The organism is Geobacter pickeringii, from assembly GCF_000817955.1.
Taxonomy (GTDB): domain Bacteria; phylum Desulfobacterota; class Desulfuromonadia; order Geobacterales; family Geobacteraceae; genus Geobacter; species Geobacter pickeringii.
In genome coordinates this window covers 1,201,313-1,316,395 of the sequence record NZ_CP009788.1, presented here as the reverse complement: position 1 = coordinate 1,316,395, position 115,083 = coordinate 1,201,313, and the positions used below count along the sequence as shown (strand labels likewise).

The following is a 115,083-nucleotide window of genomic DNA, read 5'->3' as shown; positions in this document are numbered from 1 at the left end:
AGCAGCCTCAGAGTCATCCTGTCGCCAAACACTCCTGTCGCCAGAAGACCGGAAGCCGAGAGGAGGTGAGGAGTCGCATCTCCTTCAAATGACCAGGGACTCCGTTCGCCGAAATATCCCACCGTCTCAACCGTGTCAATCCGTGCAGGCAGAACATTGCCGCCCTGCCCCGCGAAACAGCTCGCAAGCGCCGAAAGGAAGAGGTTTCCATGCATGACCGCGCTTCCTACGAGGGTGAGCCCCACTTCAAACCGTTCACCTTTGTTCGGAACGGCAGGGAGCACCGGGAACTGAAACGCGAAGGGCAAGGGGGGCTTCTGGTGTCGCCGAACCATCGCCGGATCGCTGCTCAAGGATTGGGAAAATATCGACCGGTACGGGCACTCATCCTCTCCCCGGCACCGTTCGCAACTCTCCTCCTCGCATCCCACAGCCGACCGGAACGCCTCCTGAAACGTTTCCCTGATGCGGAACGGCAGCCAAGGGTCCGTCACATCGCTTTCCAAACGTGTGCCGATCACCAGTTTCACGAAGGTGATATCCATACCGACTCCCATAAAGAAAAGGGGCGGATCATTCAATCCGCCCCTCACCTCATTGAGCTGATGCATCGCACATCAGCATGTCATCTTACTTGCAAAGTGACTTCAGATACTCCCGGTTCAGCTTTGCAATGAACTTCACGTCAACCCCTTTCGGGCATGATGCCTGGCATTCATAATGGTTGGTGCAGTTGCCAAAGCCCTGGGCCTGGAGTTCCTCGGTCATGGCGCAGACACGGCGGGCGGCTTCCGCTACCCCTTGCGGCAGCACCGCAAGCTGGGACACCTTGGCCGAGGTGAAGAGCATGGCCGAGCCGTTGGGGCAGCCAGCAACGCAGGCACCGCAACCGATGCATTCGGCAGCGTCCATGGCGTAATCGGCATCATCCTTCGGGATCAGAATGGCATTGCCATCGGCAATCCCACCGGTATGGGCCGACGTATAACCACCTGCCTCGATGATCCTGTCGAGGGAACCCCGATCAACAACCAGGTCTCTGACGATCGGGAAGGCACGGGCACGCCACGGCTCGATGTAGATGGTATCACCATCCTTGAACATGCGCATGTGGAGCTGACAGACCGTCGTCCGGTCCATCCCTCCGTGGGGAGCACCATTGATAACCTGGGAGCACATGCCGCAGATCCCCTCACGGCAGTCATGGTCGAAGGCGATGGGATCCTTGCCAGCCTTGATGAGATCCTCGTTCACCTCGTCGAGCATCTCGAGGAACGACTGGTCGGGGCTGACCTCCTTTGCTTCGTATGTTTCGAACTTCCCTGGATCCTTTGGCCCGTTCTGGCGCCAAACATGGAGTGTAAGCGTCATGGTCTTGTCGTGGCTCATTATTTGTAGCTCCTTATCGCCAGATGGACGTTTTCGAACTTCAACGGCTCGATGTGCAGCTCAGGCTCTGCATTGACACCTTTGAACTCCCAGGCCGCGGCGTGGCAGAACTTCTCGTCGTCACGCTTGGCCTCGCCGTCCGGCATCTGGTGCTCAACCCGGAAGTGGCCGCCGCACGACTCGTCGCGATAGAGGGAATCACGGGCCATGAGTTCCGCAAACTCCAGGAAGTCCGCCACGCGGTTGGCATTCTCCAGCTGCTGGTTGAATTCGGCACCCGAACCGGTAACCTTCACGTTCTTCCAGAACTCCTCGCGGATCTCCGGGATTTTCCTGATGGCTTCCTTACAGCTCGCTTCGCTTCTGGCCATGCCGACATTCTCCCACATGAGCTTGCCCAGCTCGCGGTGGAATTCGCTGACAGTCTTCTTGCCGTTGATCGACATGAGCTTCTTCATGTTGTTGGTGACATCGTCAACCGACTTCTTGCACTCGGGGTTGTCGGCCTTCACCTTGCCCGGAGCGGTCTTCGCCAGGTAGTTGGCGATGGTGTAAGGGATGACGAAGTACCCGTCGGCAAGACCCTGCATGAGAGCCGAGGCGCCGAGGCGGTTCGCGCCGTGAACCGAGAAGTTGGCCTCGCCCAGGACGAAGAGGCCCGGGACGTTGCTCTCGCAGTTGTAGTCAACCCAGAGGCCACCCATGGAATAGTGGGGAGCCGGATAGATCCGCATCGGCACCTTGTAGGCGTTCTCGTCGGTGATCTTCTCGTACATCTCGAAGAGGTTGCCATACCGCTCGCGGATGGTGTCCTCGCTCAGGCGCTTGATGGAAGCGGCAAAGTCGAGATAGACGCCACGGCCGCCCGGTCCGACGCCACGATCGTCGTCGCACTGTTCTTTGGCTGCCCGGGAAGCGATGTCCCGCGGAGCGAGGTTACCGAAGCTCGGGTACTTCCTCTCGAGGTAGTAGTCGCGCTCTTCCTCGGGAATCTCGCCCGGTGCCCGTTTGTCGCCCTTGCTCTTGGGAACCCAGCAACGCCCGTCGTTGCGGAGCGACTCGGACATGAGGGTCAGCTTGGACTGCTTGTCCCCATGCTGCGGGATGCAGGTCGGGTGAATCTGGGTGTAACAGGGGTTAGCGAAGAACGCCCCCTTCTTGTGGGCCTTCCACGCTGCGGTGACGCTGCACCCCATGGCGTTGGTGGAGAGGTAGAAGACGTTGACGTAACCGCCGGTGCAGAGCACCACCGCATCACCCACGTGCGACCTGACTTCTCCGGTTACGAGATCGCGGACCGTGATCCCCTTGGCCTCGCCGTCAACGACGATGAGGTCGAGCATTTCGGTGCGGGGGAACATCTTGACGGTACCGGCCTTGACCTGGCGGGCAAGGGCCGAATAGGCGCCGAGGAGGAGCTGCTGCCCCGTCTGCCCCCGGGCGTAGAAGGTACGGGAGACCTGGGCGCCGCCGAAGGAGCGGTTGTCCAGGTAGCCGGCATAGTCGCGGGCAAAGGGAACGCCCTGGGCCACGCACTGGTCGATGATGTTGTTGGAGACCTGGGCAAGACGCCAGACGTCGGCCTCGCGGGCGCGGAAGTCGCCCCCCTTGATCGTGTCATAGAAGAGGCGGTAGATGCTGTCGCCGTCATTCGGGTAGTTCTTGGCGGCGTTGATCCCCCCCTGGGCGGCGATGGAGTGGGCTCGCCTCGGGCTGTCCTGATAACAGAAAGCTTCTACGTTGTAGCCGAGCTCGCCGAGGGAGGCGGCGGCGGCGCCACCGGCAAGACCGGTGCCGACAACGAGGATCTTGTATTTACGCTTGTTGGCGGGGTTAACCAGCTTCATGTCGAAGCGGTGCTTGTCCCAAGTCTTCTCTATTGGTCCTGTCGGACATTTTCCGTCGAGTATCACTATGAACCCCCTAACCTTTCAGAATGCCGGAGACGATGAAGAGCGGGATGGACGCGTAGCCAAGGAGCAGCACCACTGCCGCGACCGTGCCGATCTTTCCAATAACCGGAAGAGTCTTATTGTTGTTCCATCCCATCGTCTGGAAGAAGCTCTGGATGCCGTGGGAAAGGTGGAGGAACAGCACCACCATAGCGGCAATGTAAACGAAGGCGATGATGCCGTGGGAGAAGCTTCCCGTCACCATGCCGAAGACGTCGAAGCGGCCCTGGGCATCAACACCGGCGATGATGTCAGGGGTGGCGCGGATGGTGAAATGAAGGAGGTGATAGATGATAAACGCCAGGAGCAGCAACCCGGTGTAAAGCATGCTCTGGCTCGCGAGAGTTGCCCGCTTCAGATTCTTGACGGCATAGCTTTCAGCGTTTGCCGCGCGGTTCTCCAGGCTCAGCTGTATCCCGAACAGGATGTGGATGGCCACTGCAGCACCCATTACCAGGCGGAATGCCCACACGAGGGGGGGGAGTGCGTGGAGGTGCTCGGCATAGGCGTTGATGCCGCCCGGGATGAAGATGGACGAGTTGCCCAGCATGTGGACGATGACAAACAGAACCATCAACTGGCCAGTGATTGCCATCAGGACTTTCCTACCTACAGAGCTCGTGAGCAGTTGCATAATTATTGTCCCTTTGCAGTTGATTAAGTTACGCTTACAATGGAAATCGCTACGAAACCTGGAGACCCCGTGAAGCTTTCAAGGCCCAACGGACCGAACTCCGCTTCGTTTTGAGAGGATTCTTCGCACAGTGAGGGGGCGCCCGCCATTCCTTGCAATTATCCATTGTTTCCTCCCGGAGAAGAGTTGCTGCAAGCAGCTGCCAATCACAAGAATGCGGAACATTATAACGTTTTAATTCTCCGCAATGTATACTGTATACTAAACGTCGTTTTAGGAAAAAGCAACAGAAATTTAACGAGAATAAAGGCGGAAAGCGGCTTTCCATCGCCATCAAGGGGGCTTTCTCCCCCCTTGCTGAGTGACGGAATGACGGAATACGGACCGTGCGGACTCAAATGACCGCACACAGTTATCGCATCGCCATAGCATCGGCAATAACAACGGGATTCCGGCGACCGGCGTTTCACCGGGAACGGCGTCGAAAGCGGAGTTGCAATTCAACGGATGTTCATGATACAAAGGCGGTCAAACATGCTGGAATAGCGAGGGGTTACATAAACGTAACCTAATGATTTTCTCGCGTTGTTTGTAAACCAATCGATTCGAAAAGACAACATGAAATTCACTCTCAAGAAAACGGACCGTTCGACCTCGGCGCGGCGCGGGACGCTCGTCACCCCCCACGGAACCATCGAGACCCCCATTTTCATGCCGGTGGGTACCCATGCGGCGATGAAGGCGATGACGCCGGCGCAGGTCAAGGAGACCGGCGCCCAGATCATCCTCTCGAACACCTACCACCTCCATCTCCGGCCTGGCGAGGAACTCGTCGCCAAGGCCGGCGGTCTCCACCGGTTCATGGCATGGGACGGTCCGATCCTCACCGACTCGGGGGGGTTCCAGGTCTTCTCGCTTCCCAACAAGCGGATCACCGAAGAGGGGGCATACTTCAAACATGAGGTGACCGGCGAGGAGATATTTCTCGATCCGGCCCGGGCCATTGCCATTCAGGAGGCCCTCGGCGCGGACATCATCATGGCATTCGACGAGTGCATCCCCTACCCGTGCGACCGCCAGTACGCGGCCAAGTCGACCCGGAAGACGCTCCGCTGGGCCGAACAATGCCGCAAGGCCCAGACCCGCAAGGACCAGGCACTCTTTGGCATCGTCCAGGGGAGTGTCTTTGAGGATCTTCGGGCCATGTGCGCCAAGGAACTGGTTCAGATGGACTTTCCCGGTTATGCCATCGGCGGCGTATCCGTGGGCGAGGGACTCGACCTTTTAAAAAAGGTTGTCGAATACACCGCGCCATTCCTGCCGGAAAACAAGCCCCGCTATCTCATGGGAGTCGGGCTCCCCGAAGACATCTTCGAAAGCGTCGAACGGGGAATCGACATGTTCGACTGCGTCATCCCCACGCGGTATGCCCGCAGCGCCACCCTCTTCACCAACCGCGGGAAAATCCGGCTCACGAACCGCAATTACCGGCGTGACTTCTACCCCGTCGACCCCAACTGCGGCTGCTACACCTGCAGGAACTTCACGCGCGCGTACCTCCACCACCTCTTCAACGCCAACGAAGTTCTCTCGGCGATCCTGGCGAGCATCCACAATGTCCACTTCTACCTCAACATGATGGAGGGGATCAGGATCGCCATCGAGGAGGGGCGCTTCGCAGAACACAAGAAGGAGTTCCTTTCGGGCTACCTGAAGGGGAAATAATCGCGACGCCATTTAAAGCGAGCATATATCGAAGGGCATCCACATGGGGTGCCCTTCGATGTTTTTACCAAGGGGAGAATTTTCATGACAACGGATGGAACGGAATTCGAGCGGCTTGCGGAAATCATGCGCCGACTGCGCGGTCCCGGGGGGTGCCCGTGGGATGCGGAGCAGACCCACGAATCGCTCAAGCGCTATCTCCTGGAGGAGGCCTATGAGGTGATCGAGGCGATTGACGCCGGCTCCCCCGCCATGCTGAAGGAAGAGCTGGGAGATCTGGTGCTGCAGCCGGTCTTCCACGCAGTCATCGCCGAGGAGCGGGGTGAATTCACCATGGCGGAGGTCCTTGCGGCGATCAGCGACAAGCTCGTCTTCCGCCATCCTCACGTCTTCGGCGACCAGGTCATCCGGACGAGCGAGGAGCAGATCGAGAACTGGGAGCGGATCAAGCAGAAAGAGAAGGGAGCGGAGCGGAAATCGGCCCTTGCCGGGGTCCCCCCACACCTGCCGGCACTCCTCAAGGCGCAGAAGGTGACCGAAAAGGCAGCGCGGGTCGGTTTCGACTGGTCCCGGATCGACGAGGTCTTCGCCAAGGTGATGGAGGAGCTCCACGAGTTCGAGGAGACCATGCTCGCCGCCGACCAGCAGAGGATGGAAGCGGAACTGGGCGACCTCCTCTTCGCCATCGTGAATCTCGGACGCTTTCTCTCGCTCAATCCGGAGGAAGCCCTGCGCAAGACCATCGACCGCTTTACGCGCCGGTTCTCCCACATCGAAGAGTCGCTTCACGCCCGGGGAACGGGGCTTAAGGAGGCGACCCTCGATGAAATGGAACAGCTCTGGGACGAGGCGAAGAGGCTGGAACGGAGGGAAAGCGGATCAGGCGGAGACAAAAGTTAAGAGTTTTCAACACTGTAACCAATTTTCCACAAAACCTGTGGACAACCTGTGGATAATGATGTGGATGAATCGGTAAAGGGGCAGGGTATCGGGGGGTTTTGGCACTCTGCCTATTTTTTACTCACACTGTAACATATTGTTTTTTCGAGACAATAACCTGCAACACCAGAACATCGTGCCATTTCCGCTCAAAAAGCGCTGATCAGTCGAGAGCGAGAGGACAACAGCCGCGGCGGTGTGCATAACGCCCTGAAAATTCATCATCCGAGCCGGACGGATCTCCCCCTCACCGGGTCAGCCTTCTCCGGACCTGAGCAACGACCTCACGCGCTTCGTCACAGCGAAGCAGATGGGCAATTGTCATATAGATGACGACGCCGCCAGCCACGGCGGCTCCGAGGGTCCCCACCTTGGCGATCTTGTGCCCCCCTGCCGACCACCCCTGCAGCGACACCACCCACCGGACGACCAATGCCATCGGCAGCGAGGCGAGGCACGCCTTGAGCCCCGAGACCACGATCCCCCGCCCGCCAAAGGGACCGATCTTGCGCCGCAGGAAGTAGAGCAGGAGCCCCATGTTGCCGAGGGCCGAAAGGGACGAGGCCAGGGCGAGGCCGCCGTGCTTGAGGGGGCCCATGAGGAGGAGACTGGCGCCGACATTCAGGAGGAACGCCCCGAAGGCTATGGCCACGGGAGTCCTGGTGTCCTTCAGGGCGTAGAAGGCGGGGACCAGAACCCGCACGAGGGCCACGAGGGAAAGCCCCAGAGAGTAGTAAAAGAGCGCAATGCCGCAGTTCACCGCCTTGGCGTAGTCGAACTCCCCCCCCATGAAGAGGAGGCTGAAGATGGGGGTCGAGCACATCATGAGCCCCGCCGTGGCCGGGATGGTGATGAAGAGGGTGAGTCGCAGACCGAAACCGAGGGACTCCTTGAGCTGATCGATCTCGCCGGCGGCGGCCTGGCGGCTCATGGAGGGGAGCACCGCCTGCGCCACGGATACGGTGAAGATCCCCTGGGGAAACTCGAAGAGCCGCTGGGCGTAGTAGAGGTAGGAGACGCTCCCCTGGGGGAGGAGGGAGGCGAGGATGTTCCCGACGGTGAGATTGAGGTAGTAGACCCCGACGCCGAAGATCGACGGCCCCATGAGAAGGGCGATCTTCCGCACGGCCGGGTGCCCCGTGACGAAGCGGAGGCGGATCGGAAACCCCTTCCGCCAGAGGGTCGGCAACTGGAGCAGGAGCTGCAGCACCCCGCCGACCAGGACCCCCACCGCCAGGGCGGTGATCGGCACCTGGAAGCGGTCGTGGAGGAGCCAGGCACAGAGGATCATGGAAACATTGAGAAAGACGGTGGAGATCGCCGGGGTGAAGAAGTGGCGCACCGTGTTCAGTATCCCCATGCAGAGGGCCACGAGGCTGATGAAGAAGATGTAGGGGAACATCAGCCGGTTCAGGAAGATCGTCAGCTCCAGCTTCGCCGGCTGGCTCTTGAAGCCGGGAAACATGAGGGAAACGATCCAGGGCGACAGGATAATGCCGGCGAGCGTCACCCCCGCCATGACGATGGTGAGGAGCGTGAAGCAGATATTGGCCAGCTCCCGCGCCTCATCCTCCCCACGCTGGGTGTACCACTCGGAAAAGGTGGGGACAAAGGCCGAGGTGAGCGCCCCTTCGGCAAAGAAGCGGCGGAGCATGTTCGGGATCTGGAATGCGGCGAAGAAGGCGTCGGTGTACAGCCCGGCCCCGAAGAGGCGTGACACCGCCATGTCGCGCACCATCCCCATGATGCGCGAGATGATGGTGGCAAAGCCGAGGACGCCGGCGGCGCGGGCGATCTGTTTCTTTTCGGACATTGGTTCCCCTGTGGATGGCAAGTCAGGGGAGGTTATTACCACAAAGAAGGGCCGTTTGGAACGGTTTTCAACGGCCTCCTCGGGGAGCGGAGGGGGAGATCAGCGGCTGGCGGGATAGAGCTCTTCGAGGAGCTGGTCCAGCAGCAGGCCGAGCTCTTCCGCCGATCGCCGGGGGGGATGGCAGGCGCCGCCGGCACAGAGGCGGGCTTCGGCACCGCCCGGCGCCGCCTGAGACTGAGCGCCCCTTACGGCGAGGCCAGGGAAGAACCGCTGTCCGAGCTCCCGTAGCATGGCGCGGAGTTCCGGCACGTCGTCCCCCTCCAGAACGGCCTCGCCCCCCGGTCCCTGGATCAGGTCGAAGGCCATGAGCAGCTGCAGGTGGCCGACAGGCTGCCGCCCGGCTCCCCCCATTAAGGAGCGCACGATCTCCACCCCCTTCTCCCGAAGCGCTTCATCGTCGGCAATCGCCCCGAGCCGGAGCAGCACCGACGCCGCCACGGAATTCGCTGACGGCAGCGCACCGTCGAAGGAGTCCCGACCCCGCACCAGCACCGTCTCCGCGTCGCTCCCCACATCAAAGAGCCCGCCGTCGCCGCCGAAGAGGCGGAGCATCTCCCGCGCGAGACGGAGCGCCCCGGCGAGATGGCGCGGCTCAAGGGTTGCGCCGTAGAGCTCCAGAACCCCCCCGGCAAGAAAGGCGTAATCCTCCAGGAAGGCGGGGCTGCCCGCATCCCCCCGGTGGATGCTCCGCAGAAGCCGGCCGTCATCCCTCGTCAGGTGCCTCTCGATGAAACGGGCGCTCCCTTCGGCGGCCTCCAGGAAGCGGCCGTCGCCGCAGACCAGATACGTCTTCACCAGCGCCGCCATCATGAGACCGTTCCAGGCGGTCACCACCTTCTCGTCCCGGAAGGGGCGAACCCGCCTCTCCCGGGCGGCCAACAGGAGCTGTCGCCACCGCTCGACCCGTTCCGTCCTGCCACTCCTCCCGCCGGCAGGCGTCTCATCCGCGCCGGAAGGGAGATGGAGGATGGTGCGCCCCTCGAAATTCCCTGTCTCGGTGACGCCGAAGAGGCGGCAGCATTCCGCGGCGTCGGGCTCGCCGAGAACGGCGCCGATCTCGGCCGGCGTCCAGAGGTAGTAGCGCCCCTCCTCCCCCTCCGAATCGGCATCGAGGGCGGAGTAGAAGCCCCCTTCCGGGGAGGTCAGCTCCCGCAGGACGAAGGTGCAGACCTCCGCCGCAGTCTCCCGGAACAGGTCCCGGCCGGTGGACTGGAACGCCTCGACGGAGGCGATGGCGCAGAGGGCCTGGTCGTAGAGCATCTTCTCGAAGTGAGGGACCAGCCACCGTTCGTCGACGCTGTAGCGGTGGAAGCCGAAGCCGAGCTGGTCATAGATGCCGCCGCGACGCATGGCATGGAGGGTGGCTTCCGCCATGGCCAGGGCCTCGGCGTCGCCGAAGCGGCGGGCGTAGCGCAGGAGGAACTGGAGCTGAAGCGGCATCGGGAATTTGGGAGCGCCGCCGAAGCCGCCGTTGAGCGGGTCGTACATCCCACCCAGCTGGCGCCGCGCCTCGTGGAGGGGAGCATCATCCGCGACATCGCCCCCCTGGGGGGTGGCGAGCCGGGCAACCCCCGCCATGATCGCCTCGCAGTTCTGCCGCACGAGCTCCCGGCGCGTCCGCCAAACCTCGTCGATCCGGCCCAGGACCTCCATCAGCCCCGGCATCCCGCCGCGGGGATTCTTCGGGATATAGGTGGCGGAAAAAAACGGCTCCCGATCGGGGGTCATGACGATGGTCAGGGGCCACCCGCCCCGCCCCCCCATCATCTGCGCAACCCGCATGTAGGTATCATCGATGTCGGGGCGTTCCTCCCGGTCGACCTTGACGGCAACGAAGGAGCGGTTGAGGACGGCGGCCACCTCGGGGTCTTCGAACGATTCGTGGGCCATCACGTGGCACCAGTGGCAGGTGGCATAGCCGATGGAGAGGAAGACCGGCTTGTCCTCGGACCGGGCCCGGGCGAACGCCTCTTCTCCCCACTGGTGCCAGTCGACCGGGTTGTCGGCGTGCTGGAGCAGATAGGGACTCGAGGCAAAGATGAGCCGGTTGAATGACTCTCCCCCGTCCGCCGGCAGGGTCCCCCGGTCGGCTAAGAAGATTCGCTCCAGTCGTTGCCGTTCGTCGCTCCGTTTCGCTTCATCGCCCATAACACCCCCCGTATCCAGCCCTATTCACCTCCCAGTGTAACAGATGATCCATCGAGAGTCTTTGTTCGGGGGCGAAATCCTGATACACTCGACGGCCACGGAGGGACTTCATGAATGCGGTCACGGGAAGGATCATCCTCGTCATTCTGCTGGCGGCCACCGCGGCAGCGGCTGCCGTCACCGTGGTCGGACGGTTCAGCGCCGGCGACCTGAGCGGGTGGGAAGAGCAGACATTCCGGGGGAAGAAGAAGACCCGCTACACCCTGGTCACGGAGGGGGAGCGGACGGTGCTCAGGGCCGAAAGCCACGGCTCGGCATCGGGGCTCATCCGGAAGGTGGCGTTCGATCCCGCGGCGTCCCCGATCCTCCGCTGGTCGTGGAAGATCGCGGGAACCGTGAAGAAGGGGGACGAACGGACCAAAGAGGGCGACGACTACGCGGCCCGGATCTATGTGGTCTTCCCCCGGACCTTCTTCTGGCAGACCCGGGCCATCAACTACATCTGGGCCAACCGGCTCCCGAAGGGGAAATCGCTCCCCAACGCGTTCGCCCCCGGAAACGTGATGATGGTGGCGGTTGAAAGCGGTGGGGAACTGGCGGGTACATGGCGGTGGGAACAGCGGAACATCCGCGAGGACTACCTGAGGCTTTTCGGAGAGGAACCTCCGAAGGCGGGAGGGGTGGCACTCATGACCGACAGCGACAACACCGGCGAAGAGGCGCTCGCTTGGTACGGCGACATAACCCTGTCGCCCCAATAAAAAAGGGGCGCCGAAGCGCCCCTGTCGACCGGCGTGAGCCGCGGGCTATCCCAGCAGCCGCGCGAGCCTGCTCCGCTCCTTCTCCAGGCGGTCCTTCCCTTCCTCGAATGCCTTGAGGAGGTCTTTCTTGACGTCGTGGGAGATCTCCTTCCCCTTGTCGAGGATCTCCTGGGTCTTGTCGCTCAGGTTGTCGACCACGTCGGAGACCTTGTCGGAAAAATCCTCCACCAGCTCCTCGGCCTCGTTCTTGGCACGGCGGACGTATTTTTTGATGTCGCGCCGGGTCTTCTTTCCCGTCTGGGGGGCAAAGAGAAGCGCCGCACCGGCCCCCAGGATGCCGCCGGCGATGAGCATGAGCGCGCCAACCATCATGGTATTGTTCTTTTCTTCGGTCATGGACACTCCCTCCTTTTTCAACTCTCGCTCCACATGCTAATAGTACCGCAAAAAATCACGCCGTCGAGCCGGCTTCGGCCCGAAGCCCTTCCAGCACCGCCCGAACCTCCTCCACCGTCTCCTTCGCCTGGGGAGATTTCTCCTTCTTCAGGTAGAGCTCCAGGTATTTGATGGCATCCTGCACCCGCTCGTTATCCATGTAGAGGCTGCCGAGGGTGAGGTACGACATGGTGAAGTCGGGATCGAGTCGAACCGCGGCGAGGCACTCCCGCTCCGCGTCATCGTACTCTTCCAGGTCATAGTAGAGCTCGCCCAGGTTGAAGTGGGCCGCGGCGTCATCCGGATCGAGCTCCACCCCCCTGCGGAAGGCGTCGATCGCCTTTTCCCGCTCGCCGAGGCCGTAGTAGGCGTCGCCGAGGCCGTTATAGGCAAAGACGTTGGTGGAATCGAGCTCCAGGGCCTTCTCGAAGGCCTGGACCGCATCGGTGGTCCGCTCCAGGCTGTTGTAGATCAGCCCCATGTTCACGTAGGCATCGGAGTCGGCCGGATCAAGCTCCAGCACCTTCTGGTAATGCTTCAGGGCATCCTTGTGGCGCCCCATTTCGAAGTAAAGGTCGCCCAGGGCCGTGAGGGCATCCTTGTCAGCGGGGGCGAGCTTTAGCCCCTTCTCGTACCAGCCGGCGGCATCATCGAGTTTTCCGTCCTCCGCCAGGGCCTCGCCGAGGTAGAAGCAGCACTCGGGGTTTTCCGGGTCTTCCTCGACGCATGCCCTGAACTGGGCCGCAGCGGCTGCGTAATCTCCCGCCTCCGCCAAACCGATCCCCTTTGCCAGCATCTCGTTGTCGCCCATCGTTTCCCCCTGTCGCGTTTTTTTGCCGGAAACTATATCAGAAAGATCACCGCCCCGCCACCTCCGACCGCCCATGTCGGGAAAATCCGGCCAGAACGGGCTTTCCTTTAGCCAGTTGATGCTCTATAATGAGCACACTTTACGCAAAAGGCACCGGAACCATGGCTGAAAGCCCCGCTGAGACAACCGGCCTGCGGATTCTGGAGGATATCAGCACCCTCATCCTCCAGTCCCACGATATCCACGAAACCCTCGACAACATCGTCCACCTCGTCGCCCGCCGCATCGGCACCGACGTCTGCTCCATCTACCTGCTGGAGGGAGACGGTGCGACGCTCCGCCTGGCGGCCACGCGCGGCCTCTCAAAGAGCTCCGTCGGCAAGACCTCCATGAAGCTTTCCGAGGGTCTCACCGGCCTTGTCATCGAGCAGGGAGGGGTGGTGGCCACCGACAACGCCCCCCTCCACCCCCGCTACAAGTATTTCCCCGAAACCCGCGAGGAGCGGTTCCTTTCCTTCCTCGGCGTGCCGCTCATGCAGCGGGAGACCCCCATCGGCGTCATCGTCATCCAGACCAGGGAGCCGCGCACCTTCAGCCAGGACGAGGTGAGCACCCTTGCCACCATCGCCTACCAGATCTCGAGCATCGTCATCAACGCCAAGCTCCTCGACTCCATCCGCCAGAAGGAGGACGAGCGGGCCCGCCTCGAACAGGAACTGGAGAAGCTCAAGGCCATCGGCGCCCCGCCGGCGGAAAAACCACAGCGCCCCTCCCGCCGGGAGAAGCGGTCGGTCATGCTCCTCGGGACGGCGGTATCCACCGGTTTTTCCCTCGGCAAGGTCGCCATCATCGGCCGGCGGCCAAGCAGCGACAGCATCGAGGTGGCCACGGTCAGGCCGCGGGCCGAGGAGCGGCGCCGCTTCCTCATGGCCCTCGAAAAGGCGAAGATCGAGACCCTCTACATGGAGAAGCGGGTGGCCGACCTCCTCTCCAAGGAAGACGCCGCCATCTTCCACACCCACCTCATGATCCTCGAGGATCGGGGATTCATCAACCGCGTCCTCGACCTCGTCGAGAAGGACTACGGCACCACCCGCTCCGTGAACGAGACCGTCGCCCACTACGTGAGCGCCTTCTCCCAGATGGAGGACCCCTACCTCCGGGAGCGCTCCGCCGACATGGAGGATATCCGGCGGCGGCTCCTCGACTGCCTCGACGGCTCGGGCCGGTCGCGGCTGACGCTGCGCGAAAAGCGGGTGCTGGCGGCCCACGAGATCCTCCCGTCGGACATGGCGACCCTCGACCTCGACAAGGTGATCGGCATCGTCACCGAAAAAGGGGACGTGAACTCCCACGGCGCCATCATGGCCAAATCCCTTGGCATCCCGGCCATCGTCGGGGTGGAGGGGCTCCTGCAGAACCTGGGTCTCAAGGACGAGGTCATCGTCGACGGCAATTCGGGCCACGTCTACATCAACCCGGGCGCCAAGGTGAAGGGGGAGTACGAACGGCTGGAAGCGGACTTCAGCAGCAAGCGCCGCGAACTGGAGGAACTGCGGGACGTGCCGGCGGTGACCCGCGACGGGATGGCCGTGGCCCTGCGGGCCAACATCGGCCTGGTGAGCGACGTGAGGATCGCCCTGGCCAACGGCGCCGAGGGGGTCGGGCTCTACCGCTCCGAATTCCCCTACATGTCGCGCTCCACCTTCCCCACCCGCGACGAGCTCTTTGTCTCCTACCGCAAGATCCTCGAAGGGTTCGCGCCGCACCCGGTCACCATCCGCACCCTCGACATAGGCGGCGACAAGACCCTCCCCTACTTCCCCCACCCCCGGGAGGACAATCCGTTCATGGGATGGCGCTCCATCAGGGTCTCCCTCGAACGGGAGGACATCTTCCGGGTGCAGCTTGCCGGGGTCCTCATGGCGTCCCCCTACGGCAAGGTTTCGCTCATGTTCCCCATGGTATCGAGCATCGCGGAGATCTGGCAGATCAAGAAGATTTTCGGCGAGGTGAAGGAGGAGCTTGCGCGGGAGGAGATTCCGTTCGATCCGAAGATACGGCTTGGGATCATGGTGGAGCTGCCGGCGGCGGTACTGACCGCCCACATCCTGGTGCGGGAGGTGGACTACTTCAGCATCGGCACCAACGACCTGATCCAGTACACCATGGCCGCTGACCGCAATAACCCCAAGATCCGCAGGTATTACGACCCCTACCAGCCCGCCGTGCTCCACTCCATCAAGCGGGTGGCCGACGTGGCCCGGGAAGCGGGGAAGCCGGTCTCCATCTGTGGCGAAATGGCGGCCGATCCGGTAAACGCCGTCGTGCTGCTCGGGATGGGGATCAGGGAGTTCAGCCTCTCGGCCCCCTCCATCCCGGTGGTCAAGCAGGCGATCCGCTCGGTCTCCGCGACGGACGCCGAGGCCATCGCGGCCCAGGTCCTCGCCCTGGAGAGCTCCGGCGCCGTCCGTTCTTACCTCGCAGAGGTCAGGGAACGGCTGGCGCTCTGATCTCCCCTCTCCCTCCGCCTCGAACCACTGTGCCGCAACGCACCGGCATCACGAGAGCTCCGCGTGGGCCTCGGGGTCCAGGGGGTTCATCCTCACCGCCAGGGAGAAGAGGTAGGGGTAGTCCGCCTTGAGGTGCGTCATGTAGACGATCCACTCCCGCAGGAGATGGACGAAGGCCCGCTTCATGTCGCCGGAGAGATGGTCGAGGTCCAGCGGAGAAAGCCCCTCCAGGCAGGCGCGGGCCCCGAGCTCGTCCGTCAGGTGGAAGACGGCCCAGAGGAGGTCGGTGAACTCGTCATGCTCCAGCAGGTTCGGGTTCTCCAGGAGCCGCAGCATGAACTCGCGCCGACCGGTGAGGAACTGCTTCAGGGACCCGAGGTCACCCCTTCTGCTGTCGAGACGCAGGTCATAGGCGGCAATGAACGTCGAGGCCTGGCGGAACTCCCGCTCGCCCCACTGGGGCTTTACCCGCAGCTTCTCCTCCACCCCGTCCGCGTCCGGCAGGAAACCGGACAGATTGCGGATGAGGTCGGTCCCCACCTCGCTGAAAAAGACCCCGATCACCATATTGAGCTTCTGGCGGAGGGAGTTTCGCTCCCGCTCCTTGATGACCCGCTCGATCATCAACGTCACGAAGAGGACATAGACCGGCAGGAAGGCGAAATTGCCGAGAAAGCCGACGGCCACCTCCTCCCCCTTGCCGAGGATGAGATAATCGACCCCATAGAGGAGGAGGGAGACGAGGAGAAGGAGGAAGGCCAGGTGGCGCGTGGCGAGGTAGCGTTTCACGAGTGAACTCCGTTGCGGTGTAGTTTTATGAGGCCCGGAGCGCGTCGACGACCTTCATCCGCGCCGCCCGGAAGGCCGGCAGCACCCCGCCCACCAGCCCCATGCCCAGGGAGAAGAGGAGCGACTTGCCGATGATGGCGAGGGTCAGCGTGAAGGTGAAGGCGAGCTCCGAAAAGGTCTGCCAGTTCATGGTCGAGATGGTGATGAGCTGCATGAACGAGGCGAAGAAGAGCCCCGCCACCCCGCCGAGGAGGCCGAGGAAAAGGGACTCCAGGATGAAGGCGGCAAGGATGCCCCCCCGGCGGAAACCGAGGGCGCGCAGGGTGCCGATCTCGGTGATCCGGTTGGCCACGGCGGCATACATGGTGATCATGGCGCCGATGATCGCCCCGAGGGAGAAGATAATCGTCAGGGTCACCCCCAGGATGCGGAGGAACTTCGCCATCGCCTCCGACTGGTCGGCATAGAAGCGGATCTCCCGCTTCGCCTCCAGGGTCAGCCGCGGGTCAGAGTCGATGCGGGCCTTCACCTTCTCGAACTCAGCGGGATCCCGCAGCTTGAAGACGATGGAAGAGTAGACCGGCCGGCGGAACGCCTGCATCAGCTGATCCACGTCCCCCCAGATCTCCGACGAAAAGCCGGTGGTGCCGGCATCGAAGATCCCCACCACCGTCCAGTTCCGCATCCCGAAGCGGACCGTCTCCCCGATCCCTCCCCCCTGAAACCGCTTGGCGATACTCGCCCCGGCGATGATCTCCGCCGAACCGGGACGGGGCATCCGCCCCTCCCGGAGCCGCACCTGGGGGCGCATCAGGAGCGATGCCGGTGCAATCCCCCTGATGACGACATTGGACGGCTTGCCGGTACCGCGCTTGGGAAGGCTGATGAGAACGACGAGCTCCTTGGCCGCCAGACGCACCCCTCCCGACATGGCCACCTCGGGCTGGGTCTCCACCACCGCCGCCTGGGGACGATCGATGCCGCTCTGCACCTCGGTCTGGGCCGACTTGCGGATCACCACCACGTTGTCGTAGGAGCCGGTCTCGACGAGGGTCTTGCGCAACCCCTCCGCCAGCATGAGGGTCGCCGCAAAGACGAAGACCACCAGCGCCATCCCCGCTGCGGTGAGGACCGTCGTCAGGCGCCGGGTCCAGAGGTTGCGGAAGCTGTAGGAGTACGGAATCCCCATCAGCCGATCCTGCGAAGGCCGTCGGCGATCCGGATCGTGGCGCCGCGCCAGGTGGGGAAGATTCCCGCTATGACCCCAACCGTCAGCGCCGCCGCCAGGTCGAACCAGATGGTCAGCCGCGCCACGGTGAAGACCGGAAAGAACTGGGAAAGCGCAGTCTCGATCCAGTGGGCCGCCGGAAAGGTGAGGAGGATCCCCGTCACCCCGCCGGCCAGGGAGATGACGAGCGACTCGCCGAAGATCACCCCGCCGATGTGGCGTGCGCCGAAGCCGAGGGTCTTGAGGGTGGCGTACTCGGCGATCCGCTCCCGGGCCGTCATCGCCATGGTATTGGCCGCCACCACCATGATGATGACGATCACCACGTAGGAGACGATCTGGATGGCGACCATGATCGCCTCGGTCATGGAGACGAAGCTCAACTGGAACGCCTTTTCGGTCTCGGTGAGGGTCTCCGCCAGGGAGTTCTTGAAGAGGGCATCCACCGCCAGTGACACCTCGGCCGCCTGCTCCGGCTTTTTCAGCTCGACCAGGTAGAACCCCGCCTGATCCGCCCGGCGGGGGATGGTCTTCTTCACGGTCTCGTTCAGGTAGTCCCAGTGGAAAAAGAGCTGGGTCTCGTCGGTGTTCTTTTTTGCACCGCGGTAGATGGCCCGGATCACGAACTCCCACTGGCCGGGGAAGATGGTCCCCCGCAGCGTCACCGCATCGCCGATCTTCCAGCCGAACCGCTCGGCGGTCTTCCTCCCCACCACGCACCCCCGCCGGTCGAGGAGGAAGGCGCTGCGCTGGTCGTCGGGGATGACATACTCAGGGTACATCGCCAGATACTCTTTCGGCTCCACGGCAAAGCTGGGGAAGAAGTTCTTCTCCTCCTTGTAGATCCCGCCGAACCAGTTCCCCCAGGAGACACCCTTCACCCCGGGCACCTGCCTGATCCGGTCCTTGTACGAGATGGGGAGGGGAAAGACGAGGGAGATGGCGTTGCGCGTCACGAGCCGCGAGGCCGACGACGCCTCTACCCCGGCGTACCAGAGGTCCACCAGGGTCCGCAGCAGCCCGAAGGCGAGGACCGCCACCGCCACCCCGACGATGGTGAGGATGGTCCGGAGTTTGTGCCGGAAGGCGTTGCGGATGATGAGCCTGAGGAAGAACACGCTCTTCCCTACCCTTCGCCGCCGGCGAGGATCCCCTTTTCGAGATTCCGGATGACGTGGGCCTTCTCCGCCGCCTTGGGGTCGTGGGTCACCATGATGATGGTCTTGCCGAAGCCGTGCACGAGCCGGTCCATGAGGGTGAGGATCTCGCCGGCCGAGACCCGGTCCAGGTCGCCGGTCGGTTCGTCGGCCACCAGGATGTCCGGATCGGTCACCACCGCCCGGGCGATGGCCACCCGTTGTTGCTGGCCGCCGGAGAGCTGGGAGGGGTAGTGGTCCAGCCGGTCGGAGAGGTTCACCAGCGACAGGGCCATCTCCACGTGCTCCTGCCGCTCGCGGCGGGAGAGCCCGGTGAGGAGCAGCGGCAGCTCCACGTTCTCGAAGGCGGTGAGGACCGGCATCAGGTTGTAGAACTGGAAGATGAAGCCAACGTGGGCGGCCCGCCAGGCGGCGAGCTCCCGGTCCGCGAGGGTGGTGATCTCCACCCCGCCGATGGTGATGGTGCCGGTGTCGACCTGGTCGATGCCGGCGATGAGGTTGAGGAGCGTGCTCTTTCCCGAGCCGGACGGCCCCATGAGGGCCAGGAACTCTCCGGCGGCGATGTCGAAGGAGATATTCTCCAGGACCGGGACGGTCTGGCTGCCGCGCCGGTACGACTTGGAGACGTTGCGGACGGAGACGATGGGAGGGGCGGCGGTTTCCATGGCTCCCCCTACTTCTCCGCCACGGTGACCTTGGTCCCGTCCTTCAGCTTGTCGAGAGGCTTGAGCGCGATCCGGTCGCCCGGCTTCACGCCGCGGACGATCTCGATCATGTCGCCGAGCCGGGCGCCGACGGTCACGGGGGTCTCTGCGACGCGGTTTCCCTTCACGAGGTAGACCACCTTCTTCCCGCCACGCTCCACCACCGCGGCCGGGGTAACCGCCGTCCGGGGTTTCTCCTCCCCCGCCGCCACCGGCCGTTCCAGAAACGCCACCTTGGCGCTCATCTCCGGGAGGATCCGGGAATCGCCGTCGGTAAAGCGGACCTTGACGAGGACGGTGGCCTTGGAGCGGTCGGCGGTGGGGACCACCATATGGACCACTCCCCGGAAACGCGACTCCGGAAGGGCGTCGAGCTGGATCTCGCACGGCTGGCCGACCTTCACCTTCTCCAGATTCGACTCGGAGACGTCGGCCTCCGCCTGGAGGGAGCCGAGGTCGGCAATGGTGACGACCGCCGCCTTGGCGTTGGCCGCGGCGCCGATGGGGGTGACGATGTCGCCGACGTCGGCGTTCTTGGTGAGGACCACGGCGTCGAAGGGGGCGCGGATCAGGGCGTACTCCACGTTCACCTCGGCCCCCTTGAGGGCCGCCGCAGCGGCCCGGATGGATGCCTCCGCGCCGGCCACCGCCGCCCGGGCCTTCCGGTAGCGGGCTTCGGCGGCATCGTAGTCGGCCTTCGCCACGATCCCCTCCTTCAGGAGCTGCTTCTGGCGGTCGTAGGCCAGGGTGGCGTCAACAACCTCCGCCCGGGCCTGGTCGAGGCCGGCCGTGGCATTGCGGACGGTGGCCGCGGCCTGGTCACGCGCCGCCACGGAATCCTGGTTCTCGAGCCGCGCAAGCACGTCCCCCCGCTTCACCCGGCTCCCCTCCTCGACGCCAAGCCACTCGAGGCGGCCGGTGATTTTCGCCGCCACCGCCGCCTTCCGCTGGGCCACGACGTAGCCGCTGGCGTTGAGGGTGGTGAAGGTTTGGGACGGATAGACCTGGGTCACCGTTCCCGTATCGATGGTCACGGCGGGTGAGAGGAGCCCGCTGGCCCACAGAATGACCATCAGCACCACCGCCGCTGCGCCAATCCAGACCATGGGCCGTCGGCGGTGGGGGGGGCGGGAAACGGCCTGTTTGTCGATCTTCAGCTTTCCCAGATCTTCATTGGACATCGGCGAACTCCGGACGGAATTTTTCCGCCCCTGCCGTGGACCCGGCGGGGCGGAAAGCGGAACATCCGGCTGACAATAGCATTTACGGGGGAACGTGTGAAGGGATTAAAAAATGGGAGAGAATCGAACGGGCGACGGGGCGCGGCGGCCTACTCCACCACCTCGATCACCCCCTCCATCCCTTTCTCGCGGTGGCTGGGAAAGAAGAGGAGTTTCTTGTCGCAGTACATGGGATAGCTGCCGGCTTTCGTCGGGGTGAACCGGATCACCGCCGGCTCCCGCTCGAGGTCGATCTTGAAGTCGATCCCCGCCTCCGGGGCATTGACCACCAGATCGTGGGGAACCAGTACCGTTTCTTTTCGTACCCGCAGCTCCACCGGGACATTCACCCTGACGATGATGCGGTTCGGCCGGAAGAAGTAATCGCCTCCCACGAGTTCCACCCGCTGCACCCCGTCAGCGTCCACCGGGGCCCGGAAGGTGGTCTGCCCGGGCTTTTCGCCCCCTTCGTCCCCCAGAGCCGGCAGGGCGGCAAGGACGAAAAGTGCCGCCGCAAACATGACGATCCGTTTCATCGGCACCCTCCTCACCCCTTGAGTTTCTTCATCATCTCGCGGCAGAAGGCCGGAATGTCGGCAGGGTGACGGGAGGTAACAAGGTTTCCGTCCACCACCACCTCGCTGTCCTCGTAGAGCGCCCCGGCCTCCTTCATCTCCGTGGCCACCGACTGGTAGCAGGTGGCCCGGCGCCCCTTCAGGAGCCCGGCGGTGATGAGGGTCTGGGGACCGTGGCAGATGGCGGCCACCGGCTTGTCGTGACAAAAGAAATGCCGGCAGATGTCGAGGGCTGCTTTCTCCTTCCGGATGGCGGCGGGAGCCTTCCCCCCCCGGAAGGACCAGGACGGTGTAGTCATCCGGGACCACCTCGGCCAGGGGCTTGTCCACCGTCACCTCATAGCCGTGCTTCCCGGTGATGATGCCGCGGGCGGGCGCGGCCACGTCGACCGGTATCCCTTCTTCCCGAAGGCGATAGTAGGGGACCAGAAGTTCGGAATCCTCGAAATTGTCCGCACTGATGATGAGCGCTCTCATGGCTTTCCTCCCTGAAAAAGCGGCAGGGGCAATCCGAAAGAATTGCCCCTGCCGTGGTTTCCGCCGTCTGGACGCTTACTTCAGCCGGGCCTCGGCGGCCTTCCAGTCGACGTTTTTGAAAAACGCCTCGATGTAGTCGGCCCGCTTGAGCCCGTAGTCGAGCATGAAGGCATGCTCGAAGACGTCCATGATGAGGATCGGGGTGCAGCCGGCCGGGTGGGCCACGTCGTGCTCGTTGATCCAGAAGTTAATGAGCTTGCCGGTGGCCGAATCCTGATAGAGCACCGCCCAGCCGATGCCGCGCATGGCGCCGGTCGCCCTGAAATCCTTCTCCCACGCCTCAACGCTGCCGAAGTCGGCGGCGAGCGTGGCGGCCAGCTTCCCGGCCTGGGCGACGCCCCCCGTCCCTCCCAGGTTCTCGAAGTAGTATTCGTGGAGCCGCATGCCGTTGAACTCCCACCCGAGGCGGCGCTTGAGCTCCGCGTACTCCGAGGTGGCTGTTTTCCCCTCGACAAGCATCTGCCCCAGGATGTCGAGCACCTTGTTGGTGTTGGTCACGTATCCCTGATACAGGGTGAAATGATTTTTCAGGAGCGCCTCGCTGAACCCCTCCATACCGATCAGTTTCGCATAATCCTTTGCTTCGTAAGCCATCGTCATACCTCCTTGCGGATCTGAAATTTCATCTGGTGCCGCCAGGCACGGTGTCAACAGTATCACGAAACGACGAAAGGTCAAGACAAAAAAGACAAATAAACTCTTTTTTGTCCCGTAAGCCACAAAGCCCCGTCGGCGCTTTACCGCTCCTCGATCTCGGCGGCGGCAATCTCCACATCGGGGCGCTCTTCGGCGATCCACTCCTCGACACGCTCCAGGAGATGGCGGCCGGCGGCGCGGGACGGAGTCACGACGGCAAAGCCGAGGAGCGCCTCGCCATGGACATCCTGAAGGTCCACTTCGGCGGCGGAGACGTTGAAGCCGTTCCGGACCCGGGCGAGAATGCTCTTGACGATCCCCCGCTTTCCCTTGAGGGAGTGGCTGGGGAGAAAGAGGTGGATGGTGAGGGAGTGGACGAACATTATGCATGCTCCTCAAAGATGAGGATTATTTCATTCTGGGCAGACGCGGCCAGGGCGGAAAATGACCGCTTTCTAGAACTCTGCGTGGCGCGGGGTGCGGGGGAACGGTATCACGTCCCGGATGTTCTCCATCCCGGTGAGATACATGATGAGCCGCTCGAAGCCGAGGCCGAAGCCAGCGTGGGGGGTGGAGCCCCAGCGGCGGGTGTCGAGGTACCACCAGAGGGAGGCGGGATCGATGCCGGTCTCCTCCATCCGGGCCACGAGGAGGTCATAGCGTTCCTCCCGCTGGCTTCCGCCGATGATCTCACCCACCTTCGGAACGAGGAGGTCCATGGCGGCAACGGTCTTCCCGTCGTCGTTCTGCCGCATGTAGAACGCCTTGATCTGCTGCGGGTAGTTGACGACGAAGACCGGCCCTCCCACCACCTGCTCGGTGAGGTAGCGCTCGTGTTCGGTCTGGAGATCGAGCCCCCACTCCACCGGATATTCGAATGCCACGGAGGCCTGCCGCAGCCGCTCGATCGCCTCGCCATATTCCATCATGGCGAAGGAGGAGCCGGCGACCCCTTCGATGCGCGCCACGAGCCCCGGGTCGATATGCTCGTTGAAGAACGCCAGATCCTCCTGGCAGTGGTCGAGGACGTGGCGGCAGAGATAGCGGAGGAATTCCTCGGCCAGGGCGGCGTCGTCCCGCAGGTCGGCGAAGGCCATCTCCGGCTCGATCATCCAGAACTCGGCGGCATGGCGCGGGGTGTTGGAGTTTTCGGCCCGGAAGGTGGGACCAAAGGTATAGATGTCGGAAAACGCCTGGGCGAAGAGCTCCCCTTCCAGCTGGCCGCTGACGGCGAGGCCGGCGGCCTCGCCGAAGAAGTCGCCCGAGAAGTCGACCCCGCCGCCGGCGAACTTCGGCCGCGCGAGGTCGAGGGTGGTGACCCGGAAAAGCTCCCCTGCCCCTTCGCAGTCGTTGGTGGTGATGATGGGGGTATTGACGTAGAGGAATCCCCGCTCGGCGAAGAAGCGGTGAACCGCCTGGGCCAGCGACGAACGGACCCGGAAGACCGCGCCGAAGGTGTTGGAGCGGGGACGGAGATGGGCGATGGTCCGCAGGTATTCGAAGGTGTGCCGCTTCTTCTGGAGCGGATAGCTCTCGTCGGCGGGACCCAGGAGCTCGACCGCCGCCGCGCGGAGCTCGTACCGCTGGCCGGCGGCGGGGGAGTCCACAAGCCGCCCCCGGACCGCCACGGCGGCGCCGGTGCCGACGGTGCAGATCTCCGCGTAGTTCGGGAGCGCGGGCTCCGCCACCACCTGGAGGTTCGCGAGGGAGGACCCGTCATTCAGCGCCAGAAACGCCACTTCCTTGCCGACCCGGCTGGTCCGGACCCACCCCTTCACCGTGACTTCCCCGCCGCCCCCTTCTCCGGCAAGGGCGCTCCGTATCCGCGTGCGAGCAACCATGAACATGACTCCTTCCCGAGAGCCTGTGGGACGTAGGAATGAATCTGCTGCGAAAACGGCAAATCGGTCCATATTTCCGGGAATTTTTGACGAATAGAACCACTATTCGCCTGCAAATTCCCGAAAATCTGTCCTCGACATGCCATTCTCTCGCTACGATTCCCTAAGTCCGACAGGCTCCTGACGTTTGACTTGCCCCCATCTTCGGTATAGGCTGGATGGGAACGGTCCAATTGTACAACAAAGGAGATCAGAGTCATGCGCAAAATCATCGCGACCTCCCTCGTCCTCGCCGTTGCCCTTGCCGCTGGCACCGGCATGGCGGCGGAATTCCCTGCGGCTCCCCAGAGCAAGATCGACGCAAAGGCGCCGAAACAGCAGCAGTATCCGAAGATCGTCCTCTACTCCGTCGCCTGGTGCCCCCACTGCAAGGAGGCGAAGGAGTATTTCACTTCCCGCGATATCCCGTTCATCAACAAGGATGTGGAGCTCGACGACAAGGCAATGGAGGAGCTGACCAAGAAGTACAAGAGCCAGGGGGTGCCGGTGATCGTCATCGGCGACAAGAAGGTCCTCAAGGGATTCAACCCCGACATGTTCGAGAAGGCGGTGAAGGATTTCCAGAAGAAGTAGCGGATACGACTGTCCGTGAACGCAAAAAAGGGAGCCGATCTGGCTCCCTTTTCTTTTTCCCCCGCCCCCATGGCCGCGTCAGTGGGCCCCGCTCCTGGTTATGAGCATGACGCCGACGCAGACGAGGACCGTGCCGGCCCAGCGCATCGGGGTGACGGTCTCGCCGAGAAACCACTGGGAGAGGAACGCGACAAGGACGTAGTTGAGCGCCTGCATCGGCAGGGCCACGGAGAGATCCTCCCACGAGAGGACCGCCAGCCAGAGGAAGAAGAAGACCGCCAGCATGGCGGTGCCGATGATCAGCTTGGGGGTGGTGAGGGCCTGAAAGGCCACGTTGAGAATTCCGCGCAGGTTCATGGCGGAGATGTCCCCCAGCTCCTTCATCCCCTTGGCGAGGAGGATGTCGCCGATGGTGCCGGCGGAAACCGCCATGAGCATGACGATGAAGGTTTTAAGCATACGTCTTTTCCTCTCCGCGATAATTCCTGAGTCTGATGCCGAGCGCCCGGAGACGCTCCTTCACCCGGGGGCTCGTCAGTGCCGCCAGCTCCTCCTCGTGCCGGTAGTCGGGCATCCGGCGAGTGATCTCGGCACAGGGGAGACAGCCGGGGTGAAAGTAGATTTCGGTGGTGCCATCCCCCACCCCGTCCAGGGCCCTCAGGAGATACTCTTCGGTCATCCGCCCTGAGTTAAGCAACCCCTTCACCTCGGCCGCATAGCCGATGCCGAGCCGGTCCAGCAGGGGGCGGCAGCGGGCGGCGAGCCGTGAGAAGATGAAGGCGTCCGCCGCCTTACCCAGGGGGCGTGCCCGGTCAATGGCGAGGTTTTGGCGGAGATTCTCCCGGCTGAGGCGGAAGGTGGTGATGCCATGCTTCGGCATCAGCTCCCGGAGGATATCGAAGACCGTGGGATGCATGTGGATGTTAAGGTGGCCGTCGACATGGGAGAGAGGGAGGCCGGTCTCCCGGAACTTGAGGATCTGCCCCTCGATCTCCCGGTGAAGCTGCGGGCGGAACGACTTGACGAAGAAGTAGCGCATCCCGCCGTGGACCGGATCGTTGGTGAAGTTGCCGTCACGGTCGTGGATCGACGGGAACCGGTCGTGGCGGACCACGGCGCTCCCCTGCACCAGCGTCAGGTGAAGCCCCACCTGGAGGCCGGGGTTCTCCTTCGCCAGGGCCACCGCCTCCTCGAAGGCATCGCCACCCACCATGAGCGAAGCGGAGGTCAGGATTCCTTCCCGCCACCCCTTCACCACGGCCCGGTTGACGCCGCTGGAGAGGCCGAAGTCGTCGGCGTTGACGATCAGCTCTTTCGGATGGGCGTTTTTCAGCACCCGCCCCCCGCCGCCTTCCGCTTGCGCATGTATTCGAGGTACTGCTTCCCTTCCTTGAGGAGCTTCTTCCGCTCTTCGCCGTCCACGATCATCTTCATGATGCTGCGGGCGATGTACTTGGGGCGGAAGTAGAACTTGTCGTAGAAGAGCTCCACGGCGTCGAAGATCTCCTTGTTGGAGAGGTGTGGGTAGTTGATGACGCACATCTGGTGGCCGGTGTCGTCGATGTACGACTCGGAGGCGATCCACCCCTCGGCCCGGCAGAGGTCCCAGAACTCGGTGCCGGGATACGGCGAGGCGAGGGATGCCTGGATGGAGTTGATATCCAGCGCCTTGGCGAATTCGATGGTCTCGCGGATGGTCTCGCGGGTCTCGCCGGGGAGCCCCATGATGAAGGCGCCGTGAACGGAGAGGCCGAGCTTTTTGCAGTTCTTCGTGAACTCGATCGCCTGCTGCCTGGTGACCCCCTTCTTGATGTTCTTCAGGATCTGCTCGTTGCCGCTCTCGAAGCCGACCACCACGTGGCGCAGCCCCGCCTCGCGCATGATCTTCAGGGTCTCGTAGTCGCAGTTGGCCCGGGCGTTGATGGTCCAGGAAATGCCGAGGGGCTTGAGCTTCTCCGCCACCTCCCGTGCGTGCTTGCGGTCGGCGGTGAAGGTGTCGTCGTCGAAGGAGAGCTCACGCATCTCGGGGATGTTGTCGACGATCCACTTCACCTCCTCGTAGACGTTCTGGGGGGAACGGGTCCGCATGGCCCGCCCCGAGAAGGTCTGGGGCCAGAGGCAGTAGATGCACTTGGAGGGGCAGCCGCGGCTGGAGTAGATGGAGACGTACGGATTCTTGAAGTGGGGAATCACGTACTCGGAAATCGGCAGGTCGCGTTTGTAGACCGGCGCCACGAAGGGGAGCGCGTCCAGGTCCTGGATCGGCGCCCGGTCCGCGGTGTGGTGGATTTTGCCATCCTTCCAGAAGCTGATGCCGTCCACCCGCTCCCACTCGCGCCCCTCGCAGAGCTCCTTGGTGGTGTAGTCGAACTCGCCACGACAGACGATGTCGATGATCCCTTCACCCTGGCGAAGCGACTCCTCGGGCAATACCGTGACGTGAGGGCCGGTGAGGACCGTCACCGTGGCCGGCTTCCGGGCCTTGATCCGGCGGGCGGTGGCGATGTCGAGGGCCAGCGTCGGGGTGGAGGTGTACATCACCACCATATCGAAATCTTTGGCGATGTCGAGGCAGGCGTCGAGATCGAACCGCTGCACCGGCGCGTCGACCACGCGGGAGCCTTCGATCATCCCGGCCGGGAAGCAGAGCCAGGTCGGATACCAGAAGGAGGTCACTTCCCGGGATGCCTGGTAGCGGGCGCCGGCGCCGCCGTCGAAATCCTCGTAGGTGGGGGGGTTCAAAAATAACGGTTTCATCTGAAGCTCCTGAAAAGGGTGCACATTATTACGACGTTAATCAAACGCGCAGAATAGTCCGTGGGTTGTGGAAAGTCAAGGTGAAAGGCCAAAAAACGGAGAAACGTCAGGTGAGTGCATCCATCAGGTTGACCCAGTTGCAGACCTCGATCTGGACCGGAGCGAGGTTGTTCATGGAGAGGCTGAACCGCTCGAAGAGGGGGGAGATGCCGTCGAACTCGTCCTGCTCGATCTTCTCCACGAGGGAGAGGAGAATGCCGAGCTCGCCATCCCGGGCGAGCAGCGCCTGGCGCACGTCCTCGTTCAGGTTGAGGGGGGTCACCACCTCATCGATGGAGACCTTGAGCAGGACGTCGGCCAGGGAGAGAATGCCGGTCATGAAGGCGCGGTCGGGGTAGTCGCGGTCCCGGCGGGCAAGGGGTTGTTCCGAGATGATCAGCTCCATCAGCCGCGCCCTGCTGGCCGCCATGACGAGGAGCGGGTTGTCGCACCCCCCCTTTGCCGTGTTGGTGAAGAGCGCCATCATCGCCCAGCGCCGCAGCTGGTGATACCCGATGACCATGATGGCGTGGCGCAGCGACGTGATCCGCTCCTTGATCCCCACGGAGACCGAGTTCACGAGACGGAGGAGGTTGAGGATCAGGTTCGGGTGCTGTTTGAAGGTCTGCTCCAGCTCGGCGATATCCACCTCCGCCACGAGCTGGTTGAAGAGCTTGACGATGGCCAGACGCCCCACGTCGACCCGTGTACGGGTAAGGACCGTGGGGCGGGCGAAGTAGTACCCCTGGAAATAGTTGAAGCCGAGCCGTGCGCACTCCTCGTACTGCTCGTGGGTCTCCACCTTCTCGGCCAGCAGCCCCGCCGGCTTCCAGCGGCGGAGCTTCTTCACCTCGGCGGCGAGATTCTCCATGCCGGTGCGGATGAGGTCGATCTTGATGATGTCGACGGCGTCATAGAGCGGCTCGTAGGCCGGGGCGTACACATGGTCGTCCAGGGCGATGACGAACCCCTTGCGCTTCAGCTCCCGGCAGCGCGCGATGATGGTGTCGGTGACCGGCACGTGCTCCAGGAGCTCCAGCACCACCTTTTCGGCGGGGAGAAGCTCGACGGCATCGCTCATCAGTACATCGGCGTTGACGTTGATGAACCCCCGGTGTCTGCCGAGGATTTCGGAAAAACCGAAGCTGGAAAGGGCGTCGAAGATGACGCTGGCGCTCGCCTGGAGGTAGTCGGTGACGTTGGCGTGGGGGGTGTCGGCCGACCGGAAGAGGAGTTCGAAGCCGAAGAGCTTCTGGCTGCGATCGAGAATCGGCTGGCGGCCGAGAAAGAATTTTTCTTCTGCCATCTGCGTGCTCCGCGCTGCCCGGCTTCAGCGCACCAGGGACCCGGGGGTAGTGTACGGAATCCCCAGAATAGCGCCGCCGGGGCGAAACATCAAGCGTCTACTCGCAGAGCCGCATCACCTCGCGGGCGATGAGCTCCAGCGACATGACCTTCTCGACCCCTCCGCGCTTGATCGCCTCGTTGGGCATGCCGAAGACGACGCAGCTTGCCTCATCCTGGGCGATGGTGAAGGCCCCCGCCTCCTTCATCTCCCGCATGCCGCTGGCGCCGTCGTCACCCATGCCGGTCATGATGATTCCCACCGCGTTTTTCCCGGCATAGCGGGCTGCCGAGCGGAAGAGGACGTCCACCGACGGCCGGTGCCGGGAGACCAGGGGCCCGTCCTTTATTTCCAGATAGTACCGGGCGCCGCTTCGCTTGAGGAGCGTGTGGCGGTTACCGGGGGCGATGAGCGCCCGTCCCCGGATCACCGAGTCGTTGTCAGTCCCCTCCTTGACCGAGATCCGGCAGATGCTGTCGAGCCGCTGGGCAAAGGCGCGGGTGAACCCCTCCGGCATGTGCTGGACGATGACGATGGGGGGAGAGTCCGAGGGGAACATCTCGAGAAAGGTCCGCAGCGCCTCGGTCCCCCCGGTGGAGGCCCCCACCACCACGATCTTCTCGGTGGTCTGGATCATGGCGCGGGAGCCCGGCTTCTCCAGGATCACGTCGGCCGACAGCTTGGGAGCGATCTCCTTGCCGAGACGCGGCGTGATCTTCCGGACCCGGGCCTGGCTCGCCGCCTTCACCGCATCGCAGATCCGCACCCGCGACTCCTCCAGGAACTGCTTCGTGCCGAGCTTCGGCTTCTGGATGATCTCCACCGCCCCGTACTCCAGCGCCTTGAGCGCCGTTTCGGAGCCGGCATCGGTGAGGGTCGAGCACATGACCACCGGGATCGGGTGCTGGCTCATGATCTTTCTGAGGAAGGTGATGCCGTCCATCCGCGGCATCTCCACGTCGAGGGTGATGACGTCCGGGACCTGCTCCCGCATCCGGTCGGCGGCGATGAACGGGTCGGCCGCCGGCGCCAGCACCTCGATCTGGGGATCGGAGGAGAGGATCTCGGCCATGGTCTGCCGGACCACGGCGGAATCGTCAACGATGAGTACCTTGATCCGATTCATGGTCATTCCTGAGAGGGAGACGCCGGATGTGCCATCACACCGCCTCCTCCGTTACCCGGCTCCTGCGGCACGACTCGACGGCGGCGGCCAGTTCCGCCATGCGCACCGGCTTGGAAACGTAGGTATTCATCCCTGCGGCGAGGCACCGCTCCCGGTCCCCTTCCATGGCGTGGGCAGTCAGGGCGATGATCGGGATATCCCGGTCCACGAGGGGGGAGTCCGACTCCCGGATCGCCCGGGTGGCCGAAATGCCGTCCATCTCCGGCATCTGCACATCCATAACCACTAGTTCGAACTCCCGTTCCTCCAAAATTTCCACTACTTCGCGGCCGTTGGTGACGGTCGTGACCCGGTGCCCGTCAGCTTCGAGCAGCCGCCGTATCACCTCGCGACTGATGGCGTTGTCCTCCGCCAGCAGAATCCTGAGTGGCTGCGACGTGGTGCGGAGCACCGGCGCGGGCTCCGATGGCGGAGCCTCGTGCACGGCGGAAAAACGGACGGTAAAGCGAAACGTGCTCCCCTTCCCGGGGGCACTCTCGACCCAGATCCGCCCTCCCTGCATCTCGACGATCCGCCGGGAGATTGCCAGGCCGAGGCCGAGGCCGCCGTACTTTCTCGTAATGCCGCCGTCACCCTGGCTGAAGCTCTCGAAGATGTCGTCGATCTGATCGGCGGGGATTCCGATGCCGGTATCGGTGACGCTGAAGCGAAGCGCCACCCCCTCCCCCCCCAGCTCCACCTCGACCGTGAGCGTCACCCTCCCCCGCGGAGTGAACTTGAGGGCGTTGCCGAGGAGGTTTACCAGCACCTGCCGCAGCCGGGCCGGATCGCCCTTGAGCCGGATCGGCACCTCATCCCCGACCAGCGAGGATAGCTCGACCCCCTTCAGTCGTGCCTGCTGCCCGAAACTCTTCACCATGCTCTCCACAAGGGGGCGGATGGCGAACTCGCTCGGGGTCAGCACCATCACTCCCGCCTCGATCCGGGAGAAATCGATGATGTCGTTGAGCACCACCATGAGAGACTCGGTCGACTCCTTCACGAGCTGCAGATTTTCCCGCTGCGCCGGGGTGAGTGCGGTATCGAGGGTGAGCTCGGTGAGCCCGATGATGCCGTTTATCGGCGTACGTATCTCGTGGCTCATATTGGCCAGAAACTGGCTCTTGGCGCGGTTCGCCCGCTCCGCTGCATCCTCCGCCTCACGGCACCGCCGGATTTCGGTCGAAAGGGGACGAAAGACGAAGAGATAGAGGACCGGGAAGAGGATGATGACGAGAAGCGCGGCGTCGAGGAGGTGATACGCCACGGTATCGACGGGGGAGTATGCGTAGAGGAGCTCCATCACCAGGAATTCCGTTGCGAAAATGGCGGTGATGATGATCAGAAGCGTCACCAGCGGCGACCGGAGGGTGGTGCTCCATCCGCCGGCATCCTGCGACGGCTTCGATAGCGGTCGTCCCCCCACGTTCATCATCTCCCCGTCCCCTTTCCCGCGCCCCTCCGCTCCCCCCGGCAAAGGCGTTTCAGGAGCACCTCGCCGGTGTGGGTATAGAAGATGAGCTTCCGTCCCCTCGTCCCCCCCACGTCGGCCGCCGCCACGGCAAGGCCCGAGGTCGACAGGACCCGGCGGGCGATCTCCACGTTGCGCCGTCCGACCCCGATCCTGCTTCCGCCGGTCCCGAGGAGGTCGGCGCCGCCGAAGAGCTTCACTTCCAGGCGGGCGGGGGAGACCCCCCGGGCGGAGAACATCGCCAGCATCCGGTGGATGGAGGTGTCGACGTAGCGCAGGGCATCGTCTTTATCCCCCTCGGGAAGGAGGGCGTGGCAGATGGCGGCGGTGCCGCTGGCGCGCTCGAACATCGTCACCGACACGCACGAGCCGAGCACCGTCGTCACCGCCGACGGGGCCGCACCGAAATGGAGCTCCCCCGGTTTGAGGTAGACGGCGGCAAGGTCGGTGGCCGGGGGGTTCATCGCGGCTTCCGGTAGATGGTGGATGCGACCTGCTCCACCGGAACGTCGAGGCCGGAGAGGGTCTCGGAGTGTCCCATGAAGAGATAGCCGCCGGGGACCAGATGGCGGCAGAACTTGTTCAGCAGGCGTTCCTGGGTCTGCTTGTCGAAATAAATGATGACGTTGCGGCAGAAGATGACATCCATCGGCTCCCGCATCCCGAAATCACCGTCCATGAAGTTGAGCCGGCGAAACCGCACCCGGTGCCGCAGCTCCGGCACGATCCGGACGAATCCGCGGTGGCCGTCCTTGCCGCGCAGCAGATACTTGCGCTTGAGCGCCAGAGGCACCGGCTCCACCCGCTCCTCTTCATAGACGGCCATCTTCGCCTTGTCGAGGACGGTGGTGCAGATGTCGGTGGCGAGGATGGAGTAGGAGAACCCCTCCTCCTGCCCGGCGAAGTCGTCGAGCACCATGGCGAGGGTGTACGGTTCCTCGCCGCTGGAGCACCCCGCGCTCCAGATCGAGAGCGGCTTCCTGATGCCGGAGCCGCGGGTCCGGATCAGCTCGGGGAGCGCATACCCCGTCAGGTAGTCGAAATGGGCCGCCTCCCGGAAAAAATCGGTCTTGTTGGTGGTAACCACGTCGATGAGGTGGACCAGCTCCTGCTCCGCCCCCTCGAGGCTGAAGATGTAATCGGCGTACTCCTGGAACGTCGGAATGCCGAGCTTGCGCAGCCGCTTCTGGAGCCGCGCCTCCAGCATCGTCTTCTTGGCGGGGGGCATCTTGATGCCGCATTCACCGTAGATGAACTCGCTGAAACGGGCAAACTCCCGGTCGGAGAGGGATGGGGCGCCGGTGCGGGTATCTTTGGTCAATCTGAGCATGAATCCTTATCCTGAGAACCGTATCGGTATTTCCTCCCCTCACCCGGCCTTCGGCCACCCTCGCCCATAGAGAAAGGGGACAGGGGTGAGGGGGAAGCGCCCGCCGCTAGGCTGCTTCGTCGGCCACCCCGCCGGCGGTGGCGAGCTCGTCGCCGGTGAAGGTCCTGTCGATGTCCAGGATCATGATGAACTGACCGTCATGCTTTCCCACGCCGAGGATGAAATCGGTGTTCAGCTTCGTCCCGATCCGGGGCGCCGGCTCGATCTCGGCAGGCTCCAACTCGAAGACCTCCTGCACCGAATCGGCCAGGGCGCCGAGGATGACCGTCTCGTCCCCGTGGGCCACCTCCACCACGATGATGCAGGTGTTGACGGTCTTCTCGGTCCCGGGCATGCCGAACTTGAGCCGCATGTCCATCACCGGCACCACGCTGCCGCGCAGGTTGATCACCCCCCGCATGAAGTCGGGGGTCTGGGGAACCCTGGTGATGGTGGTGAATTCGAGAATCTCCCGCACCTTCGCCACATCGACGGCGAAGACCTCCTCAGCCAGCTTGAACGTCAGGTACTGCCGTGTCTCGGTGATTGCCGCAACGCTCATGAAACCCTCCATTCCATCGGACGATCAGTCCGTCGCATCTAATGTTTTTTATCGTCAACATCCCGATATTCTTTAATCTTGTAAGGGATTCCCTGATAAGCGCACGGGAAAATGCTGAATATCGCCGGCGCTCATCCGACGCGCAATCAGAACTTCTCGAACTCGTCGTCGAACCGGTCGGCACCGGCCAGATCGAGGTCGACGCCGGCATTGACCGCCTTCTTCGTGCCATAGCCGTTGGCGTAGCCGGCGACGCGGCCCGCGGGCAGGTGCTTCACCTCCGCCGGAGCCCGTGCCGTTTTCACGGCGGCGCTCCGGCCGGCGGCCGCAACGGTGCGCCCCTCTTCCACCCGGAAGAAGGCGATGGTCGCCTGGAGCTGCTCCGCCTGGCTCGCCAACTCTTCGGAGGTGCTCGCCATCTCTTCGCTGGCACTGGCGTTTTGCTGGATCACCTGGTCCAGCTGCTGGATCGCGCGGTTGATCTGCTCCGCTCCCGTGTCCTGCTCCTTGCACGCCGCACTGATCTCCTGCACCAGCTCCGCAGTCCGCTGGATGTCCGGAACCATCCGGTTCAGCATCTCCCCTGCCGCTTCCGCTACCTGGACGCTGGAGGCCGACAGTTCGCTGATCTCCCCCGCCGCGTGCTGGCTCCGCTCCGCCAGCTTGCGAACCTCCGCCGCCACCACCGCGAACCCCTTGCCGTGCTCCCCCGCCCGCGCCGCCTCGATCGCCGCGTTCAGAGCCAAAAGGTTCGTCTGCCGCGCGATCTCTTCGATGATCGAGATCTTCCCGGCAATCTCCTTCATGGCGTGCACCGTCTCCACCACCGCTTTGCCTCCCTGCTTCGCATCCTCGGCGCTCTTCACCGCGATCCGCTCCGTCTGGGTGGCGTTGTCGGCGTTCTGACGGATGTTGGAGCTCATCTCCTCCATGCTGCTGGAGGCCTCTTCCGCCGCCGCTGCCTGCTCCGTCGCCCCCTGGCTCATCTCCTCGCTGCTGGAGGAGAGCTCCTGGCTCCCCGACGCCACGTTGTCCGCCGCCGCCTTCACGTCGACAACCACTACCTTCAGCTTCTCCACCATGTTGTTCATGGCGGCCAGGAGGAGGCCGGTCTCATCCGTGCCCGCCGTATCAATGGCAACGGTCAGGTCCCCCTCGGCCAGCCTGTTGGAGACCCCCACCGCAACGGCCAAGGGACGGGTAATGCTGCGGGTGATGAGGAAGCTGATGACGACACCGGCCAGGACTGCCCCAAGGGCAATCCACAGCACAAAGGCACGGGCGCTGTCATATGCCTTCACCGCCTCGTCGTAGCGCAGTGCCATCCGCTCTTCCTGATACTTCACGATGGCCCTGAATGCCTGGACGATCTTTTCGGCCAGGGGTGCCCCCTCCCGATTGAAGACGCCGAGGGCCTGCTCGGTCTTCCCGGCCAAGCTCAGCTCGATAACCTCGTTGTTCGCCTTCTTGGCATTGTCGATGGCGATCTTGGCGGCGGCAATCAGCTGTTTCCCCTGGTCGGTCTGCTCCAGTTTTTCCAGCTTCTCCAGGGAGGCACGGTATTCGCCCCGCAGTTTTTCGATATCTTGCTTCACCGCCGGCCGATCCCCGGCATCCTTGAGCATGACAAGGTGGATGTCGCCCATCAGGTCTCCGATGATCGACGCCACATCGTTGGCGCATTTGATCTTGGCATAGTTGACCTTCACAATCCGCTCAAGCTTCTCGTCGATCTTCCCCATCCCGCTGACGCCGATGAACGTCACCACGCCAAGCAGAATGAGCAGAATGCCGAACCCCAACCCCAGACGGACACCGATCTTCCAATCGCCGACTCGCATTGCACATCCTCCCTAAACCGGGGAACAGCCCCTCTCATTCGGCCGCATAGCCCCTCCGCCATCCGGAGATCCCCGAGCGGCCACATCCGGGTTTTCGCACGAGCACCAGTTCCTGCCGGTACGTGCATCAGGAATTTCCTGAGCTCTCACTTACCCTATCGGTACACCGCCATAAAAACTTTAGACAATTCACATAATTTTTTTATTTAATTTCAACAAGTTATACACAATAAACAAACGATTTTATATTTTTTGAAAGAATAATTTAATTATACGACAACAAAAAAGGCAAAGCCCTGTAAAAGCCTTGCCTTATATTCTTAATTAAAATTTATGACCGTATGATTTTAACGGCTCACCCAGCGGAAGCGGAGAGCTCCATGGCCGGAGGGGACCGCCTATCCCCGCGGCAGGGTAAAATAAAACGTCGCTCCATTTCCCCGGCTCCCCTTCGCCCAGACACGTCCACCGTGACGGGAAACGATCCGCTGGACGGTGGCGAGCCCTATCCCCGTCCCCGGAAACTCGCTGCTGGAGTGAAGCCGCTGGAACGCGGCAAACAGCCTGTCGGCATGATCCATCTCGAACCCGGCGCCATCGTCTCTGACGTAGTATGCAACTTCACCGCAGCAGTCGACCACCCCCACCTCGATGATGGCACGCTCCTTTCGGGACGTGTATTTCCAGGCATTGCCGAGCAGATTCTGAAGAACGATCCGCACCAGCCTGCGATCCCCCCAGGCAACCAGTTCCGGGGCGATCCGGAAGGTTGCATCGCGGCCGGGCTCGCTTTCGGCAAGGTCACGGGCGATGCCGTGGCAGAGCCCGGTCACGTCAATCTCGCGGCACTCCATCTCCTCTCGCGAGACGATGGAGAGTTCCAGCAGATCGTCGATGAGGTGCGTCATATGCCGGCCGGCGGCGCAAATCTTCCCCAGCAGGGCCATCCCTTCGTCACCCAGCACGTCGCCGAACTGCTCCGCAAGCATTTCGCCAAACCCGGCGATGTGGCGAAGGGGGGCGTGAAGGTCATGGGAGACGCTATATCCGAACGCCTCCAGCTCCCGGTTGGCCGATTCCAGTTCGGATGTGCGCTCCCGGACCCGCTGTTCGAGCTTCCGATTCAGTTCGCTCACCTCGGTCATCCGCCGCGCCAGGGTATCCTGCATCTCAAGGTAGCGCTGCCCGACCCTGATGCGCGCCCTCAACTCATCCATGTCGATCGGCTTGACAAGATAGTCGTTCGCCCCGGCATCGAGCCCCGCCACGACATTCTCCTTCCCTCCCCTGGCGGTGACGAGAATCAAATAGGGGGGCGATGATGCCCGGGATTCCTTGAGTTTCCGGCATATCTCCATGCCGTTCAGCCCCGGCATCAGCCAGTCGAGCAGAGCCATCCGGGGAGCCTCCTCCCCCTCCATCAGCCGCCACGCATCATCGCCGTCGGCGGCAACGGCCGTCTCGTAGTCCCAGCTCTTCAGGGCACCGTCGAGCATGGCGCGGGCAACGCCGTCATCATCGGCAATCAGGATTTTCACGCCACCTTCCTTTCATCGCAACGACAAAACCGAGTATTCATTCCGACCAGTAAGCACAACTTAAATAAACGCTAATAACTAAAAACTACCACTTTATTATGTAATTGTAAATAAAACGACTGTTTTACAAAAAAGACGCGCCGCAAATATCGAGGCGCGTCTTTGAGCCCGGGGAAAAACGCTTTCAGCCGTTCACCACTTCCGCCTCGCCGGCCATGCCGGCCATCTCATCGGCAGTGAAGACCCGGTCGATGTCGAGGATCATGATGAACTGCTCACCGTGTTTTCCCATCCCGAGGATGAAGTCGGTGTCGAGTTTCGTCCCGATCCGCGGCGCCGGCTCGATCTGCGCCGGCTCCAGTTCGAACACTTCCTGGACCGAGTCGGCCAGGGCACCCACCACGATCGTTTCCCCTTCCGCCGCCACCTCCACCACGATGGTGCAGGTGCTGATCGTCTTTTCCGTTTCGCTCATCCCGAACTTGAGCCGCAGGTCCATCACCGGCACCACGCTGCCGCGCAGGTTGATCACCCCACGCATGAAGGGAGGAGTCTGGGGAACCTTGGTGATGGTGGTGAACTCGAGGATCTCGCGCACTTTTGCCACATCCACCGCAAAGACTTCATCCGCCAGCTTGAAGGTCAGGTACTGGCGTGTTTCCGTTATGGCTGCCACCGGCATGGGAATCTCCTTGTATCCGGTGGGCGGTGGGAGGAACTCCTCACCGCTCACCGATCTCTCTAAAATTTCTCGAACTCCGCATCCAGGCTGTCATTCCCCAGATCCAGATCGACGCCGGCGTTGGCCGCCTTCTTCCGCGAGGCGCCACCCTCCGCGTGGTACCCGTTGGCCTGTCCGTGGGCCAGATGGCCGATCTGCGGCTTTACGGCCTTCTTCTTTGCCACCGGCGCACGCTTCACCCCGCGCCCCTCTTCCACCCGGAAGAAGGCGATGGTCGCCTGGAGCTGCTCCGCCTGGCTCGCCAGCTCTTCGGAGGTGCTCGCCATCTCCTCGCTGGCACTGGCGTTCTGCTGGATAACCTGGTCCAGTTGCTGGATCGCGCGGTTGATCTGCTCCGCTCCCGTGTCCTGCTCCTTGCACGCCGCGCTGATCTCCTGCACCAGCTCCGCCGTCCGCTGGATATCCGGAACCATCCGGTTCAGCATCTCCCCTGCCGCTTCCGCGACCTGCACGCTGGAGGCCGACAACTCGCTGATCTCCCCCGCCGCGTGCTGGCTCCGCTCCGCCAGCTTGCGAACCTCCGCCGCCACCACCGCGAACCCCTTGCCGTGCTCCCCCGCCCGCGCCGCCTCGATCGCCGCGTTCAGAGCCAAAAGGTTCGTCTGCCGCGCGATCTCTTCGATGATCGAGATCTTCCCGGCAATCTCCTTCATGGCGTGCACCGTCTCCACCACCGCTTTGCCACCCTGCTTCGCATCCTCGGCGCTCTTCACCGCGATCCGCTCCGTCTGGGTGGCGTTGTCGGCGTTCTGACGGATGTTGGAGCTCATCTCCTCCATGCTGCTGGAGGCCTCTTCCGCCGCTGCAGCCTGCTCCGTCGCCCCCTGGCTCATCTCCTCGCTGCTGGAGGAGAGTTCCTGGCTCCCCGACGCCACGTTGTCCGCCGCCGCCTTCACGTCGACAACCACGACCTTCAGCTTCTCCACCATGTTGTTCATGGCGATAAGCAACTGGCCGGTCTCGTCCGTGCTCTTCGCCTCGATGGCAACGGTCAGGTCCCCCTCGGCCAGCCGGTTGGAGATGTCGACCGCCTCTTTCAGAGGACGGCTGATGATCCGGGAGATAAAGATCCCGAGCATCACGGCGAGCACGACGCCGACGATCACCAGCGTTATCATCAGGCTGATGGCGCCTCGGGCAGTGACGGCGTTGGCGTCGGCCTTCTTCTTGGCATCCTCGGTCTTCAGGTCGGCGAGTTTCTGGATAGCCTCCTCACCGGCCATGGCTATTTCCACGTTTTTGGGCTCGCGGAGCACGTCGAATGCCTCGGCGCTCTTGCCCGCCATGAGGAGATCGATCATCTTGCCGCGAAGCTGCCCGTAATCGGCCACCCGTCCCCTTACCTCGGCAACTGCTTTTTTAATCTCCGGCGCCTGGGAGTTCTGCTCCACCTTCTTGAGGGACTCCTCCAGCTTGCCGTCGAGTTCCTTGATTCTCGCCAGGTGCTTCTCCTTGTCGACCTGGGTCCGGTCAATAAAGATTTCCCGGAGGTTGACCCGCGTTCGCTGGTAGTACTCGGTGGCATCCACCAGGTCCGAGATCGGCATCGTGTTAATGCGGTACATCGACTCGCTCGCCTCCTGGAGGGTCCTGAGGCGGGTGACCCCGAAGAAGCCGATGACCCCTGCGATGACGGCCACCAGAATGAAGCCGGTCAGAAGCTTTGCCGCAATCCTCATGTTGTAAAACCACTGCATACCCGTTCCTCCCTTTGACAATGCTGTAGACGAAAAAATCGTCAATGAAGCAGGCCTTATACAGACACGTATCGGCGCTTAGCTTTTTCACGGCATAAGGGAATACCTGATAGGGGCAAGGAAATACTGAAATAAGGGTTGCACTATCCAAAAACGGTGAGAGGTACTGTCAGCCGCCGGTTCTCGCCGGATCGGCGCCACGGGGGTTCTGCGAAATCGCGTGAGAAAGGAGAGGAATTGGAAGAATGTTGTTTCAGTCGAGGGAGGTCAGCCCCTCGCGGATGGCGTACTTGGTCAACTGGGCAACGTTGCGGATATCGAGCTTCTTCATGATTTGCATCCGGTGAGTCTCGACGGTCTTGGTGCTGATTTCGAGAAGAAATGCCACTTCCTTGACATTCTTCCCTTCGGCAATGAGTTGAAGGACCTCCCGTTCGCGGACGGAAAGCGTCGGATGGGTGGCAGCGGCAGCCACCGTCCGTTGGTCCAGGAACCCCCGGACGACGTGGCCGGCAATCTTGGGACTGAGGTACGTCTCGCCGGCGGCGACACAGCGGATTGCTCCGATGAGTTCATCGAACGCGCAATCCTTCAGAAGATAGCCTGTAGCTCCGGCGGCGAGAGCCTCGGTCACGAATCGCCGGTTGGAATGCATCGACAGGACGAGCACCCGCACATCGGGCAACGATGCAATGATGCGGCGTGTAACTTCAATGCCGTTCATGTCCGGCATGGAGATATCCATCAGGATTACGTCGGGCTGGTGTTCCCGTGCCCGACGCAGAGCCGACTGGCCGCTGTCCGCTTCGGCCACGACCTCCATGTCACTCTGACTCTCCAGGAGATGGCGCATCCCGTGGCGCACGATCTGGTGATCATCAACTATCATGATTCTCATAATGTGCTGGCTATCGCTCCTTACCTGAGTATTCGGCGGTTTGCCACCAGCAGGAGGGCCGGGGCGCCATTCGACGGCTCCGAACTATAGCAAGAATGACACCATTCACCACTCAGAATCTTTCCGAGTTGACCAGGGGCACATTCCAGAACGGCACCGATCGAAACTACCCGGAGCGGCTGGACGTAAAAAAGGCGCGCCCGGAATACCGGAGCGCGCCTTGCGCGTGTGCAGTGCCTCGGACGTGGCCGATCAGAATTTTTCGAACTCACCATCCAGAGGGTCCGGGCCGCCAAGCTCCAGGCTGACACCTGAGTTCACGACCGCCTTCGCCGGTTTTTTCGACAGAGGCTCACTGGGATGATAACCGTTGGCAGCCACATGGGGAGCGGCCGGCTTTTTCGCCGACCGGGAGACGATGGGGGCGCGCCGACTACCTGCCGATTCGTCCACCCTGAAGAAGGCGATGGTGCTCTGGAGCTGCTCCGCCTGGGCCGAAAGCTCTTCGGCGGTGGAGGCCATCTCTTCGGCCGCGCCGGCATTCTGCTGTATCACGGCGTCGAGCTGCTGGATCGCCTTGTTGATCTGCTCGGCACCGGTATCCTGCTCCTTGCTGGCGGCGCTGATCTCCTGCACCAGTTCGGCAGTCCTCTGGATGTCGGGGAGAATCCGGGCCAGCATCTCACCCGCCTTCTCGGCAACGTCCACGCTGGTGGACGAGAGCTGGCTGATCTCCGCCGCTGCGTGCTGGCTCCGCTCGGCCAGCTTGCGCACCTCGGCGGCCACCACCGCAAACCCCTTGCCGTGCTCCCCGGCCCGGGCCGCCTCGATGGCGGCGTTCAACGCCAGCAGGTTCGTCTGCCGCGCAATCTCTTCGATGATCGAGATCTTCCCGGCGATCTCCTTCATGGCCGTCACCGTCTCGGCCACCGCCTTTCCTCCCTGCTTGGCGTCCTCGGCACTCTTGATGGCGATCCGTTCGGTCTGCACCGCATTGTCGGCGTTCTGGCGGATGTTGGAGCTCATCTGCTCCATACTGCTGGAGGCCTCCTCAGCAGCAGCAGCCTGCTCGGTGGCCCCCTGGCTCATCTGCTCGCTCCCGACGCTCATCTCGCGGCTGCCGGCGGTGACGTTGTCCGCCGCCACCTTCACCTCCGCCACCACGTCCGAAAGCTTCTTCACCATGGTGGAGAGGGCCTTCATCAGCTCGTCGTTGTCGGAGCGCTGCTTCAGTTCCACCGTCAGATCGCCCCCCGCCACCTGCTGTGCCGCCCGGACAATGCCGTTGGTGGCGTCGATAAGCGCATTGAGGTTCTGCTTGATGAGATTGTACTGCCCCTTGTACTCCCTGGTAATGACCGGCGGCATGTCACCCTTGCTGATTTTGTCCACGTAGTCGGCGGTAACCATGAGGGGCTCCACGATGTTGGTGACGGTGTCGTTCACCCCCTGGGCCAGGATCTGCCATCCCCCCACGAAGAGCGCGGCGTTGGCGCGCCTGTCGAGCTCTCCGTCGGCCGCCGCCTTGATGAGAATGCTGAGCTGCTCCTCGAACTGCTTGAGATTCCCCCGCACCCCTTCGATGGTCTCGTTGATGAACGCCTTCTTGCCGGGGAACTTCTCCAGGTCGGCGTCGAAATTTCCTTTCCCGAATTCGGCTATACACGCCATCGCCTTCTTCTTGACGGCGATGTGGCCGTTGACCATGTCGTTGACCCCCTTGGCCATGGCGCGGTAGGCCCCCTGGTAGTTGTCGGCGGTAATCACCACCTCAATGTCTCCCAGGTCGTGCATCTTGGACATCTCGTTCATGTCGCTGATGAGCCCGTTCAGGGTGTCGATACACTGGTTGAGGTTGTTCTTGATCTCGTTGAAGTCGCCGTTGTAACTGTCGGTGATCCGTGGCGGGATATCCCCCTTGCTGATCCGGTCGATGTACTCGCCCGCGACGTTCAGGGGGCCGATGACGGCGTCGAGGGTATCGTTCACCCCCTCGACGATCTTCCGGAAATCCCCCTGATGTTTCGTCGCATCGGCGCGGGTCGCCAGCCGCCCGGCCACCGCCGCCTCCGACAGCGTGTTGGCGTCGGCCGAAAGAGCCTTGATGGCTTCCACCATTTTTCCCATGGCGACGATGATGCTCCCTTGATCCTGGCCGGAGGTATCGATCTGCAGGGCAAGGTCGCCAACGGCCACCTTGCCGGCAATCTCGGCCACGTACTGAGGCTCGCCCCCCAGTTGCCTCTTGATGCCACGTGTGATTATAAAACCGATGAGTGTTCCCAAGCAGAGCGCCAGCGCAGGCAGAACCGTCATCATCATCATGGCGCGACTGGCGACGACGCCGTTTTCCTCTGCCGTCTTCTTGGCGGTCTCCTCCTTGGAAGCGGTCAGCTTGTCGAGGAGCTCCTGCTCGTGGAGCGCCGCCGCCTTCCCTTCTCCCTTGACCACCGCTTCCGCCTCAGCCTGGCGTCCCGCACCCGCCAGGGAGAGGGCCTTTTCAAGCGCTGCCCCATATACCTTGCGGGATTCCTTGAACTCGCCGAAGATTTTTCGTCCCTCGTCGGTCAGGATGGTCTTCTCGAACGAATCCGAACGTCTGCCGATCTCCTCCCGCAGTTTTCCGATGGTCTCTGCCGCCTTTGCCCGCTCCTGGGAAGTTTCAGCGGTGACGGCGTCCCGCAGATTGATCCGCATCCGCTGAAACGCCACCGACATCGCGCCCAGGTCCCCCAACGGCGCGGCCATTTTCTCGTACATCAGGTCCCCGGCCTTATCCAGCTTGCGGAGGTTCACGACACCGACGACACCGACAACGACCGCCAGGAGAGCAACTATGACGAACCCTCCCACCAGTTTTGCTCCGATCTTCATGTTCTTGAGCATACGTCCTCCTTTCCCTTTCCGATTACACCGACATTGTGTCTATGGGTTCTTCCTGAACACCTGGGCATCGGGAACCACCTGCTCGAAGAGATGGGCTCCGCCCCGTGGCAAAGCGGACCATATGGTCCGCCGCATGTTCGAGGGGAGGCTGGTCGCGCATGAAAAAGGTAAATGCCATCGTCCTCCACCGCTCCATAGCCGACCGTCTTTGTCAATCAAAGCGCATGTAATCCTGATCGGCAGGGTTATGAATAGAGCCATCAGAATGTTCCTTACCTCACCATCAGGATAACCCTTATCGACTTTCGTTTCTTTTCGCTTGCACCGTGCAGCGCACCCATTCACCGTTCTCCGGCACCAACAAAAAAGCACCGAATCATCGGTGCACTGATCTTCCGCCACCAAGACATTACCCCTCCCGTGACAGGAAGGGGCAGGGGGGTGGGTGAGATTTCAATTGGCTGAGGTCGTGGCACGTTCTCGGCTGTTTTTAAAAAGAGGAACGTGCGGCCGATCGGCAGAGGAAATTCCAGAGGAAGGAAGGGGAAACCCGTTGAGGGGGGGGTCAGTCGAGGGAGGTGAGCCCTTCGCGGATGGCGTACTTCGTCAGTTCGGCGACACTGGTTATCCCCAGCTTGCGCATGATCTGCGTCCGCTGGGTTTCGACCGTCTTCACGCAGGTGCCGAGGGTGAAGGCAACTTCCTTGGTGTTCTTCCCCTCCGCAACGAGTTGCAGAACCTCGCGCTCGCGGGGGGTAAGGCGGGCACCGGTGGGTGAGGCGGGGCGGCCGCGGCTGCCGAGAAAGTCGCTGACGACCCCCCCGGCGATGCGGGGGCTGAGGTAGTAGCGGGCCGCCTTCACCTCGCGGATGGCTCCCACCAGCTCGTCGAACGCGCAGTCCTTCAGCAGGAAGCCGCAGGCACCGGCGGCGAGGGCCTCTTCAACGAAGCGCCGGTCGGAATGCATGGAGAGGGCGAGGATCCGGACATCCGGAAAGTTCTCTGCGATGCGGCGGGTCGCCTCGATGCCGTTCATTTCGGGCATGGAGAGATCCATGACGACCACATCGGGAGCGGTGTCGCGCACGCGCTGGATGGCCTCCCTCCCCCCCTCGGCCTCTCCGACCACCACGAGGTCGCTCTGCCCTTCCAGGAGAGACCTGAGCCCCTCGCGCATGATCTTGTGATCGTCGACCACCAGCACCCTCACCGCCATTGGCGCCCCCTTTTGTTCCCTGCCCTCATCTCAGTCGGCCGCGCCGCGCGGCGAAACGATCCCCGCCGCGCCTTCTTCTGCGGAAGCGTCCCGGAGAAGCTGAGCTATCACCGTGACGGCCGTCCCCCGTCCCGGCGCCGAGACGATCAGCAGCTCTCCCCCGAGACGCTCGAGCCGCTGGCGGATATTGAAAAGACCGAAACCGGTCAGGCTGCGCGACCGGGAGATGTCGACGGCACGCTCAGCCTCGAAGCCGGCGCCGTCGTCCCTGACGTCGACGACAATCTGCCCGGCACCCGCCCGGACTGCAATCGTCGCCCGGGTTGCCCGGGCATGTTTGACCGTATTGATCAGAATCTCGCGCACCGCCTGGAAAAGGGTAACCTTCACCTCTTCGGCAAGGGGCTTGACTTCGCCGTCGTCCTGGAACGAAACCGTCAGGCCATGCTCCTCCTGAAAGGTCTCGGCGAGCCATTCGAGGGCCGCTTCAAGCCCCACTTCGTAGAGCAGCGGCGGGCTGATCTGGAAGATGAGGGTCCGGACTTCCTGGATGGACTGTTCGAGAAGGGCGGCGGTTTCGCGAAGCGTTTCGGCACCTTCGGCCACAACGAACTGCCTGAGGGAATCCGTTCTGATCTTGGTAAAGGCGAGGGTCTGCCCGATCCGGTCGTGGAGGTCGGCAGCGAGGCGGCGGCGTTCCCGCTCCTCCGCCAGGGAGAGTTCGGCGGCCAGGCTCCGAAGCTCCTCCTGGTAGCGCGAAAGCGTGTTCTCGGCGGCGGTCCGGTCGGTGATATCCTCACCGATGCTCATGGTGCCGGCACTCGCCCCGTCATCCCCCATCAGGACCGTATTGGTCCATGAGATGAAGCGCCGGCTCCCGTCCCGGGTCACGATGTCGTTCTGGAAGTGGGCCGGAACGGCCCCTGTGGTCAGTCCCGAGGAGAAGAACCGCTTCACCGTTCCCTGGTCCAGCGGGATGAACCGGTCGAACCAGTTGGCGCCGAGCACCTCCTGCCGCGACCACCCCACGAGCCTTAGGAAGTAGTCGTTGCAGAACGTGATCTTCCCCGCGGTATCGAGCCGGACGGCAATGAGCTCCATATTTTCGAGCGTCTCCCGGAAGCGGAGCAGCTGCTCCTCAACCTCAAGCCGGCGGGAGATCTCCCGCCGGAGTTGCCGACAGCGGCGCAGGGAGACGAGGGCGAACGCGAGCGCCAGGATGGCCATTCCGGTCACGATATATCCTTGAGTCCGTGCCCCGAAAGCCGGAGCAGGGGAAAATCTGGAGTAGGTGCCTCTATTTCTTTAACGGTAACGCATCATGCCGCGCCCCGCAAGGGCTCGGCACGCCGCCATCAGCGCATCCCGAAAAAAAACGGCCGCCGGACCGGAATGGTCACGGCGGCCCGAAGCACGTTCTGCCTCGAAATATCACCAGACAGCCTGCTCGCGCTCCACCTCGCGGACCAGCTGGGGGATGTCGAGAATGAGGGCGACGGAGCCATCGCCGAGGATGGTGGCGCCGGAAAGCCCCTTCACATCCTTGTACATCTTCCCCAGCGACTTGATCACCGTCTGGTGCTCGCCGATGACGTGATCCACCACGAAGCCGACGCGCCCGCCATTCACCTGGGTGATGACGATCTGCTCGATCTCCGGCGCATCGCCCCCCACCAGGAACCGCTCACGCAGCGGGACGTAGGGGACGATCTGGTCGCGGACGCTGGCCAGGTTCCGGCCGTGGGCGTTTCGCACGTCCTCCCGGGTCAGCTCCACGCACTCTTCCACGATGGAGAGGGGGAGGACGAAACAGTCGGCGCCGATCTTCACCAGGAGGCTCTCGATGATGGCGAGGGTCAGGGGGAGCTTGATGGTGATGACGGTCCCCTTCCCCCGTTCGCTGGTGAGGTCGATGGTGCCGCGCAGGGCGTCGATCGCCTTCTTCACCACGTCCATCCCGACGCCGCGCCCCGAGACGCTGGTGACGGTCCGGGCGGTGGAGAAACCGGGGGCGAAGATCAGGTCGAAGATCTCCTTGTCGGTAAGCTCGGCGGTGGCCGGGACGATCCCCCGCTCGACCCCCTTGGCCCGGATCGCCTCCCGGTCGAGGCCGGCGCCGTCGTCGGTGATGGTGATGAGGACGCTGTCCCCCGAATGGACCGCGGCGAGGTGGATCGTACCCTGGCGCGGCTTGCCGGCGGCGAGGCGCTCCTCAGGGTGTTCGATGCCGTGGTCGATGGAGTTGCGGATAAGATGGACCAGCGGATCGTTCAGCTTCTCGATCACCGTCTTGTCCAGCTCGGTGTCGGCGCCGTCGGTGGTCATCTCGATGTCCTTGCCGAGCTCCACCGACAGGTCGCGCACCAGGCGCTTGAACTTGCTGAAAGTGGTGCCGATGGGGAGCATCCGGATATTGAGGGCGGTGTCGCGAAGCTCGTTGGTGAGCCGCTCCACCTCCTCGGCAATGGAAGCCAGAAGCGCGTCGCCCCGTCCCGTGGCGGTCTGGGAAAGCCGCGCCTGGACCGTCACCAGCTCCCCCACCAGGTTCACGAGGAGGTCGAGTTTCTCCGCCGGCACCCGGATGCTGGAGGCGCTCTCCTGGGCCTGGCGATCCTTGCGGACCTCCTTCACGTGCTGCTGCTCCACCAGGGCCGACGCCACCTTTTCGGGGGTCACGACCCCCTGTTCCACGAGGAGCTCGCCGAAGCGTTTCTGCCGGGCGATGATCGTCTCCAGGTCGTGGCGGGTGAGATCCCCCCGCTCGGTAAGGATGCTCCCGAGCTTCTTGTAGTCGGCGTCGGTATCGAGGATGCCGCCGTCGTCGATGACGTCGATCTTCAGCTCGCAGTCATCCTCGATGAAGATGAAGACGTCCCTGATGGCGTCGGTCCCCCGCTTCGTGGTGAGGATCACGTCCCAGTAGACGTAGCAGAACTCGGGGTTCAGCTCCTCAAGTTCCGGCACGTTGGCCATCTGGGCCACCGCCCGGCAGGGGCCGAGCTGGTTCAGTTCGGCCAGGAGCAGGAGGGGATTGGTGCCGTTGACCGTCACCTCCGGCACCGGCTTGAAGCGGATGCGGTAGGTGACCGCTGGCCCCTCTCCTCCATCGAGACGGGAAGCCGGCCGTTCCGCCGCCGGGAGCGGGTCGCCGATCGCCGGGGCGGGGACGAGACGCTTCAAACCGGCGATCACCTCCTCGGCCTCGCGTCCCTCCACCGCTTCACCGCCGTCGGAGGCGTCGAGCATCCCCTTGATCAGGTCCCGGGCCCGGAGCGTCAGGTTGACGAGATCGCGGGTCACCGCCATCTTGCCGTTGCGGACCAGGTCGAAGACCGTCTCCACCTCATGGGTGAAGGTAGCGATATCCTCAAAGCCGAACATCGCCCCCGACCCTTTGATGGTGTGCATCGCCCTGAAGACCCGGCCGATCAGCTCCACATCCTCCGGGTTCTCCTCCAACTCCAGAAGCGAGTTCTCCAACTCGGCCAGGAGTTCGTACGCCTCTTCCTTGTAGGCCTGGCGATGGGCGTCCATTAGCCGAGCACCTTTTTGACCACCGCCACGAGCTGCTCCGGCTTGAAGGGCTTCACGATCCAGCCGGTGGCGCCGGCCGCCTTCCCTTCCGCCTTCCGGGAGTCCTGGGACTCGGTGGTCAGCATGACGATGGGGGTGAACCGGTAGGAGGGGTTAGCCCGCACTCCCTTGATGAGACCGATGCCGTCCAGGTTCGGCATGTTCAGGTCGGTGATCACCATGTCGACTTTGGTCCCCGCAAGCTTCGCCAGGGCATCCTTGCCGTCCACCGCCTCCACCACGTCGTAGCCGTTCTGCTTAAGGGTAAAGGCGACCATCTGACGCACACTGGCAGAATCGTCAACCGTCATGATCATCTTGGCCATCAGTCACTTCCTCCCGTCCATATGCATGTTTTTCCCACATCCCGCGCACATCCCACGTGCCGTGGAAAGCCGGCGAGCACCACCGCCTCGGCGAACGCCCCATCCCGCTCTCCGGTCAGGCGAAACGCCCGGCCGCGGACACAGGAGGTGCGGTGGGCGGCGCAGAGAAGCTGCAATCCGGAGAGATCGACGCTCGCCACCTGCCGAACGTCCACGGCCACCGTCGCCGCGGCGTCGAAGGCGTCGAGGAGCGTCTGCCGCAGCTCCCCGGCCCACGGAATGGTCATGTCGCCCGAAAGCTTCAGGACGAGCGCCGCGCCACCGGCCTCTTCGCTTCGTTCTATGGTCAGTCCGTCCATTGATTCTCCTCGTTGAGACTAAAACAGTTCTACGTTATCCCCGAGTGCGTCATCGGCAGCAGCCATCGGCGCAAAGGCCGGATTGAATCCGCCGGCTTCGCCGAAGAGCGCGGCGTGGACCGTCCGCTCGCTGTGCATGGTGTAGCGCTCGGCCAGTTCCCGGAGCCGTGCCTCCCGTTCCCGGGATGAGGCCGCCGGCGCCAGCCGCCGGATCTCCCGGACGAGGTCGCGCAATTCCGCCATCACCTCGCCGGCGAGCCGGTTCGTCGTCTCGTGAACGGTCACCCCGCCGGTGGCGGCTTCGATATCGATGGAGAGCCCCTGCACCTCGCCGTCCATTCGACCGAGAAGCCCCAGCAGCGTCTCGTTCATCCCCCGGATGGTGCCGAGCAGCCCCTTCAGCTCACCGATCAGGCCGTCGATCTCGTCGGCGATGGCGCGAGATTCCTGGTCCTCCTGGCTCAGGTTCACGGTGACGGCAGTCACCTTGCGGAGCGTCTCGGAAACGGCGCCGGTGCGGGCGCGGGCCTCGACGGAAAGGTGCTGGATCGCCTCGGCGAGGACCCCGAGGGCCGCCCCCCCCTCCCCCGTGTTTGCTGCCTTCACCTGGGAGTTGAGGGCGATCAGCTCGATCTCGGAGCCGATCTCCTCGATATCGGTGACAAAGGTGGCGATATCCCCCACCGAAGCCACGACCGATGCCATCGCCTCGGCAAGCCCCCGGTTCGCCCGGGAGCTCTCGGAGAGGACGTCGGCCACCTGGGCCATGCCGTTCTCCATGTCGGCGAAGAACGAACTCCCCGCCTGGTCGGCGGAGCCGGCCATGAGCCGGGTCTCCTCCGACATCCGCGTCTCCTTCCGGGCGATGTCGCGCAGATTTTCCACCACCCGCGCCACCGCCGCGACGAGCTCGTCACGGGCATGGTCGAGCTGCGCCTCCTGGAGCTCGCAGACGTCGGCCACCTCGCCGGCGGCCGGGCCGGGGGTGGCGGCAGACGCGTCCATGAGCGCCCGCATGTCGTCCATGGCCTCTTTCACGTGCTCGATCTGTTGACGGGTAATGTCGTGAAACTGGAGCGAGGTGACCACCGTGGCGATGCTGGCGGCGATCTCCGAGGAGCAGGCGGCAACCGCCGTCGCGGCATCGGAACAGCGGCCGTGGATCGACGCGAGGGTGGCAAGGCTGTCGCGGGTCCGGTCGAGAATCAGGCGGGCGTTGCTGCGCTGTTCGGCCTCAAGGGCGCTTACGCGGGCCAGGGTGACGCCGATCATGGCGGCGAGGGAATTCTTCTCCGCGAGGATGCTGGTCGACTTCTCCTTGATCGACACCGAAAGCCGCTCCACGTCGTCGGCCAGGGTGTTGAAGCCGGCCGCTCCCTCGCCGAGCCGCGCGCTCTCGATCTTCACGGCGGTGCTCAGCATGTGGAGGTTCTTGATGATCTTCTTGAAGCCGTCGAGGGGGTCGTCCACGTGGGTGACGAGGTCGAGGATCTGCTGCAGGGTCTCGGTGCTCTGCTCCGTCTCGCGCTCCGCCTGGGCGAGGTAGTCGGCGATCCGATCGAGAATCTCCTGGAGGGCGGCCATGTCGCGGGAGATATCATCTCCCATGATCCGGCCGGCCACGTCCTGGCTCATCCGCTCCACGGCACCGGCCCGGGCGTAGAAGTCGTGGAGCCGGGCGCCGATGGCGAGGAATTCGTCCTCCGTGGATCCGTTGAGCGCCAGCAGCCGCTGGCCGAGCGTTGCCAGCCGCTCGTTCCAGCCGTCGAAATGGATTGACAGGGGGGCTTCCGCAAGAACCGCGAAGGCTCCGGCTTTGTCCGTCGTCTCGGATTCTGGGGCTCGCCGGAACATCCTCAGAAAAGAATTTTGCACTGAGTGGCACCTCTCTCTGCGGCTCGACCCTTCCGCTTCGAAACCGCGTTTGCGCAATATGTATACCTAATCGTCGTACCCTGCAAAATCTTTAACGAAAATGACACAAAAGCCCTCAGGTTTTTCCTGACTGACCGAAGAATCCGACGGGGCTTCAGAGCAGCCCGTGGCTCCGGATCTCCTGCATAAGCTTCTGCCGGGTGATCGGCTTCACGAGGTAGGAGGTGGCCCCGCCGCGGTAGAACGCCTCCACCACGTTCTTCGGATCGTCGAGGGCGGTGGTCATGATCACTTTCGCCTCGGTGGCAGCGGCAATCCCCCGCTCTTTTTCGTACTCCCTGATCTGGGCCAGCGCCTCGTGGCCGTCCATATTCGGCATCATGATGTCCATGCAGATCAGATCATAGGGGCGCCGCTCCTCGTGGGCGATACGGAAGGCCTGGATCGCCTCGGCGCCGTCAATGGCGATGTCGGTCTCGCCGAGCGGCGCCAGGAGCTCCTTCATGATCTTTCGCGAGATGAAATCGTCTTCCACGATCAATGTCTTCATTAATGTCTCCTTTCGGTCCCTTCCGGCATGCTCCATCCCTCGCCGGCGTTTTCCGTTTTAAGGTCTTCTTTTGCTCTTCGACCGACGGCGAAAATTATTGAGAAAAAAGTTTCATAACCGGCCGAATTCCCTCGCCGATACAAAAAAAGCGCCACGGTTTCCCGCGGCGCTCTCTGTCCCCCCGTCGGCAACGGGTGGTTACTTGAAGTCGGCGTATTTCGAGATGATCAGATCGGTTGCCTTCGCGTCCTTCAGGTGGCACTCAAAGCAGTTCTTGACCGGATCGATGCCGGAGGGTTTCCCTTCGGGGGTGAAGCCGGCAAAAAGCCATCCGCCGGTGGCGCTCTGCTTCTTGTCCTTTTTCATGAGAACTACCATACTTTTCTTCCCCTTGACCGGCTTCCCCCCCTCTTCCTTGATCGTGTAGTTGACCACGACGAAGCGGGCTCCTTCGGAATACTTCCCGCCGGACTGGTAGGGAGGCATTGCCTTCTTGTCGACGTAAATGTGGTGGATGCCATAGAAGAGGGAGCTCTTGTCGCTGATGACCTTCTCCTTGCTCTTCGCCCACTTTTCATAATCCTTCGGCAGAGTGGCCGTATCGGCGGCGGTGGCGGCAGTTGCGGCCACGAGCAGGACGGCGGCCGCGGTGGCGATGCGCTTCATGCTGTTTCCCCTTTCGTGTGCGGAACGTGAACGGGGGCAGGGTAGCGAAAATATCGCCCCGTGTCACGGGAAAGGTTGCTTCAGCGGGCGGCCAGTTTCGGCTTCTGGTGTGCCAGGTCGAACTGGAGCATCAGGTAGCCGTAATGGATGTCGCTGCCGCTCCCCGTGGCGTCGCGGAAGAAACCACCGGTGAAGAAACGGTCATAGCCGGCGATGAGGGAGAGGTTGTCGCTCACCGTGTAGGTGAGGGTGAAATCGGCTTCAAGACCAAGGCGACGGCTGAAGCCTGTTTCCACGTAATTGGCGAGGAAATAACGTCCCGTGGCGGTAAGGTTGAGTTCCTTCGTCAGGTCGACCCCCCAGCCGGCGGTGTAGATCTGGAGGCCGCTGGCACGGTGCCCCGCGCCGGCACCGTCGGTAAGGGTAAGCCCGGAGAGGTCGCCGATGACACTCATATCCCCGGTGAGGGGGGTGTCGTTGGCCTGGTTCAGGAATTCCTTCCGGGCGCTCCCGCCGGTGACGGCGTCGCGGCTCCCGGAGCCGTAGGCGGCGCTGGCGAAGAAATGGTTGGTCAGCCCCCCGATGGGGGCATCGGCGGCAAGGTCCGCATGACCGCCCCAGGCGCCGATGCTCTCGTTGGCGTCCACCCCGTTGAAGCGCCGCCCCGTCTGCCAGACCGGCTCGACCTCAAGGCGTGCCGGGCCGAGCTTCGCCACCCCCCGCAGGCCGAAGCTGTTGCGGTGTTCGCCGGGATGATGGTCGACGGAGCCGGTGTCGCGCAGGGCGTAGGCATCGAGGGATGTCCCTCCGGAGAAGGTCCAGGTGGCGTACCCGCCCGCCAGGTTCCCCGCGATGCCGCCGGACCAGGGGGTAGCGTACCATCCGCCGAAGAGATCGACGGTCAGGGGCTTCACGGGCGAAAGGCGCAGCCGCAGGGCATCGTAGCTGAGCCCCTTGTAGAAGGTGTCGCTGCCGAGCATGAAGGCGCTGCCGTAGACAAGCTCCTGGCGCCCGGCCTTGAAGGAAGTCCCTTCCTGTTTCGGACACTTGAGCTCGGCGAATCCCTGGTAGAGGGAGACCTTGCCGTAGTACTGACTGCCGCCGGTGAAACCGTACCCCTCCCCCTCGGCGTGGAGATCGAGCCAGTCGGTGGGATGCCAGTAGAGATAGGGCTTCACGCGGTAAAGAAAGCGTCCTTCGGCGTGATTTGGCGTGACGCTGAAATCCGGAAGCCGGAAGCTGCCGGCCCCTTCCCCCCGCAGAAAGCCGTTCACCCCTGCCTTGTACTCGAAGGGTGGCTCCTCCGGCTTGGCGAGGACCGCCTCCACGCTCTCCTGCACCGTATGGGGACCGGTACCGTCCGAAGCCAAAGCGGGGGGCGGATCTCCCGCGGCACGGGCGTTACCGCAGCCACCGGCGGTGTAAAGCGCAGGGGTCAGGCAAAGCAGGGCGACAAATCTTTTCATCCGTTCATTCCTCCGTCGTGTAGTTCTGAGATAGATGTGAAGTCCCGCATACCGGGCACCCCTGCATCGAGAGGGGCTTCTCCAGCCGGCAGGCGGCCAGAAGCTCCTCGTTGCGGAAAATCTCCCGGGCCGGACCATCGGCCACGACCGCCCCCTCCCTGAGGACAATGACCCGCTCGCACAGTTCCAGCACCATGTCGAGGTCATGGCTCGTAAAGATCCGGGTGTGATGGAACTCTTTCAAAAGACCCATCAGCTGGCGGCGGGCAAAGGGGTCGAGGCCGGCGGTCGGCTCGTCCATGACGAGGATGTCGGGGGACATGGCGAGAACCGTGGCGATGGCGACCCGCTTCTTCTCTCCCCCCGAGAGCCGGTGGGGGGGCTTTTCCCCCAGGTGCTCCGCCCCGACCCGGCGCAGGGATTCCCGCACCCGGAGCTCCACTTCCTGCGGGGGAAGCCCCAGGTTCTGGGGGCCGAAGGCAACGTCGTCGAATACCGTCGGCATGAAGAGCTGGTCGTCCGGGTCCTGGAACACCATCCCCACCGTTCGCCGCACCTCCGGCAGGGTCTCCTTCGTCAGGGGGAAATCGCCGATCCGGACCTCTCCTGCCGTGGGGACCAGGTAGCCGTTCAGGTGGAGGAGCAGGGTCGACTTTCCCGCCCCGTTGGCGCCGATGACCGCCACGGCCTCGCCGTGGTGGATCCGGAAGGAGACCCCGTTGAGGGCGGCGGTGCCGTCCGGATAGGTATGGCGCAGCTCCCTCGCTTCGACGATATGGTGGCTCATCGGAACATCTCCATAATCCACCCCCCGAAGAGGGCAGGAACATTGACCAGTCGGAAGAGTATGAACAGTGCCGTCCACCCGGTGATGAACAGGATCTCGGGAACGCCGAAGCGATATGGCCGGCGCAGATGGAATTCGCCGCGGAACCCCCGGCAGAGCATGGCAAGGTGGATCCGTTCGGCCCGCTCCCAGGTCCGCAGCAGCAGATGCCCCACGAGGGAGCCGAAGACCCTCACCTCCATCCCCCTCCTGCCGAAGGAGCGCAGTTCCCGGGCCCGGGCCATCCGTGCCCCCTCCTCGGTCAGGACGAAGATGTAACGGTAGAGGAAGAGGAGCTGCACGGCGAAGGTCTGGGGCATCCCCATCCGTTCCAGGGCGCTGCAGACGGAGGTGAAGCCGGTGACGCCAACCAGGACGAGGGCTCCCCCCACCGTCAGCACGGAGCGGACGATGATGGAGGCGAACGAAATCCAGCCGCCGCTGATGCCGACGGGGCCGAGATGGACGAGGATCTCCCGGTCGAACAGCGGGTTGAACACCCCCACCATGAGAGCGAAGGGGCAGAGGAGCGCTATTTTCCGGGCGAGGTATCCGGCCGGGAGATTGCCGAGGGAAACCATGGCCAGCGGAAAGATGAAGAAGGGGACCAGGGCGCTTACTTCGTATCGGTTGAAGGAGATTACCGAAATGATGAAGACGAGGACCACCAGGACCTTGGCCCGCGGGTCGAGCCGGTGGAGCGGCGTGTTCCCGGTCGCCAGCTGATCCAGCCGCTTGAAGTCGAGGAGTGCTCCGTCAAGAGATGCCATGCCCATCTTTCATAAAAAGAGAGGGAGGGTTGCCGTCCCCCCTCCCCCGTGTTCGGCAGAGATTAAGAGCGTGTCCGTGAGTCGGCGTACCGCCTCAGCAGGCCGACTGCTTCCGCTTCTTCAGGACGAAACCGGCCAGCAGGGCCAGGGCCAGCGTCATCAGGACCCCGACGACACCCGCGACACTGGTGCCCAGCCGGTCCGCATCACCGTTCCTGGCCTCGCCTTCGGGTTTCACTCCCCCATTCTGCGGCTCGGCCGGTTTTCTGAAGGAGTAATCGGGGAGGAACGCCGTCTTCCCCTGCACGCCGGCCAACGCCCGGTGGAGTCCCTGCTCCGGCCCTTTCAGCGCCTCCGTGCCGGTCACCCGGGCAATGGCCCATTCAAGGCCGTCGGGGTCCTTGGAAGCGAACCAGGAGACGATCCCCCCCGTCAGAATGGCGGCAGCCAGAAATGCGGCCGCCACCGCACGCAGCGGCCGGACGCCGCTGGGGTGCGCTTCCAGGGCACCATGCAGAATCTCGGGGCGGGCCTTGAATACGAACGAGACAACGGCCACGGTCACCACCCCCTCCACAATGCCGATGGCAAGGTGGATCGGTTGCATGAGGAGCGCGAAGGTCGAAAACGGCAGGGCCGATATCCCCGAAAACCACGTCTCCAGGACAACACCGAACGGTCCCAGCTGCAGGCCGACAATGGCCGAAATCATGATCGCCGTCGTGAGCCGCGCCTGGCTGGGACTCTTCCCGGCGATCCGCCGGTAAACCAGGGGGTAGACGATGAACGCGGGGATGAACCCCATGTTGAACACGTTGCAGCCGAGGGCGAGCAGCCCCCCATCGGCAAAGAAAAGCGCCTGGACCACCAGCACGGAGGCAATGGTCAGGAATGCCGCCCAGGGCCCGAGGAGTATCGTGAGGAGGAGCCCACCTCCCAGGTGACCGCTGGAGCCGGTGGCAGGGATGCTGAAGTTGATCATCTGGGCGGCAAAGAGGAACGCCCCGAGCACCCCCATCAGCGGGACCTTCCGGTCGTCGAGCTCCTGCCGCACCTTCCGCGAGCTGTATGCGATCATCCCGGCCGTGGCGGCCCACATCGTGCCGCCAACCGCCGGGGACAGCAGCGCGTCTGCCATATGCATGAATATTCCCTTCCGAACCATTAATTACCGACGCGGCGATGGGTCGCTGCTCGGTGTTACCAAATTCGAAATCAGTAACACGACATACATACACCCCGCAAACTACCGCGTCAAGGGATTATTCATTCAGATCGGGAACCAGCTCTATTGATTCAACTTGGCATTCAAGACGACACCAATTGCACGTGGCTAACCCAGGTTTCCCCTCACCCGGTCTTCAGCCACTCTCTCCCCTGGGGAGAGGGTTCGACATTCCGCTCGGACCGTCGTCGATGGCAACAGTCCCCCTTTCATGGCGCGGCACTAGCGCCTGACGAAGATCTCCCGCGCCAGGTTGGTGTCGATGGCGAACTCCGAATAGCCGACCCGGAAGATGTACGAGGGGAAGGTCTGCATCAGGTTGATCCGGTTTCCCGGCAGGACCCCCATCGCCATCAGCTTGCGCATCTTGATGTCGTCCTCGGTGAGGATGTATGCGATCTCCCCCTCGTCCCCCGCCTTGAGCTCCGTGAGGGGGACCACGCCGAGGTCGCCGCTCTTTCGGGCCACGTCGCAGCAGTCGCCGGGGGGGATCGGCTTGCCGTGGGGGCAGGTGGTGGGGTGGTTAAGCATGGTGCAGACCTTGGCGTCCACCTCTTCGTGGAGCAGGTGCTCGAACTCGCACGCCTTGTCTTCGGCGTTATCCCCCCGGATGTTGAGGACATCCATCATGAGCCGCTCCGCCAGCCGGTGCCGGCGCACGGTCCGCTTCCCCTCCTCCTTCCCCTCGGCACGGAGGTAGACGCGGCCGTCACGCACCTCGACGAAGGCGAGGGAGGCGAGTTCGGCGTAGGCGGAATCGTCGGCCGGGATCTTGATCTTGTCCGCCTCGAGAAAGCCGCGCTTCTCCTCCTCGACCGCCATCCAGAGCGCTTCGAGGATCTCTTCTGCTTTGTGGGACAGTTTCATATCGTCTCCTTGCACTTATTTTATCTTTTCGAACAGTTTTTTCAGCGTCTTGAGCGATTTCGGCTCCGGCGGATTCTCGTAGAAGCATTTGGGGCAGCGCACCATCCGGCATCCGCCCGGCTTGCCGCACTTGCCGCAGGAGCGGATCCCCTCGTCCTCGGGGAATTCATGTCCGCAAAACCCGCACCGGATCATAGGATCCCCGTGACGAGGATGAGGCGGTTCAGAAGCCAGCCGCTCCCGAAGGCGGCAACGGAGATGAATATGGCGATGATGGTGGCGGTCTTGAGTCCCCGCTCCTTCTTCATCATCAGAAACTGGGCCACGCACGGCACGAAGAGGGTGAGAGTCACCGCCGCCACCACCAGTTGCCGCGGGTTCATGAGCCCCTTGGTCTGCAGGTCGTAGAGACCGGCGGCGCCGTAGTCGCGCCGGAAGAAGCCGAAGATGAAGGCCACCGCCGACTCCTTGGGAAGCCCGATGGAGGTCATGACCGGCTCCATCCAGGCGACGAGCGTGTCGAAGAACTTCGTGATCTTGCCGAGCCAGAGCATCACCGACGCGAAGATGAAGAGGGGGAGAATCTCCAGAAAGTACCACTGCATCCGGGTGTAGGTCTTGGTCATGACGTTGGAGAGCTGCGGCAGCCGCATGGGGGGGAGCTCCATGTAGAACATGGGGGTCTCTCCCGGCATGATCCGGGCCGCCAGCAGCCCGATCACGAGGAAGATCACCAGGAGGCAGACGCTCCAGAGCGCCAGCGCACCCGGCGCCTTGGAGAGGAGCGCCATGATGACGCCGAGCTGGGCCGAACAGGGGATGGCGAGCGCCAGGAGCACCGTGGCGATGATCCGCTCCCGCACCGTCTCCAGGGTCCGGGTGACCATGGTGGCCATGGTGTCGCAGCCGAAGCCGAGCACCATCGGGATCACGGCGCGGCCGGTGAGGCCGATCTTCTTGAAGAGCCGGTCCACCAGCAGCGCGAGCCGCGGGAAGTAGCCGCTGTCTTCCAGGATCGAGAAGAAGAGGAAGAAGGTGGCGACGATGGGGAGGATGATCCCCACGGCATAGCGGAGCCCCAGGGTGATCACCCCGTATTCACCGACGAAGAGCTCCTGGATCACCTCCCACGGGATGAGCCCCTTCACCAGCTTCGAGATCCACGGGTTGAACAGCTCCTCGAAGAGCTTCCCTTCCAGGAAATCGACCAGGGTTCCGGCCCCGAAGACGCCGACGAACTCGTAGAGACCGTAGTAGAGGACGACCAGAAGCAGCGGCACGCCGGTTATGGGGTTGACGGACCAGGAGGAGAGCCGCTCGCCGAAGGTCACCCGGCGCTTTGCGGGAACCTGCACAACCCCGTCCACGAGCCCCTTCACGACCTGCTTCCGCTCCAGGGAGAGGTCGAGGTGGAATGACTCCCGCCGCTCGAAGACCTTCTCCTTCACCCGTTCTGCGATGAGAGGCGCCCGTTCACCCTCCTGGGCCTTCACGAGGCGCGCAATCTCGTCGTCCCGCTGGAGCAGGAGCAGCGCCAGAGCCTTCTTTGCCAGGGTGTACTCGCCGTGGAGGAGCCCCGCGATCTCGTCGATGTCTCCTTCGAGCCGCCGGCTGTAGCCGAAGACCGCATGACGCCCCGCATCGCAGGAGGCGATGGCCTGCCGGATCTCCGGAAGCCCCCGCTTCTTGGCGGTGGCGGCCCCGATGACCGGAATCCCGAGCTTTTCGGCCAGGAGCGGGATGTCGATGACGAGCCCCATCCGCTCCGCCTCGTCCATGATGTTCACCACGAGGATGACCGGCAGCCCCGCCTCCACGAGCTGGATCGTCATGGTGAGCATCCGCTCCAGGTTGCGGGCGTCGAGGACGTGAAGCACCACGTCGGGCTTCTCGGTGAGGAGGATCTCCCGCGCCACCCGCTCTTCCTCGGTGATCGGGAGGATCGAATACATGCCCGGGGTGTCGATGATCTCGTAGGGGGTGCCGTCGATGGTCGCACCGCCGCGGGAGACCTCCACCGACGTGCCGGGGTAGTTGGAGACCGCCACGTAGGCGCCGGTAAGGGCGTTGAAGAGGACACTCTTTCCGACGTTGGGATTGCCGACGAGGGCGACCTTCTTCCCCCGGGCGGAGGGGCTTGTTTCGTTGCCATGACAGGACGATTTCTTCTTGAATAGGGACATCAGGACTACCTCAAGCCATAAATTATGTTAGTGAAAATCACTTTCATGATGCTTCTCAAAAAAACACGCCGCACCCTTCCGCTGCATGCGACGCATGGTGGTACCTGCTACCTCTGACACCGGGCACACAGCCCGTAGAGCTCCAGCTTGTGGGTCTTTATCAGGAAGCCGTGGGCGGCGGCGACTTCGTTCTGGAGCGTCTCGATCGTCTCGTTCTCGAACTCGATGATGGTTCCGCAGCCGGTGCAGACGAGATGATCGTGGTGCTCTCCCTCCCCCACGTGTTCGTAGCGGGTCTGCCCGTCGCCGAACTGCATCTCGCGGGCAATCCCCGAATCGGCGAAGAGCTTGAGGGTCCGGTAGACCGTGGCGTAACCGATGTTGGGGTGCTTCGCCCGGAGCTTCAGGTAGAGTTCCTCGATGCTGAGGTGGCGCTCCGAAGAGAGGAATGCCTCGAGGATGATATCCCGCTGTCTGGTCGACTTGAGGCCCTGCTTGGCAATGTAGTCATGGAAAATCTGCTTTTTGACCCGCTTCATTCCCGCCCCTCAGGTGAAAGTGATTTTCAAATTAGATTATTGCCCGGCGAAAGTCAACCCCTTTCTCCACACCGCTCTCCTCGCGTTTTTCCGCAGGACTTCCCGTGCTGACACCTCAGAAGCCATCGACAATTCCGGCAATTTTTGCCAGAATGACCTTACCTGTCCCCACCGACAGACAAACCTGCGGGAAGATCTCCGGCCGGCACCGACAACAAGCAAGGAAACCGATACTCACCATGAAAACCGCTACAACCCGAGAAGAGCTCTTGAAGGAGCTGCAGCACCTCAGAAAGCGTGTCAGCGACCTCGAGGAACGCGAACGTGCGGCCACGAAAGCCTTCGCCATGTGCCGAAGCGACGAGACAGCGAATTCCGCCAATTCCAGCTGCGAAATAGGAGACCCCAGGGGGGCCGAAGCACGGCTGCGCGACAGCGAGGAACGGTACCGCTCCCTCGTGGAGTCTTCACCTGACGCCATCGTAGTCCATTCCGCAGGGAGGTATGTTTATGTAAACGGGGCCGCCGTTGCCCTCTATGGCGCCGAACGTGCCGACCAACTCATCGGAAAACCGCTTGCCGACTTCGTCCATCTCGACGTACGCGACCTGGTCCGTACCCGAATCCGCCAAATTTACGAGGAGAAGCTCTGCGTCCCCCTGTCGAGGCAAAAGCTGGTTCGCCTGGACGGAGAGGTGATCGACATAGAAACCATCGGCATCCCGATGAATTACCGAGGGGAACCGGCGGCCCAGATCATCATGCGCGACATCACCGCCCGGGTGAAGGCGGAGGGGGAGATCCGACGCCTCAACGACGAGCTGGAGCAGCGGGTCAGGGAACGGACCGCCCAGTACGAGATGGTCAACCGGGAGCTGGAGAGCTTCTGCTATTCGGTCTCTCACGACATGCGGGCGCCGCTGCGTCACATCGAGGGTTACACCCGGATTTTCCTGGAGGAGTTCGCCGAGACGGTACCCGAAAGCGGGAAGGAATATCTGACCCGGATATGCAATGCAACCAGGAGGATGGAAACCCTCATCGACGACCTGCTGACGCTTTCCCGGATAACGACGGGGACACTCACGCTGGGAGATGTGGATCTCGGCGCCATGGCGCGGGAGATCTGCTCTGAGCTGACCGCCTCGTCGCCCCAGCGTCGGGTCCGCATCGTCATTGCGCCGGAAGTCATGGTTCGCGGCGATGCAAACCTGCTCCGGGTGGCGCTGGAAAATCTGCTCGGCAATGCCTGGAAATACTCCGGCAAGAGAGAAGAGACGGAAATCAGCTTCGGCGTGGAGGAGCAGGATGGAAAGCGGGTCTGTTACGTCCGGGACAACGGGGCCGGTTTCAACATGGCATACTCCGGCAAGCTGTTCGGCGCCTTCCAGCGGCTCCACCACCGGCACGAGTTCGAGGGGACCGGCGTGGGGCTTGCGACGGTGAAACGGATCATCCAGCGCCACGGGGGGAGTGTGTGGGCCGAGGGGATGGTCAACGCGGGGGCGACGTTCTACTTTACCCTCCCCTGACACGAGAAGAGCGCACCTGCCGCACAAAACAACCTATTCAACAATTCAGATATCTGATATTCTTGTTTCGGGAGGTGCAATCATGAAAGAACTGCTGATGATGGGAGGCTTTCTCGCCTTCTGGGTCATCCTCAACCGGGTGATCCTCCCCCGGCTCGGGGTTTCGACCTGAATGGCCGATGGCTGCTCTTCCGGTCGGAAGAACGAAAAGAAGGACCGCAACGAAGGGGCGTGATCATCACGCCCCTCTGCTTTTCTGCTCCTCGACGGCGACCAGGAACCCGTCAGGGTCGAAACACCAGAATTCCCTGATGCCGTAAGGTTTCATCTCCAACGGGTAGAAGATCTCCAGCTCCTCCTCCAGCACCGCCTCGTACGTCCCGACGATGTCGCCGACCGTCACGTGGATGGTCATGCCGACCCCCTTGGGATACTCATCGAGCCGCTCTCCAAGCAGCGGATGGGCCCGGGCCACCGCCTCCTCTTCCACGAAGATGATCTCCCCCCTGCCCTGATTCAGGGTCAGATGCTCCGGAGCGCCGCGGGCCGTCAGGGCCCGCATGACGTCGAGCTCGAGGATGCCGCCGTAGAAGGCCTCCGTGGCATCGAGATCGGCCACCGCCAGTTGAATCGAAAACAGAGGGACGCCCACCCGTCAGTTTCCTCCCAACCATTTCATGGTATAGCGGGAGAGAACGCTCAGGTAGTTGGTGAAGATCATGACGCCGACGATGACCAGGAAGACGCCGGTCACGATCTCGAGGACGCGGATATGCTTCTTGAACCGGTTGAATAAGACGAGAAACTGGTGCATGGCGAGGGAGGAGAGGAAAAAGGGGATGGCAAGCCCCATGGAATAGGCGAAGAGGAGGGCGATGCCGTGGAAGACCGTATCCTCGGTGGCCGCCACCATGAGGATCGTCGCCAGGATCGGGCCGATGCAGGGGGTCCAGCCGGCCGCAAAGGCGAGGCCGACGAGTAAGCTCCCCAGATAGCCCGCCGGTTTGCGGTGGACGGTGAACCGCTTTTCGCCCAGGAGCATGTGGATCGGGAGCACCCCCGAGACGTGGATCCCGAAGATGACGATCAGTACCCCCCCCACCTTGCGGATGCTCTCCATATGCTCCTGGAGAAAGCCCCCCACGAACGTGGCCGAGGCCCCGAGCAGCACGAATACCACGGTGAAGCCGGCGATGAAGAGGAGCGAATGGATCATGGTCTGCTGCCGGACCTTGTGGGTCGGGTGCTCCGCCTGGAGATCGGCGAAGGAGAGACCGGTGATGTAGGTGATGTACGAAGGGATCAGGGGGAGTACGCAGGGGGAGAGGAACGAGAGGAGCCCCGCGAGAAACGCGCCGAAAAAGGTGATGTTGGCTGGCTGCATGGATACCTCGAACCGCCGGACCGGGCCGCTACGGTTTGTTCATGATATCGGTGAGATACGCGACAACGTCGGGACGGTCCCACTCCATGCCGCCGACGACTTTTTTGAGTATAACACCCCGTTTGTCGATGACAAAAGTCTCGGGGACGCCGGTGATGCCGTACAGCGTGCCGGCCCGCTTGTCGGTGTCGGGGAGCGTGGGGAGGGAGTACCCGCTCTTGCGGAAGAACTCCTCGATGGCGACCTTCCCCCCCTCGTCGATGGAGACGCAGAGCATCCGGAACGGTTTGCCGGCCATGGCGGCATTGAGCCGCATGAGGGAGGGGATCTCCTCCCGGCAGGGAGGACACCAGGTGGCCCAGAAGTTGACGAGGACCACCTGCCCCTTCAGATCGGAGAGCTTCACCAGCTCGCCGTTCAGGGTATTCAGGGTGAAATCGGGGGCGGGACTTCCTTCGACAGCCGGCTTCTGCGGGCGGGAACAGCCAAGCAGCGCCACCAGGATGAGTACCGGGACCATGCGGGCAATCTTCATCATGTTCATCGTCTTTTCTCCGGAGGGGTGATGGTGTACTTCTCCATGCGATAGATCAGGGTGTGGCGGGGGATCCGCAGAAACCGGGCCGCCGAGCTCTGGTTCCAGTTGTTGCGCTCCAGGGCCTCGACGACTATCTCCCGTTCGAGCTGTTCCAGCGAGTACCCTTCGTCCGGAAGGTTGACGACGGGGCACTCCCGCGGAGCGCTCCGGCCGTGGCGCACCTTCTCCGGCAGATCCTCGGGGGTGATGGTGTCGCCGTTGCGCATGATGAGCATCCGCTCCACCGTATTCTCCAACTCCCGGACGTTGCCAGGCCAGCCGTAGGCGGCCATGACCTCCAGGGTCGCCGGCGCAAAGGCCACCGCAGCCCCGCCGTGCTTGGCGACGAAATGCCGCACCAGCAGCGGAATATCCTCGGTGCGCTCCCGCAGGGGGGGGAGGTGGACGGGGATGACCGAAAGGCGGTAGAAGAGGTCTTCGCGAAACCGCCCCTCCTCGATCGCCTCTTCGAGATCGGCGTTGGTGGCGGCCACCACCCGCACATCGAGCTTCTGGGGCGCCGTTCCTCCCACCGGCTGCACCTCCTTTTCCTGCAGGGCGCGCAGCAGCTTCGACTGAAGCTCCACCGGCAACTCCCCCACCTCGTCGAGGAAGAGCGTCCCGCCATCGGCCTGCCGGAACTTCCCCACCTTGTCCTTCACGGCGCCGGTAAATGCCCCCTTCACGTGGCCGAATAGCTCGCTCTCCAGCAGGTCGCGGGGGATGGCGGCGCAGTTGATGGCGACGAACGGAGCGGAGCGGCGGCCGCTCTGGCCGTGGACCGCCCGGGCAACGAGCTCCTTGCCGGTTCCCGACTCTCCCGTGATGAGCACGGTTGCTTCGGTGTCGGCAACCCGGCCGATAATCCGGAAGACCTCCTCCATCCGCCGGGAGATGCCGACAATGTTCCGGTAGGCCTCCCGCTCCGACAGCTCTTCCTTCAGACGCCGGTTTTCCCGGGAGAGCCCCTGCATGTCCAGGGCCTTGAGCACCGTCAGGCGCAAGGCGTCACGGTTGAACGGCTTGGTGATGAAATCGTAGGCGCCGAGCTTCATCGCCTCCACCGCCGTCTCCACGGCACCGAAGGCGGTGATGACGATGACGAGGGTCTCGGGTGATTTCTCCTTTATCTGCTGGAGGAGCTGAAAGCCGCCCATACCGGGCATCTTGAGGTCGGTGATCACGAGCGCCGGCCCCCGCTCCTCGAAAAGCCGCACCCCTTCTTCGCCGCTGCCGGCGGTGAGCACCTCGTACCCCGCCTCCTGCAGATTATACTCCAGTACCCGCCGCAACGAGACGTCATCGTCAACGATCAGGATTCGCTGCATGGTCCTCTCCTCGCTTTTCACTCCGCACTCCTCATCGGGGGAGCCACACCCGGAACGTCGTTCCCTTCCCCGCGCCGCTTTCAACGGCGATCGTGCCGCCGTGGGCCTCCACGATCCGCTGCGTGATGGCAAGCCCGAGCCCGGTCCCCCCCTCCTTGGTGGTGAAGAACGGGGTGAATACCCGTTCGATGTCGGCGACGGCGATCCCCTTTCCCGTATCTCTGAATGCAAGCTCCACCCCGGCGGGGGCCTCGCCGCTGGCAGCGACGGGTGTCACCCGCACCGCGACGCGTCCCCCCGGGCCGGTGGCCTGGATGCCGTTCAGCAGGAGATTGAAAAACACCTGCCGGAGCCGCTCTCCGTCCCCTGACACGGGAGGGATTTCCGCCGCCTCCAGGTCGAGCCGCACCTGACGGCCGGCCGCCTGCCCCCCGAGGAGCGTAACGACCTCCCGCAGCTCGGCGACAATGTCACAGGTTGTGCGCTCCACGTCGATGGGGCGGGCAAGCCGGAGGAAGTCCTCCACGACCCGGTTCAGCCGGTCGGTTTCCTTGAGCAGGATCTCGAGGAATTCGTATTTTCGGTCCCCCGGCCGGAAGTCGTCGCGGAGAATCTCCGCCGTTCCTCTGATGGAGCCGAGGGGGTTGCGAATCTCATGGGCAAGCATGGCCGACAGTTCGCCGACGGTCGACAGGCGCTCGGCGCGACGAAGCTGCTCCTCGATTTCAATGATCAGGTCAGCCTGGCGCTGGAGCGTGCGGTACGACTCTTCGAGCCCCTGGGCAGTCCGCTCCAGTTCACCGCGGCGCAGCTCCTCCTTCTGGCAGAGAAACCCCGTGACGCCGCCGACCACGTTGTACAGGAGTATTTCGAGGAATTTTTCAAGTTCCAGAGAGGGCTGCACCCCCCACTGGAAGAGGACGTGGGGGGCGTAGAGGACGCTGACGATGATGGAGGAGATCAGGCCGCCGCGCAGCCCGAACCAGAACGCCGCCATGATGATCGGGATGTAATAGAGACGCTGCAGGATATCGTGCAACGCCGGACGATGGAGAGGGGTCAGGTAGTGGAAGAGACTGATCCCGACGATGGAGGAGGCAAGAAGCAGGATGCGTGGCATTCCGGACGGCTTCATGGATCAACTATTAGTTCATGAAGGGGGATATTGCAAGGGCAAATCTGAGCGACAAAGCCCACGGCCGCCGACCGGCAAAGGAGAACGGTTCTGGTGCCGTGCGCTACTGCTTGCGGCTCACCACGTAATCGGCGAGCTCGATGAGGGCATCCCTCTCCGAAGAATCGGGAAAGACGTTCAGGTGGGATTTGCAACGGGAGGTGTATTCGGTGGCGACCTCGGTGGTGTACTGGATGCCGCCGTATTTGTGGACCAGGGTGAAGACCGACTCGAAATCCCCCGGTTCCATGGCGTCCTTTTCCACGATGGCGGCGATGGTCTCACGCTCCTCGTCGGTGCAGCGGCGGAGCGTGTGGATGAGGGGAAGGGTGATCTTCCCTTCTTCGAGATCGTGGCCGATTTCCTTGCCGAACTGCTCCTCCACGGCGGTGTAGTCGAGGGTGTCGTCCATGAGCTGGAAGGCGATCCCCAGATCCATCCCGTAATCGCGGAGAGCCGCCACCTGCTCGGGAGAAACGCCGCCAAGGATGGCGCCCGCCTCGCAGGCGGCCGAGAGAAGGACCGCAGTCTTGCTCTTCACCACTTCGATGTAGCGCTCGTGGCTCATCTCGAGGTCGCTCGTGCAGAGGAGCTGGAGCACCTCCCCCTCGGCAATGATGGTGGTGGCGTTGGACATCACCTTGAGGACCTGCAGGTCTCCCGCGTCGACCATGAGGGAGAAGGACTTGGAGAAGAGGAAGTCGCCGACGAGGACCGAGGCCTCATTCCCCCAGACCTCGTTGGCCGACGCGTTGCCGCGCCGGAGCGTAGCGTTGTCGACCACGTCGTCGTGCAGAAGGGTGGCCGTGTGGATGAACTCGATGACGCTCGCCAGCGGCACATGCCGGTCGCCCTGGTAACCGCACAGTTTCGACGAAAGGAGGAGCAGCGCCGGACGAATCCGCTTGCCGCCGCTGGCGAGGACGTACTCTCCCACCTTGCGGATGAGATAGACATCCGACTCCAGATCCTTTCTGAACTGTAATTCGACGTTTTTCAGGTCTTCCCCGACAAGGGCAAGGGCAGCGTGCATCACATATCCTCAGGCAAATTTTCGGCAATACTAAAGGAATATCGCCGCTGTTGTCAAAGCATTTCTCCCCCGGACCGAGGCAACGCGGCCATTCCGCAGAGAACTGCCGGGGGCGGTCGCCCCCTCCCCCTCCGTTGTCCAGCGGCAGCGAAGGCAAGACTGCTTTGTCCATTGCCATCACCCCCTGCCTGGTTTATAACTTCCCTATGCCCGTCAGAAAACCCCTTATCATGGCCGTGCTTGTCGCCCTCGCGGCCCGGCACGGGGTGCGCTTCAACAACCTGTTCACCATCACCAACGCCCCCATCGGCCGCTGCCGCAAGCACCTCGAATCCACGGGGGCCTACGAGCGCTACCTCGCGCTCCTCGCCACCAGCTTCAACCCTGATGCGGCCCGTTCCATCATGTGCCGGCCCCTCGTAAGCGTCGACTGGAAGGGTTTCCTGTACAACTGCGACTTCAATCAGGCGGTCGGCCTTCCTATCACGGGGAAGTCCGGCAACGCCATAAAAATAGACGACCTCAAAGTGGCGGCCTGCACCGGCGCCCCGCTTTTTCTGGCGCAGCACTGCTACTGCTGCACCGCCGGCGAAGGTTCCAGCTGTACCGGCGCCCTCGCCTGAGACCTCGACCGACTCCAGGAGGAACCCATGAACGCACCCGCATTGTGGCAACGCTACCGGAAGCATCTCTTTCACGACCCCGAAACGGGGCTCATGCTCGATGTCAGCAGGATGAATTTCCCAGACGACTTTCTTGCCCGCATGGAACCGGCGATGCAACGCGCCTATGCGGAGATGGAGAATCTGGAACGGGGAGCCATCGCCAACCTCGACGAAAACCGGATGGTGGGTCACTACTGGCTGCGCGACCCCTCCCTCGCACCCAGCGAAGAGATTGCGGCGGAGATTGTGGAAACCGTGGCACGGGTGAAGGAGTTCGCCGCCGGCATCCACGGGGGAACGATCACCGCACCGGGAGGAACGCGGTTCCGCCGGCTGCTGGTGATCGGCATCGGCGGGTCGGCCCTCGGGCCTCAGTTCGTGGCCGACGCCCTCGGCACGGCCGCCGACCGGCTGGAGCCGCACTTTTTCGACAACACCGACCCCGACGGCATGGACCGGGTCCTCGCCAGGCTGGGGAACGGACTGGCAGAAACGCTGACCGTGGTCATTTCGAAAAGCGGCGGGACCAAGGAGACACGGAGCGGGATGCTTGAGGCCCAGGACGCCTACCGCCGTGCCGGCCTTGATTTCCACCGTCATGCGATGGCAGTTACCGGCGCGGGAAGCGAGCTGGACCGGACCGCCACCGAGGCCGGGTGGCTGGCCCGCTTCCCGATGTGGGACTGGGTGGGGGGGCGGACGTCGGAGACTTCCGCCGTCGGCCTTCTCCCGGCGGCGCTCCAGGGGATCGACATCGACGGGATACTGGCAGGTGCCCGGCAGTGCGATGCCCTCACCCGCCGGCGGACGACCGCCACTAACCCGGCGGCACTCCTGGCCCTCATGTGGCACCACGCCACCGGCGGGCGGGGTACCCGCGACATGGTCATTCTCCCCTACAAGGATCGCCTGCTCCTCTTTTCCCGGTACCTCCAGCAGCTTGTCATGGAGTCCCTCGGCAAAGAGCGCGACCGCACCGGCACTGTGGTGAACCAGGGGATCGCGGTGTACGGCAACAAAGGATCCACGGACCAGCACGCCTACGTCCAGCAGTTGCGGGAGGGGATCAACAACTTCTTCGTGACCTTCGTCGAGGTGCTGCGGGATCGCGACGGGAAGTCTCTTGAGGTCGAACCGGGGGTGACGAGCGGCGACTACCTCTCGGGCTTTTTCCAGGGGACCCGCGCCGCCCTCCACGAAAACGGCCGCGAATCCCTCACCATCACGATCCCGGAGGTTTCTCCCGCCACGATCGGGGTCCTGATCGCCCTCTTCGAACGCGCCGTCGGTCTCTACGCAGCGCTGACCGACATCAATGCCTACCACCAGCCGGGGGTTGAGGCGGGCAAAAAGGCGGCGGGGGTGGTTCTGAAGCTCCAGGCCGAGGTCATCGCCCACCTGCAGGGAGGGGGGGAACCGGCCACCGCCGACGAGATCGCCGCCGCCATCGGGCGTGACGTCGAGGTAGAGGCCGTCTTCCACATCCTGCTCCACGCCGCGGCCAACCCCGACCACGGGGTACGGATATTTGCCGCCGAACCGCTCTTCCAGAGCCAGTTCGGCACGGCAGGATGACGTCGTCGGCTGCAGATGCTCGCCGCCCACGCCATCTCGTTTCGTCTATGCCACGGGAACGTCGGTCGGAGCTGAAGTGTGATGAGGGGGGTCGTTCAGACCCCCGATTTCAGGTAGGGAATGAGCAGGTGAAGGGTGCCCGAGGTGTCGGGTTTGACCGGGAAGCCGGTCACGGGGTTGGCGTCGGCCATGCCAACGGAAATGATTATGGTTTCGGATTGCCCGGGAACGAGCATCCGCGGCCCCCACTGCAGCATGATGACCCTATTGTTCGGACTGGCGAGGGGAACCCGGTCTTTCTCTTCGGCAAAGGTGCCGATCTTGTTGGAGAAGTAAACGAGATCGGGACGCAGCCCGTCCTGCCACTCGATGAAATTCGCCGTGCCACTCTGATTGTGGCTCTCGCCCGCGGCCTCGTTACCGTAGTCGAAATAGCCCGCCCACCCGTAGTTGAGGGGGCTGATTGCCGTTTCGTACTTGATGAGCCGGTCCTGAATCCATCCGACATTGCCCGTCGATGTCCCGTAATCCCCCACCCACGGTTCATCACCATAGACGTAATAGTAACCGGCAGGGTTTCGTCCGATGTTTCTGATGGTGATGGCGAGGGTCGTATGACGGGCACCGGCCTTGAATGACGCGATGCGTTCGACCCGGAAGGGAGTCCCGTCAATATCGACCTCATGGTTGCTCGTCAGAACGAGTTCTTCGTCGGTCTTCATCGTGACCGAACTGCCGAGGAACCTCCAGGTGGATGGTGCAATCGGGGCTTCCGGATGCTGCCCCGAGGCGATCGACTCGTTTACGTTGCACCAGGTATGCAACCACTCCTTGCCGTTGTAGTAGGCCATCCCGGTTTCGTTCATCGTGACGCGCTGGTCACCATTCAGATCGAAGGGAAGTCCCCCGCCGACGAACAGTCCCTTGGTCTCCAGGCCGGCACTGTCGATGAACCGGCTGAAGCACATCAGATAATATGTTCCGTCGGCCATGTAAGACCGGACGTAACCACTCCCGTCGAACCGGAACCACTCCGTATCCAGGTGGGCTATCCCGCTCGCATGCCCGACACCGCCGCGAAAGAATCCGAGCACTCTCTCGACGGGAAACGCAAAGACGACCTGGTCCTCGTCGCCGAGAATCAAGTCGTCTGTCAATACGATGGCACCATTTTTGTCCCTGAGGGCATAGAGTCCTTCCAGATGGCCGTAGAAATGAAAGTGGGCCGTCGAGACGAGAATTCCGACCAGCACGACGGCACAGATGCAGACAATCCGGCGCCAACTCTCGAAAATGGTCATGAGTGCTCTCTTGAGCATAGGCATGGTGACTCCCCCCGCCTGAGTGGGACGTGTGCCGGCAACCGGCAGGACGCCTCTCCCGCGCATCACATTAAACCACATCGCTTATTTCGATAAATGCCACGCAAGACTTCGACAAAAGCGATTACGTATACAATACTGTCATCATGTAACATCGCGCCACATAATAATTTTTCATTACCACAGTCACATCGAAAGCGACAAAGGGGGACATTTCAACGGTGAGGCTGGAAGGATGGCGGGGAGCTGTCCTGATGACTGGTGACGGCAGGGTTGGGGATGGAGAGGAAAGACGGGGAAGAATGGGAGGGGCGGGTTATTCCATTTCCTTAATGATCTTGTGATACAGATCTTCGGCGTCAATGCCGCAGACGGTCTTGCCATCAACAACGGCAAAGGGGGTCTTGTGGCACGGCCCGCATTTCCTGATGCAGTCCTTGATCTTCACATCAAGTGAGGGGAAATTCTCCCTGAGCTTTCGGTACGCCTTGTTTTTTCCCTTGTTGTGCTCACAGAATCTCACCTTCACGGAGACCTCCACAGGCTCGTGCGGGAGGGCAGGCAGGACCGCCCCTCCCGCACCGCAAACCGATTGTCAGGCCCCCTGTCCGGCGGCGGGAGGCGGCGTAAAGACCCGGGCGCCAAGTTCGGTATCGATCATCAGGAGCCCGTAGCCGTTATCCCCCACGAGCTTCAGCTTGCCGATGATCTCACGATCATTCTCCTCCTCCTCGATCTGCTCGGTAATGAACCACTGGAGAAAAATCTGGGTGGCGTGATCCTTCTGCTGCACCGCCAGTTCGGTCAGGTCATTGATACATTTCGTGATGTGTGTTTCGTGCTCAATGGTTTTCTGGAACATGGCCAGAAGGTTGGCAAATTCGCTCGGCGGTGCATCAAGGGGACCGAGCTTCACATGCTCCCCCTGGCTGTTGATGTAATCGTAGAACTTCGTAAAGTGAACCATCTCCTCCTGGTACTGCACCATGAACCAGTTGGCGGCCCCCTTAAGACCGAGGAAATTGGCGTAGGACGACATGGAAAGGTAGAGGTGGGCGGAATAGAGTTCCGTATTGAGATGCCCGTTCAGTGCCACTGCCATTTCAGTGCTCAGCATAGATGAAAAACCTCCGTGAGTTCGATAAGGGCCGGCAATCAGCCGAGGATGAACGCCTTGCCGGCCGCCATGACCGCCGCAAGCCTCTCCGCGGAGGACGCCTCGCCGTAAAGCCGGACGACCGGCTCGGTTCCCGACTTGCGGAAGAGGAGCCAGCTGCCGTCTTCCAGAATGAATTTGCTCCCGTCGACGGTGACGGTTTCCCTGACCTTCAGGCCGGCGAATTCCCCCGGCGCCTGGTGCTGCTTGGCGGCATACCCCGCCTCGAGCTCCGGGGAGAGGGTAATGTTCTCGCGCTTGGTGACAAACGTGCCGACCTCGCCATAGAGTCTCTCCAGAAGGCGCTTTACCGACATCCCCTCCCGCGCCACCATCTCCGCCACGAGGAAACAGGCGAGAATGCCGTCCTTCTCCGGCACATGCCCCTTGATGGTGAGGCCGGCGCTCTCTTCCCCCCCAATGATGATGCGGTCCTGGCTGATCAGTTCGCCGATGTACTTGAACCCAACCGGCGTCTCGATCACCTCAATCCCGTGCTTGCGCGCCACCGCATCGACGAGATGGGAGGTGGCGACGCTGCGCGCCACCGCGCCAGTCATCTTCCGGACCCGGACGAGGTAATCGAGCAGCAGCGCGATTATGTAGTTGGGCTCGATAAACGTGCCATCCTCGTCGATGATGCCGAAGCGGTCGGCGTCGCCGTCGGTGGCGATGCCGAGCCTGATTGCCGGGTCTCCCTTCACCAGATTGATGAAATCCTGGATGTACTTTTCAGAAGGCTCGGGAGGAAAGCCGCCGAAGTACGGGTCTCGATGCATGTTCATGGTCCGGACGGACACCTTGTGGGCCGTGAGGGGCTCGTCGAGGTAGCCGCGACCGGTGCCGTAGAGGGCATTGACCGCCACGGTGCCGAGCCCCGCAATGGCGGCAAAATCGACCTTTTTCTCAAGCTCCGCCAGGTACGTCCGCCGGGGGTCGATCTCCTCCAGCAGACCGGAGCGGGCCGCCTCATCCAGCGCGAGCTCCCGGTAGCAGACCTCGCCGAGCATCTCGTTGGCGCGTCGCTCGATATCCCCCGTTGTCTCGGGGAGCGCCGGCCCGCCCCACGAGGGAGAAAACTTGATCCCGTTATACTCTGGGGGGTTGTGGCTGGCCGTGAAGTTGATCGCCCCGGCGGCACCGCGGCGGAGGATCTCAAACGAGACCACCGGCGTCGGGGTGTCGCGCTTGCAGAAATAGGCCTTGATCCCCGAACCGGCCAGGACCCGCGCGGTCTCCTTCGCGAACCGCTCACCCATGAAACGGGTGTCATAGGCGACGATGAGCCCCTTGTCCCGTTCGCCGATGGCTGTCACGTGGTCGGCAATGGCCTGGGTAACGACCTTCACGTTCTCGAAGGTGAAATCCTCGCAGAGAATACCCCGCCACCCCGAGGTTCCGAAGGCAATCCGATACATACAGTCCCTCCCCTGTGAATGGCCTTCGCAACGCGCGAAGGCCTGAATTTGCAGGCAGTGAAAAGCGTAATACAGACCCCCCGGCGAGTCAAGCGCAAGGGGCTTTTGAGGGGATTTTTCCTGTTGACTTTCTTCTTTTGGAATTGCTAGATTTAAAAATACGCGATTTACGGAAAACACAGACGTTAGGAGGTTTCATCATGCAGTGTCAAACCGTTCTTCCTGGTACCGAGTGTACCTTCTGGGGAAAACAAGGTTGCATATTCACCGGCGGTTCCTGCCAGGTTGTGGTCGAAAACTGCGAGGGGTGTGAGCGTGTCGTCGACGGTACCATCGGCAAGGTCTGCAGCGCCTACCCGGCGCCGGACAAGAAATGGACCGCCGGCATCTGCAACTTCGCCACCCACGTGAAAGTCGAGATCAAGACCGAAGATCTCAAGGTCAACCCGCTCAAGGCTTCCAAGAAGGCCTCCGGTGGCGGCGGCAAGAAGAAGTAACCCGTTTCCGCCGGACGCTTGGCAAAGGGGGGGAACCAGTTCCTCCCCTTTCTTTTTGCCCAGGAGGAGCCCATGCCCTTCGACTACCTTGCCTGCCCCCGATGCGGGGAGAAGGTGAAAGCATACCGCAATCCGGTCCCGACGGTCGATATCATCATCGAGACCGACGGCGGCATCGTGCTCATCGAGCGGAAAAACGAGCCGCTCGGGTGGGCGCTGCCGGGAGGTTTCGTCGATTACGGCGAGACGCTGGAGGCGGCAGCCGTCCGGGAAGCCCGCGAGGAGACCTCGCTGGAGGTCACCAACCTTCGGCTCCTCGGATGCTATTCCGACCCATCCCGGGACCCCCGGCAGCACACCATCTCGGTGGTGTTCGTCGCCACCGCATCCGGCCTGCCGGCCGCCGCGGACGATGCCGCGAATGCCGTCGTCTTCCCCCTCGCCACTCTCCCCGAACGTCTCTGCTTTGATCATCGCCGGATTCTCGACGACTACCTGAAGAACGCCTCGCCCGTAACCAGCCGCTAGCCCGCAACGATCCGCGGAAGCTCCGTAGACCTTCTATTCCGCCGCATCCCGCCGGTGTTCCTGGAGGAATTCGGCCACCTGCGCGGCGGGCATGGGGGTGCTGAACAGGAACCCCTGGACCTCGTCACATTTATTTTCCGAGAGAAAGGAAAGCTGCCCCTCGGTCTCGACCCCTTCGGCGATCACTTTGAGATTGAGGCTGTTCCCCATGGCGATGATGGCCGTGGTGATGGCAGCATCCGCCGAACTGATCTCCACGTCCCTGACGAACGACTTGTCTATCTTGAGGGTGTTCACGGAAAAGCGCTTCAGGTGGGCGAGGGACGAATACCCGGTGCCGAAATCGTCGATGGAGATGTGGATTCCGATATCCCTGAGGGAGTTGAGGACGGAAACGGCGAAATCGGGGTTCTGCATGATGACGCTTTCCGTGATCTCGAGCTCCAGAAGATCGGCGTCCAGCCCTGTATCCTCCAGCACCGCCGTGATCATCTCCAGCAGGTTCTTCTGCTGGAACTGGAATCCGGAGAGGTTGACCGCCACGCGCATCCGCGGCAGCCCCTGAGAGAGCCACGCACGGTTTTGCCGGCACGCGGAGCGCAGCACCCACTCGCCGATCGGGATGATGAGCCCCGTCTCCTCGGCCAGGGGAATAAACTCGGCCGGCGAGACCAGCCCCAGCTTCGGGTGCTTCCACCGAAGAAGCGCCTCCATGGCGGTGATGGACTTGGTGACCACATCGACTTTCGGCTGGTAATAAACGCAGAACTCATCGTTATCCAGCGCCTTGCGGAGGCTCGTTTCCAGCAGGAGCCGCTTGTCGGCGTTCTCATCCATCTGGGGGGTGTAGAACTGGAAGTTGTTCCTCCCCTCCCCCTTCGCATGATACATGGCGATATCGGCCTTTTTGACGAGGGTGTCGAGATTGTCCCCGTCGGCGGGAAAGAGGGTGATGCCGATGCTCGTGGTGATGAAGAGCTCGTACGTATCGACCGTGAACGGCACCGAGAGCGATTGGAGGATCTTCTGGGAAATCCGCTTCACGTCTTCGACGTTGTCGATGTTGACGAGCACGATGGTGAATTCATCCCCCCCGATCCGGGCGACCGTGTCCACCTCCCGAACGCAGCCGGCAATGCGCTGGGCAACCTTCTGGAGGAGCTTGTCACCCACCGGATGGCCGAGGGTATCGTTGATGATCTTGAAGCGGTCAAGGTCGAGAAAGAGAACCGCCACCTGATGGCGGTACCGGTTCGCCAGGGCCTTGGCCTGCTGGAGCCGGTCGAGGAAGAGGATGCGGTTCGGGAGCCCGGTGAGGGTATCGTGGTGGGCAAGGCGGTACAGTTGCTCCTCCGCCTGCTTCCGCTCCGTGATATCGCGGCATATCCCCCAGATGACGGGCTGTTCGCCATTCTCGTTGCCGCACGTGAGGTTCCCCTCCACGATGATCAACCTCCCCCCACTCGCCACGAGAACGGTTTCAAGGGGCCTGAGGTTTTCCCCTGTCATAGCACGGCGCAACTCCGCGGCACACTGTTCCCTGTTGTCAGGGTGCACGACGTCGAAAAAGGAGAGCGTATCGATTTCGGAGAGGTCATAGCCAAGGGCATGTTGCCAGGCGTCGTTAACGTAGAGAAAGCGCCCCTCCGCGGTGATGCTCATGATCAGATCGTTGGCAGAGTCGAGGAAAGAGGCAAGGCGCTCTTCGCTCTCTCTGACCGCCTCCGACTCGCGCCGGACCAGGGCCATGAAATAGGAGCCGATGACCGCAACGGCTGCATTGAGCAGCGCAACCCAGAGCCAGTTCAAGAGGAGATAAAGAGGGTCGTGGTGAAGCTCCGCCGTCACAAACGGCATCGGGACATTGGGGACGAGGGACCAATGCTCCATGACCAGCAGCGCCCCATAGAGCAGCCCCCCGAACGCACCAACCAGCCAGACCTCGCGCTGACGCTCGATCAGAAACGATGCCTCGATTGTGACGATGAGATAGACCGGCCAGAACCAGCTCGCCGCCCCGCCGCTCGAATGGATCAGCACGGTGACGAGCACCAGATCGAGAATCACCTGGAACGGAATCAGGAAACGGACGTCGCGTGAGAGCGTGGCGATGTTGCGGTGCAACGCCAGATTGTGGGTAATGACCACCACGAGGGAGACGGCAAGGGTTACCGACTGGGAGGGTGACAGAAATAGTCCGAAACGGCTCAGTGAAAAGAAGCCGGCGGCGACGGCGCTGTAGACCCCGATGAAACAAAGCAGAAGCCAGCGGGTTCTGACCACCAGTAGGATACGGCCCTTCAGTTCTTCGATCTGCTCGGATTCACGCGCCGTCACCCCCTTCTTGACCCGGAGGATTCGTTGCGTCAGGGCATCAAACAAGCGTACCGTCGCTTTCACATTCGATTTCATGAGAGCAGTCAAAGCAAATCATGTGCCACTTGATCCACCATACACCTCTATTTCCGGATTCGATGACAGAAGTCCCAGTTCAAAGGCGGAGGAGAAGAATCGGCGGACCCCCTCAAGATGGCGCGGCGTCAGATCGTAGGAAATGGTGCGCCAGTAGTCGACCAGCATGGCCTGATCGATCCATCCCCGCTCTACGGCACTTTCGGCAATGAGAGGATACGAGTCATAGGCCAGGAGCTTGGCGCGGATCAGATCGGCACTGAGTGTGGCAACCTCCTGTGGGAAGGCGGCAACAGTGGCGCGCCGCACCAGCCAGAGCGCGAAGACGAACGGCAGCCCCGTGAAGCGATGCCACAGCTCACCGAGGTCATAAACCCGGTAGCCGTCATGCATCAACCTCCCCTTCAGGGCGTTGTCTCCGATCAGCAGCAATCCCGGAAACTGGTCGAGCGCCGCCTTGATTTCCAAGGGAGTCCGTTCGAACCGGTTGGCAAATCCATAGAACTTGGCAAGGATTATCCGCAAGAGCGCCACCGAGGTGTCCGACTCCGTCGTCATGCCGATGACGGCGCCATCAAGGTCCTCGATGGGTACCGTGGAGAAGAGGAAGACGCTCTTCACTGCTCCGACGGCACTGATGGAGAGATCGGGAAGGATCAGGTAACGGTCGGAATGTTTGCCGTATTCGATGGACGAAGAGGGGCAGACATCTATTTCTCCCGTTGCCAGAAGGCGGTTCAGATGGGACGGCACCCCTCGGACGAAACGATAGCCGGAGCAGTCGAACGAGCTCTGAAGTGCTGAAAAGATGGGTGTACAGTTGGCGTATTCTATCTGACCTATGGCAAGTGACATTCGTTCCCCCGGAAAAAAGACAGAGAATCGTCGGCCCCGCGCATCCCACCGGCATCAAAGGCCGACAAAAAACAAAGGCGAGATGATTATCTCGCCTCTGTGTCAGTGACTCCGTTCAGACCGCTTCGTTACTCTTCCTCCTCGGCAACGGCCACGTAGTCGGCATAATCCTCCGCCGACATGAGCGACTTCAGTTCCTCCGGATCGTTGAGTGAGACGATGGCAATCCAGCCGGCATCATAGGGATCGTCGTTGATGGTTTCCGGCGAGGATTCCAGTTCATTGTTGACCTCAAGCACCTCTCCGCTCACCGGGGCATAGAGTTCGGCAGCCGTCTTGCGCGCCTCGACCGATCCGAATGAATCGTCCTGCTCCAATTCGTCTCCCACGGACGGGAGATCGACCGCACTGATAGTGCCCAAAGTTTCCTGGGCATAGTCGGTCAGACCGATTACAGCACGCTCCCCTTCGATCCGGGTCCAGACGTGTTCCTTGCTGTACTTCAGCTCATCAGGGAAGTCCATACGTTACTCCAGCACGATCCTCTCCAGGAAACCGGTATCAATGTTTCCTTCCATAAAATCCTTGTTGGCCATGATCCGTTTGTGGAACGGAATCGTCGTCTTGATTCCCTCGATGATGTACTCGTCAAGGGCCCTGGCCATTCTGCGGATTGCGTCCTCCCGGGTGTCGGCGTGGACGATGAGCTTGGAAACCAGCGAATCGTAATGCGGAACGACCGTGTACTGATCGTAAACGAAGGAGTCGACCCGCACTCCGAGTCCGCCGGGGGTGTGGTATCCGGTGATCTTCCCCGGCGAGGGGGTGAACTTCACCGGATCCTCGGCATTGACCCGGCACTCGATGGAGTGGCCGTGAATCTTGACGTCACCCTGCTTGAAACGGAGCTTGTGCCCCGCTGCCGCGAGAATCTGCTCGCGAACGATATCGATGCCGGTAATCATCTCGGTCACCGGATGCTCGACCTGGACTCGCGTGTTCATCTCCATGAAGTAGAAATCGCGGTTCTTGTCGAGCAGAAACTCCACCGTGCCGACGCTGTCGTAGCCGACCGACTTTGCCGCCTTGACTGCGGCATCCCCCATCGCCTTGCGCAGTTCGGGGGTCATGACCGGGCAGGGGGCCTCCTCGATGATCTTCTGGTGCCGGCGCTGGATGGAGCAGTCGCGCTCGCCGAGATGGATCACGTTGCCGTGCTTGTCGGCCATCACCTGAATCTCGACGTGACGTGGCTGCTCGCAGTACTTCTCGATGTACACCTCGGGGTTGCCGAATCCCGCCTGGGCTTCGGCACGGGCGGTGGCAAAGGCGTTGGGAAGCGTAGCCGGCGAATGAACAATCTTCATGCCGCGCCCGCCTCCGCCGGCAGTCGCTTTGATGATGACGGGGAAACCGATCTTCTTGGCGATCTTGATCGCCTCGTTGACGTCGTTGACCCCTTCCTTGGTGCCGGGGAGAATGGGAACCCCTTCCTTGATCACCGCCTGCCGGGCGCTGATCTTGTCACCCATGATCCGCATGCTGTGGGAGGAAGGGCCAATGAAGGTGATGCCACAGTTCTCACAGATCTCGGCGAATGCGGCATTCTCGGAAAGAAAGCCGTAACCGGGATGGATCGCTTCGGCGTCGGTCAGCTCTGCCGCGGCGATAATGGCATTGATATTGAGATAGCTCTGAAGGCTGGGCGCAGGGCCGATGCAGACGCTTTCGTCCGCAAGCTTCACATGCAGGGAGTCCTTGTCGGCGGTGGAATAGACGGCCACCGTCTTGATTCCGAGCTCCTTGCATGCCCGGATCACGCGCAGGGCAATCTCCCCGCGGTTGGCAATCAATACTTTATGAAACATCGGAATCTCCGTAGGTTGGTTATTACAGCGGCTCGACAATGAAAAGGGGATCGCCAAACTCGACCGGTTGGGCGTTTTCCTTGCAAAGCTGGACGATCTTGCAGCGGAACTCCGCCTCGATCTCGTTCATCAGCTTCATCGCCTCGACGATGCAGAGCACCTGTCCCTTCTCCACTACCTGCCCTACTTCGACGTAGGGAGCCGCATCGGGGGCCGGCGCACGGTAGAACGTTCCGACGATGGGAGAGGTAATCTCCTTGCCCGCCGCCACAGGCGCCGCCGCGGAGGGAGCAGATGCGGCAGCGGCCGGAGCAGGTGCCACGGCAACGGGGGCAACCGGCTGCGGCATGGCAACAATCTGCTGCGGGGCCTGATACTGCACGATCGGCGCTGCTCCACGCTTGATGCGGATTTTCTCTTCCGCCGCCTCGAGCTCGAACTCGGTGATATCCGTTTCAGTAACCATTTTTATAAGCGATTTCAGATCCTTGATATCCATTTCATTCTCTCCTTTTTTCGTCATTGTCCGAACTGCCTTAACCTGTCAGCTACTCTTCGGCAGCACGGGATTACACCGTCATGAGCTCCTTGGGGACCCGGGTCAGGAGCCGAAAACCGTTCGCTGTTACGGCAACCGTATCTTCGATCCTCACCCCGCCCCAACCGGGGATATATATTCCCGGTTCGATGGTAAAAACCATCCCTTCTTCAACGAGCCCCTCGCCGCGAGGCGAGACGACCGGCTTCTCGTGAACATCAAGTCCGACACCGTGGCCAAGCCCATGCCCAAAGTAGGCACCGTATCCTTTTTCTCCGATGTAATCGCGGGCAAGTCGGTCGAGTTCCCGAAACGCCACCCCCGGCCGTACCGCCTCAAGGGCACGATCATGAGCATCTTTGACAATGCCGTAGATTTCCCGCTGTCGCGCATCGGACTCCCCGACGACCACGGTCACCGTTTCGTCGGAATGGTATCCGCCGTATATGGCTCCGAAATCGATGGTAACGAGCTCTCCCCGCGCGATGACCTTGTCGCTGGCCCTTCCGTGGGGGAGTGCACCCCGTTCTCCCGAGGCAACGATGAAATCGAACGACTTATCGTCAGCCCTTCCACGGCGCATGGCAAACTCGAGCTCCAGCGCAAATTCACGCTCCACCGTTCCCGGTCTGAGTGCGGGCAGGGACGCCAGGAGCGCCTCGGAGGCAATGCGTGCCGCCTCTCCGAGAATCTCCAGCTCATCGGTTTCCTTGACCAACCGTAACAGGGAGAGCTCTTCACCGACCGGCACGAGTTCAACTCCCGGCAACTTTTCCGTAAGGGCACGCAACGTTGCAACGGTCGTGTCTTCAGCCTCGAAACCGATTCTTTGGAGCCCCTGGTCGGTGATCAGCGCGGCGAGGCCGTCCAGTTTGGTCCGGTACTCGACCGTCTGAATCCCAACTACCTCAAGAGAGGCCTGGGTCGTGTATCGCGAGTCGGTGAGAAACCATGCGGCGTCCCTGCCAAGAAGGAAGGCACCATCACTGCCAGTAAAGCCCGAGAGGTAGCGCACATTGCTCATGTTAAAAAACACGATGGCATCAACCCCGTGTTTTTCCGCGAATCCTCTGGCCTTAGCGAACCTGTTTCTTACCATGAATCACGCCTTTGTGACAATCTCTTTTTCAATGAGGCTAAAAAGGGCGCGCAACCCCAGAAGGTAACTTTCCGTGCCGAATCCGGCTATCTGTCCGACCGCCACCGGAGCAATCAGACTCGTCTGACGGAACGCCTCCCGACGGTGGATGTTCGACAGATGGACCTCAACCGCAGGGAGGGCCGTTGCAGCTATGGCATCGCGGATCGCAACGCTCGTGTGGGTATATGCGGCCGGATTGATAAGGATGCCGTCACAATGGCCGACCGCACCCTGAATCTCATCGATCAGCCCCCCTTCGGAATTCGACTGGAAAAATGCCACCTCGCACCCCAGCTCCAGCGCCAGCTGAGAAAGGGCTCCATTGATGTCGTCGAGGGTTGCCGTACCGTAAATGCCGGGCTCCCGGCGGCCAAGCATATTCAGGTTAGGGCCATGCACAACCAATATTTTCATGGAGAATCCTCAGGCGGCTGAAGTCCGTGTACGCAGGCCTCGTGGAAGCGAAAGAAAATCAGGAAAGTGTGACGCGGAATTCCGGCGCCGCGCGTCGCAGGAGATACCGTCCCTTGCCGTAATTGCCATCGTGATGGAGCGTCAGCAGGAGAAACAGATCGTCGTTGATGGCCCGGACAATGATCCGGGTCTGCCCTGTATTGACTGACACCTCTTCCATTTCGCCGGTATCGAGCACCTCCACCGTCCGCTTCACTTCCTTGATGACGGTCGCATACTCCACAGCCATGAGGTTCAGGTCCATTCCGGTGTCATCCCGGTGGTACTGCTCGATGGCGATGCCGTCATAGCCCATTATGACCGCCCCGAGCCCCCCTTCGACACTTTCGACGATTCCCTTCAGCGCTTCCCTGAACGGCATTCGCGAATCCTCCCGATTTTAGTGAGCCACCCCTCAAGCACGGTTATTGCGTCTTTTCCCGCGGTCTCCTGTGGCAGTTCTGCCGGAGACTCCAGCGACGCCGCCTCGCCATCCGGCGAAAAAGGGAACGCTACCGTTTCTGCAAGGGCATTTTCCCGCGCCCGCGCCTCATCTTCGTCAATCCGGAGCTTGAGCTCCACAAGCCGGCCTCTCAACTCTTCGTTGTCAGGATTTGCATCGGACAGGTCACGATAGATCTTCAGCGCCTTTTTCAAAAAACCTTGGGAGACGTACAATTCGGCGATCGTCGCTGTAGCCAGGGGGTTTCCCCCTTCGGTTACCCCCCCGGCATCCTCCCCCGTCGGCGCTGCCTCCTCCGACACGCCACCTGCCACGGGCAGATCCCCGTCGAAGAACTCGTCCGTCAACTCCTCGACGATCTCCGCCTCTTCGAGGAGGAATTCGTCCTCGAATTCAGCCCCGCTGCCGGCTGCGTCCCCCTCTCCGTCGGCATCGCGGGAGAAAAGTTCGGCATCGGGCTGGTACTCCTGGAGGGTAGAACGGGTCAACGCTTCCAGGGCAACCGTGCTCTCCAGATCGCCGGGATTCAGGACGAGGATTGTCTCAAGACTCGCGCGGGCGCTCTCCGTCTCACCGGCATCGATATAGAGCTGGCTCAGGAGCTTCTGCGCCATCAGGTTGTCAGGGGTCACGCGAACCACCCGTTCGAGCGCCCGGCGACTTTCAACCTTTTCGCCTTTTTCGAAGCATGCCCTTCCCAGAGCCATATAACCGCCCACGTACTCGGGATGGAGCTCGATCCCCTTGCGAGCGGTGTTCATGGCATCATCAAGGTGACCGACTTTGCGATAGAGCTCCGCAAGGGGAGCAAAGCAGTACGAGTTCGCGTCCTTGGCGAGAACATCCTCGTACCGCTTGATATCAGTCCAGAACGATTCTGTTTCATTCTCCACGGTCACCTCCCGATGCTGCATATTTCCAGTACCTCGGAAAGGTCAGGGAGTCTCACGATCGCATAGGCGCCGACCCCCCTGTTGAGCACGAAATCGAGTCCTCCGTCGCGTGACTTCTTGTCCCGCAAGAGGGCCTCACGGTACGCCGCCGCAGGGAACTCAGGAAGTTCCGTCGGCAGCCCCAGAGTCCGAATAAGCGCGACGATGCGCCCCGCATCCTCCTCACTGCACAGGCCACGCCTTTCAGCCACCGTTGCCGCCTGAACCATCCCGATGGCAACCGCCTCACCGTGAAGAAAACGGGCATAGCCGGTCAGGGTCTCTACAGCGTGGCCAAGGGTGTGGCCGTAGTTGAGAACGGCGCGAAGACCCGCCTCACGCTCATCTTCCTCCACCACGGAGGCCTTGAGCGCCACCGATCTGCCGATGACCCTGACGAGAACCTCCCGTTCACGACCCAGGAGGCGGGCGGCGTTCTCCTCCAGAAAGGCAAAGAACTCCTGATCAAGGACCGCGCCATACTTCACAACCTCCGCCATTCCCCCGAGATACTCCCTCTCGGGAAGGGTGGCGAGGGTGTCAACGTCGATAACTACACCCCGGGGCTGGTAGAAGGCACCGATCAGATTCTTGCCCCGGGGATGATTGATCCCCGTCTTCCCGCCGACACTGCTGTCGACCTGGGCCAGAAGTGTGGTCGGAACCTGGACGAACGGGACCCCGCGCAGGTAGGTGGCAGCCGCGAACCCCGCCAGATCGCCAACCACCCCCCCTCCCAGCGCCACGATGAACGCGTCGCGGGTCAGGCCTGCACGGATCAGCTCGTCATAGACACCATTCAGGATCTCGCTATTTTTGTAACCTTCTCCGTCGGGAATATCGATACGGTGCGGTGCGAAGCCGGCAGTGGTCAACGACGCGGCGACACGGTCGTAGTAAAGCGGGCCCACCGTCGTATTGGTAACGACGGCGGCATTGCGGCCGAGCCCCAGGTCACGACAGACGGCTCCCACGCCGTCCAGGATTTCACTCCCGACATGGATGTCGTAGCTCCTCTCCCCAAGGTTGACCCGTTGTGTCTCCACCCTCACCCCTTCGCTTCCAGAAAACTGATGACTTCAGCCACCACATCTTCCACGCTTTTCCCGGTAGTGTCAATCCTCAAGTCCGCATCGGCATACATCGCTTCACGCTCTGCCAGCAACGCCGCGAGTCGCTCTGCCGACCGTCCTTCCCTGAGCAGCGGACGGTCCGTGTCAGACTCCAATCGGGCTGTAATCGTGGTGATGTCTGCCGTGAGGTTAATCACGACGCCCGCCGCGTGAAGGAGTTCGCGGTTGAGCGGCGAGATCACGGCACCGCCGCCTGTCGAGACGACAAGACCGTTCAGGGCGACAATACCCCGGATTGTCTCGGTCTCGGCCTGTCGGAAATACGACTCCCCGTGGCGGGCAAAGATATTGTTGATCGAGGCTCCCTCCCGCGAGACAATGAGCGCATCGAGATCGGCATAACGACAGCCGAGCCGCTCCGCCAGCATTTGGCCAACCGTGCTTTTACCGCACCCCATGAAGCCGGTGAGAACGACATTCCTCATTCTAGAACGCCTGGAGATACTCACGGTAAGATTCGTAATTGCGACGCACTTCTGCCATGGAATCACCGCCGAATTTTTCGAGAAACGCGTTGGCAATCTCCACAGCCACAACCGACTCGGCCACCACGGCCGCAGCCGGTACGGCACAGCAATCCGAACGCTCGACGGTTGCCTCGAACGGCTCCTTGGTCACCATGTCAACGGACTGAAGCGGTTTATAGAGGGTCGGGATCGGTTTCATGGCCGCACGGATAACGATTTCCTCGCCGTTGGATATCCCCCCCTCGACGCCGCCGGCGTTATTGGTTTTGCGGAAGAAACCCGTTGATTCGCCTCGGGCGACCCGGGTCGAATCGTAGTAGATTTCGTCGTGGACCTGTGAGCCCGGTCGCCGGGCCGCATCGAAACCAAGACCGATTTCAACTCCCTTGATAGCCTGGATGCTCATGACCGCCAGAGCGAGACGGGCATCAAGCTTTCGATCCCACTGGACATGGCTGCCAAGGCCGACCGGCACCCCTGAAGCAATGATCTCCACACTGCCGCCGACCGTATCCCCCGCGTCCCTGGCACCATCGATGAAACGTTTCATCAGTTCCTCGGCCGCCGGGTCGAAGGTAAAAAGCTCCGACTTCGCCGCCATATCTTTCATCCGCTCCAGCGAAAGCCCATTACGTTCAGCCTTGATCCCCCCCAACTCCACCACAAAACCGGACACCTCAATACCAAACGCGGCGAGAAACGCCCGGGCGACCGACCCCACCGCCACGCGTACCGCAGTTTCGCGGGCACTGGAGCGCTCCAGGATATTGCGGACATCACGCTGGTCGTATTTCATCGCCCCCGGGAGGTCTGCGTGCCCAGGACGGGAACGGGTCACGCGGATCTTTTCGTCCCGGTGCCGCTCATGGGGGGACATCTTCTCCTCCCAGTTGACCCAGTCCCGATTCCGCACGGCAAGGGTTACCGGAGATCCGATCGTCTCTCCCCAGCGAACGCCCGAGAGGATCTGCACTTCGTCCCGTTCGATCTTCATTCTACCGCCGCGGCCGTATCCTTCCTGCCGCCGGGCAAGATCCCTGCTGACAAGCTCCTCGGAAAGCTTCAGCCCAGCGGGCATTCCTTCAACAATTGCCGTCAATTGCGGGCCATGGGATTCGCCCGCGGTAAGATATCTCAGCATATTCCCCTCATACGTAAAGAAATGCCAGGGCAGAACCCTGGCATCTCAAAGTTGGTGATTACCTCCGACTCAGACAGGTCAGGAGATGACTTTAGGTGTAATAAAAATAAGAAGTTCCGTCTTGTTCTTTGTTTTTGTGCTTGATTTGAAGAGATGCCCGAGGAGCGGAATATCCTTAAGGAAGGGTACCCCCTGATCGGAGTCCGTATCGCTATCGACATAGATCCCGCCGATGACGGTGGTCTCGCCGTTTTTGACCAGTAGCTCCGTCGTCGCCTCCTTCTTGTTGATCGGAGGAGGGGACCCCGTGCCGGCGGAATTGTTTGATGCCTTGATCTTCATGGCAACACTTCCGTCAGCAGAAATGTGGGGTGTTACTTCCAGCGTCAGTGCCGCCTCGACAAATTCGGTCTTGGTCCCTTCGGCCGAGGTGGTCTGGTACGGAATCGACTGACCTTGGGAGATCTTGGCTGCCTTGTTGTTAAGGGTCACAACCTTCGGGGTTGAAATAATTTTCACCTGTCCTGTTGTGGCAGCCGCCGAAAGTTTCAGATCGAGGGTCCCTCCGGAGATGATTTTCCCGAAAGTTATGCCCGTTGCCAAACCCGGGCCAAAAGTTCCCGTGGAAGCGGCAGTGCCGGACAAAATTCCGCCAAAACCCGAGTCGGCGTTCGAGATTCCCAAGACGTTGGTCGATCCGGCAGACTTGTCGGTGTGGAGCCCCCACTGTACTCCAATGTCCCGGGTAAAGTCTGACGATGCCTCCACAATGCGCGCCTCGATCATCACCTGCCTCTCGGGCAAATCGAGATTCTTGAGAAGGAACTTCATGTCCTCGACACTGGGTGCAATATCCTTCACAATGACCCGATTAGTGCGAACATCCTGGGTAATGGTGCCACGATCGCTCTTCAGGGCGTTGAACTGCGTAACGACGTCGGCAACGTTGGCAAAATTGATATCGAAGACCTCGGTCTTCAACTCCATCGCCTTTTCCTTGGCCTTCTTCATCGCCTGCTCTTCGTCTGCCAAGGTCTGAATCTTGGACTTCGGCCTGATCTGTACGATATTGCCGTCGCGCTGCATCCCCAGACCTTTGTTTTCGAGAATGACGTCAAGCGCCTGGTCCCAGGGGACGTTGACGAGCTTGATGCTGATGGTGCCGGTCACATCGTCGCCTACGAGGAAGTTGAGATTGCTCACCTCGGCGATGAGTTGAAATATCTTCCGGATATCGGCATCCGAGAACTCGAGGGTGATGCGGCGGCCGGTATAGACCTTCTTGGCACTTTCACCCTTGGGTGTGATCGTTATGACCGATCCGTCACCCGCAGCGTCCTTCTGCGTAGTTTCCGCCGTCCTCGACTTGTCCGACCCCGCCAGCTCCTTGGCAACCATCGGAGATTCGAGATCAGCGGGGTTCTTGAGGGCGAGAGTGATCTGCTTTCCGCTGCGCGAAAGCTCAAACGGGGCACTTTGGCGCATTTTGAGCTGAATCTTTACATCGCTACGCCCCTTCGTTTTGACCTGGTACGGCGTAACCCTCACGACAGTGCTGGCAAACGCGCTGGTGTCAAGGAAACGCTGCCATTTTGTCGGGAGTGTACAATTCTTGAGCGTAACCGCCAGACCGTCAGCGGTCTTGGCCGGTTTTTCGGCGTCGCAGCCGCCGGAGACCGAAACAAGGAGACGGGAGACGCCATCATCCACCTTGAAGTCAATCGATTCGACGGCAGAGGATTCCCTCATTGCGGCATGCTTGATTTCGGGCTGTTTCGCCACACTTGGGGCAGCTTCTTCCTGAGCAGGCTTCGACGGCGCAACGGCCTCCTCCGCAACTGATGGCGGCGCCTGCCCAGTCCTTGCCCCGGCGGGAACAATTTTCAAACCGCTGCCACTCTTTTCCACGGTCAATTGTTGCAACGGTCCACGTGCCGAATCAAACACGACCCGCACCTTGTCCGGGTAGGCGCCAATCCGTGCCGTTCCGACACCGAGACGGTTCAAGGGGAGAATCTTGGACGCTATCCCGGACTTCGCCCCCAGGACATCGACAACCAGCCGGTCGGGCTTCGCGAGGCGGAACGACTTGTAGTCAATTACTCCGCCGGCGACATGTATCTCAAGTGAGCTGTCGTCAGCACTGATTGCCGTGATTGTGCTCCCCTCGGATGGCGACATGGCAGGCTTCGATCCGCCGTCTGTCGGCGGAGTTGCGGCCGCCGCCGGGGCGACGTCCGCTGCGACTGTGACGGCTGCAGCCTTCGCTTCCGCGGCTGCCGGCGCCGCATTCTGCCCGGCCGGTTTTGCCTCGGCGACGGGAGGCATCGGAGCCACCTCAGGTGCCGTCACCGCCAGTACCAGAACGCTCTTGTCTCGGGGATCAGGTGTGGCAGTGACTTCAGCACCCTTTGCCAGTTGAAGCTCCAGACGGGTCATCACCGAGCCGCCGTCCCCATGACGGATCGCTTCAATCTTCCTGACCGCTCCCTTGTTCACCTCCATGGGAAAGGGAAGCGTGCCCGGTTCCACCTGGGCAAGGTCGACAATCGCACGTGGTGGGTTGTCGGTCATGTAGAAGGTATAGGCAATCGGTCTGTCGGCAGTGACGACCACCTGGGTGCTTTTCCCCTCGCCTGAGATCCGCACGTCTTGCAAGGCCGAGGTTCGCGTCTGCTCGACCAATGTTCCCCCTTTTGAGGAACTATTGGCTCCGGCGCAGCCGCACAGGGCCACGATCACAGCGATCGACGCGATGCTCCGGGATATGTTCATATCGATTCTCATAGGGGAATCTCCTTACTGTTTCTTGGAAAGAGATAGTTTGACCGTCCGTTTCGTCATCCTGCCGTTGTCAGCCCTGAATCGTTCCGACACTTCGATGAAGGCAGGTGCAATCCTGGTGATGACTCCGTTGCTGCTGCCAATGCTCATGCCTTCCTTGACTACATAACCCTTCCCGGCCGGGTCGACAACCAGCGCCTTGTTCTCCCTCAAACCGACGATGATCCCCGAAACCTTGAACTGCTCTGCAGGATAGCTCTGGATCGGGAGGAGACCGCCGATCGGTGCAGATTTTGACGAAGGAGCCTTCTCGCTTTTTGCCTCGACAAACGGTTTGAAGGGATCCTTACGGTTAGCAAAATCCGGCTGAGACGGAGTTGCCGCAACCGGTTTCACGGATGAAACCTGCTTCTGAACCGGCTGTTTCGCGAGCGGCGCCGGTGCATGCGGAGCAGGAGACGGCGGAGGCGGGATCTCCTCCTTCTTGCACCCCCCTGAAACCGTGAGCAGTGCAGACAGTGGCGCCACGATCCATAATGAGTTATTTTTTCTTCTCATCCTTGGTCTCTTTCTTGTCGAGGAAACGGAATGTAGTAGCCAGACAGTTCACTTTGACCGTGGTCCGTCCCCCTGATGTCTTGATATCCGCAAAGGAGACATCCGTGATATTCACGATGCGCGGAAGATTCCCCACCGCCGTGAAGAAATTGGCAACTCCCAGAAAAGAACCTGAAACCGAAATATCGACAGGCACATCGGCATAGAAATCCCGCGGGACTTCAGCCCGCGGTTTGAACAGGAGAAAATCCAGGCCGGCATTCTTGCCAACACTGGTGATACTGGTCAGCAGGGTCGGGATTTCCTTCTGATTCGGCAGTTCGGTAAGGGCGCTTTCAAGATCCTTCTGCAACTGCTGGTATTCCTTTTTGAGCTTCGGGAGGTTGCTGGCAATTTTCTGTTTTTCCTGAACCTCCGCTTGCACACTGTCAAGCTTCGCACGAAGCTCCTGAAGCTCTTTTTGTCGTGGCAGATAAAGCCCCCAGTAAAGCGCCACTGCCTCGACAGCGACAATCACGACCAGCAGGGCAATCTTCTGCTTCTTGGGAAGCTTCAGTAGTTTGTCAATTCTCGGATCCATATGAAGTCCTCAGCCAGGCTATTTTTTCTGTGGCGCCGGTTCTTCTATCTTGTATGACTTGAGGGTGCAGGTGAGCTCGAAACGTTTGGCCTTCACGCCACTGAGCTCAGTCTGCTCCGAGACGACAAGTTCCACGTTACCGAATTCTTCAGAAGTCTGGAGATTCCTCATGAACGTTGCTATCAGGCCCTCATCAACGGCAATCCCCCCAATGGAGACGTTCGGACCGCTTTCGGCATACTTGGTGAGCCAGAGCTTGTCCGGGGTGGAATCGCTGATGACCGCCAGTCTCTTCACCGGCCCGGTCTTCCCCTTGCGAAGCTGGCCAAGGACATCGAGTTTCTTGGTAACGGCATCTTTCAGTTTCTTGATGTTCTCCAACTCGCCGATCTTCACCTTCAATTGCTCCAGATTTTTTTCGGCTTGGGAGATCTCGTCTTTCGTCGCCTTGATTCGCGCCTGGGCGTAGCCAAACAGGCCGAGTCCGGCGACCAGGACAAGCACGACAGAAACAAGAAGGATAAGCATCTGCTGCTTAACTGTTTCCTTCTTCTTGGACAGTCTTACGGGGAGAAGGTTGATCTTTACCATTTGTCTCCAACCCTCCTTGTGGCCAGGCCAACGGCGACGGCAACGAACGGCCCGATCTCCCGAAGATATTCAGGATCGAATTCCTTCTCATTACTGACAATCTTCCGAAGCGGATTCATCATTTCTACCGGCAAGCCGAGCTTGTTCTGGACGGCGGCGGCAAGAGATGGAATTTTGGCCGCGCCACCACTCAGATATACTGTGCCTATCTTCCCTTCTCCCGCGGTGGTGTTGTAGAAATCGAGAGACCGTCGCATCTCAATGGCAAGGGTTTCGTTGACCTTGGCTATGACGTCCTGCAACCGTCCCTTGTCAGGATAATTGCCAGTGATCTTCACCAGTTCGGCTTCATCGCTGCTGAGACCGAGCTGTTTCTGGATCTCCTCGGTAAAGAGGTTTCCCCCCATCTGCACATCACGGGTAAACAACGAAACCCCGCCCTTCACGATGTTAAGGTTCAAGACGCTGGCACCTATGTTAATGAGGGCCACCACCTCTTCCGAATTGACCTCATAATTCAGTTCAAAGGCATTCTGAACGGCAAATGAGTCAACATCAACCACCATCAGCTTGAGTCCGGCCTCGGTAAACACATTCACATAGTCGTTGATGATATCTTTCTTGCTCGCCACAAGAAGCACGTCCATCCGGGAAGGATCGTCCTCATCGGCTTCAAGTATCTGGAAGTCAATATTGACGTCGTTGATGTCGAAGGGAATATACTGTTCAGCCTCCCACTGGATCTGATCCTCCAGTTCATCGGCAGACATGGCGGGAAGTTTTATTTTCCGGATAATGACCGTATTTCCGGAGATGGAGCACGCCACGTCCTTCACCTTGATAGTGAGACTTTTGACAAGGCTTTTGACCGATTCGACAATGGAGGAGCTGTCCATCAGGGTATTGTCAACGATCGCTTCGGGCGGAAGCGGCAAAATACCCACATTAAGAAGCTGATAGACTCCTTTTTGTTCCCTCAACTGTACGAGCTTGACGGAGCTCGAGCCAATGTCGACGCCGATGAGATCCTTCTTTTTCTTAAAAAACATACCGTTCCCCGTTAGCGCAGTTAGTCTTGAAAAACCATGTCTTTCTCCGCCAAGGCAAACCCGAGAGCAAGAATAATCTTTCGCTTGGTTTCCATCCGGCACTCTTCTCCGCGCTCGATTCTATCGATCGTGGCTGGAGAGACACCGGCAAGACGAGCCAACTCTGCCTTGCTCATGAGCCGTTGTTCCCTGATCAACTTCACATTATTCTTGAATTTCATGACACAATCCCGAAAAAACAGGTAGTTTACGGCGAAATGTACTAAAATTAAATGGAATGTCAAGAAATTAGTATCAGTTGATACATATTGATCACAATTAAATGCAATTTGGTTACTTTCTCTCCTTATCGTCCACCCTCCCCAAAAACTTGAAAATAATCTGTCCATGGGAGAATCGACCTCGCAACAGCCCGGATTACCGAACAAATCAACCGGCCATGATACCGGTACGAACGACAACAGCCGGGGCCTCATATCTTCATGCGATATTTCGGCAACCCGGCTGTCTCGGGGAGACCCGTGGGCTTTCCGCCCCACCCTCGCAGGTGGTTTAGTATTATCGATATCAATTTTGTATTGTCGGGAAACGGCTCATCCACAGATGGACCTCACCGAAATTGTGTGCAAAAACTACTCCATTACCCACCACATCCCAGAAAAGTCTATTTACGGATAATGCGAAGGTTATTAATTCCTGCCTCCACCCCCTAAATACTGGCCCATCTCAAGGTTGGCCTCGTACTCCTCCCTATCCCACCCACAAGACCGATGGCTCTCTCCTTACCGATCAGGGCTCCAAACCCGTCCCGATTCCCGGGAGAACGTCAACAGACCGTCTCGTTGACAAAATCCGTCAACACTTCCAAGCGATTTCGCACGGGACATTCCAGTCAGCGACCCGATGATATCCAAGGAAGGAGCGCTATTGCTTCTGCATTCTCACCAAACCCGACTTCAGGACTGTAATGGCATACCTTTCAGAACCCGAACTACTTGACACACAGAGCATGGCATTCGAAACAGTGGTCGTCATATCCGGGGTGTTCAGGGTCAACGAGCCATTGGGATTGGCCTGTACATAAAGGTTATTCATCGAGATACAATCTCCCCCTCTGATCAGGGTACTCTGATCAATCACAAAATCGTAACCCGTAACCGTTGAAAAATTAGAGAACGGTGTATTGTATCTCCGGTTCCCCCGCTTCATAACGTATTCGTTACTCGATGGCGTGACTTGAACAGAATATTGTGTGTTTGTGGAAATTGCTCTCTCTCTGGCTTCACGTATCGTCGAAACAATGCTTCTTGCTGCCTGTTTTGCCTTCAAATTACGTTGCCAATAAATTATTGATGGAGCCGCAATACTGGCAACTATCGCTATTATTGCAGTCACCACTATGACTTCTGTCAAGGTGAAACCATTGATATTTTTTTTAACACCCAAATTTATCCCGTTCATAAAGCTCAACCCCTTCAAGGCACCGTCGCGTTAATAGTGAATTTTTGCCTTGCCCTCAAACCGGTGGCAGTGACAGCCTCGACCTCCACGACCTGGGTGAGCGCACCTTTTTCCGTGACCGGCCAGAGCACTTCACCCGTAGATTCGTTGATGGTCATTCCCGGGGGGGCTGCAACGAGAGAATATTTCAGCGCTCCGCCATCAGGGTCTACCGCTCTTGCACTGTAGACATAGGTATGTCCCCTGAAATCCGGCGGCGGTGTCGAGACGAACACCGGCAGTCCATCAGGAATGGTCACTTGCTGGGTAATGTACGGCTTTCCCTCATCCCGCCCGTCTGTAGGAACAACCGTCAATCCTACCTTGTCGCCGGCCTTAAAACGGTCTCCACGCAGAGTTTCCGAGTTGTCGGAAACCTCGCGTCCGTTAATCCTCCATCGGTAAGAGAAACGAATCTCGTCGCCATCGACATCGAAGGCAGCGGGCTTTGCCGTGATATCCGTTCCCCGGCAAATATACGGGGGACTGAAGACCACCGACTCGACACGGGGAGGGCTGTTGCCAATTACGACCAACGCGGTGCGAGCCGCTCCGTTTATGGTCGACCGGACCGCAACGGTGTCCCCGCGGACGAAAAATTTCCGTGATAACGAGGGACCCTCTTCCCCCGCGACGGGCAAGCCGTTCTTCTCCCACCGGAAGGTAACGTTCCCTCCTCCGGTGATGATTGTTCGCAGGTCATCCGCCGAGGTGGGATTCTCCGGCACGATTCTGACGCTTGAGCCATGCTCGAACAATCTCCATGTCCCGGCCATCGAACGGGTCGGGCCCCGCTCTCCTCCATTGCATGCCGCGAGAAGAGTCGAACCGCAGAGTGCAAGGGTCGCAAGAAGTTTATACAGCCTGAAGTTCATGAATCACCAAATTCGCGGAGCGGCCGGCCGCCACTCCGACCTATTTTCTCCGCCAATAGAGAGGGACGACACTCCCCCCCTTCTTGGGAGTTTCATTGGCGATAACCCCGCCGACTCCGATCAGGGCCCGCTGTTCGCCGCTGGAGGTGATCAGGATCACGATCCCCGAAGGGATCCCTGTCCCCAGGGTCTTGACCCGGTCGCTGCGCATCAGCACCTGTCCGCTTCCACCATTGGCCCGTGCATTGGTTGTCGTGCCGTCGTTCGATGTGTCGTAATTCAGAACGGCCTCACCCGTTTGGTAATTGAGGGCGTATATCCGCGCCGTCCCCAGGTTGCCGGGATTGCAGGGATCCGAAACAACACCGACGTTCGGGGCATAGGTGGTAAAGTAGGCAGCCTTGTTGAACACGACCGGAGGTGCCAGAACTTTTTCACCCGGGTTCTGGTTCAACTTGATATACCAACCGTAATTCGTGCTCGCACTGAGACTCGAAAGGATGCCGCTGATCGAGGCACTGGTCGCTGTCGCGCTCTGCAGGAGGTCAGTGGTCACGTCGACGAGATCGCTCTCGGTCTTCGCCGACGTCTGCCCCTGATCCTTGATGGAGTAAATCCGGTCGACAACGCCTCGGTTCAGGGGGTGCTCGCGGTCTCCCGTGCCGAAGAAGAGCATCGTATACCCCGTCTCGATGACCGCCGACGGCTTATAGAAGATCTTCCGGCCGTTGTCGGACAATCCGTCCGACCCGGGGTTTGAACTGAAGATCTTTCGGCCGGTCCAGTTCGCCGTATTGGAGTCCCCCACGTCGAAGCGCCAGATGTTTCCCCCCGTGTCGCCGGCGTAGAGACGGTCCGTAAACCCATCATTATCCATATCCAGAGAGGTGATCTCTCCTGGGAACGAATAGATCATGGCCACATTCTCGGCATTGGTCATCTGCCAGATCTTCGTGCCGCTGTTGGTGAAATCCGGCACCCCGGAGTTGAGCGTGGCGACTTCGATCGCAAAGATCCCCCGCCCCTTGGGATTGAGCGCACTGGCGCTCCCGGTGCTGGTAACCACCCCGCTCCCGATGTCGGTCGCGGTCACCGTCCCTGTTCCGCTGAAGGTCTGGGTGGCCCCGTAGCGGCTGTCCTCATTGCCGTTGTCGTAGCCAGCACCAACAAACGCCACAATTTTCGAGGCCGTCCCGATTTTCATCCTGACCAGTTTCGGTTCACCCCACGTCTCCCCCAGTTCGGAGAAGCCGGTCGTCGCATTGCTGATACGCCACATCCATTTGGGCGACGCCGGATCGCTCACATCGAGGGCGTAATAATTTCCTGTCGTCGCCGCGCTGTCGTTCCCCCCCCCGCGACGCTGCCCGATCATCAGCACGACCTTGTCACCCGTGTCGATCGTGCCGTTGCCGTTGGCGTCATACAGGTATATCGCCGGAGTGGAATCGACGTAATAGTTATGGGCGGGACCCGGCATATCCTTCAGATGCCCCAGCACGTCGGGAGGGACGAAGGCCCACGCCTCGCTCCCGTCGCAATCCTTGAAAGCATGGAGCATTCCGTCATTGGACCCCACATAAATCATGGTCTTGTTGACGCTGCAGTTGCTCTCGTTCCCCGCCGAGAACACATATGACGCGTAATTGACAACGACCGGCCGGGAATGGAGGATGTCCCCCATGATCCACGAGCGATTCTCCGTCGTGTTTCCGTTGCCGTTTTCGTCGTAGGCATCCTGCCCGTAGACGTAATTGATGGCATTGCTGCGGTCGGCGACGGTACCGACGTTGAGCATGGCAGCGGTGAGGGCGGCATTGCCGGTGGTAAACGCGTTACTGGCATCGATCAGACTGGCATTGCTCCCCAGGTAGGTATAGATATTCCGGGTGGCGATCCTGGTGAGGAGCGCCCCTCCCGCCCCTCCCGCTTCGACTGATCCTCCGTCCGCCGTGGCGGTCCAGAAAGAGGTGGCGGTGGAGAGGAACGCGCCGGTGGAATCGGTGGCGGCATTGCCGTTCTTGTCCGTCAGGATGTTGTTGGTAATTCCGTACTTTTTGAGGTTTCCGTGCCAGTTCTGCTGGGTGATCGGCTTGAAAAAGCCCATGTAGACCCTCGTTCCGCTGTAGGTGCGGTTTTCGGGGCTAACCGGCACAACCGGTGCCACGAAGGAGGTGTCGGTCTGGGTCACAATGTTGCTCATCAGCTCCAGGAGGGCCGCCGTCAGTTCGTTAGCGGTCCGGACGTTAAAATAACTGCCATGGCCGAGGGCCGCAGCAGCCTGGAGCCGCGGCACCGTCGACGTGAGAAGCTGGATGACGTCGGTCTTGACAGCCTGGACCCCGGGCAGGGTACTGCTGTGGTCGTCATTGTAGATATAGATCGCCGCATCATCCACCAGTCCGGCAGTGCCGTCGTTGTTCAGGTCGGAGATCAGCAGCTTGGTTTGCGAGTTGCTGTCGGAGTTACCAGTGGTAAGGACGATGACGTAGCTCTGTTGGCAGGCATACTGGATGGGTGACGGGTAGGGGGCCTTGTCGCTGGAGATCTTCGCCGTGGAACTGTTCTGCCCCTTGTAATAGAGCCCCGCATCCCAGAGGGTCTCGTTCACCGGTTGCAGGTTGCCGTTGAGGAGCGTGATCCCGTTCAGCGCCGTGGTAAAGGCGGAAAAATTCGCGGCGCCAGTGGTGTCACCCGTGGCGACCCCACTGACGGGGGCAAGAATCTGCCCCCCGTGGTTATTGTTGCCAAAGACCATGAGGCCGATATTGACACTCTCACGCACCGCCCCCGCCACCTGGCCCACGGTGTTCTTCACCATGGTTATGATGTCGCCGGTGGGGGGTATCAGGGACCAGGTTACGGTGCCATCGATCACCGTATTGCCGGCGGTGGACCAGTTCGGCTCGGTCGCCCCCGAGGTGCCGGCGACGGTGCACTTGTACGTATTGCCGTTCGCGTTGACCGGTGCAATGACATTATCCAGCAGGTAGGCGGTGCTTGCCGACCAGGCGGCGGGGGTCTGGTTCATGTAGTTGAGGAGGTTCCCCGTGTAGTAGTTGCCGGCCTGGGCCGCGTTGCACGTACCGTCCTTTTTCAGAGTGCCATAGTAGGCGCCGGTGGACTGGAGATTGCTGCTTGCCGCGGCGCAGGTGACGGAAGAGAGCGGACTGATGTACGAATTGTAGTTGATGGTGCCGCCGGTGGCCGCAGTCCGCACGTAGACGGTGTTGGCGACATAGGTGCCGGAATAGGTATATTCCGGATGGTAGGGGACGGTCTGTCCCGTCTGGATCATCCCCGCGCTGTTGTCTATGATGAATAGAACGTTCGGACGGATTTTAACCGTGTCCCCGCTGTAAATGGCGTTGTCGCCAAGGTAGAGGTCCTGGGCGGCACGCCCCGTCCCCGCGAATGCGAAAAACCATACCGTCATGCCGACAAGAATCAGTCGTTTCATTGATTTCGCCTCCCCCAAAGACCCGCTCCGGTTACTTCGGCACGATTCTGGCCACCGTCGACTCAAGTCCGACCTGCGTACTATTTGTCCCCTGGCCGATTACTTCCACTACGTAGAAGTTCGCCTTGAAGCCGCTGCCGGCCCCGAGCCCCGAATCCGACTCCGTGCCGAAACCGGCCGGAACCGGGCCGGTGGAGGCATAATCCACCTTCACCTTCACCGTTTTGCCGTTGATCGGCATCTCATTATAATTCCTATCCGAACTTGGATTCCCCGTACTGTTGCCCTGGGCATCCAGTATGGTGCCGCTTCCCGCAGCCGGCCAGTGGTCACTGCTCCCCGGAATCAGCGCAGAATAGATGATGCTGCTGGTCTGGGCAAACTCCATGGCGGCATCGGTGGCATAGAAAGTATCTTCGACTGTGCGATAGGTGCCGGTTATGCGCAGCTCGGAGGTCGACGTCGAGAGGATGCTTGCCCCCAGAATGCTCAGAAGTAGCAGGATCACGAGCACGATGATGAGAACAATCCCTTCCTCGTTGCCGACCACCGTCACGCCCCGCGACGTGCCGCTGCCCCCCCCATGTATGTCAGGAATCGCGTCGCTCATCGCCCGTTCTATCTCCTGTTCCTGAATTTGACAACCGACTCCATCTGCCGTGTCTTGGCTCCGGAAAGCTGGGCCGTATCCGAGGTCTGGCCCGTTATCGTCACCCGCACGGCCCGGACGGCACTCACGTCAGAGGGGACCGTATCCTCGGGTGGAGATGCATTGGTGAGATAATGGAAGCGAAGCGACGCGATATTCGTCGCAATGATCTCCTTCACCTTGTTGGCTGAACGAACGAGGCACCGCTGGGTGGCAGGACAGCTAAATCCGTCGATGGTGGCCCCCCCATTGACCAGGTAATATTCAATCATGTTCGGATTGCGTCCATCAGAAGTGGTTTTGGCAATGATGTCGCCCAAGACGAAATTGTTGGTGGCAATGCCCGACAGGGTCACCGTAGAGGCGCCCCGGTTCACTGCCGTCACGGCAAAGACCCCATCCAGAGGCTGTGCCAGGGAAGAGGGTCTGAAGATCCTGACACTGTCATTGACGCTGAATCCATCCACGGCATTTGCCGATTCAAGAGCAACCGTGTAGGTGGTACCACTGACCAGCGCTGGCGCAGAGGTGATGCGTGCATACACCCCTTCGGCCGAGGCCGTGTTGATGGAAATTGCCGTGGAGTAGTTTCCATAGGTGATGGCCGTACTGCCGCCGTAGGAAATGGCCGACGTGTAGTTTCCGTAGGAACTTGTCAATGCCGTTGTCTGGGTCCCCGAGGAAGGGACCATCATCCCCCCCATCTGCAGATCCCGCGTGATGCTGTCCATCGCGATCCTGAGATTCTGCTGCACCTCGACCACTTCCTCCGACGAGTACGCAACCTTCTGGTGAGTCAGATAGACGGAATACACCGATCCCATGACAATGCCGAGAACGACAACAACCACCAGCAACTCGACCAGGGTCATCCCCCGGGTATCCTGCACCCGATCCCGTCTCATATCACCCTCTTGTAGCAGGTCATTTTCACGTCTCTCCCCCCCCCGACGACTTCGACATCGACCCGGACCATGCCGCTGGAAGGGGTCGAGGTTGTTATGGTGTAGGTGGCGGTGAAGGTACCGGCTCCGGGAACGGTCAGCGATGTCGCCGCGGAGTTCGGGTCGAGATCATAGACCCCCGTCGCCGAACTGCTGAACAGGGGGCTTCCCGAATCAGTCGACATGATGTCCTCCAGGGCTTCCTGGGCAAGGGTCGTCGCCACGGAAAGGCTATTCGCCATCGTGTTGGCCTTGAGCGCAACGACCTGCATATTGGCAACCGCAAACAGACCAATCGACAGGATGGTCAACGACACGAGCAGTTCAACGAGGGTAAACCCCCGTTGGTTGTCATGCTGAGATATGTTACTATCCACGGTGGGGCCTCCAAGACATGGACACCAGACTCCCGGAAAGGAATGCGTACAACGTATAATCCCTGCGTCCATTGAAAGCAAAATGCGGACCAAGGCAAACAGGGGGCGCAAGCATCCGCCGTCTCCTCAATCCACGATGCCCGCAAAACAAATGGCTATGCAAAATATGCATAGCCATTTAACAGTAACCGCGAAAACCGTCAACTACATCGGCGCCATCTATTCCCATCCCACCGATGCAAGGTATAGCTGAATTTTTCCGAGTTGACCGTAAGCGCCATGGCGGTTCCCGTCCCCGACGAATGAATGTAAACGGTACCGTCGTTGCCGGTCAGCCCCGTATCACAGATGAAGCTGTTGCAGTTCGGAAAGGCGACCCCGTCCGCCGGATTGGCCCGCCCTTTCTCATAGGGGCCATGGCCGCCGGTGCCGAACTGAAGGCCTCCCCCCTTTCTGACAAGGCTGATGGAGCGGACAACCGGGTCATCGTCAGTGTTCCACTTTTCATCTTCGCCTTTCGAAGAGACGAGGGAGATCGTTTTTTTGTCCGTATTGAAGCAGACGGCATAGGGGTGGTCTGCGATGCTCAACGATCTCGCCTCTTTGATCATCTCGCCGATCTCCCTCATAGTGGATTTGAGGCAGAGCTCCCCGTAATAATCGCTGAATGCCGGAGCCGCAATCGCGCTGATCACGCAGATGATCGCAACGACAATCAGCAACTCCAGGAGCGTAAACCCCCTTGACTGCCCTCTCTTCCTGCCGGAGGACGAAACACAGACTTCTCGGTCACCACCCATTCCCCGCACCTCCCTGTACGCGAAAATTAAAAAGGCCGTGCAATACTTGCACAGCCTTAATCTCATTGCAATTATTTTATTAAAAATTATACACTATTCTATCCCGTACTCCTTGATCTTGTAGAGCAACGCCCGATGACTGATCTCGAGAAGGCGCGCCGCATGGGTCCGGTTCCCATCGGTTGTGTCGAGGGCGCGGCGGATGTATTCACGCTCCAGCAGCTCTTCCGCCTTTTTAAGGGAAAGAGCGTCGGTGGGCAGCCCCGAAAGCGGGGCAGCCCCTCCTCTCCGCACCACGGGGGGAAGGGATTCGATGCCAACAATCCCCCCCTCGCTGAGAACGAGCCCTCTCTCGATGCAGTTTTCCAACTCCCGGACGTTGCCGGGCCAATCGTACCCCATCAGAAGTTTCAGCGCCTCGGGAGCTACTTTCGCATCCCGCCTCCCGAGTTCTTCCCCGTGCTTGCCCACAAAATGAGTAACCAGGAACGGCACATCCTCCATCCGCTCCCGCAGCGGCGGGAGCGCGATGCTCAGGACGTTGAGGCGAAAATAGAGGTCTTCCCGGAACCTGCCGGCAGCCACCTCCGCCGGGAGATCCTTCGCCGTGGCCGACACGACCCGCACATCGACCTGCACCGGTTTTGCCCCTCCCAGCCGCCTCACCTCCCCTTCCTGCAGCACGCGCAAGAGCTTCACCTGCAGTGAGAGAGGCATCTCTCCGATTTCGTCCAGAAAGAGGGTGCCACCGTGGGCCTCCTCGAAGAGCCCCCGCCGGTCGGCAATGGCATCGGTGAACGCGCCGCGCACGTGCCCGAACAACTCTGACTCCAGCAAGTTCTCGGGGATCGCTCCGCAGTTCACGGCGACGAATGGGCCGGCGCGGCGGACGCCGTTATAGTGGATGGCCCGCGCCACCAGTTCCTTGCCGGTCCCCGATTCGCCGAGGATCAGGATGCTGCTCTTGACGGCGGCAACCTTCTCGATGAGCCGGAAGACTTCCCGCATCCGGGCGCTGCGACTGACGATGTTTCCGAAGGAATACTCCCGCGCCACCTCATGACGCAGTCGCCGGTTCTCGCTCTTCAGCCGCTCACGCTCCTCGGCCTTTCTCAATACCAGGAGGATCTCGTCGTTTTTGAACGGCTTGGAGATGTAGTCGTATGCTCCCTCCTTCATGCACGAGATCGCCGTGTCGATGGTCCCATAGGCCGACATCATGACGACCGTGCAGGGAAGCCCCTCCTCGCGGGCCGCGCGGAGAAAACCGGGGCCGTCGAGGACCGGCATCCTGATATCGCAGAGGATGAAATCGTAGGGCGCCCGCCGGGCGAGAACAAGGGCGTCCGCGCCGTCCGCCGCCTCGTCCACGTCGTAGCCGCTCCGGCGGAGCATGACCCGAAGCATGTGCCTCAGGTTCTCTTCATCGTCCACGACGAGTACGCGTCTATTCGTCATCCTGCTCTCCGTGGGGTTGCAGCTCCGGCGGAGCCGGAAGCCAGACGATGAACCGCGAGCCCTGTCCTGGGGTGCTTTCCACCGTGATCCTTCCCCCAAATGAGTCGATAATCCGCGCCGAAATGGCGAGGCCGAGCCCCGTCCCCCTCCCCGGCTCCTTGGTGGTGAAGAAGGGGTCGAAGATCCGCGCCAGCCACTCCGCCGGAATCCCCTCCCCCGTATCCGCCACTTCAACCCGCACGCAACGGATTTCCGCCCCCCCCACCGCAAAGGGGGTCCGGAACGCACCGCCGAAATCGCCCTTGCGCCGGCCGCCGACTGCCGGCGGAGCCGCCGGCAGAGGGAGCTCGGGGAGCGGGGTAAACATCCCCGCCAGCGCGCGGATCTCCAGCCGCCCCCCGCCGGCCATGGCGTCGCGGGCGTTGATGATGAGATTGATCAGCACCTGCTGAAACCGGCCCGGCTCCACCGCAGGGCGGGGGAGCCCTTCGGGGGTCTCCACCGAGACCTCCACCTGCTTGAAGAGCCCCTGCCGGGAAAGCATCTCCACGGTTGATGCGATGAGAGGTGCCACGTCGATCTCCTGGTCGGGGGCGGTGACCGGCCGGGCAAAGTCGAGGAGATCGCGGACAATGCGGTCGATCCGTTCCGCATCCTGGACGATCCGGCGCAGGTAGTCCTCTTTTTCCGCGTCGCCGGAGAGCTCCTCCCGCAGCAGTGCGGCGTATCCCATGATCGCCGCCAGGGGGGTGCCGACCTCATGGGCAGTGCCAGCGGCAAGAAGCCCCACCGATGCCATTTTCTCGGAGCGGATCGTCTCCTCCCGGGCCACCTGAAGCTCACGGTTCGCCCGTTCCAGGGTTGCAACGTAACGATCGGCCTCCTCCCGCCGCTGCCGCAACTCCACCACCATGGCATTGAACGATTCGGCCAGTTCGGCAATCTCGCGCCCCCCCGGAACCACGGCCCGGTGCGAGAAGTCGCCGGCCCGCAACCGCTCCGTGGCGGCAAGGAGCCTGCGGACCGGAGCCACGATGAAACGGGAGAGAAGGAGCGAGCCAACGGCCAGGAGGAGAACGAAGTCCAGGACGAAATAGGCGAGAAAGAGATGCCGCGACTGACCGAGGAGCCGCTTCTCCCCAGCTAGTGAGAGGACCAGCCGCGCGGCACCGGCCACCGCACCGTCCCGCATCACCGGGGCGTAGCCGCTCAGACGCCCCTTATCTTCGGTGACGGAAACCACACCGCCGCCGGCAAGGAGCTCGCGCAACCTCCCGTCCCCTCCCCCTGCCTCGCCCAGGGCGAACAATGGCGCACCGTCCTTTCCCACCACGAGGATGCCGATGAATTCCTTCTCCCCGGCGAGCCGTCGGGCTAAAACGGCGGCGGAAGACGCCGGCGTATCGGCGAGGGAGGGGGGAAGAAGAGTGACGAAGGAGGAGAGGAGCAGCCGCGCCTTCTCCCCCTTCTGCTGCAGGATGTCATTTTCGGCGGTCCGGAAGGAGATGAGGCTCAGCAGAACCCAGGTGAGGATCAGGAGGAACGAGAGCGACGAGAGGATGAGGAAACCGAGACTGAAGCGGAACTGCTTCATGACGGGCCTCCCTGGACGGCCGGTCAGCGGGCGCCGAGGTTCAGGTACCAGAGGATGATGGTTTTCCCGAAGAAGATGTAGAGAATGGCGCCAAGGGCGAGGAACGGACCAAAGGGGATGGCGAGCTTGGAATCTTTCTTCTGCACCAGCATGAGCGTCACCCCCACAATGGAGCCAACGAGGGAGCTGGCGAAGATGACAAAGGGTATCGCTCGCCAGCCGAGGAACGCCCCCATCATGGCCAGGAGCTTGATGTCTCCCCCTCCCATCCCCTCCTTCTTCGTGAAGAGCTCGTAGAGCCAGGCCACGAGGAGCAGGCTCCCACCGCCGGCCACGATGCCGATGAGGGAGCTCTTCCAGCCGAGCCACGGGAGGAAGAACGAGCAGGCGAAGCCGGCGACGATCCCCGGCAGGCTGATCACGTCGGGGATGATCTGGTGATCGAGATCGATGAAGGTGATCGCCACGAGCGCCGAGCAGAAGAGAAAGAGGACGAGGAAGCTGGGTGTCGGTCCGAACTTGAGGAAGAGGGCCAGAGTGAGCAGACCGTTCAGAAGCTCCACCAGGGCATACCGGGGAGAGATCCTCGCGCCGCAGTCCCGGCATGCGCCACGCAGCAGCAGCCAGCTCACGACCGGGATATTGTCCCAGGGGCGGATCTTCGAGCCGCAGGCGGGGCAACGGGATGGGGGGGAGACGACCGACTCCCCCGCCGGCAGCCGGTAGATGCAGACATTGAGGAACGAGCCGACCGCAGCCCCGAGCGCGAAGGCGAAAAATGCAAAAATGGCGAATGGCGACATCGCTCCTCCGTCAGCACCAGGTGCCGAAGTTGAGGTAAGCCCCGGCGGCACTGCCGAGGAGCGGGGCGAACTGTTCGGCGGGAGCCGGCTTGCTGAAGAGATGTCCCTGCATGTAGCGGCAGTCGAGAGCCCGGAGCACCTCCAGTTGCTCGACGGTCTCCACCCCTTCGGCAACCACCCGCAGGTTGAGCCCCTTTGCCATGGTGATGACCGCGCTGGCGATCGCCTCGTCGTCGGAATTGGAGGTGATGTCGCGGACAAAGGAGCGGTCTATTTTGAGGGCATGGACCGGGAACTTCTTCAGATAGTGCAGGGAGGAGTACCCGGTGCCGAAGTCGTCGATGGCGATCTGCACCCCCATCCGTTCCAGGATCCGGAAGGTCGCGAGGGTCCCCTCGTCGCTCTCCATCATGATCCCCTCGGTCACCTCGAGAATGAGCCACCGGGGATCGAGCCCCGACTCATCCAGCGCACTGCGCACGGTCGCCACGAGGTCTCCCTGCTTCAACTGGCGGGGAGAGAGGTTCACGGCGATCTGCATGGGGGGGTAGCCCGCGTCCTGCCAGAGCCTGTTCTGGCGGCAGGCGGTGCGCAGGACCCACTCGCCGAGGGGGACGATCAGCCCCGTCTCCTCGGCCAGCGGAATGAACCGGGACGGCGGAACGATTCCCTGCTCCGGATGCTGCCAGCGGACCAGCGCCTCCATGCAGGTTATCTGGCAATGCTCGACGTTGACTTTCGGCTGGTAGTAAAGGATGAATTCCTCGCGGTCGAGGGCCTTGCGGAGGCTGTTTTCCAGGGCGAGCCGGTCGAACGCCCGCGAGTTCATCTCCGGTGCGTAGAGCTGAAAGTTGTTCCTTCCCTGCTCCTTCGCCCGGTACATGGCAAAATCGGCGTTCTTGACGAGGGCATCGCCGGTCTGGCCGTCGTGAGGGAAAAAGCTGATGCCGATGCTCGTGGTGACGAACAGCTCGTGGCCGTCGACGGAAAACGGCCGATGGAATCCTTCGATGATCTTCTGGGCGACCGTGACGGCGTCCTTTGCCTCAGAGACGAGCGAAAGGGTGATGATGAACTCGTCCCCTCCCTGCCGCGCCACCGTATCCCCCTCCCGCCGGCAGCACTCCCGGAGCCGCCGGGCGACGGCCATAAGAAGCTGGTCCCCGATGGTGTGTCCGAGGGTGTCGTTGATCACCTTAAAGCGGTCGAGATCAAGGAACATGACCGCCAGCGGCCGTTCCTGACGCTGGGCCATGGCCAGGGACTGCTGGAGACGATCGTTGAAGAGCCGGCGGTTGGGAAGGCCGGTGAGCGCATCGTAGTAAGCCATCTGGCGGATGGTTTCCTCGGCGCGGGAGCGCTCGGCAATCTCCTCCTCAAGCATCGCCGCATGGCGCCTTAGATCTTCCATGAGGCGGAAGTTCCTCATCACCATCGACGCCGAGTGCGCATACTGCTGGAGGAGCTGTTCGTCGATCTGGTCGAAGGGGTGCCCGAGCCGGTATGCCGAGATGCAGCCGGTTACCCGGCCATCCTCGAATACCGGCACCAGCAGGGCGGTATCCATCTCCATGACCTTCAGGAGTTCACAGTTCTCCCGGCGTGGAGAGTCGATGCGGTCGAGGCGCAGCGGCGTGCCGCAGACCGCCACCGAAGCACAGAGACTGCCGCTGGTGAGCGGTTCCGTCATCCCGCTCACCATGGGATTCCACCCCCCCGAAGCCGCCGTGTAAGTGATGGTTCCCCCCGGAAGATCGACGGAGGTAAACGCGGCGGTCTCCGCCCGGACGATTTCGCACGCGCCGTCGCACAATGCCGTGTGGAGGAGTTCCCAGTCCCCCATGGCGAGAAGCCGCCGGATCCAGAGATCGAGCTTGAAGAGCCCATCATTATACCGCTTCAGGTTTGCCATGAGACTCCCGTATCCGCGTCACTGCCGATAATCGTCACCACCATCCGGCTTTTACCCGATTTGACCACCGATGGCAACGGAAACATTAGCTTCAGCAAAAATCATTCCGCCATCGGGCAGGTAAAAAAAAACGCCGTTGATGAGGGAATCAACGGCGCGTTTCTCCGGTCACCGGAGCCTTCGGATCTTTTCGAGACTGGCCAGCAGCACTTCCTTTTTCTGGACCGCCTCGGTCAGCTTCTCCCGCTCCTTCTCCACCACGTCGGCGGGGGCACGCTCGACGAAGGAGGGATTCTGGAGCTTTTTCGCCAGAAACTCCTCGTCCTTCTCCAGCTTTCCGATCTCCTTCAGGAGTCGTTTCTCCTCCTCCTCCACATCCACGAGCCCCTTGAGCGGCACGGCGATCTCGACGTCGCCCGCCACCTGGATCGCCGCATCGGCCGGCTTGTCGAGGCCGGAGCCGATGGCAAGGTCCGAGAGCCGCGCCAGGCTCATGACGTATGCCTCGTTCTTTCTAAGGAGGTGGAGGCTGGCATCGGAGCCGCAGTTCAGGATCGCCGCGATCTCCCGGGAGGGGGGGACTTCCATCTCGCCCCGGATGTTCCGGATCCCCCGGATCACCTCCATGACGAGCTCCATTTCGGCGGCCCCTTCGGCAAAGTCCCACGCCTGATTCGGAACCGGCCACGGGGCGGTCATGATGCTCGACGTCGGCCGCGTACCGGGGAGCGCCTGCCAGATCTCCTCGGAAATGAACGGCATGAAGGGGTGGAGCAGCCGCAGCAGATGCTCCAGCACCAGCCAGAGGACGTACCGGGCCGACTGCTGCCGCGAGGCGTCGCCGCGGTAGAGATCGTCCTTCACCAGTTCGATGTACCAGTCGCAGAACTCGCTCCAGGTGAAGCGGTAGAGGGCACCGGCCGCATCGTTAAAGCGGTAGGCCTCCAGCGCCTCCCGGGTCTCCGCCGCCGCAGCGTTCAGCCGGTAGAGGATCCAGCGGTCGGCGTTGGAGAGCTCCAGGGCCGCCGGGTCCACCGCAGCCGGATCGAACCCTTCCAGGTTCATCAGGCAGAAGCGAGAGGCGTTCCAGATCTTGTTGGCGAAGTTGCGGTAACCGGCAATCCGCTCTTCGGCCAGCTTGATGTCGCGCCCCTGGGCGGCAAAGGCGGCCAGGGTAAAGCGGAAGGCGTCGGTGCCGTACTGGTCGATGACGGTGAGGGGATCGATGACGTTCCCCTTGGACTTGCTCATCTTCTGCCCCTGGGCGTCGCGCACCAGAGCATGGATATAGACGTCGCGGAACGGCACCTCGTCCATGAAGTGGAGCCCCATCATCATCATCCGGGCGACCCAGAAGAAGAGGATGTCGAAGCCGGTGACGAGGCACGACGTGGGGTAGAAGGTGGCAAGTTCCGGCGTCCGGTCGGGCCATCCCATGGTGGAGAACGGCCAGAGGGCGGAGGAGAACCAGGTGTCGAGGACGTCGGTCTCCTGACGGATGTTGGCGCTGCCGCATTTCGAGCAGGCCGTCGGATCGACCTTGGCGACGGTGGTCTCGCCGCAGTGGTCGCAGTACCAGGCGGGGATCCGGTGCCCCCACCAGATCTGGCGCGAGATGCACCAGTCGCGGATGTTCTCCAGCCAGTCGTAGTAGGTGTTTTCCCACTGCTGGGGAATGATGCGGGTGCGACCGTCCTTGACGGCGGCCAGGGCCCGCTCCGCCAGGGGGCCAACGTTCACGTACCACTGGAGCGACAGGTACGGCTCCACCACTGTCTTGCAGCGGTAGCACCCCCCCACGGCCAGGGCGTGGTCGTCGATCTTCTCCAGAAGCCCCTGCGCCTCAAGATCCGTCACGATCTTCTTCCGGGCGGCAAAGCGGTCGAGCCCCTCGTACTGGTGGCCGGCGGCGTTGATGAAGCCCGATTCGTCAAAGATGTTGATCCGGTCCAGGTTATGGCGCTTGCCGACCTCGAAATCGTTGAAGTCGTGGGCGGGGGTGATCTTCACCACACCGGTGCCGAACTCGCGGTCGACGTACTCGTCGGCCACCACCGGAATCTTCCGGTTCACCAGCGGCAGCAGCACCATCTTACCCACCAGATCGGCGTAGCGTTCATCCTCCGGGTGGACCGCCACGGCGGTGTCCCCGAGCATCGTCTCCGGACGGGTGGTGGCCACCACCACGAAGCGCCCCGGCTCCCCCGCCACGGGATAGCGGATGTGCCAGAGGTGGCCGGCCTTGTCCTCGTGCTCCACCTCAATGTCTGAGAGGGCCGTGTGGCAGCGGGGACACCAGTTGATGAGCCGGTTGTCCCGGTAGATGAGCCCCTCCTCGTAGAGGCGGACAAAAACCTCGCGCACCGCCTTGGAAAGCCCTTCGTCCATAGTGAAACGCTCGCGCTCCCAGTCGCAGGAGGCACCGATTCGCTTCAGCTGCCCGATGATCTGCCCCCCCGACTCGGCCTTCCATTTCCAGACCCGGTCGATGAATGCCGAGCGTCCGAGCTCGTGACGGTCCTTCCCCTCACCGGCCAGCTGGCGCTCAACCACGTTCTGGGTCGCGATGCCGGCGTGGTCGGTGCCGGGCATCCAGAGGACATTGTAGCCGCTCATCCGTTTCCAGCGGCAGAGGATATCCTGAAGGGTGTTGTTGAGGGCATGCCCCATGTGGAGGGCGCCGGTGACGTTCGGCGGAGGGATGACGATGCTGTAGGCGGGCTTTTCGCTCGTCGCCTCGCCACGAAAATATCCCTCCCTCTCCCAGGTTGCGTACCACTTCTCTTCAACGGCCTGCGGTTCGTAAACCTTGGCAAGTTCCTTGTCTGCCATTGGAGTATCCTTTTCCGTTTTCAAAATAAAAATGGGGATGAAGCATCCCCATTGGAGTTATAAGCGCGTTCGGCCGCTCTCCAGCCGCCAGGTGCCGTTCCTAGCTTCCTTCCTTGATCTTGCGGATCTCTTCCTTGATGAGCGTTTCCGCCAGATCGGGAACAACTTCCCAGGCGATCTTCTCGATGATCTCCCGTGAAATCCGGGAGATTGCCGCGGCAAGTTGCTCCTCGGTGAGGGTGATGGTTCCGGCAGGCGCGGCGGTGGTCGCAACCGGAGCGATCGGAGCCTCCGCCGGGACATACTCCTCTTCGGGAGCGAACTGCTGCTCGACGACCGGCGGAATCGGCTCCTCGAACGCCGGGACGAAGGAGTCGACGACCGGCGCGGCAAAAGCGGCGGACGGCTCTTCCACGACGGGGACCGCTGGCTCCTCCACCTCGAATGCGAAAGGATCTGCCGGGGGAGCGGAAACGGATTCAAAGGAGAAGGTATCCGCGGAGAGCGCCTCGAACTGCTCCGTAGCAGCGGACTCCGGCGCAACCGGCTCCTCCTCGATGCCAAAGGCGAAATCCTCCTCGGCCGGGATGCCGAACCCCGCCGTTTCGACCGAAGCGAGCGCCACGGCTGCAGCGTGGGAGGACTCTTCTACCCGCCCCGGAGCGGGGGAGGCAACCTCCTCCACAACCTCATCCTCAAGCTCGAAGGCTCCCCAGAGGTCATCGGCCGGAGAAACTTCCTCCACCTCGGCGAAAAACATCGGCTCCGGGGCCGCGGGCGACTCAAAGAGCGGCTCGACCATGGGGACGGCCGGTGCGACGGGCTCTTCGGGAACCGGTGCCGGTGCCGGCTCTTCGAAAGCGATCGAGGCGGAATCGGCGACAGCCGCCTGGGGGGCGCCGCTGCCGGCGGCGCGGCAGCCCGCGTCGAGCGGAGCGCCGTGAGACTCTTTATCTTATCTATAAGTTGCTGGGATTCGAAGGGTTTGGAAATGAAGTCGTCTGCGCCGCTCTCGCGGGCCCGCTCCTCGTCGAAGGGCTCGAAGGCTCCGGTCATAAGGAGAATCGGCACGTCATGAAGATTGGGATCACTGCGGACCGCCACGCAGACTTCGTAACCGTTCTTGCCGGGCATCACCGCGTCCACCAGCATTGCATCGGGACGGATCTCGCGGGCCTTCTCCACGGCGTCGTCACCGTTGTCGACGACGGTCAGCTCATAATCCTCGTTGGCGAAGATGATCCCTACGACCTTCTGAATGGTGATGCTGTCGTCGGCAAGGAGAAGCCTGCTGCCCATGAAATCCTCCTCAGGCGGGGTGTCTACGGCCCGTGAAAAACGTTGTCAAACCGCGGACAATCGCGGGAAAAGCTAGCACAAGAGCCTGTGGGTGTCAAGAAGTTTACCGGGACGGTGCGGGGGTGGCTCCCCTCCCGTCAAGGCGCGCCGACGCGACCGGTTCGAGCATCTCGAAGGCCAGCGTCGAGATGTCGCTGCGCAACTGGCTGAAGGCGCGGGTATGGCGATAATCGAGGCGCGAGGAGAGAAAGATGACGTACGCCCCGCTCTCCGGGTCAAGCCAGATCGACCCCCCCGAATAGCCGGTATGCCCGAAGGAATATTCGGAGAAGCCGCTGCCGCGCGGTGACGAGTACGGAGACGAGATATCCCAGCCGAGCCCGCGCGCCACCTTCCCCCCCCGCGAGAAGTAGGGAGCCGTCATCTGGCTGACGGTTCGAGCCTCAAACACCCGGCGACCGTTGAGCGTCCCTTCGTTCAGGATCATCCGGCAGAAGGCGGCGAGGTCGCCTGCCGTGGTGAAGAGCCCCGCATGCCCCGCCATTCCGTCGAGGAGCCGAGCGGAATGGTCCTGCACCTTGCCGAACTGCGGTATCCCCGTGCCGTCGAGGGTGGCAGCGCAGCGGCTGGCCACCGCCCCCCCGGGATTGAAACAGGTGTTCCACATCCCGAGCGGCGCATAGAAGGATTCGGAAGCATACCGGTCGAGGGAGAGTCCCGACGCCCGACGTACCAGTTCAGCCAGAAGAATAAAGTTGATGTCCGCGTACTTGAAGCGATACCCCGGCTCACCCTTGAGCTTCTGGCCGGCGGCCCCCTCGATGGCGCTCTTGAGAGGCGCCTGGGAAGAGAGCGGGAAGTCGTCAAGCCCCGAGGTGTGCGTCAGAAGATTGACCACCAGCACCTCGTCCTTCCCCTTGCCGGCGAATTCAGGAAACCACCGGACCAGCGGATCGACGAGACGTATCCGACCCTCTTCCGCCAGCTTCATGACAGCAGGCGTAGTAGCGATGACCTTGGTAAGGGAAGCGATGTCGAAGATCGTGTCGCTGGTAACGGGGAGGGCATCGGGGCTTCCCGCCACGCGGCCGAAGGAGGTCTCGTAGACGACCCCCGTGCGGTTGCCGACCAGCACGACCCCACCGGCAACAAGCCCGTCCGCCATGGCTTTTTCCACGACCTTGCCGATCAGTCTCGCCTTTTCTGAAGGGATGATCGGCACGTCACCGGCGCAGACCGTCAATGCGCTGAACAGCACCACCAGTATGATGAAAAACCTATTGAGCATCATGGGAGCGTTACCCCGTTTCCACGCGCAACGTCAGCATACCCGGACATTCTGCAAGAGACGGGCCGTAGCAATAAAAAAGGGGAGCGGAGCCCCCCTTCAGTTGATCTTGAATTCCACCGCTTTCAGCAACTTCCCTCCGGAGTCGAGGGCCTCGACCCGCCACTTCCCGACCGATTCCCGGTCGATCGGCTTCTTGCTCCAGGTTCGCCACTTCTCTCCCTTCACCGAGAGTTCCTGTTCGCCAACCACCTCGCCGTTCTGGTACCAGACATGCTTGATGACGCTCTCCTCTCCCGAGGGATTCACAAGCCGGGTAAAACAGTAGAGCGCCTTGACCGATGTGGACGAGATCCGCTTCACCGAATCGATGGGATTGTTCCGGACGATCTTGGTGGTGACCGCCATCTCGGTTATTCTGATATCGGCCGCGGACACTGCTGTAGCCCCCGACACCAACAGAGCAAGCACCACCAGAAAAGCGCGCAGCCTCCCCATCGATTTCACCTCCGCCATACCTCGCAAGCAGGAATTTTCACACCGTTCCATGATTCACGTCCGATAGTCGGCATTGATTTTCACGTAATCGTACGAAAGATCCGAGGTGTAGACCGTCGCCGTCCCCCCGCCGAGGTGGAGGTCGATGACAACCGAAAAGTCCTTTTTCCGCAGGACCTCAGAACCGCGCGCCTCGGCATCGCCACCGGCGAAGACGCCGTTTTTCACCATCGGCACATCGTCAAAGAAGAGTTCGGCCCGCTCCTGCTCCACATCGGCTCCGGAATAGCCCACCGCCGCGAAGATTCTCCCCCAGTTGGCGTCCTGGCCGAAGAAGGCGGTCTTCACGAGACAGGAATTGGCAACCGCCATGGCCGCCCGCTTCGCGTCGGCATCGGAGCGCGCCCCCCGCACGGTTACCTCAACGAACTTGGTCGCCCCTTCGCCATCCCTCACGATGAGCTTCGCCAGCGACAGGAGCACCTCGTCGAGAAGCCGGACGAAATCGGCAGCGCCATCGGCAGCGCCGTTCAGCGGTGTATTACCGGCGGCGCCGTTGGCCAGGAGGATGGCGCTGTCGTTGGTGGAGGTGTCGCCATCCACGGTGATGGCATTGAAGGAGCGCTCGATGCCGACGGCAAACGCCGTCCGGAGCCATTCCGGCTCGACGGCGGCATCGGTGACGATGAAGGCGAGCATGGTGGCCATGTTCGGCATGATCATCCCGGCCCCCTTGGCGATGCCGGCGATGGTGTACTCCTTCCCACCGGCCATCCCGCAGCGGGTTTCGAGCTTGGGGAAGGTATCGGTGGTCATGATGGCGCGGGAGACGTCCTCCAGTGTGCCGCCGGAGAGGCCGTCCACCAGGGGCCGGATCCCTGCCCGGAGCCGCTCCATGGGGAGCGGGACGCCGATGACGCCGGTGGAGGAGACAAGGACCGTCTCGTCGGGAATGCCGAGCCCCTCCGCCACCAGGCGCGTGGTTTCCAGAGCGTCGTCCATCCCCCGTGGGCCAGTACAGGCGTTGGCATTGCCGCTATTCACGACAATTGCCTGGCACACGCCGCTTTGGGTCCGCTCCTGGTCGATGAGCACCGGGGCCGCCTTCACCTTGTTGGTAGTGTAGACTGCCGCCACGGCAGCAGGCGTTTCGGAAAAGATCAGCGCCAGGTCGAGCCGCCCCGGTTTCTTGATGGCCGCCTCAACGGCGGAGAACTGAAATCCCTTGATTTCCATAACCTTCTCCAGAACCCGCTATTTCCCGCAGCACTTTTTGTACTTCTTCCCGCTCCCGCAGGGGCACGGGTCGTTGCGGCCCGCCACCTTCCTGCTCTTGACCGGTTCGATGGCGGCCGGCTCGTCGCCGAGGTTGAAGACCATCTTCTTCGCCTGCTGCTTCGGAAGCTCCTCCTCCAGCTGCTCCACATCCTCCTCGCGGGTGATCTGGACCCAGAAGATCTTCTCCACGGTCTCCTCGGCGATGCGCGCCATCATATCCATGAAGAGCTGGTAGGCCTCCTTCTTGTACTCCTGTTTGGGATCCTTCTGGCCGTAGCCCCGCAGGCCGATCCCCTCCTTCAGGTGGTCGATGGAGAGGAGGTGGTCCTTCCACTGGCCGTCGATGGTCTGGAGCATGATCACCTTGATGAGGTGGTCCATCAGCTCGTCACCGAAGCCCTGGAGTTTCTCGTCGAAGAGCCGGTGGACGTTCTCCTTGAGCAGGGTCCGGAAGCTCTCGGGAGAGAGTCGGTCCATGGTCTCGGCCGGAACGTCGAGCTGGATACTGAATACCTTGTAGATCGCCTCGCCGATCGCCTGCCAGTCCCACTCGTGGGCCGAAACCTTCTCGATGGCGTAGGCAGCGGCGATATCCTCGATGGTGTCGTCGAGCATCTGGGTGAAGTTTCCGCGGATATCCTCGCCCCCCAGGATTTCGCGGCGTTGGGTGTAGATCACCTCGCGCTGCTTGTTCATGACGTCATCGTACTCGATGAGGTGCTTGCGGATCTCGAAGTTGTGGGCCTCCACCTTCTTCTGGGCGTTCTCGATCGCCTTGGTGATCATGCCGTGGGTGATCGCCTCCCCTTCCTCGATCTTGAGGAAATCCATGATCTTCGCGACCCGCTCGGAGCCGAAGATCCGAAGGAGGTCGTCCTGGAGCGAGAGGTAGAAGCGGGACGAACCCGGGTCACCCTGACGGCCGGAGCGCCCCCGGAGCTGGTTGTCGATCCGCCGCGACTCGTGGCGCTCGGTGCCGAGGATATGGAGACCGCCGAGCTTCACCACCTCGTCGTGCTCTTTGGCGCACTCTTCCTTGAACTTCGCCAGGACCGCCGCGTACTCCTCGTCGCTCGCCTCCGGATTGCCCCGGCGCCACTGCTTGGCGAGGCTGTCGGGATTGCCGCCGAGGAGGATGTCGGTGCCGCGGCCCGCCATGTTGGTGGCGATGGTCAGCATCCCCATGCGGCCGGCCTGGGCGACGATCTCCGCTTCCTTTTCATGCTGTTTGGCATTCAGGACGTTGTGCGGAATCCCCTGCCGCCTGAGCATCTCGGAGAGGACTTCCGACTTCTCGATGGAGATGGTCCCCACCAGCACCGGCTGCCCGGTGGTATGGCACTGCTTGATCTCTTCAATGACCGCGCTGAACTTCTCCATCTCGGTCTTGTAGATGACATCGGGGAAGTCGGGGCGGAGCAGCTGCCGGTTGGTCGGGATGACCACGACGTCGAGCTTGTAGATCTTGTGGAACTCCTCGGCCTCGGTGTCGGCCGTACCGGTCATCCCCGAGAGCTTCTCGTACATCCGGAAATAGTTCTGGAAGGTGATGGTGGCGAGGGTCTGGTTCTCGTTCTCGATCTCCACCCCCTCCTTCGCCTCGATCGCCTGGTGGAGGCCGTCGGACCAGCGCCGGCCCGGCATGAGGCGACCGGTGAACTCGTCGACGATGATGACCTCACCCTCCTTCACCACATAGTCCACGTCCCGCTTGTAGAGGGCGTGGCCCCGCAGGGCCTGCTGCACGTGGTGAAGGATCTCCATGTTGCGCGGATCGTAGAGGTTGTCGATCTTCAGGAGCTTCTCGACCTTGAGCACCCCTTCTTCCGTGAGGGTGGCGGAGCGGGCCTTCTCGTCCACCGTGAAGTCGCCGCTGTAGACCTTCCGCTTGCCGGAGAGGGTATTGGCCTCCTCCTCCTTCATCTCCCCCTTCTTGAGGTTCGGGATGATCCGGTCGATGACGTAGTACTTGTCGGTGGACTCCTCAGTCGGGCCGGAGATGATGAGCGGCGTCCGGGCCTCGTCGATGAGGATCGAGTCCACCTCGTCGACGATGGCGTGATGGAAGGGGCGCTGCACGTAGTCGTCGAGGGAGAACTTCATGTTGTCCCGCAGATAGTCGAAGCCGAACTCGTTGTTGGTGCCGTAGGTGATGTCGGCGGCGTAGGCCTCGCGGCGCTCCTCGTCGTCGAGGCCGTGGACGATGACCCCCACCGAGAGGCCGAGGAAGCTGTAGATCATCCCCATCCACTCGGAGTCGCGCTTGGCGAGGTAGTCGTTCACCGTAACGACGTGGACCCCTTTGCCGGTCAGGGCGTTGAGGTAGGCCGGCAGGGTCGCCACGAGGGTCTTCCCCTCACCGGTCTTCATCTCGGCGATCTTTCCCTGGTGGAGGACCATGCCGCCGATGAGCTGCACGTCGAAATGGCGCATGTTGTGAACGCGCTTTCCCGCCTCGCGGCAGGCGGCGAAGGCCTCGGGGAGGATCGAATCGAGGGACTCCCCCTTCGCGTAACGCTCCTTGAACTCGAAGGTCTTATTCCGCAATTCATCATCGGAGAGCCGGGCGAACTGGGGCTCCAACCCGTTGATCTTCTCGACGACCGGCCAGAGGCGCTTCAGCTCGCGCTCGTTCTTGCTGCCGACGATCTTCTTGACAATGGCTCCGAACATTAAAAAATCTCCTGTCGGGGGATAGATTGGAATATAGGTAACGCGAAAAGGTACCACAATGGCGGGAAATGCTCAATACATTCCGATGTAGCCGATTGCCACTCGTCACGCAGCCTCTCCCGTAACAAAACGAAAGCGCCGCCCGACGTCGTGCCGGGAGGCGCTTTATCAATTTCATTAATTCCCCGAAGAATTACATTTTCGGCGGCATGATCATCCATACCCCCATCATCCCGATATCCTCGTGCTCGATGATGTGGCAGTGGAACATGGTATCCCCGACGTAATCCATGACCGGCACCAGCATCGTCACCTTCCCCCACTTGGGGATGATGACCACGTCCTTCCACGCCGGCGCCGTGGTGAGGAACGAGGCGTAACCGGCATCCCCCCCCGTAATCGAAAGCACCTGGCACGGGTTGACATGCTGGTGGAACG

At 61.6% G+C, this 115,083-nt stretch carries 105 protein-coding genes, 2 pseudogenes and 1 riboswitch (2 of these 108 only partly in view); of the genes and pseudogenes, 10 read left to right on the top strand and 97 right to left on the bottom strand.

The window, feature by feature from the left end; translation table 11 throughout:
- The 4 genes from cas6 to GPICK_RS05930 all read right to left on the bottom strand — a co-directional run.
- Window positions 1-545: the 5' portion of a CRISPR system precrRNA processing endoribonuclease RAMP protein Cas6 gene (gene cas6 / locus GPICK_RS05945; protein WP_158414158.1), read on the bottom strand. The gene continues 352 nt to the left of window position 1, outside the view; the window shows 545 of its 897 coding nt (coding positions 1-545); its start codon is at window positions 543-545; its stop codon lies beyond the left edge, outside the window.
- Window positions 546-630: 85 nt separating this feature from the next.
- Window positions 631-1,389, bottom strand: coding sequence for a succinate dehydrogenase/fumarate reductase iron-sulfur subunit (locus GPICK_RS05940; RefSeq protein WP_084201351.1), 759 nt, complete (start codon window positions 1,387-1,389; stop codon window positions 631-633).
- Window positions 1,389-3,302 (bottom strand): fumarate reductase/succinate dehydrogenase flavoprotein subunit, encoded by a 1,914-nt coding sequence (locus GPICK_RS05935; protein ID WP_039741299.1) that lies wholly within the window; start codon window positions 3,300-3,302, stop codon window positions 1,389-1,391. The genes GPICK_RS05940 and GPICK_RS05935 overlap by 1 nt, the downstream gene beginning before the upstream one ends.
- A 10-nt stretch (window positions 3,303-3,312) precedes the next feature.
- On the bottom strand, window positions 3,313-3,975 hold the full coding sequence (locus GPICK_RS05930) for a succinate dehydrogenase cytochrome b subunit (RefSeq protein WP_039741297.1): 663 nt from the start codon (window positions 3,973-3,975) through the stop codon (window positions 3,313-3,315).
- 618 nt (window positions 3,976-4,593) lie between these two features.
- Between GPICK_RS05930 and tgt the strand changes: the two genes are divergently transcribed.
- A complete protein-coding gene (tgt, locus tag GPICK_RS05925) occupies window positions 4,594-5,700 on the top strand; it encodes a tRNA guanosine(34) transglycosylase Tgt (RefSeq protein ID WP_039741296.1) in 1,107 nt (368 codons plus the stop codon).
- A gap of 84 nt (window positions 5,701-5,784) precedes the next feature.
- Entirely contained in the window at window positions 5,785-6,600 is an 816-nt protein-coding gene (gene mazG / locus GPICK_RS05920; protein WP_039741294.1) for a nucleoside triphosphate pyrophosphohydrolase, read from the top strand.
- A 286-nt stretch (window positions 6,601-6,886) separates the two neighbouring features.
- Here mazG and murJ read toward each other — a convergent pair whose 3' ends face one another.
- Together murJ and GPICK_RS05910 are read right to left on the bottom strand one after the other, a co-directional pair.
- Window positions 6,887-8,452, bottom strand: a complete 1,566-nt coding sequence (gene murJ / locus GPICK_RS05915) for a murein biosynthesis integral membrane protein MurJ (protein ID WP_039741292.1) — start codon at window positions 8,450-8,452, stop codon at window positions 6,887-6,889.
- Window positions 8,453-8,551: 99 nt separating this feature from the next.
- Window positions 8,552-10,660 carry a thioredoxin domain-containing protein gene (locus tag GPICK_RS05910; protein ID WP_039741290.1) on the bottom strand — a complete coding sequence of 703 codons (2,109 nt, stop codon included), beginning with the start codon at window positions 10,658-10,660 and terminating at the stop codon, window positions 8,552-8,554.
- A 110-nt stretch (window positions 10,661-10,770) separates the two neighbouring features.
- Between GPICK_RS05910 and GPICK_RS05905 the strand changes: the two genes are divergently transcribed.
- Window positions 10,771-11,421: a DUF3047 domain-containing protein gene (locus GPICK_RS05905; RefSeq protein WP_039741289.1), complete on the top strand. Its 651-nt coding sequence runs from the start codon at window positions 10,771-10,773 to the stop codon at window positions 11,419-11,421.
- 45 nt (window positions 11,422-11,466) lie between these two features.
- Here the strand turns inward: GPICK_RS05905 and GPICK_RS05900 are convergent, their stop codons facing one another.
- Together GPICK_RS05900 and GPICK_RS05895 are read right to left on the bottom strand one after the other, a co-directional pair.
- A complete protein-coding gene (locus GPICK_RS05900; RefSeq protein WP_039741286.1) occupies window positions 11,467-11,817 on the bottom strand; it encodes a YtxH domain-containing protein in 351 nt (116 codons plus the stop codon).
- A gap of 55 nt (window positions 11,818-11,872) precedes the next feature.
- Window positions 11,873-12,667, bottom strand: coding sequence for a tetratricopeptide repeat protein (locus GPICK_RS05895; RefSeq protein ID WP_039741284.1), 795 nt, complete (start codon window positions 12,665-12,667; stop codon window positions 11,873-11,875).
- A gap of 161 nt (window positions 12,668-12,828) precedes the next feature.
- On the opposite strand from GPICK_RS05895, the gene ptsP reads away from it, so the two are divergent.
- On the top strand, window positions 12,829-15,180 hold the full coding sequence (gene ptsP, locus GPICK_RS05890; protein ID WP_039741283.1) for a phosphoenolpyruvate--protein phosphotransferase: 2,352 nt from the start codon (window positions 12,829-12,831) through the stop codon (window positions 15,178-15,180).
- 48 nt (window positions 15,181-15,228) lie between these two features.
- Here ptsP and GPICK_RS05885 read toward each other — a convergent pair whose 3' ends face one another.
- From GPICK_RS05885 to asnS, 11 genes and pseudogenes are all read right to left on the bottom strand, one after another.
- Window positions 15,229-15,969, bottom strand: coding sequence for a hypothetical protein (locus tag GPICK_RS05885; protein WP_052263316.1), 741 nt, complete (start codon window positions 15,967-15,969; stop codon window positions 15,229-15,231).
- A gap of 25 nt (window positions 15,970-15,994) precedes the next feature.
- Window positions 15,995-17,158, bottom strand: coding sequence for an ABC transporter permease (locus tag GPICK_RS05880; protein ID WP_039741281.1), 1,164 nt, complete (start codon window positions 17,156-17,158; stop codon window positions 15,995-15,997).
- A complete protein-coding gene (locus GPICK_RS05875) occupies window positions 17,158-18,315 on the bottom strand; it encodes an ABC transporter permease (protein ID WP_039741279.1) in 1,158 nt (385 codons plus the stop codon). The genes GPICK_RS05880 and GPICK_RS05875 overlap by 1 nt, the downstream gene beginning before the upstream one ends.
- 8 nt (window positions 18,316-18,323) lie before the next feature.
- Window positions 18,324-19,019: an ABC transporter ATP-binding protein gene (locus tag GPICK_RS05870; protein WP_039741278.1), complete on the bottom strand. Its 696-nt coding sequence runs from the start codon at window positions 19,017-19,019 to the stop codon at window positions 18,324-18,326.
- Between the two features lie 8 nt (window positions 19,020-19,027).
- Window positions 19,028-20,239, bottom strand: coding sequence for an efflux RND transporter periplasmic adaptor subunit (locus GPICK_RS05865; protein WP_039741276.1), 1,212 nt, complete (start codon window positions 20,237-20,239; stop codon window positions 19,028-19,030).
- A 149-nt stretch (window positions 20,240-20,388) separates the two neighbouring features.
- Entirely contained in the window at window positions 20,389-20,814 is a 426-nt protein-coding gene (locus tag GPICK_RS05860) for a cupredoxin domain-containing protein (protein WP_039741274.1), read from the bottom strand.
- A gap of 11 nt (window positions 20,815-20,825) precedes the next feature.
- Complete coding sequence (locus tag GPICK_RS18230; RefSeq protein WP_269078683.1) at window positions 20,826-21,152, bottom strand: DJ-1/PfpI family protein; 327 nt, start codon at window positions 21,150-21,152, stop codon at window positions 20,826-20,828.
- A 37-nt stretch (window positions 21,153-21,189) separates the two neighbouring features.
- A pseudogene (locus GPICK_RS18225) lies at window positions 21,190-21,330 on the bottom strand (DJ-1/PfpI family protein); the annotation flags it as partial.
- Between the two features lie 75 nt (window positions 21,331-21,405).
- On the bottom strand, window positions 21,406-21,984 hold the full coding sequence (locus GPICK_RS05850) for a superoxide dismutase (RefSeq protein WP_039741273.1): 579 nt from the start codon (window positions 21,982-21,984) through the stop codon (window positions 21,406-21,408).
- Between the two features lie 143 nt (window positions 21,985-22,127).
- On the bottom strand, window positions 22,128-22,409 hold the full coding sequence (locus tag GPICK_RS05845) for a DUF503 domain-containing protein (RefSeq protein ID WP_039741271.1): 282 nt from the start codon (window positions 22,407-22,409) through the stop codon (window positions 22,128-22,130).
- 72 nt (window positions 22,410-22,481) lie between these two features.
- Window positions 22,482-23,867 (bottom strand): asparagine--tRNA ligase, encoded by a 1,386-nt coding sequence (gene asnS / locus GPICK_RS05840; RefSeq protein WP_039745388.1) that lies wholly within the window; start codon window positions 23,865-23,867, stop codon window positions 22,482-22,484.
- A 258-nt stretch (window positions 23,868-24,125) separates the two neighbouring features.
- Between asnS and GPICK_RS05835 the strand changes: the two genes are divergently transcribed.
- Window positions 24,126-24,500 (top strand): glutaredoxin domain-containing protein, encoded by a 375-nt coding sequence (locus GPICK_RS05835; protein WP_039741270.1) that lies wholly within the window; start codon window positions 24,126-24,128, stop codon window positions 24,498-24,500.
- Between the two features lie 78 nt (window positions 24,501-24,578).
- On the opposite strand, the gene GPICK_RS05830 is transcribed toward GPICK_RS05835, so the two are convergent.
- The 31 genes from GPICK_RS05830 to GPICK_RS05680 all read right to left on the bottom strand — a co-directional run bounded on the left by GPICK_RS05830 (window position 24,579) and on the right by GPICK_RS05680 (window position 59,251).
- Window positions 24,579-24,959 (bottom strand): EamA family transporter, encoded by a 381-nt coding sequence (locus GPICK_RS05830; protein WP_039741268.1) that lies wholly within the window; start codon window positions 24,957-24,959, stop codon window positions 24,579-24,581.
- Entirely contained in the window at window positions 24,952-25,836 is an 885-nt protein-coding gene (hpnK, locus tag GPICK_RS05825; protein ID WP_236685661.1) for a hopanoid biosynthesis-associated protein HpnK, read from the bottom strand. The genes GPICK_RS05830 and hpnK overlap by 8 nt, the downstream gene beginning before the upstream one ends.
- Entirely contained in the window at window positions 25,830-27,257 is a 1,428-nt protein-coding gene (gene hpnJ / locus GPICK_RS05820; RefSeq protein WP_039741266.1) for a hopanoid biosynthesis associated radical SAM protein HpnJ, read from the bottom strand. Before hpnJ ends, hpnK begins: the two co-directional genes overlap by 7 nt.
- Window positions 27,258-27,363: 106 nt before the next feature.
- Window positions 27,364-28,602, bottom strand: coding sequence for an EAL and HDOD domain-containing protein (locus GPICK_RS05815; RefSeq protein ID WP_039741263.1), 1,239 nt, complete (start codon window positions 28,600-28,602; stop codon window positions 27,364-27,366).
- A gap of 97 nt (window positions 28,603-28,699) precedes the next feature.
- Entirely contained in the window at window positions 28,700-29,767 is a 1,068-nt protein-coding gene (locus GPICK_RS05810; RefSeq protein WP_039741261.1) for a protein-glutamate methylesterase/protein-glutamine glutaminase, read from the bottom strand.
- Between the two features lie 34 nt (window positions 29,768-29,801).
- On the bottom strand, window positions 29,802-31,241 hold the full coding sequence (locus GPICK_RS05805; RefSeq protein WP_052263315.1) for an ATP-binding protein: 1,440 nt from the start codon (window positions 31,239-31,241) through the stop codon (window positions 29,802-29,804).
- Window positions 31,238-31,741: a chemotaxis protein CheD gene (locus GPICK_RS05800; RefSeq protein WP_039741260.1), complete on the bottom strand. Its 504-nt coding sequence runs from the start codon at window positions 31,739-31,741 to the stop codon at window positions 31,238-31,240. The genes GPICK_RS05805 and GPICK_RS05800 overlap by 4 nt, the downstream gene beginning before the upstream one ends.
- Window positions 31,738-32,607 carry a CheR family methyltransferase gene (locus tag GPICK_RS05795; RefSeq protein WP_039741258.1) on the bottom strand — a complete coding sequence of 290 codons (870 nt, stop codon included), beginning with the start codon at window positions 32,605-32,607 and terminating at the stop codon, window positions 31,738-31,740. The genes GPICK_RS05800 and GPICK_RS05795 overlap by 4 nt, the downstream gene beginning before the upstream one ends.
- A gap of 106 nt (window positions 32,608-32,713) precedes the next feature.
- Window positions 32,714-33,208 carry a chemotaxis protein CheW gene (locus tag GPICK_RS05790; RefSeq protein WP_039741256.1) on the bottom strand — a complete coding sequence of 165 codons (495 nt, stop codon included), beginning with the start codon at window positions 33,206-33,208 and terminating at the stop codon, window positions 32,714-32,716.
- A gap of 146 nt (window positions 33,209-33,354) precedes the next feature.
- Window positions 33,355-35,049, bottom strand: coding sequence for a methyl-accepting chemotaxis protein (locus GPICK_RS05785; protein WP_039741254.1), 1,695 nt, complete (start codon window positions 35,047-35,049; stop codon window positions 33,355-33,357).
- 398 nt (window positions 35,050-35,447) lie between these two features.
- On the bottom strand, window positions 35,448-36,587 hold the full coding sequence (locus GPICK_RS05780) for a sensor histidine kinase (RefSeq protein ID WP_052263314.1): 1,140 nt from the start codon (window positions 36,585-36,587) through the stop codon (window positions 35,448-35,450).
- A gap of 184 nt (window positions 36,588-36,771) precedes the next feature.
- The gene (locus GPICK_RS05775; protein WP_039741252.1) at window positions 36,772-37,269 is read right to left on the bottom strand and encodes a chemotaxis protein CheW; all 498 of its coding nucleotides are present in this window, start codon (window positions 37,267-37,269) and stop codon (window positions 36,772-36,774) included.
- Between the two features lie 59 nt (window positions 37,270-37,328).
- Window positions 37,329-39,026, bottom strand: a complete 1,698-nt coding sequence (locus tag GPICK_RS05770) for a methyl-accepting chemotaxis protein (protein WP_039741250.1) — start codon at window positions 39,024-39,026, stop codon at window positions 37,329-37,331.
- A gap of 253 nt (window positions 39,027-39,279) precedes the next feature.
- Window positions 39,280-39,924, bottom strand: a complete 645-nt coding sequence (locus tag GPICK_RS05765) for a response regulator (RefSeq protein WP_052263313.1) — start codon at window positions 39,922-39,924, stop codon at window positions 39,280-39,282.
- Window positions 39,925-40,176: 252 nt separating this feature from the next.
- Window positions 40,177-42,810, bottom strand: a complete 2,634-nt coding sequence (locus GPICK_RS05760; RefSeq protein ID WP_039741246.1) for a methyl-accepting chemotaxis protein — start codon at window positions 42,808-42,810, stop codon at window positions 40,177-40,179.
- Between the two features lie 565 nt (window positions 42,811-43,375).
- Window positions 43,376-44,026, bottom strand: a complete 651-nt coding sequence (locus GPICK_RS05755; RefSeq protein WP_039741244.1) for a response regulator — start codon at window positions 44,024-44,026, stop codon at window positions 43,376-43,378.
- A 30-nt stretch (window positions 44,027-44,056) separates the two neighbouring features.
- Window positions 44,057-45,253, bottom strand: a complete 1,197-nt coding sequence (locus GPICK_RS05750; RefSeq protein ID WP_236685696.1) for a PAS domain-containing sensor histidine kinase — start codon at window positions 45,251-45,253, stop codon at window positions 44,057-44,059.
- Window positions 45,254-45,457: 204 nt separating this feature from the next.
- Window positions 45,458-47,560 carry a chemotaxis protein CheA gene (locus GPICK_RS05745; RefSeq protein WP_039741242.1) on the bottom strand — a complete coding sequence of 701 codons (2,103 nt, stop codon included), beginning with the start codon at window positions 47,558-47,560 and terminating at the stop codon, window positions 45,458-45,460.
- On the bottom strand, window positions 47,560-47,925 hold the full coding sequence (locus GPICK_RS05740; protein WP_039741240.1) for a response regulator: 366 nt from the start codon (window positions 47,923-47,925) through the stop codon (window positions 47,560-47,562). Before GPICK_RS05740 ends, GPICK_RS05745 begins: the two co-directional genes overlap by 1 nt.
- Window positions 47,925-48,284 (bottom strand): STAS domain-containing protein, encoded by a 360-nt coding sequence (locus GPICK_RS05735; protein WP_039741238.1) that lies wholly within the window; start codon window positions 48,282-48,284, stop codon window positions 47,925-47,927. The genes GPICK_RS05740 and GPICK_RS05735 overlap by 1 nt, the downstream gene beginning before the upstream one ends.
- 18 nt (window positions 48,285-48,302) lie before the next feature.
- Complete coding sequence (locus GPICK_RS05730; protein WP_052263311.1) at window positions 48,303-50,138, bottom strand: methyl-accepting chemotaxis protein; 1,836 nt, start codon at window positions 50,136-50,138, stop codon at window positions 48,303-48,305.
- A 175-nt stretch (window positions 50,139-50,313) separates the two neighbouring features.
- Window positions 50,314-50,709 (bottom strand): response regulator, encoded by a 396-nt coding sequence (locus GPICK_RS05725; protein ID WP_039741236.1) that lies wholly within the window; start codon window positions 50,707-50,709, stop codon window positions 50,314-50,316.
- Between the two features lie 198 nt (window positions 50,710-50,907).
- A complete protein-coding gene (locus GPICK_RS05720; protein ID WP_039741235.1) occupies window positions 50,908-51,375 on the bottom strand; it encodes a cytochrome P460 family protein in 468 nt (155 codons plus the stop codon).
- Window positions 51,376-51,455: 80 nt separating this feature from the next.
- A complete protein-coding gene (locus GPICK_RS05715; RefSeq protein WP_236685660.1) occupies window positions 51,456-52,841 on the bottom strand; it encodes an alginate export family protein in 1,386 nt (461 codons plus the stop codon).
- A 4-nt stretch (window positions 52,842-52,845) separates the two neighbouring features.
- Window positions 52,846-53,628, bottom strand: coding sequence for an energy-coupling factor ABC transporter ATP-binding protein (locus tag GPICK_RS05710; RefSeq protein WP_052263310.1), 783 nt, complete (start codon window positions 53,626-53,628; stop codon window positions 52,846-52,848).
- Window positions 53,625-54,443, bottom strand: coding sequence for a cobalt ECF transporter T component CbiQ (cbiQ, locus tag GPICK_RS05705; protein WP_456236259.1), 819 nt, complete (start codon window positions 54,441-54,443; stop codon window positions 53,625-53,627). Before cbiQ ends, GPICK_RS05710 begins: the two co-directional genes overlap by 4 nt.
- Before the next feature lie 88 nt (window positions 54,444-54,531).
- On the bottom strand, window positions 54,532-55,581 hold the full coding sequence (locus GPICK_RS05700; protein WP_039741233.1) for an energy-coupling factor ABC transporter permease: 1,050 nt from the start codon (window positions 55,579-55,581) through the stop codon (window positions 54,532-54,534).
- Between the two features lie 303 nt (window positions 55,582-55,884).
- Window positions 55,885-56,529 carry a metal-dependent transcriptional regulator gene (locus tag GPICK_RS05695; protein WP_039741231.1) on the bottom strand — a complete coding sequence of 215 codons (645 nt, stop codon included), beginning with the start codon at window positions 56,527-56,529 and terminating at the stop codon, window positions 55,885-55,887.
- Window positions 56,530-56,544: 15 nt separating this feature from the next.
- Window positions 56,545-56,724 carry a hypothetical protein gene (locus tag GPICK_RS05690; protein WP_039741229.1) on the bottom strand — a complete coding sequence of 60 codons (180 nt, stop codon included), beginning with the start codon at window positions 56,722-56,724 and terminating at the stop codon, window positions 56,545-56,547.
- Entirely contained in the window at window positions 56,721-58,712 is a 1,992-nt protein-coding gene (feoB, locus tag GPICK_RS05685; protein WP_039741227.1) for a ferrous iron transport protein B, read from the bottom strand. The genes GPICK_RS05690 and feoB overlap by 4 nt, the downstream gene beginning before the upstream one ends.
- Before the next feature lie 107 nt (window positions 58,713-58,819).
- The gene (locus tag GPICK_RS05680; RefSeq protein ID WP_039741225.1) at window positions 58,820-59,251 is read right to left on the bottom strand and encodes a Fur family transcriptional regulator; all 432 of its coding nucleotides are present in this window, start codon (window positions 59,249-59,251) and stop codon (window positions 58,820-58,822) included.
- A gap of 239 nt (window positions 59,252-59,490) precedes the next feature.
- Here GPICK_RS05680 and GPICK_RS05675 point away from each other — a divergent pair, with 239 nt between their 5' ends.
- Window positions 59,491-60,783, top strand: coding sequence for a sensor histidine kinase (locus GPICK_RS05675; protein WP_052263309.1), 1,293 nt, complete (start codon window positions 59,491-59,493; stop codon window positions 60,781-60,783).
- Window positions 60,784-61,021: 238 nt separating this feature from the next.
- Here the strand turns inward: GPICK_RS05675 and GPICK_RS05670 are convergent, their stop codons facing one another.
- From GPICK_RS05670 to GPICK_RS05645, 6 genes are all read right to left on the bottom strand, one after another.
- On the bottom strand, window positions 61,022-61,435 hold the full coding sequence (locus GPICK_RS05670) for a VOC family protein (RefSeq protein WP_039741224.1): 414 nt from the start codon (window positions 61,433-61,435) through the stop codon (window positions 61,022-61,024).
- A gap of 3 nt (window positions 61,436-61,438) precedes the next feature.
- Window positions 61,439-62,167, bottom strand: a complete 729-nt coding sequence (locus tag GPICK_RS05665; protein WP_039741222.1) for a cytochrome c biogenesis CcdA family protein — start codon at window positions 62,165-62,167, stop codon at window positions 61,439-61,441.
- A gap of 28 nt (window positions 62,168-62,195) precedes the next feature.
- Window positions 62,196-62,705 carry a TlpA disulfide reductase family protein gene (locus GPICK_RS05660; protein ID WP_039745366.1) on the bottom strand — a complete coding sequence of 170 codons (510 nt, stop codon included), beginning with the start codon at window positions 62,703-62,705 and terminating at the stop codon, window positions 62,196-62,198.
- A gap of 2 nt (window positions 62,706-62,707) precedes the next feature.
- A complete protein-coding gene (locus tag GPICK_RS05655; RefSeq protein ID WP_162483475.1) occupies window positions 62,708-64,072 on the bottom strand; it encodes a sigma-54-dependent transcriptional regulator in 1,365 nt (454 codons plus the stop codon).
- Between the two features lie 31 nt (window positions 64,073-64,103).
- Window positions 64,104-65,192 (bottom strand): two-component system sensor histidine kinase NtrB, encoded by a 1,089-nt coding sequence (locus GPICK_RS05650; protein WP_236685659.1) that lies wholly within the window; start codon window positions 65,190-65,192, stop codon window positions 64,104-64,106.
- A gap of 118 nt (window positions 65,193-65,310) precedes the next feature.
- A complete protein-coding gene (locus GPICK_RS05645; RefSeq protein WP_039741216.1) occupies window positions 65,311-66,279 on the bottom strand; it encodes a polyprenyl synthetase family protein in 969 nt (322 codons plus the stop codon).
- Window positions 66,280-66,509: 230 nt separating this feature from the next.
- On the opposite strand from GPICK_RS05645, the gene GPICK_RS05640 reads away from it, so the two are divergent.
- Window positions 66,510-66,902: a DUF3641 domain-containing protein gene (locus tag GPICK_RS05640; RefSeq protein ID WP_236685658.1), complete on the top strand. Its 393-nt coding sequence runs from the start codon at window positions 66,510-66,512 to the stop codon at window positions 66,900-66,902.
- A 27-nt stretch (window positions 66,903-66,929) separates the two neighbouring features.
- Window positions 66,930-68,519 carry a glucose-6-phosphate isomerase gene (locus tag GPICK_RS05635; RefSeq protein WP_039741214.1) on the top strand — a complete coding sequence of 530 codons (1,590 nt, stop codon included), beginning with the start codon at window positions 66,930-66,932 and terminating at the stop codon, window positions 68,517-68,519.
- A gap of 95 nt (window positions 68,520-68,614) precedes the next feature.
- Here the strand turns inward: GPICK_RS05635 and GPICK_RS05630 are convergent, their stop codons facing one another.
- The 4 genes from GPICK_RS05630 to GPICK_RS05615 all read right to left on the bottom strand — a co-directional run bounded on the left by GPICK_RS05630 (window position 68,615) and on the right by GPICK_RS05615 (window position 72,415).
- Window positions 68,615-69,820, bottom strand: coding sequence for a hypothetical protein (locus GPICK_RS05630; RefSeq protein WP_236685657.1), 1,206 nt, complete (start codon window positions 69,818-69,820; stop codon window positions 68,615-68,617).
- A gap of 337 nt (window positions 69,821-70,157) precedes the next feature.
- On the bottom strand, window positions 70,158-70,370 hold the full coding sequence (locus GPICK_RS05625; RefSeq protein ID WP_039745362.1) for a DUF1450 domain-containing protein: 213 nt from the start codon (window positions 70,368-70,370) through the stop codon (window positions 70,158-70,160).
- 66 nt (window positions 70,371-70,436) lie between these two features.
- Complete coding sequence (locus GPICK_RS05620) at window positions 70,437-70,958, bottom strand: ferritin (protein WP_039741210.1); 522 nt, start codon at window positions 70,956-70,958, stop codon at window positions 70,437-70,439.
- 38 nt (window positions 70,959-70,996) lie between these two features.
- Window positions 70,997-72,415, bottom strand: coding sequence for a phosphoglucomutase/phosphomannomutase family protein (locus GPICK_RS05615; RefSeq protein WP_039741209.1), 1,419 nt, complete (start codon window positions 72,413-72,415; stop codon window positions 70,997-70,999).
- A gap of 200 nt (window positions 72,416-72,615) precedes the next feature.
- Between GPICK_RS05615 and GPICK_RS05610 the strand changes: the two genes are divergently transcribed.
- Window positions 72,616-72,912 carry a PxxKW family cysteine-rich protein gene (locus GPICK_RS05610; RefSeq protein ID WP_039741207.1) on the top strand — a complete coding sequence of 99 codons (297 nt, stop codon included), beginning with the start codon at window positions 72,616-72,618 and terminating at the stop codon, window positions 72,910-72,912.
- Between the two features lie 72 nt (window positions 72,913-72,984).
- Window positions 72,985-73,440, top strand: a complete 456-nt coding sequence (locus GPICK_RS05605) for an NUDIX domain-containing protein (protein ID WP_039745360.1) — start codon at window positions 72,985-72,987, stop codon at window positions 73,438-73,440.
- A 33-nt stretch (window positions 73,441-73,473) separates the two neighbouring features.
- Here the strand turns inward: GPICK_RS05605 and GPICK_RS05600 are convergent, their stop codons facing one another.
- The 37 genes and pseudogenes from GPICK_RS05600 to GPICK_RS05425 all read right to left on the bottom strand — a co-directional run.
- On the bottom strand, window positions 73,474-75,852 hold the full coding sequence (locus GPICK_RS05600) for a putative bifunctional diguanylate cyclase/phosphodiesterase (protein ID WP_052263308.1): 2,379 nt from the start codon (window positions 75,850-75,852) through the stop codon (window positions 73,474-73,476).
- An 18-nt stretch (window positions 75,853-75,870) separates the two neighbouring features.
- Window positions 75,871-76,707 carry a menaquinone biosynthetic enzyme MqnA/MqnD family protein gene (locus tag GPICK_RS05595; protein ID WP_039741205.1) on the bottom strand — a complete coding sequence of 279 codons (837 nt, stop codon included), beginning with the start codon at window positions 76,705-76,707 and terminating at the stop codon, window positions 75,871-75,873.
- A 128-nt stretch (window positions 76,708-76,835) separates the two neighbouring features.
- A complete protein-coding gene (gene gcvH, locus GPICK_RS05590; protein WP_039741203.1) occupies window positions 76,836-77,231 on the bottom strand; it encodes a glycine cleavage system protein GcvH in 396 nt (131 codons plus the stop codon).
- 3 nt (window positions 77,232-77,234) lie between these two features.
- Complete coding sequence (accC, locus tag GPICK_RS05585; protein ID WP_039741201.1) at window positions 77,235-78,575, bottom strand: acetyl-CoA carboxylase biotin carboxylase subunit; 1,341 nt, start codon at window positions 78,573-78,575, stop codon at window positions 77,235-77,237.
- Window positions 78,576-78,597: 22 nt separating this feature from the next.
- Window positions 78,598-79,074, bottom strand: a complete 477-nt coding sequence (accB, locus tag GPICK_RS05580) for an acetyl-CoA carboxylase biotin carboxyl carrier protein (protein ID WP_039741200.1) — start codon at window positions 79,072-79,074, stop codon at window positions 78,598-78,600.
- 70 nt (window positions 79,075-79,144) lie between these two features.
- A complete protein-coding gene (locus GPICK_RS05575; RefSeq protein WP_039741198.1) occupies window positions 79,145-80,212 on the bottom strand; it encodes a M24 family metallopeptidase in 1,068 nt (355 codons plus the stop codon).
- A gap of 3 nt (window positions 80,213-80,215) precedes the next feature.
- Window positions 80,216-80,668, bottom strand: a complete 453-nt coding sequence (aroQ, locus tag GPICK_RS05570) for a type II 3-dehydroquinate dehydratase (RefSeq protein ID WP_039741197.1) — start codon at window positions 80,666-80,668, stop codon at window positions 80,216-80,218.
- A gap of 58 nt (window positions 80,669-80,726) precedes the next feature.
- Window positions 80,727-81,089: a roadblock/LC7 domain-containing protein gene (locus GPICK_RS05565; protein ID WP_039741196.1), complete on the bottom strand. Its 363-nt coding sequence runs from the start codon at window positions 81,087-81,089 to the stop codon at window positions 80,727-80,729.
- Window positions 81,068-82,063, bottom strand: a complete 996-nt coding sequence (locus tag GPICK_RS05560) for a tetratricopeptide repeat protein (protein ID WP_236685656.1) — start codon at window positions 82,061-82,063, stop codon at window positions 81,068-81,070. Before GPICK_RS05560 ends, GPICK_RS05565 begins: the two co-directional genes overlap by 22 nt.
- Window positions 82,064-82,065: 2 nt before the next feature.
- A complete protein-coding gene (gene aroB / locus GPICK_RS05555; RefSeq protein WP_039741195.1) occupies window positions 82,066-83,154 on the bottom strand; it encodes a 3-dehydroquinate synthase in 1,089 nt (362 codons plus the stop codon).
- Window positions 83,151-83,660: a shikimate kinase gene (locus GPICK_RS05550; RefSeq protein ID WP_039741194.1), complete on the bottom strand. Its 510-nt coding sequence runs from the start codon at window positions 83,658-83,660 to the stop codon at window positions 83,151-83,153. The genes aroB and GPICK_RS05550 overlap by 4 nt, the downstream gene beginning before the upstream one ends.
- Window position 83,661: 1 nt before the next feature.
- A complete protein-coding gene (gene aroC, locus GPICK_RS05545; protein ID WP_039741193.1) occupies window positions 83,662-84,843 on the bottom strand; it encodes a chorismate synthase in 1,182 nt (393 codons plus the stop codon).
- A gap of 78 nt (window positions 84,844-84,921) precedes the next feature.
- Window positions 84,922-87,630, bottom strand: a complete 2,709-nt coding sequence (pilQ, locus tag GPICK_RS05540) for a type IV pilus secretin PilQ (protein ID WP_039741191.1) — start codon at window positions 87,628-87,630, stop codon at window positions 84,922-84,924.
- A 12-nt stretch (window positions 87,631-87,642) separates the two neighbouring features.
- Window positions 87,643-88,023, bottom strand: coding sequence for a pilus assembly protein PilP (locus GPICK_RS05535; RefSeq protein WP_236685655.1), 381 nt, complete (start codon window positions 88,021-88,023; stop codon window positions 87,643-87,645).
- A gap of 145 nt (window positions 88,024-88,168) precedes the next feature.
- Window positions 88,169-88,765 carry a type IV pilus inner membrane component PilO gene (locus GPICK_RS05530; protein WP_039741186.1) on the bottom strand — a complete coding sequence of 199 codons (597 nt, stop codon included), beginning with the start codon at window positions 88,763-88,765 and terminating at the stop codon, window positions 88,169-88,171.
- An 18-nt stretch (window positions 88,766-88,783) separates the two neighbouring features.
- Window positions 88,784-89,356 (bottom strand): PilN domain-containing protein, encoded by a 573-nt coding sequence (locus GPICK_RS05525; RefSeq protein WP_039741184.1) that lies wholly within the window; start codon window positions 89,354-89,356, stop codon window positions 88,784-88,786.
- Window positions 89,350-90,405 (bottom strand): type IV pilus biogenesis protein PilM, encoded by a 1,056-nt coding sequence (gene pilM, locus GPICK_RS05520; RefSeq protein WP_039741183.1) that lies wholly within the window; start codon window positions 90,403-90,405, stop codon window positions 89,350-89,352. Before pilM ends, GPICK_RS05525 begins: the two co-directional genes overlap by 7 nt.
- A 20-nt stretch (window positions 90,406-90,425) precedes the next feature.
- Complete coding sequence (locus tag GPICK_RS05515; protein ID WP_039741182.1) at window positions 90,426-90,626, bottom strand: helix-turn-helix transcriptional regulator; 201 nt, start codon at window positions 90,624-90,626, stop codon at window positions 90,426-90,428.
- A 270-nt stretch (window positions 90,627-90,896) separates the two neighbouring features.
- Window positions 90,897-90,972: riboswitch (cyclic di-GMP riboswitch) on the bottom strand.
- A 357-nt stretch (window positions 90,973-91,329) separates the two neighbouring features.
- Entirely contained in the window at window positions 91,330-91,866 is a 537-nt protein-coding gene (locus GPICK_RS16860) for a pilus assembly FimT family protein (RefSeq protein ID WP_084201349.1), read from the bottom strand.
- A 14-nt stretch (window positions 91,867-91,880) separates the two neighbouring features.
- The gene (locus GPICK_RS05510) at window positions 91,881-92,780 is read right to left on the bottom strand and encodes a putative Ig domain-containing protein (RefSeq protein ID WP_144400047.1); all 900 of its coding nucleotides are present in this window, start codon (window positions 92,778-92,780) and stop codon (window positions 91,881-91,883) included.
- 40 nt (window positions 92,781-92,820) lie between these two features.
- Complete coding sequence (locus GPICK_RS05505) at window positions 92,821-96,240, bottom strand: pilus assembly protein (RefSeq protein ID WP_039741179.1); 3,420 nt, start codon at window positions 96,238-96,240, stop codon at window positions 92,821-92,823.
- A gap of 31 nt (window positions 96,241-96,271) precedes the next feature.
- Entirely contained in the window at window positions 96,272-96,850 is a 579-nt protein-coding gene (locus GPICK_RS05500; protein WP_039741177.1) for a PilX N-terminal domain-containing pilus assembly protein, read from the bottom strand.
- A gap of 8 nt (window positions 96,851-96,858) precedes the next feature.
- Window positions 96,859-97,794 carry a PilW family protein gene (locus GPICK_RS05495; RefSeq protein ID WP_039741175.1) on the bottom strand — a complete coding sequence of 312 codons (936 nt, stop codon included), beginning with the start codon at window positions 97,792-97,794 and terminating at the stop codon, window positions 96,859-96,861.
- Window positions 97,791-98,210: a type IV pilus modification PilV family protein gene (locus GPICK_RS16595; protein ID WP_052263307.1), complete on the bottom strand. Its 420-nt coding sequence runs from the start codon at window positions 98,208-98,210 to the stop codon at window positions 97,791-97,793. Before GPICK_RS16595 ends, GPICK_RS05495 begins: the two co-directional genes overlap by 4 nt.
- Before the next feature lie 200 nt (window positions 98,211-98,410).
- Window positions 98,411-99,010 (bottom strand): pilus assembly FimT family protein, encoded by a 600-nt coding sequence (locus GPICK_RS05485; RefSeq protein WP_039741173.1) that lies wholly within the window; start codon window positions 99,008-99,010, stop codon window positions 98,411-98,413.
- 93 nt (window positions 99,011-99,103) lie between these two features.
- On the bottom strand, window positions 99,104-100,468 hold the full coding sequence (locus GPICK_RS05480; RefSeq protein ID WP_039741171.1) for a sigma-54-dependent transcriptional regulator: 1,365 nt from the start codon (window positions 100,466-100,468) through the stop codon (window positions 99,104-99,106).
- On the bottom strand, window positions 100,458-102,062 hold the full coding sequence (locus tag GPICK_RS18105) for a sensor histidine kinase (RefSeq protein WP_039741169.1): 1,605 nt from the start codon (window positions 102,060-102,062) through the stop codon (window positions 100,458-100,460). Before GPICK_RS18105 ends, GPICK_RS05480 begins: the two co-directional genes overlap by 11 nt.
- 23 nt (window positions 102,063-102,085) lie before the next feature.
- On the bottom strand, window positions 102,086-102,865 hold the full coding sequence (locus GPICK_RS05470; protein ID WP_039741168.1) for a prepilin peptidase: 780 nt from the start codon (window positions 102,863-102,865) through the stop codon (window positions 102,086-102,088).
- Between the two features lie 10 nt (window positions 102,866-102,875).
- Window positions 102,876-104,777 carry a bifunctional diguanylate cyclase/phosphodiesterase gene (locus tag GPICK_RS05465; protein WP_039741166.1) on the bottom strand — a complete coding sequence of 634 codons (1,902 nt, stop codon included), beginning with the start codon at window positions 104,775-104,777 and terminating at the stop codon, window positions 102,876-102,878.
- A 168-nt stretch (window positions 104,778-104,945) separates the two neighbouring features.
- Complete coding sequence (locus tag GPICK_RS05460) at window positions 104,946-107,609, bottom strand: valine--tRNA ligase (RefSeq protein ID WP_039741164.1); 2,664 nt, start codon at window positions 107,607-107,609, stop codon at window positions 104,946-104,948.
- 100 nt (window positions 107,610-107,709) lie between these two features.
- Window positions 107,710-108,411 (bottom strand): hypothetical protein, encoded by a 702-nt coding sequence (locus GPICK_RS18100; protein ID WP_039741162.1) that lies wholly within the window; start codon window positions 108,409-108,411, stop codon window positions 107,710-107,712.
- Between the two features lie 206 nt (window positions 108,412-108,617).
- Window positions 108,618-108,908, bottom strand: a pseudogene (locus tag GPICK_RS18095) (response regulator); the annotation flags it as partial.
- A 103-nt stretch (window positions 108,909-109,011) separates the two neighbouring features.
- Window positions 109,012-110,199: a serine hydrolase domain-containing protein gene (locus GPICK_RS05445; protein ID WP_039741159.1), complete on the bottom strand. Its 1,188-nt coding sequence runs from the start codon at window positions 110,197-110,199 to the stop codon at window positions 109,012-109,014.
- Window positions 110,200-110,295: 96 nt separating this feature from the next.
- Complete coding sequence (locus GPICK_RS05440) at window positions 110,296-110,694, bottom strand: DUF2914 domain-containing protein (protein ID WP_039745352.1); 399 nt, start codon at window positions 110,692-110,694, stop codon at window positions 110,296-110,298.
- A gap of 54 nt (window positions 110,695-110,748) precedes the next feature.
- Complete coding sequence (gene argJ, locus GPICK_RS05435) at window positions 110,749-111,930, bottom strand: bifunctional glutamate N-acetyltransferase/amino-acid acetyltransferase ArgJ (RefSeq protein ID WP_039741158.1); 1,182 nt, start codon at window positions 111,928-111,930, stop codon at window positions 110,749-110,751.
- Between the two features lie 18 nt (window positions 111,931-111,948).
- Window positions 111,949-114,645 (bottom strand): preprotein translocase subunit SecA, encoded by a 2,697-nt coding sequence (secA, locus tag GPICK_RS05430; protein ID WP_039741156.1) that lies wholly within the window; start codon window positions 114,643-114,645, stop codon window positions 111,949-111,951.
- Window positions 114,646-114,838: 193 nt separating this feature from the next.
- Window positions 114,839-115,083, bottom strand: the end of a protein-coding gene (locus tag GPICK_RS05425; RefSeq protein ID WP_039741154.1) for a multicopper oxidase family protein. The gene runs 1,276 nt beyond the window's last position; only the last 245 of its 1,521 coding nucleotides appear in the window; its start codon lies off the right edge, out of view; the stop codon is at window positions 114,839-114,841.

Bases quoted from the DNA above. Each gene is read 5' to 3' on its own strand.
- ptsP (WP_039741283.1), top strand. From the start codon at position 12,829: ATGGCTGAAAGCCCCGCTGAGACAACCGGCCTGCGGATTCTGGAGGAT.
- GPICK_RS05835 (WP_039741270.1), top strand. From the start codon at position 24,126: ATGCGCAAAATCATCGCGACCTCCCTCGTCCTCGCCGTTGCCCTTGCC.
- GPICK_RS05675 (WP_052263309.1), top strand. From the start codon at position 59,491: ATGAAAACCGCTACAACCCGAGAAGAGCTCTTGAAGGAGCTGCAGCAC.
- GPICK_RS05790 (WP_039741256.1), bottom strand. From the start codon at position 33,208: ATGAGCGTTGCGGCAATCACCGAGACACGGCAGTACCTGACGTTCAAG.
- GPICK_RS05620 (WP_039741210.1), bottom strand. From the start codon at position 70,958: ATGCTGAGCACTGAAATGGCAGTGGCACTGAACGGGCATCTCAATACG.
- GPICK_RS05930 (WP_039741297.1), bottom strand. From the start codon at position 3,975: ATGCAACTGCTCACGAGCTCTGTAGGTAGGAAAGTCCTGATGGCAATC.
- GPICK_RS05495 (WP_039741175.1), bottom strand. From the start codon at position 97,794: ATGAGACGGGATCGGGTGCAGGATACCCGGGGGATGACCCTGGTCGAG.
- GPICK_RS05565 (WP_039741196.1), bottom strand. From the start codon at position 81,089: ATGCCGTTCAGGGAAGCGCTGAAGGGAATCGTCGAAAGTGTCGAAGGG.
- GPICK_RS05530 (WP_039741186.1), bottom strand. From the start codon at position 88,765: ATGGATCCGAGAATTGACAAACTACTGAAGCTTCCCAAGAAGCAGAAG.
- gcvH (WP_039741203.1), bottom strand. From the start codon at position 77,231: ATGGACTTCCCTGATGAGCTGAAGTACAGCAAGGAACACGTCTGGACC.
- GPICK_RS05615 (WP_039741209.1), bottom strand. From the start codon at position 72,415: ATGTATCGGATTGCCTTCGGAACCTCGGGGTGGCGGGGTATTCTCTGC.
- GPICK_RS05500 (WP_039741177.1), bottom strand. From the start codon at position 96,850: ATGAGCGACGCGATTCCTGACATACATGGGGGGGGCAGCGGCACGTCG.
- GPICK_RS05460 (WP_039741164.1), bottom strand. From the start codon at position 107,609: ATGGCAGACAAGGAACTTGCCAAGGTTTACGAACCGCAGGCCGTTGAA.
- GPICK_RS05655 (WP_162483475.1), bottom strand. From the start codon at position 64,072: ATGCAGCGAATCCTGATCGTTGACGATGACGTCTCGTTGCGGCGGGTA.
- pilM (WP_039741183.1), bottom strand. From the start codon at position 90,405: ATGTTTTTTAAGAAAAAGAAGGATCTCATCGGCGTCGACATTGGCTCG.
- GPICK_RS05800 (WP_039741260.1), bottom strand. From the start codon at position 31,741: ATGAACCCCCCGGCCACCGACCTTGCCGCCGTCTACCTCAAACCGGGG.
- aroC (WP_039741193.1), bottom strand. From the start codon at position 84,843: ATGCTGAGATATCTTACCGCGGGCGAATCCCATGGCCCGCAATTGACG.
- feoB (WP_039741227.1), bottom strand. From the start codon at position 58,712: ATGTCCCTATTCAAGAAGAAATCGTCCTGTCATGGCAACGAAACAAGC.
- GPICK_RS05680 (WP_039741225.1), bottom strand. From the start codon at position 59,251: ATGAAGCGGGTCAAAAAGCAGATTTTCCATGACTACATTGCCAAGCAG.
- GPICK_RS05660 (WP_039745366.1), bottom strand. From the start codon at position 62,705: ATGATGAAGATTGCCCGCATGGTCCCGGTACTCATCCTGGTGGCGCTG.
- secA (WP_039741156.1), bottom strand. From the start codon at position 114,645: ATGTTCGGAGCCATTGTCAAGAAGATCGTCGGCAGCAAGAACGAGCGC.
- GPICK_RS05740 (WP_039741240.1), bottom strand. From the start codon at position 47,925: ATGGCCAAGATGATCATGACGGTTGACGATTCTGCCAGTGTGCGTCAG.
- GPICK_RS05860 (WP_039741274.1), bottom strand. From the start codon at position 20,814: ATGAAACGGATCGTCATGTTTGCGGCGGCACTTTTCGTCCTTGCCGCC.
- GPICK_RS05480 (WP_039741171.1), bottom strand. From the start codon at position 100,468: ATGACGAATAGACGCGTACTCGTCGTGGACGATGAAGAGAACCTGAGG.
- GPICK_RS05505 (WP_039741179.1), bottom strand. From the start codon at position 96,240: ATGAAACGACTGATTCTTGTCGGCATGACGGTATGGTTTTTCGCATTC.
- GPICK_RS05745 (WP_039741242.1), bottom strand. From the start codon at position 47,560: ATGGACGCCCATCGCCAGGCCTACAAGGAAGAGGCGTACGAACTCCTG.
- GPICK_RS05525 (WP_039741184.1), bottom strand. From the start codon at position 89,356: ATGGTAAAGATCAACCTTCTCCCCGTAAGACTGTCCAAGAAGAAGGAA.
- GPICK_RS05750 (WP_236685696.1), bottom strand. From the start codon at position 45,253: ATGGCCATCCTGGCGCTCGCGTTCGCCCTCGTCTCCCTGCGCCGCTGT.
- GPICK_RS05900 (WP_039741286.1), bottom strand. From the start codon at position 11,817: ATGACCGAAGAAAAGAACAATACCATGATGGTTGGCGCGCTCATGCTC.
- GPICK_RS05700 (WP_039741233.1), bottom strand. From the start codon at position 55,581: ATGCATATGGCAGACGCGCTGCTGTCCCCGGCGGTTGGCGGCACGATG.
- GPICK_RS05865 (WP_039741276.1), bottom strand. From the start codon at position 20,239: ATGTCCAATGAAGATCTGGGAAAGCTGAAGATCGACAAACAGGCCGTT.
- GPICK_RS05575 (WP_039741198.1), bottom strand. From the start codon at position 80,212: ATGGTAAGAAACAGGTTCGCTAAGGCCAGAGGATTCGCGGAAAAACAC.
- GPICK_RS05770 (WP_039741250.1), bottom strand. From the start codon at position 39,026: ATGCAGTGGTTTTACAACATGAGGATTGCGGCAAAGCTTCTGACCGGC.
- GPICK_RS05830 (WP_039741268.1), bottom strand. From the start codon at position 24,959: ATGCTTAAAACCTTCATCGTCATGCTCATGGCGGTTTCCGCCGGCACC.
- GPICK_RS05730 (WP_052263311.1), bottom strand. From the start codon at position 50,138: ATGTTCCGGCGAGCCCCAGAATCCGAGACGACGGACAAAGCCGGAGCC.
- GPICK_RS05550 (WP_039741194.1), bottom strand. From the start codon at position 83,660: ATGAGGAATGTCGTTCTCACCGGCTTCATGGGGTGCGGTAAAAGCACG.
- GPICK_RS05650 (WP_236685659.1), bottom strand. From the start codon at position 65,192: ATGCCACGCATCCTGCTTCTTGCCTCCTCCATCGTCGGGATCAGTCTC.
- GPICK_RS16860 (WP_084201349.1), bottom strand. From the start codon at position 91,866: ATGAACGGGATAAATTTGGGTGTTAAAAAAAATATCAATGGTTTCACC.
- aroQ (WP_039741197.1), bottom strand. From the start codon at position 80,668: ATGAAAATATTGGTTGTGCATGGCCCTAACCTGAATATGCTTGGCCGC.
- GPICK_RS05695 (WP_039741231.1), bottom strand. From the start codon at position 56,529: ATGAAACTGTCCCACAAAGCAGAAGAGATCCTCGAAGCGCTCTGGATG.
- GPICK_RS18230 (WP_269078683.1), bottom strand. From the start codon at position 21,152: ATGACTACACCGTCCTGGTCCTTCCGGGGGGGGAAGGCTCCCGCCGCC.
- GPICK_RS05690 (WP_039741229.1), bottom strand. From the start codon at position 56,724: ATGATCCGGTGCGGGTTTTGCGGACATGAATTCCCCGAGGACGAGGGG.
- GPICK_RS05785 (WP_039741254.1), bottom strand. From the start codon at position 35,049: ATGCGAGTCGGCGATTGGAAGATCGGTGTCCGTCTGGGGTTGGGGTTC.
- GPICK_RS05710 (WP_052263310.1), bottom strand. From the start codon at position 53,628: ATGAGCCACCATATCGTCGAAGCGAGGGAGCTGCGCCATACCTATCCG.
- cbiQ (WP_456236259.1), bottom strand. From the start codon at position 54,443: ATGGGCATGGCATCTCTTGACGGAGCACTCCTCGACTTCAAGCGGCTG.
- GPICK_RS05630 (WP_236685657.1), bottom strand. From the start codon at position 69,820: ATGACCATTTTCGAGAGTTGGCGCCGGATTGTCTGCATCTGTGCCGTC.
- GPICK_RS05640 (WP_236685658.1), top strand. From the start codon at position 66,510: ATGGCCGTGCTTGTCGCCCTCGCGGCCCGGCACGGGGTGCGCTTCAAC.
- GPICK_RS05485 (WP_039741173.1), bottom strand. From the start codon at position 99,010: ATGGGTGGTGACCGAGAAGTCTGTGTTTCGTCCTCCGGCAGGAAGAGA.
- GPICK_RS05595 (WP_039741205.1), bottom strand. From the start codon at position 76,707: ATGTCACTTGCCATAGGTCAGATAGAATACGCCAACTGTACACCCATC.
- GPICK_RS05850 (WP_039741273.1), bottom strand. From the start codon at position 21,984: ATGGCTTACGAAGCAAAGGATTATGCGAAACTGATCGGTATGGAGGGG.
- GPICK_RS05610 (WP_039741207.1), top strand. From the start codon at position 72,616: ATGCAGTGTCAAACCGTTCTTCCTGGTACCGAGTGTACCTTCTGGGGA.
- GPICK_RS05905 (WP_039741289.1), top strand. From the start codon at position 10,771: ATGAATGCGGTCACGGGAAGGATCATCCTCGTCATTCTGCTGGCGGCC.
- hpnJ (WP_039741266.1), bottom strand. From the start codon at position 27,257: ATGAAACCGTTATTTTTGAACCCCCCCACCTACGAGGATTTCGACGGC.
- GPICK_RS05795 (WP_039741258.1), bottom strand. From the start codon at position 32,607: ATGCTCAGATTGACCAAAGATACCCGCACCGGCGCCCCATCCCTCTCC.
- GPICK_RS05725 (WP_039741236.1), bottom strand. From the start codon at position 50,709: ATGAAGACATTGATCGTGGAAGACGATTTCATCTCGCGAAAGATCATG.
- GPICK_RS05805 (WP_052263315.1), bottom strand. From the start codon at position 31,241: ATGATGAACGTGGGGGGACGACCGCTATCGAAGCCGTCGCAGGATGCC.
- GPICK_RS05895 (WP_039741284.1), bottom strand. From the start codon at position 12,667: ATGGGCGACAACGAGATGCTGGCAAAGGGGATCGGTTTGGCGGAGGCG.
- GPICK_RS05515 (WP_039741182.1), bottom strand. From the start codon at position 90,626: ATGAAATTCAAGAATAATGTGAAGTTGATCAGGGAACAACGGCTCATG.
- pilQ (WP_039741191.1), bottom strand. From the start codon at position 87,630: ATGAGAATCGATATGAACATATCCCGGAGCATCGCGTCGATCGCTGTG.
- GPICK_RS05465 (WP_039741166.1), bottom strand. From the start codon at position 104,777: ATGGCAAACCTGAAGCGGTATAATGATGGGCTCTTCAAGCTCGATCTC.
- GPICK_RS05600 (WP_052263308.1), bottom strand. From the start codon at position 75,852: ATGAAATCGAATGTGAAAGCGACGGTACGCTTGTTTGATGCCCTGACG.
- GPICK_RS05775 (WP_039741252.1), bottom strand. From the start codon at position 37,269: ATGCCGGTGGCAGCCATAACGGAAACACGCCAGTACCTGACCTTCAAG.
- GPICK_RS05765 (WP_052263313.1), bottom strand. From the start codon at position 39,924: ATGAGAATCATGATAGTTGATGATCACCAGATCGTGCGCCACGGGATG.
- tgt (WP_039741296.1), top strand. From the start codon at position 4,594: ATGAAATTCACTCTCAAGAAAACGGACCGTTCGACCTCGGCGCGGCGC.
- GPICK_RS05635 (WP_039741214.1), top strand. From the start codon at position 66,930: ATGAACGCACCCGCATTGTGGCAACGCTACCGGAAGCATCTCTTTCAC.
- GPICK_RS05760 (WP_039741246.1), bottom strand. From the start codon at position 42,810: ATGCTCAAGAACATGAAGATCGGAGCAAAACTGGTGGGAGGGTTCGTC.
- GPICK_RS05810 (WP_039741261.1), bottom strand. From the start codon at position 29,767: ATGAATCGGATCAAGGTACTCATCGTTGACGATTCCGCCGTGGTCCGG.
- GPICK_RS05440 (WP_039745352.1), bottom strand. From the start codon at position 110,694: ATGGGGAGGCTGCGCGCTTTTCTGGTGGTGCTTGCTCTGTTGGTGTCG.
- GPICK_RS05910 (WP_039741290.1), bottom strand. From the start codon at position 10,660: ATGGGCGATGAAGCGAAACGGAGCGACGAACGGCAACGACTGGAGCGA.
- GPICK_RS05720 (WP_039741235.1), bottom strand. From the start codon at position 51,375: ATGAAGCGCATCGCCACCGCGGCCGCCGTCCTGCTCGTGGCCGCAACT.
- GPICK_RS05880 (WP_039741281.1), bottom strand. From the start codon at position 17,158: ATGGGGATTCCGTACTCCTACAGCTTCCGCAACCTCTGGACCCGGCGC.
- accC (WP_039741201.1), bottom strand. From the start codon at position 78,575: ATGTTTCATAAAGTATTGATTGCCAACCGCGGGGAGATTGCCCTGCGC.
- GPICK_RS05735 (WP_039741238.1), bottom strand. From the start codon at position 48,284: ATGGACGGACTGACCATAGAACGAAGCGAAGAGGCCGGTGGCGCGGCG.
- accB (WP_039741200.1), bottom strand. From the start codon at position 79,074: ATGGATATCAAGGATCTGAAATCGCTTATAAAAATGGTTACTGAAACG.
- GPICK_RS05605 (WP_039745360.1), top strand. From the start codon at position 72,985: ATGCCCTTCGACTACCTTGCCTGCCCCCGATGCGGGGAGAAGGTGAAA.
- GPICK_RS05940 (WP_084201351.1), bottom strand. From the start codon at position 1,389: ATGAGCCACGACAAGACCATGACGCTTACACTCCATGTTTGGCGCCAG.
- GPICK_RS18100 (WP_039741162.1), bottom strand. From the start codon at position 108,411: ATGGTCGAGCCGCTCTTTGAGTCGCCCGCGGCCCCGGAGCCGATGTTT.
- GPICK_RS05715 (WP_236685660.1), bottom strand. From the start codon at position 52,841: ATGAAAAGATTTGTCGCCCTGCTTTGCCTGACCCCTGCGCTTTACACC.
- GPICK_RS05755 (WP_039741244.1), bottom strand. From the start codon at position 44,026: ATGGCGGTGAGGGTGCTGGTGGTCGACGATCACAAGATCATGCGCGAG.
- GPICK_RS05665 (WP_039741222.1), bottom strand. From the start codon at position 62,167: ATGCAGCCAGCCAACATCACCTTTTTCGGCGCGTTTCTCGCGGGGCTC.
- GPICK_RS05445 (WP_039741159.1), bottom strand. From the start codon at position 110,199: ATGATGCTCAATAGGTTTTTCATCATACTGGTGGTGCTGTTCAGCGCA.
- GPICK_RS05645 (WP_039741216.1), bottom strand. From the start codon at position 66,279: ATGCACGCTGCCCTTGCCCTTGTCGGGGAAGACCTGAAAAACGTCGAA.
- GPICK_RS05470 (WP_039741168.1), bottom strand. From the start codon at position 102,865: ATGTCGCCATTCGCCATTTTTGCATTTTTCGCCTTCGCGCTCGGGGCT.
- GPICK_RS05870 (WP_039741278.1), bottom strand. From the start codon at position 19,019: ATGGAAACCGCCGCCCCTCCCATCGTCTCCGTCCGCAACGTCTCCAAG.
- GPICK_RS18105 (WP_039741169.1), bottom strand. From the start codon at position 102,062: ATGAAGCAGTTCCGCTTCAGTCTCGGTTTCCTCATCCTCTCGTCGCTC.
- GPICK_RS05845 (WP_039741271.1), bottom strand. From the start codon at position 22,409: ATGTTCGTCCACTCCCTCACCATCCACCTCTTTCTCCCCAGCCACTCC.
- mazG (WP_039741294.1), top strand. From the start codon at position 5,785: ATGACAACGGATGGAACGGAATTCGAGCGGCTTGCGGAAATCATGCGC.
- argJ (WP_039741158.1), bottom strand. From the start codon at position 111,930: ATGGAAATCAAGGGATTTCAGTTCTCCGCCGTTGAGGCGGCCATCAAG.
- GPICK_RS05510 (WP_144400047.1), bottom strand. From the start codon at position 92,780: ATGAACTTCAGGCTGTATAAACTTCTTGCGACCCTTGCACTCTGCGGT.
- murJ (WP_039741292.1), bottom strand. From the start codon at position 8,452: ATGTCCGAAAAGAAACAGATCGCCCGCGCCGCCGGCGTCCTCGGCTTT.
- GPICK_RS05815 (WP_039741263.1), bottom strand. From the start codon at position 28,602: ATGGCAGAAGAAAAATTCTTTCTCGGCCGCCAGCCGATTCTCGATCGC.
- asnS (WP_039745388.1), bottom strand. From the start codon at position 23,867: ATGGTTGCTCGCACGCGGATACGGAGCGCCCTTGCCGGAGAAGGGGGC.